Annotated in this window: 88 protein-coding genes, 1 tRNA gene and 1 riboswitch (1 of these 90 running past the window's edge); of the genes, 28 read left to right on the forward strand and 61 right to left on the reverse strand. The window is 72.9% G+C overall.

What is annotated here, in order from left to right; genetic code table 11:
• A protein-coding gene (locus ACZ7LK_RS28330) for a bifunctional acetate--CoA ligase family protein/GNAT family N-acetyltransferase (RefSeq protein ID WP_471144038.1) crosses the window boundary here: on the reverse strand, positions 1-558 show its 5' portion. The gene continues 2,313 nt to the left of window position 1, outside the view; the window shows 558 of its 2,871 coding nt (coding positions 1-558); it begins with the start codon at positions 556-558; its stop codon lies beyond the left edge, outside the window.
• 174 nt (positions 559-732) lie between these two features.
• Between ACZ7LK_RS28330 and ACZ7LK_RS28335 the strand changes: the two genes are divergently transcribed.
• Positions 733-1,014 carry an HPr family phosphocarrier protein gene (locus tag ACZ7LK_RS28335; RefSeq protein WP_030021209.1) on the forward strand — a complete coding sequence of 94 codons (282 nt, stop codon included), beginning with the start codon at positions 733-735 and terminating at the stop codon, positions 1,012-1,014.
• A 166-nt stretch (positions 1,015-1,180) separates the two neighbouring features.
• Here ACZ7LK_RS28335 and ACZ7LK_RS28340 read toward each other — a convergent pair whose 3' ends face one another.
• The 4 genes from ACZ7LK_RS28340 to ACZ7LK_RS28355 all read right to left on the reverse strand — a co-directional run bounded on the left by ACZ7LK_RS28340 (position 1,181) and on the right by ACZ7LK_RS28355 (position 5,992).
• Positions 1,181-1,876, reverse strand: coding sequence for a GntR family transcriptional regulator (locus ACZ7LK_RS28340; protein ID WP_392276925.1), 696 nt, complete (start codon positions 1,874-1,876; stop codon positions 1,181-1,183).
• Positions 1,877-2,066: 190 nt separating this feature from the next.
• Positions 2,067-2,855 carry a M23 family metallopeptidase gene (locus ACZ7LK_RS28345; protein WP_392276926.1) on the reverse strand — a complete coding sequence of 263 codons (789 nt, stop codon included), beginning with the start codon at positions 2,853-2,855 and terminating at the stop codon, positions 2,067-2,069.
• A gap of 13 nt (positions 2,856-2,868) precedes the next feature.
• Positions 2,869-3,030, reverse strand: a riboswitch (cyclic di-AMP (ydaO/yuaA leader).
• A 233-nt stretch (positions 3,031-3,263) separates the two neighbouring features.
• Entirely contained in the window at positions 3,264-4,658 is a 1,395-nt protein-coding gene (locus ACZ7LK_RS28350) for a M16 family metallopeptidase (protein WP_392276927.1), read from the reverse strand.
• Positions 4,655-5,992, reverse strand: a complete 1,338-nt coding sequence (locus ACZ7LK_RS28355) for a M16 family metallopeptidase (RefSeq protein WP_471144094.1) — start codon at positions 5,990-5,992, stop codon at positions 4,655-4,657. Before ACZ7LK_RS28355 ends, ACZ7LK_RS28350 begins: the two co-directional genes overlap by 4 nt.
• Positions 5,993-6,253: 261 nt before the next feature.
• Between ACZ7LK_RS28355 and ACZ7LK_RS28360 the strand changes: the two genes are divergently transcribed.
• A complete protein-coding gene (locus ACZ7LK_RS28360) occupies positions 6,254-8,707 on the forward strand; it encodes a DNA gyrase/topoisomerase IV subunit A (protein WP_392276928.1) in 2,454 nt (817 codons plus the stop codon).
• 6 nt (positions 8,708-8,713) lie between these two features.
• Here the strand turns inward: ACZ7LK_RS28360 and ACZ7LK_RS28365 are convergent, their stop codons facing one another.
• The gene (locus ACZ7LK_RS28365) at positions 8,714-9,814 is read right to left on the reverse strand and encodes a CobW family GTP-binding protein (RefSeq protein ID WP_471144041.1); all 1,101 of its coding nucleotides are present in this window, start codon (positions 9,812-9,814) and stop codon (positions 8,714-8,716) included.
• A gap of 182 nt (positions 9,815-9,996) precedes the next feature.
• On the opposite strand from ACZ7LK_RS28365, the gene ACZ7LK_RS28370 reads away from it, so the two are divergent.
• Positions 9,997-11,802, forward strand: coding sequence for a sensor histidine kinase (locus ACZ7LK_RS28370; RefSeq protein ID WP_392276930.1), 1,806 nt, complete (start codon positions 9,997-9,999; stop codon positions 11,800-11,802).
• Positions 11,799-12,476, forward strand: coding sequence for a DUF7342 family protein (locus ACZ7LK_RS28375; protein ID WP_392276931.1), 678 nt, complete (start codon positions 11,799-11,801; stop codon positions 12,474-12,476). Before ACZ7LK_RS28370 ends, ACZ7LK_RS28375 begins: the two co-directional genes overlap by 4 nt.
• A 45-nt stretch (positions 12,477-12,521) precedes the next feature.
• On the opposite strand, the gene ACZ7LK_RS28380 is transcribed toward ACZ7LK_RS28375, so the two are convergent.
• The 3 genes from ACZ7LK_RS28380 to ACZ7LK_RS28390 all read right to left on the reverse strand — a co-directional run bounded on the left by ACZ7LK_RS28380 (position 12,522) and on the right by ACZ7LK_RS28390 (position 16,933).
• Positions 12,522-14,117: a solute symporter family protein gene (locus ACZ7LK_RS28380; RefSeq protein ID WP_471144043.1), complete on the reverse strand. Its 1,596-nt coding sequence runs from the start codon at positions 14,115-14,117 to the stop codon at positions 12,522-12,524.
• Complete coding sequence (locus ACZ7LK_RS28385; RefSeq protein WP_471144045.1) at positions 14,114-14,611, reverse strand: DUF485 domain-containing protein; 498 nt, start codon at positions 14,609-14,611, stop codon at positions 14,114-14,116. Before ACZ7LK_RS28385 ends, ACZ7LK_RS28380 begins: the two co-directional genes overlap by 4 nt.
• A 204-nt stretch (positions 14,612-14,815) precedes the next feature.
• Complete coding sequence (locus ACZ7LK_RS28390; protein ID WP_392276934.1) at positions 14,816-16,933, reverse strand: DNA gyrase/topoisomerase IV subunit B; 2,118 nt, start codon at positions 16,931-16,933, stop codon at positions 14,816-14,818.
• A 440-nt stretch (positions 16,934-17,373) separates the two neighbouring features.
• On the opposite strand from ACZ7LK_RS28390, the gene ACZ7LK_RS28395 reads away from it, so the two are divergent.
• Positions 17,374-17,601, forward strand: a complete 228-nt coding sequence (locus ACZ7LK_RS28395; RefSeq protein WP_073755413.1) for a DUF7455 domain-containing protein — start codon at positions 17,374-17,376, stop codon at positions 17,599-17,601.
• Between the two features lie 171 nt (positions 17,602-17,772).
• Here ACZ7LK_RS28395 and ACZ7LK_RS28400 read toward each other — a convergent pair whose 3' ends face one another.
• Both ACZ7LK_RS28400 and ACZ7LK_RS28405 read right to left on the reverse strand, forming a co-directional pair.
• Positions 17,773-18,594, reverse strand: a complete 822-nt coding sequence (locus tag ACZ7LK_RS28400; protein ID WP_471144047.1) for a serine protease — start codon at positions 18,592-18,594, stop codon at positions 17,773-17,775.
• A 157-nt stretch (positions 18,595-18,751) separates the two neighbouring features.
• Complete coding sequence (locus ACZ7LK_RS28405) at positions 18,752-20,299, reverse strand: RNA polymerase sigma factor (RefSeq protein WP_392276936.1); 1,548 nt, start codon at positions 20,297-20,299, stop codon at positions 18,752-18,754.
• Here ACZ7LK_RS28405 and ACZ7LK_RS28410 point away from each other — a divergent pair.
• A complete protein-coding gene (locus ACZ7LK_RS28410) occupies positions 20,232-20,399 on the forward strand; it encodes a hypothetical protein (protein WP_462746086.1) in 168 nt (55 codons plus the stop codon). The genes ACZ7LK_RS28405 and ACZ7LK_RS28410 overlap by 68 nt on opposite strands.
• 348 nt (positions 20,400-20,747) lie before the next feature.
• Here ACZ7LK_RS28410 and ACZ7LK_RS28415 read toward each other — a convergent pair whose 3' ends face one another.
• From ACZ7LK_RS28415 to ACZ7LK_RS28435, 5 genes are all read right to left on the reverse strand, one after another.
• The gene (locus ACZ7LK_RS28415) at positions 20,748-21,635 is read right to left on the reverse strand and encodes a FadR/GntR family transcriptional regulator (RefSeq protein WP_469463844.1); all 888 of its coding nucleotides are present in this window, start codon (positions 21,633-21,635) and stop codon (positions 20,748-20,750) included.
• Positions 21,636-21,817: 182 nt separating this feature from the next.
• Positions 21,818-23,647: an ABC transporter ATP-binding protein gene (locus ACZ7LK_RS28420; protein ID WP_471144049.1), complete on the reverse strand. Its 1,830-nt coding sequence runs from the start codon at positions 23,645-23,647 to the stop codon at positions 21,818-21,820.
• Positions 23,648-23,755: 108 nt separating this feature from the next.
• Positions 23,756-24,526 carry an NUDIX hydrolase gene (locus ACZ7LK_RS28425; protein ID WP_392276939.1) on the reverse strand — a complete coding sequence of 257 codons (771 nt, stop codon included), beginning with the start codon at positions 24,524-24,526 and terminating at the stop codon, positions 23,756-23,758.
• A 166-nt stretch (positions 24,527-24,692) separates the two neighbouring features.
• Positions 24,693-26,732 (reverse strand): glycogen debranching N-terminal domain-containing protein, encoded by a 2,040-nt coding sequence (locus ACZ7LK_RS28430; protein WP_471144051.1) that lies wholly within the window; start codon positions 26,730-26,732, stop codon positions 24,693-24,695.
• Between the two features lie 115 nt (positions 26,733-26,847).
• On the reverse strand, positions 26,848-28,209 hold the full coding sequence (locus tag ACZ7LK_RS28435) for a DUF4192 domain-containing protein (RefSeq protein ID WP_471144053.1): 1,362 nt from the start codon (positions 28,207-28,209) through the stop codon (positions 26,848-26,850).
• A gap of 202 nt (positions 28,210-28,411) precedes the next feature.
• On the opposite strand from ACZ7LK_RS28435, the gene ACZ7LK_RS28440 reads away from it, so the two are divergent.
• Together ACZ7LK_RS28440 and ACZ7LK_RS28445 are read left to right on the forward strand one after the other, a co-directional pair.
• Positions 28,412-30,592: a RecQ family ATP-dependent DNA helicase gene (locus ACZ7LK_RS28440; RefSeq protein ID WP_392276942.1), complete on the forward strand. Its 2,181-nt coding sequence runs from the start codon at positions 28,412-28,414 to the stop codon at positions 30,590-30,592.
• 216 nt (positions 30,593-30,808) lie between these two features.
• Positions 30,809-31,438, forward strand: coding sequence for a hypothetical protein (locus tag ACZ7LK_RS28445; protein WP_469463841.1), 630 nt, complete (start codon positions 30,809-30,811; stop codon positions 31,436-31,438).
• Positions 31,439-31,821: 383 nt separating this feature from the next.
• Here ACZ7LK_RS28445 and ACZ7LK_RS28450 read toward each other — a convergent pair whose 3' ends face one another.
• The 3 genes from ACZ7LK_RS28450 to ACZ7LK_RS28460 form a co-directional block, all read right to left on the reverse strand.
• On the reverse strand, positions 31,822-32,469 hold the full coding sequence (locus ACZ7LK_RS28450; RefSeq protein ID WP_471144055.1) for a hypothetical protein: 648 nt from the start codon (positions 32,467-32,469) through the stop codon (positions 31,822-31,824).
• Between the two features lie 129 nt (positions 32,470-32,598).
• Positions 32,599-33,309, reverse strand: a complete 711-nt coding sequence (locus tag ACZ7LK_RS28455; RefSeq protein WP_392276945.1) for a ribonuclease HII — start codon at positions 33,307-33,309, stop codon at positions 32,599-32,601.
• A gap of 87 nt (positions 33,310-33,396) precedes the next feature.
• On the reverse strand, positions 33,397-34,023 hold the full coding sequence (locus ACZ7LK_RS28460) for a TetR/AcrR family transcriptional regulator (RefSeq protein ID WP_392276946.1): 627 nt from the start codon (positions 34,021-34,023) through the stop codon (positions 33,397-33,399).
• A 147-nt stretch (positions 34,024-34,170) separates the two neighbouring features.
• Between ACZ7LK_RS28460 and ACZ7LK_RS28465 the strand changes: the two genes are divergently transcribed.
• Complete coding sequence (locus ACZ7LK_RS28465; protein WP_471144058.1) at positions 34,171-35,733, forward strand: MFS transporter; 1,563 nt, start codon at positions 34,171-34,173, stop codon at positions 35,731-35,733.
• Between the two features lie 73 nt (positions 35,734-35,806).
• Here the strand turns inward: ACZ7LK_RS28465 and ACZ7LK_RS28470 are convergent, their stop codons facing one another.
• The 4 genes from ACZ7LK_RS28470 to ACZ7LK_RS28485 all read right to left on the reverse strand — a co-directional run bounded on the left by ACZ7LK_RS28470 (position 35,807) and on the right by ACZ7LK_RS28485 (position 40,426).
• On the reverse strand, positions 35,807-37,795 hold the full coding sequence (locus ACZ7LK_RS28470; protein WP_471144096.1) for a DUF4153 domain-containing protein: 1,989 nt from the start codon (positions 37,793-37,795) through the stop codon (positions 35,807-35,809).
• Between the two features lie 287 nt (positions 37,796-38,082).
• Positions 38,083-38,997: an ADP-ribosylglycohydrolase family protein gene (locus ACZ7LK_RS28475; RefSeq protein WP_392276948.1), complete on the reverse strand. Its 915-nt coding sequence runs from the start codon at positions 38,995-38,997 to the stop codon at positions 38,083-38,085.
• On the reverse strand, positions 38,987-39,667 hold the full coding sequence (locus tag ACZ7LK_RS28480) for a histidine phosphatase family protein (protein WP_471144060.1): 681 nt from the start codon (positions 39,665-39,667) through the stop codon (positions 38,987-38,989). Before ACZ7LK_RS28480 ends, ACZ7LK_RS28475 begins: the two co-directional genes overlap by 11 nt.
• A 153-nt stretch (positions 39,668-39,820) precedes the next feature.
• A complete protein-coding gene (locus tag ACZ7LK_RS28485; RefSeq protein ID WP_471144062.1) occupies positions 39,821-40,426 on the reverse strand; it encodes a YdbC family protein in 606 nt (201 codons plus the stop codon).
• A gap of 248 nt (positions 40,427-40,674) precedes the next feature.
• On the opposite strand from ACZ7LK_RS28485, the gene ACZ7LK_RS28490 reads away from it, so the two are divergent.
• Positions 40,675-41,205: a TerD family protein gene (locus tag ACZ7LK_RS28490; protein WP_469463837.1), complete on the forward strand. Its 531-nt coding sequence runs from the start codon at positions 40,675-40,677 to the stop codon at positions 41,203-41,205.
• Between the two features lie 159 nt (positions 41,206-41,364).
• Here ACZ7LK_RS28490 and ACZ7LK_RS28495 read toward each other — a convergent pair whose 3' ends face one another.
• Together ACZ7LK_RS28495 and nrdR are read right to left on the reverse strand one after the other, a co-directional pair.
• Positions 41,365-44,265, reverse strand: a complete 2,901-nt coding sequence (locus tag ACZ7LK_RS28495) for a vitamin B12-dependent ribonucleotide reductase (RefSeq protein ID WP_392276952.1) — start codon at positions 44,263-44,265, stop codon at positions 41,365-41,367.
• Between the two features lie 150 nt (positions 44,266-44,415).
• Positions 44,416-44,928 (reverse strand): transcriptional regulator NrdR, encoded by a 513-nt coding sequence (gene nrdR, locus ACZ7LK_RS28500; protein ID WP_392276953.1) that lies wholly within the window; start codon positions 44,926-44,928, stop codon positions 44,416-44,418.
• A 905-nt stretch (positions 44,929-45,833) separates the two neighbouring features.
• On the opposite strand from nrdR, the gene lexA reads away from it, so the two are divergent.
• The gene (gene lexA / locus ACZ7LK_RS28505) at positions 45,834-46,619 is read left to right on the forward strand and encodes a transcriptional repressor LexA (RefSeq protein ID WP_392276954.1); all 786 of its coding nucleotides are present in this window, start codon (positions 45,834-45,836) and stop codon (positions 46,617-46,619) included.
• A gap of 124 nt (positions 46,620-46,743) precedes the next feature.
• Here the strand turns inward: lexA and ACZ7LK_RS28510 are convergent, their stop codons facing one another.
• From ACZ7LK_RS28510 to ACZ7LK_RS28530, 5 genes are read right to left on the reverse strand one after another with little or no spacing between them, the layout of a single operon-like run.
• Positions 46,744-48,720, reverse strand: a complete 1,977-nt coding sequence (locus ACZ7LK_RS28510; protein WP_469463835.1) for an ATP-dependent DNA helicase — start codon at positions 48,718-48,720, stop codon at positions 46,744-46,746.
• 37 nt (positions 48,721-48,757) lie between these two features.
• Positions 48,758-50,770 (reverse strand): IucA/IucC family protein, encoded by a 2,013-nt coding sequence (locus tag ACZ7LK_RS28515; protein WP_392276956.1) that lies wholly within the window; start codon positions 50,768-50,770, stop codon positions 48,758-48,760.
• Between the two features lie 59 nt (positions 50,771-50,829).
• Positions 50,830-51,567 (reverse strand): GNAT family N-acetyltransferase, encoded by a 738-nt coding sequence (locus tag ACZ7LK_RS28520; protein WP_392276957.1) that lies wholly within the window; start codon positions 51,565-51,567, stop codon positions 50,830-50,832.
• Positions 51,568-51,606: 39 nt separating this feature from the next.
• Complete coding sequence (locus tag ACZ7LK_RS28525) at positions 51,607-53,517, reverse strand: IucA/IucC family protein (protein ID WP_392276958.1); 1,911 nt, start codon at positions 53,515-53,517, stop codon at positions 51,607-51,609.
• Between the two features lie 32 nt (positions 53,518-53,549).
• The gene (locus tag ACZ7LK_RS28530) at positions 53,550-54,917 is read right to left on the reverse strand and encodes a diaminobutyrate--2-oxoglutarate transaminase family protein (protein ID WP_471144066.1); all 1,368 of its coding nucleotides are present in this window, start codon (positions 54,915-54,917) and stop codon (positions 53,550-53,552) included.
• A 275-nt stretch (positions 54,918-55,192) separates the two neighbouring features.
• Here ACZ7LK_RS28530 and ACZ7LK_RS28535 point away from each other — a divergent pair, with 275 nt between their 5' ends.
• Both ACZ7LK_RS28535 and ACZ7LK_RS28540 read left to right on the forward strand, forming a co-directional pair.
• The gene (locus ACZ7LK_RS28535) at positions 55,193-56,368 is read left to right on the forward strand and encodes a trypsin-like serine peptidase (RefSeq protein WP_392276960.1); all 1,176 of its coding nucleotides are present in this window, start codon (positions 55,193-55,195) and stop codon (positions 56,366-56,368) included.
• A gap of 259 nt (positions 56,369-56,627) precedes the next feature.
• Positions 56,628-57,800, forward strand: a complete 1,173-nt coding sequence (locus ACZ7LK_RS28540) for a trypsin-like serine peptidase (protein ID WP_392276961.1) — start codon at positions 56,628-56,630, stop codon at positions 57,798-57,800.
• A gap of 81 nt (positions 57,801-57,881) precedes the next feature.
• On the opposite strand, the gene hflX is transcribed toward ACZ7LK_RS28540, so the two are convergent.
• The 6 genes from hflX to miaA all read right to left on the reverse strand — a co-directional run bounded on the left by hflX (position 57,882) and on the right by miaA (position 66,157).
• Entirely contained in the window at positions 57,882-59,375 is a 1,494-nt protein-coding gene (gene hflX, locus ACZ7LK_RS28545; RefSeq protein WP_392276962.1) for a GTPase HflX, read from the reverse strand.
• Positions 59,376-59,595: 220 nt separating this feature from the next.
• Positions 59,596-61,107, reverse strand: a complete 1,512-nt coding sequence (locus tag ACZ7LK_RS28550) for a M1 family metallopeptidase (RefSeq protein ID WP_471144069.1) — start codon at positions 61,105-61,107, stop codon at positions 59,596-59,598.
• A gap of 100 nt (positions 61,108-61,207) precedes the next feature.
• Positions 61,208-63,469 carry a RelA/SpoT family protein gene (locus ACZ7LK_RS28555; RefSeq protein ID WP_471144097.1) on the reverse strand — a complete coding sequence of 754 codons (2,262 nt, stop codon included), beginning with the start codon at positions 63,467-63,469 and terminating at the stop codon, positions 61,208-61,210.
• 182 nt (positions 63,470-63,651) lie between these two features.
• Positions 63,652-64,524, reverse strand: a complete 873-nt coding sequence (gene dapF / locus ACZ7LK_RS28560; protein ID WP_392277003.1) for a diaminopimelate epimerase — start codon at positions 64,522-64,524, stop codon at positions 63,652-63,654.
• Positions 64,525-64,643: 119 nt separating this feature from the next.
• The gene (locus tag ACZ7LK_RS28565; protein WP_471144099.1) at positions 64,644-65,111 is read right to left on the reverse strand and encodes a hypothetical protein; all 468 of its coding nucleotides are present in this window, start codon (positions 65,109-65,111) and stop codon (positions 64,644-64,646) included.
• 107 nt (positions 65,112-65,218) lie between these two features.
• Positions 65,219-66,157, reverse strand: a complete 939-nt coding sequence (gene miaA / locus ACZ7LK_RS28570) for a tRNA (adenosine(37)-N6)-dimethylallyltransferase MiaA (protein ID WP_392276964.1) — start codon at positions 66,155-66,157, stop codon at positions 65,219-65,221.
• A gap of 257 nt (positions 66,158-66,414) precedes the next feature.
• Between miaA and ACZ7LK_RS28575 the strand changes: the two genes are divergently transcribed.
• A complete protein-coding gene (locus tag ACZ7LK_RS28575) occupies positions 66,415-66,600 on the forward strand; it encodes a gliding motility protein (RefSeq protein WP_392276965.1) in 186 nt (61 codons plus the stop codon).
• 38 nt (positions 66,601-66,638) lie between these two features.
• Positions 66,639-66,896, forward strand: coding sequence for an antitoxin (locus ACZ7LK_RS28580; protein ID WP_392276966.1), 258 nt, complete (start codon positions 66,639-66,641; stop codon positions 66,894-66,896).
• A 209-nt stretch (positions 66,897-67,105) separates the two neighbouring features.
• Here the strand turns inward: ACZ7LK_RS28580 and ACZ7LK_RS28585 are convergent, their stop codons facing one another.
• From ACZ7LK_RS28585 to ACZ7LK_RS28605, 5 genes are all read right to left on the reverse strand, one after another.
• On the reverse strand, positions 67,106-67,852 hold the full coding sequence (locus ACZ7LK_RS28585; RefSeq protein WP_471144072.1) for a class III extradiol dioxygenase subunit B-like domain-containing protein: 747 nt from the start codon (positions 67,850-67,852) through the stop codon (positions 67,106-67,108).
• A 98-nt stretch (positions 67,853-67,950) separates the two neighbouring features.
• The gene (gene miaB / locus ACZ7LK_RS28590) at positions 67,951-69,441 is read right to left on the reverse strand and encodes a tRNA (N6-isopentenyl adenosine(37)-C2)-methylthiotransferase MiaB (RefSeq protein WP_392277005.1); all 1,491 of its coding nucleotides are present in this window, start codon (positions 69,439-69,441) and stop codon (positions 67,951-67,953) included.
• Positions 69,442-69,583: 142 nt separating this feature from the next.
• Complete coding sequence (locus ACZ7LK_RS28595; protein WP_471144074.1) at positions 69,584-71,017, reverse strand: cytochrome P450; 1,434 nt, start codon at positions 71,015-71,017, stop codon at positions 69,584-69,586.
• 337 nt (positions 71,018-71,354) lie between these two features.
• Positions 71,355-71,588, reverse strand: coding sequence for a hypothetical protein (locus tag ACZ7LK_RS28600; protein ID WP_392276969.1), 234 nt, complete (start codon positions 71,586-71,588; stop codon positions 71,355-71,357).
• The gene (locus tag ACZ7LK_RS28605; protein ID WP_392276970.1) at positions 71,585-71,974 is read right to left on the reverse strand and encodes an ArsR/SmtB family transcription factor; all 390 of its coding nucleotides are present in this window, start codon (positions 71,972-71,974) and stop codon (positions 71,585-71,587) included. The genes ACZ7LK_RS28600 and ACZ7LK_RS28605 overlap by 4 nt, the downstream gene beginning before the upstream one ends.
• Before the next feature lie 137 nt (positions 71,975-72,111).
• Between ACZ7LK_RS28605 and ACZ7LK_RS28610 the strand changes: the two genes are divergently transcribed.
• Positions 72,112-73,110: a TAXI family TRAP transporter solute-binding subunit gene (locus ACZ7LK_RS28610; RefSeq protein WP_392277006.1), complete on the forward strand. Its 999-nt coding sequence runs from the start codon at positions 72,112-72,114 to the stop codon at positions 73,108-73,110.
• 41 nt (positions 73,111-73,151) lie between these two features.
• On the opposite strand, the gene ACZ7LK_RS28615 is transcribed toward ACZ7LK_RS28610, so the two are convergent.
• Positions 73,152-74,555, reverse strand: a complete 1,404-nt coding sequence (locus ACZ7LK_RS28615; protein WP_392276971.1) for a HAMP domain-containing sensor histidine kinase — start codon at positions 74,553-74,555, stop codon at positions 73,152-73,154.
• Positions 74,556-74,570: 15 nt separating this feature from the next.
• The gene (locus ACZ7LK_RS28620) at positions 74,571-75,302 is read right to left on the reverse strand and encodes a response regulator transcription factor (protein WP_392276972.1); all 732 of its coding nucleotides are present in this window, start codon (positions 75,300-75,302) and stop codon (positions 74,571-74,573) included.
• Between the two features lie 274 nt (positions 75,303-75,576).
• On the opposite strand from ACZ7LK_RS28620, the gene ACZ7LK_RS28625 reads away from it, so the two are divergent.
• The 8 genes from ACZ7LK_RS28625 (at position 75,577) to ACZ7LK_RS28660 (ending at position 82,264) form a co-directional block, all read left to right on the forward strand.
• Positions 75,577-76,362, forward strand: coding sequence for an amino acid ABC transporter ATP-binding protein (locus ACZ7LK_RS28625; RefSeq protein WP_392276973.1), 786 nt, complete (start codon positions 75,577-75,579; stop codon positions 76,360-76,362).
• Between the two features lie 63 nt (positions 76,363-76,425).
• Positions 76,426-77,349: a glutamate ABC transporter substrate-binding protein gene (locus ACZ7LK_RS28630; protein WP_392276974.1), complete on the forward strand. Its 924-nt coding sequence runs from the start codon at positions 76,426-76,428 to the stop codon at positions 77,347-77,349.
• A 316-nt stretch (positions 77,350-77,665) separates the two neighbouring features.
• Entirely contained in the window at positions 77,666-78,313 is a 648-nt protein-coding gene (locus ACZ7LK_RS28635; protein ID WP_392276975.1) for an amino acid ABC transporter permease, read from the forward strand.
• Positions 78,310-79,257, forward strand: a complete 948-nt coding sequence (locus tag ACZ7LK_RS28640; RefSeq protein WP_471144078.1) for an amino acid ABC transporter permease — start codon at positions 78,310-78,312, stop codon at positions 79,255-79,257. The genes ACZ7LK_RS28635 and ACZ7LK_RS28640 overlap by 4 nt, the downstream gene beginning before the upstream one ends.
• Positions 79,258-79,452: 195 nt before the next feature.
• The gene (locus tag ACZ7LK_RS28645; protein ID WP_469464666.1) at positions 79,453-81,051 is read left to right on the forward strand and encodes an FAD-dependent monooxygenase; all 1,599 of its coding nucleotides are present in this window, start codon (positions 79,453-79,455) and stop codon (positions 81,049-81,051) included.
• Between the two features lie 81 nt (positions 81,052-81,132).
• Complete coding sequence (locus ACZ7LK_RS28650; protein ID WP_344429281.1) at positions 81,133-81,219, forward strand: putative leader peptide; 87 nt, start codon at positions 81,133-81,135, stop codon at positions 81,217-81,219.
• Positions 81,220-81,350: 131 nt separating this feature from the next.
• Positions 81,351-81,887, forward strand: a complete 537-nt coding sequence (locus ACZ7LK_RS28655) for a cupin domain-containing protein (protein ID WP_392276978.1) — start codon at positions 81,351-81,353, stop codon at positions 81,885-81,887.
• On the forward strand, positions 81,884-82,264 hold the full coding sequence (locus ACZ7LK_RS28660) for a rhodanese-like domain-containing protein (protein WP_392276979.1): 381 nt from the start codon (positions 81,884-81,886) through the stop codon (positions 82,262-82,264). Before ACZ7LK_RS28655 ends, ACZ7LK_RS28660 begins: the two co-directional genes overlap by 4 nt.
• Positions 82,265-82,487: 223 nt before the next feature.
• On the opposite strand, the gene recX is transcribed toward ACZ7LK_RS28660, so the two are convergent.
• The 4 genes from recX to ACZ7LK_RS28680 all read right to left on the reverse strand — a co-directional run bounded on the left by recX (position 82,488) and on the right by ACZ7LK_RS28680 (position 86,060).
• Entirely contained in the window at positions 82,488-83,054 is a 567-nt protein-coding gene (recX, locus tag ACZ7LK_RS28665; RefSeq protein ID WP_392276980.1) for a recombination regulator RecX, read from the reverse strand.
• A gap of 4 nt (positions 83,055-83,058) precedes the next feature.
• Positions 83,059-84,186 carry a recombinase RecA gene (recA, locus tag ACZ7LK_RS28670; protein WP_392276981.1) on the reverse strand — a complete coding sequence of 376 codons (1,128 nt, stop codon included), beginning with the start codon at positions 84,184-84,186 and terminating at the stop codon, positions 83,059-83,061.
• A gap of 329 nt (positions 84,187-84,515) precedes the next feature.
• The gene (locus tag ACZ7LK_RS28675; protein ID WP_392277007.1) at positions 84,516-85,670 is read right to left on the reverse strand and encodes an AI-2E family transporter; all 1,155 of its coding nucleotides are present in this window, start codon (positions 85,668-85,670) and stop codon (positions 84,516-84,518) included.
• A gap of 195 nt (positions 85,671-85,865) precedes the next feature.
• Positions 85,866-86,060, reverse strand: coding sequence for a DUF3046 domain-containing protein (locus tag ACZ7LK_RS28680; RefSeq protein WP_392276982.1), 195 nt, complete (start codon positions 86,058-86,060; stop codon positions 85,866-85,868).
• 79 nt (positions 86,061-86,139) lie between these two features.
• Here ACZ7LK_RS28680 and ACZ7LK_RS28685 point away from each other — a divergent pair, with 79 nt between their 5' ends.
• The gene (locus ACZ7LK_RS28685; protein ID WP_469464668.1) at positions 86,140-87,048 is read left to right on the forward strand and encodes a hypothetical protein; all 909 of its coding nucleotides are present in this window, start codon (positions 86,140-86,142) and stop codon (positions 87,046-87,048) included.
• Between the two features lie 58 nt (positions 87,049-87,106).
• Here the strand turns inward: ACZ7LK_RS28685 and ACZ7LK_RS28690 are convergent, their stop codons facing one another.
• Genes ACZ7LK_RS28690 through ACZ7LK_RS28700 form a run of 3 tightly spaced genes read right to left on the reverse strand, consistent with a single transcriptional unit; the run spans position 87,107 to position 89,047 of the window.
• Positions 87,107-87,415, reverse strand: coding sequence for an AzlD domain-containing protein (locus tag ACZ7LK_RS28690; RefSeq protein ID WP_392276984.1), 309 nt, complete (start codon positions 87,413-87,415; stop codon positions 87,107-87,109).
• Complete coding sequence (locus ACZ7LK_RS28695) at positions 87,412-88,176, reverse strand: AzlC family ABC transporter permease (protein WP_469464669.1); 765 nt, start codon at positions 88,174-88,176, stop codon at positions 87,412-87,414. The genes ACZ7LK_RS28690 and ACZ7LK_RS28695 overlap by 4 nt, the downstream gene beginning before the upstream one ends.
• 10 nt (positions 88,177-88,186) lie before the next feature.
• On the reverse strand, positions 88,187-89,047 hold the full coding sequence (locus tag ACZ7LK_RS28700) for an AraC family transcriptional regulator (protein WP_392276986.1): 861 nt from the start codon (positions 89,045-89,047) through the stop codon (positions 88,187-88,189).
• A 125-nt stretch (positions 89,048-89,172) separates the two neighbouring features.
• On the opposite strand from ACZ7LK_RS28700, the gene ACZ7LK_RS28705 reads away from it, so the two are divergent.
• Together ACZ7LK_RS28705 and ACZ7LK_RS28710 are read left to right on the forward strand one after the other, a co-directional pair.
• A complete protein-coding gene (locus tag ACZ7LK_RS28705) occupies positions 89,173-93,792 on the forward strand; it encodes an ATP-dependent helicase (protein WP_471144082.1) in 4,620 nt (1,539 codons plus the stop codon).
• A 62-nt stretch (positions 93,793-93,854) separates the two neighbouring features.
• Positions 93,855-94,667 carry an Fpg/Nei family DNA glycosylase gene (locus tag ACZ7LK_RS28710; RefSeq protein ID WP_392276988.1) on the forward strand — a complete coding sequence of 271 codons (813 nt, stop codon included), beginning with the start codon at positions 93,855-93,857 and terminating at the stop codon, positions 94,665-94,667.
• Positions 94,668-94,775: 108 nt separating this feature from the next.
• On the opposite strand, the gene ACZ7LK_RS28715 is transcribed toward ACZ7LK_RS28710, so the two are convergent.
• From ACZ7LK_RS28715 to ACZ7LK_RS28760, 10 genes are all read right to left on the reverse strand, one after another.
• Complete coding sequence (locus ACZ7LK_RS28715; protein WP_471144084.1) at positions 94,776-95,045, reverse strand: hypothetical protein; 270 nt, start codon at positions 95,043-95,045, stop codon at positions 94,776-94,778.
• Between the two features lie 169 nt (positions 95,046-95,214).
• Entirely contained in the window at positions 95,215-95,700 is a 486-nt protein-coding gene (locus tag ACZ7LK_RS28720; protein ID WP_392276990.1) for a Dps family protein, read from the reverse strand.
• 259 nt (positions 95,701-95,959) lie between these two features.
• Positions 95,960-96,343 carry a helix-turn-helix domain-containing protein gene (locus ACZ7LK_RS28725; protein ID WP_019889909.1) on the reverse strand — a complete coding sequence of 128 codons (384 nt, stop codon included), beginning with the start codon at positions 96,341-96,343 and terminating at the stop codon, positions 95,960-95,962.
• A 109-nt stretch (positions 96,344-96,452) separates the two neighbouring features.
• Entirely contained in the window at positions 96,453-96,974 is a 522-nt protein-coding gene (locus ACZ7LK_RS28730; protein WP_471144086.1) for a CinA family protein, read from the reverse strand.
• Positions 96,971-97,657 carry a CDP-diacylglycerol--glycerol-3-phosphate 3-phosphatidyltransferase gene (pgsA, locus tag ACZ7LK_RS28735; protein ID WP_392276992.1) on the reverse strand — a complete coding sequence of 229 codons (687 nt, stop codon included), beginning with the start codon at positions 97,655-97,657 and terminating at the stop codon, positions 96,971-96,973. The genes ACZ7LK_RS28730 and pgsA overlap by 4 nt, the downstream gene beginning before the upstream one ends.
• Positions 97,654-99,132 carry a 30S ribosomal protein S12 methylthiotransferase RimO gene (gene rimO, locus ACZ7LK_RS28740; RefSeq protein WP_392276993.1) on the reverse strand — a complete coding sequence of 493 codons (1,479 nt, stop codon included), beginning with the start codon at positions 99,130-99,132 and terminating at the stop codon, positions 97,654-97,656. The genes pgsA and rimO overlap by 4 nt, the downstream gene beginning before the upstream one ends.
• A 190-nt stretch (positions 99,133-99,322) precedes the next feature.
• The gene (locus ACZ7LK_RS28745; protein WP_392277008.1) at positions 99,323-100,162 is read right to left on the reverse strand and encodes a helix-turn-helix domain-containing protein; all 840 of its coding nucleotides are present in this window, start codon (positions 100,160-100,162) and stop codon (positions 99,323-99,325) included.
• 434 nt (positions 100,163-100,596) lie between these two features.
• A complete protein-coding gene (locus ACZ7LK_RS28750) occupies positions 100,597-103,446 on the reverse strand; it encodes a DNA translocase FtsK (protein WP_471144089.1) in 2,850 nt (949 codons plus the stop codon).
• Positions 103,447-103,594: 148 nt separating this feature from the next.
• Positions 103,595-104,272: a response regulator gene (locus ACZ7LK_RS28755; protein WP_392276995.1), complete on the reverse strand. Its 678-nt coding sequence runs from the start codon at positions 104,270-104,272 to the stop codon at positions 103,595-103,597.
• 244 nt (positions 104,273-104,516) lie between these two features.
• The gene (locus tag ACZ7LK_RS28760; RefSeq protein ID WP_471144102.1) at positions 104,517-109,976 is read right to left on the reverse strand and encodes a hybrid sensor histidine kinase/response regulator; all 5,460 of its coding nucleotides are present in this window, start codon (positions 109,974-109,976) and stop codon (positions 104,517-104,519) included.
• Between the two features lie 406 nt (positions 109,977-110,382).
• Here ACZ7LK_RS28760 and ACZ7LK_RS28765 point away from each other — a divergent pair, with 406 nt between their 5' ends.
• A complete protein-coding gene (locus tag ACZ7LK_RS28765) occupies positions 110,383-113,034 on the forward strand; it encodes a SpoIIE family protein phosphatase (protein ID WP_469464675.1) in 2,652 nt (883 codons plus the stop codon).
• 50 nt (positions 113,035-113,084) lie between these two features.
• Here the strand turns inward: ACZ7LK_RS28765 and ACZ7LK_RS28770 are convergent.
• Positions 113,085-113,160 (reverse strand) — tRNA-Thr (locus tag ACZ7LK_RS28770).
• Positions 113,161-113,431 lie beyond the last annotated feature (271 nt).

The raw sequence follows: 113,431 nt of genomic DNA on the forward strand, positions 1-113,431 counted from the left end.
CAGGTCGAGGTGGAGGCGCACGGCACCGTCCTCGAAGCTGCGCTTCTGGGTGTACCCGGCGTCGGTGAACACCTTGATCATCTTGTTGTTGGCGGGCAGGACCTCGGCCGCGAACCGCCGGATGCCCCGCTCGCGCGCGACGGCCGCGATGTGTTCGAGGAGCGCGGAGGCCACGCCCCGCCCCTGGTGGGCGTCCTGGACGAGGAAGGCGACCTCGGCCTCGTCCGCCGGGGCGGAGGCGGGCAGCCCCTGCTCGTTGATCCGGTCGTAACGCACGGTGGCGATGAACTCGCCGCCGATCGTGGCCGCCAGGCCCACCCGGTCCACGTAGTCGTGGTGGGTGAAGCGGTGCACGTCCTTGGCGGAGAGCCGGGGGTAGGGTGCGAAGAACCGGTAGTACTTCGACTCGTCCGAGACCAGCTCGTAGAAGCTGACCAGGCGCTCGGCGTCATCCGTGGTGATCGGCCTGATCCGCGCGGTGCCGCCGTCCCGCAGCACGACGTCGGCCTCCCAGTGGTCGGGGTACACGTGTTCCGGCTGATCCGACGGGGTCCGCATGGGCCCCAGGGTACGGTGCGGGCCGCCGGTCGCGGAGGTGCTGTGGACAACGCAGGGTGAGGCGGGCCGAGCGGCGGTCCGGGCCCGCGAGGCCGGTTCGAGCACCCTGCGGGACATGAGAGACTGGCTGCGACAACTGGTCTAGACAACCTCCGAGACTCGAAGGGCAACACCATGGCTGAGCGCCGCGTCAACGTCGGCTGGGCCGAGGGCCTGCACGCCCGCCCCGCCTCCATCTTCGTCCGCGCCGCCACGGCCGCCGGCGTCCCCGTGACGATCGCCAAGGCCGACGGCAACCCCGTCAACGCCGCGTCGATGCTCGCGGTGCTGGGCCTGGGCGCGCAGGGCGGCGAGGAGATCGTGCTCGCTTCGGACGCGGAGGGCGCGGACGCCGCCCTGGACCGTCTGGCGAAGCTGGTCGCCGAGGGGCTCGAGGAGCTCCCCGAGACGGTCTGACCCCCTCGGTCGCGCACCACGCACGACAGCTTCGGGCGGAGCCGTTCCCCAGACACCGGGGGAACGGCTCCGCCTTTTCCGTCCGGTCACGGGAAACGGGCACACGCCAATTCCGGCGAGGGAAATGCGGGGCGATAATTCCCCCTGTTTGTATACGGCACCGCCGTTAATGAGGGATGCCCGCGGTGTTTACGCGGTGTTGCGAAGTCCTCACGTACGCGCCCGCCTGGCGTGCCGGGGAGCGCCGCAACCGGTGGGTGGCGAGCCAGCGCTCGACGTGGACGGCGGTGAGCGTGCGGGCGCGTTCGGCGTCGCCCCGGGCCACGGCGTCCACGATCGCGCCGTGCTCGGCCCAGGCGTCCGCCGGACGGGCGGGCGTCTCGACCGCGTACATCCAGGTGGTCTTGTGCCGGAGCTGGGTGAGCAGCGCGGTCAGGGCGGGGCTGCCGGACGCCTGGGCGAGCGTCTCGTGGAACCACCCGCCCAGCGAGCGGAGGTCCTCCGTCCGACCCGCGCGCGCCCGCTCCTGACCCAGCCTGACCAGGCCCCGCAGCACCTTGAGGTGGGCCTCGGTGCGGCGCTGGGCGGCACGGGCGGCGCCGAGGGGCTCCAGCAGGGTGCGCATCTCCAGCAGGTCGGCCGCCTCCTGCTCGGTGGGTTCGGCGACGCAGGCGCCGGCATGGCGGCGGGTGGTGACGAAGCCCTCCGACTCCAGGGTGCGCAGCGCCTCGCGGACCGGGACGCGGGAGACGCCGTAGCGGCGGGCCAGGTGTTCCTCGGTGAGCCGGCTGCCGCGCTCGAACACGCCGTTGACGATGTCGTCGCGGATCGCCGTGCATACCGAGTGCGCTGGAATGCGCATACCAGAACCCCCTGTGAACCGCGCGAAATTCAAACGCTTGACGCTTGTGCGATGACTCTATTGCAGCGGGCCGAAAATTCCGACAGTCGCCCGGAATCCATGGAGTTCTTTTCGGCCTCGTGCGGGACGCGACACGACGAAGGCCCCGGTTCGTGTCCCGAACCGGGGCCTGTCGGAGGAGCGGAGGCGGTCAGACGTTGACGCCGTGCGAGCGGAGGTACGCGACGGGGTCGATGTCCGAGCCGTAGTCGGCGCCTGTGCGGGCCTCGAAGTGCAGGTGCGGGCCGGACGAGTTGCCGGTCGAGCCGGAGAGGCCTATCTGCTGCCCCGGCATCACGGTCTGGCCGACCGAGACGTTGATCGAGGCCAGGTGGCCGTACTGGGTGTACGTGCCGTCGTTCATCCGGATGACGATGTTGTTGCCGTACGCGCCGCCCCAGCCGGCCTCGACGACGGTGCCGGCGCCCACGGAGACGACGGTGGTGCCGGAGGCGGCGTGGAAGTCGACGCCGGTGTGGCTGCCGGAGGACCACATGGCGCCACCGGTCTGGTAGCCGGTGCTGACGTAGCTGCCGGCGATGGGCGCCTGGAAGGAGTTCAGCCGCTTGCGCTCGGCCTCGCGGTCGGCGCGCTCCTTGGCGTCGCGGGCCGCCTTCACCCGGGCCTCGGCCTTGAGCTTCGCCTCGGCCTCGGCCTTCGCCTGGGCGGCGGCCTTGGCCGCCGTCTCCTGGGCCTCCAGTTCCTGGGCCTCGGCCTGGGCGTCGATCTGCTCGGCGAGCGTGTCGGTGATGACCGCCTGGTTGAGGCCGGTGTCCTCGAGCGAGCCGGGTGCGGCGTCCGGGGCGGCGGCGAGCGCCGGGGAAGCGAGGGTTCCGATGACGCCGGTGGTGGCGAGGGCCGCGACTCCGGCGACGTGTGCGCTCTTGCGGCTCAGGCGGCTCGGGGCACGGTGCTTCCCGGTGGCACGGGTGAACGCCATGAAGTGGCTGATCCTTTCCTTCCTTCTCGCCTACCGGGTTAGCTGACGGGTTCGGAGCAGGAAGGTCTCCTACGGGCCCCTCCGCGGCTGCGAAGGCGTCCGATTCACCCCAGGGACTTCATGGGTCCCCGGCTCCCCTGGCTCGCGCCTGACGGGGACTCGGCGATGGCTGCCCGGTGCCGCGGGTGCGGCGGGTACCGGTCGGACAGCCCATCAGACGCTAAGCGGCCGATCTTTCAATCACCAAACAGACACGGTTTTTTGTAGCGCACGCCACAGGGCAGACACCGAATCTCCGCAACAAACCGGACATTTGGCCGGGCATCCGGGAGGGGGACACGGGTGGACCCCGGCGTCGGGGGACGCCGGGGTCCGGGAGCGGTCGCGGAAGCGGGGCGACAGCGTCAATCAGCCGGTGACCACGGTCACTTGGCCGATTCCGAGCGCCTCGACGGGCTCCTTGATCCGAGCGGCGTCCCCGACGAGGACCGTGACCAGACGGTCCACCGGGAAGGCGCTGACGACCGCCGCGGTGGCCTCCACGGTGCCCGTCTCGGCGAGCCGGGCGTACATCTGCGCCTGGAAGTCGTCGGGGAGGTGCTGCTCGACCTGGTCGGCGAGGGTGCCCGCGACGGAGGCGGCCGTCTCGTACTTGAGGGGGGCGACGCCCACCAGGTTCTGCACGGCCGTCTCGCGCTCGGCGTCGGTCAGTCCCTCGGCGGCGAGGGTACGCAGCACCTTCCACAGGTCGTCGAGGGCCGGGCCGGTGTTCGGGGTGTCGACCGAGCCGCTGATGGCGAGCATGGCGGCCCCGCCGTCCGGGCCGGAGCGCAGTACCTGGCCGAAGGCCCGTACGCCGTAGGTGTAGCCCTTCTCCTCGCGCAGGACCTTGTCGAGGCGGGAGGTGAGCGTGCCGCCCAGGCAGTAGGTGCCGAGCACCTGGGCGGGCCAGACCCGGTCGTGCCGGTCGGGGCCGATCCGGCCGATGAGGAGCTGGGTCTGCACGGCGCCGGGGCGGTCGACGATGACGACCCTGCCGCTGTCGTCCGCCGTCACGGGCGGCACGGGGCGGGGCTCGGCCGAGTCGCCGGTCCAGGCGCCGATGGTGTCGGCGAGCACCGCGTCGAGGTCGACGCCGGTGAGGTCGCCGACGACGACCGCGGTGGCGGTGGCGGGACGCATGTGCGCCTCGTAGAAGGCGCGCACGGCCGCCGCGTCGATCCGGGCGACGGTCTCCTCGGTGCCCTGGCGGGGGCGGGACATGCGGGAGGTGGCCGGGAACAGCTCCTTGGAGAGCTGCATGGCGGCACGGCGGCCCGGGTTGGCGATCTCGTGCGGGATCTCGTCCAGCCGGTTGCGGACGAGCCGCTCGACCTCGCTGTCGGCGAACGCGGGGGCGCGCAGGGCCTCGGCGACCAGTCCGAGGGCCTTGCCGAGCCGGGAGACGGGGACCTCCAGGGAGACGCGTACACCGGGGTGGTCGGCGTGCGCGTCGAGGGTGGCGCCGCAGCGCTCCAGCTCTGCGGCGAACTCCTCCGCCGAGTGCTTGTCGGTGCCTTCGGAGAGGGCCCGCGCCATGATCGTGGCGACGCCGTCCAGGCCCTCGGGCTCGGCCTCCAGCGGGGCGGCGAGGAAGATCTCGACGGCCACGACCTGCTGGCCGGGACGGTGGCAGCGCAGCACGGTCAGGCCGTTGTCCAGCGTGCCGCGGTCGGGCGCGGGGAAGGCCCACGGCTTGGGCGTGCCCGCCTGGGGCTGCGGGTGGAACTCCATGGACGTCAGGGACACAGCGGCGTCGCTCACTGGTCGGCTCCCTCTTCTACCTGGTCGCTGTGGTCGGTGCCGGCGGGTTCGTAGACCAGCACCGCCCGGTTGTCGGGGCGGAGGCGGGCCTTGGCCACCGCCTGCACCTCCTCGGCGGTGACGTCCAGGACGCGCTGGACGGCGGTCAGGGCGAGCTGGGGGTCGCCGAACAGCACGGCGAACCGGCACAGTTCGTCGGCGCGGCCGGCGACCGTGCCGAGCCGGTCCAGCCACTCGCGCTCGAGCTGGGCCTGGGCGCGCTCCATCTCCTCGGGCGTGGGGCCCTCGGCGGCGAACCGGGCGAGCTCGTCGTCGACGGCCGCCTCGATGTCGGGGACCTCGACGCCACCGGACGTCTTGACGTCCAGCCAGCCGAGCGAGGGGGCGCCCGCCAGACGGAGCAGGCCGAAGCCGGCGGCCACGGCCGTGCGGTCGCGGCGCACCAGGCGGTTGTGCAGCCGCGACGACTCGCCGCCGCCCAGGACCGTGAGGGCGATGTCGGCGGCGTCGCACTCGCGGGTGCCGTCGTGCGGGAGCCGGTAGGCGGCCATCAGGGCGCGGGCCGGCACCTCCTCGACGACGACCTCACGGAGCTGCTCGCCGATGACCTCGGGCAGCGTCCCGCCCCGGGGCGGCTGCTTGCCGTCGTGGGAGGGGATGGAGCCGAAGTACTTCTCGACCCAGGCGAGCGTCTGCTCGGGGTCGATGTCGCCGACGACCGACAGGACGGCGTTGTTGGGCGCGTAGTACGTGCGGAAGAAGTTCCGCGCGTCCTCCAGGGTGGCGGCGTCCAGGTCCGCCATGGAGCCGATCGGGGTGTGGTGGTACGGGTGGCCCTCGGGGTAGGCGAGGGCGGTCAGCTTCTCGAAGGCCGTGCCGTACGGAACGTTGTCGTACCGCTGGCGGCGCTCGTTCTTGACGACGTCCCGCTGGTTCTCCATGGACTCGTCGTCGAGCGCGGCGAGCAGGGAGCCCATCCGGTCGGCTTCCAGCCACAGCGCCAGCTCGAGCTGGTGGGCGGGTACGGTCTCGAAGTAGTTGGTGCGCTCGAAGCTGGTCGTACCGTTGAGGGAGCCGCCGGCACCCTGCACCAGTTCGAAGTGGCCGTTGCCCTGGACCTGCTTCGACCCCTGGAACATCAGGTGCTCGAAGAGGTGGGCCAGGCCGGTGCGGCCCTCGACCTCGTGGCGGGAGCCGACGTCGTACCAGAGGCAGACCGCGGCGACCGGGGTCAGGTGGTCCTCGGAGAGCACCACGCGCAGGCCGTTGGCCAGGCGGTGCTCGGTCGCTGTCAGGCCGCCGGAGCCGGCCTGGGCTGTGGCCGTGTGACCCATGGGCATGTACGTCCCTTCGATCGCTATGGGGGAAAGATCCAGCTGCGGGCCGCTGGGAAGTCCTGCCACTGTATGCGGCCCTCGCGACCTGCCGTGGACCGCTGTGGAAGTCCTGCCACTGTATGCAAGCGGACTGACACCCGGTGGAGTTCCCGGATCCCCGTCGCGTCCCTCTTCCGGGTCGCGGTCGGCGTTGTCAGTGGGACGGTCCACAATGGGCGTCGTCAGATCAACCTTGTTGGTGAAGGAGCCGCAGCCGCGATGGCCCGCCGCAGCACGAAGACCACGCAGCCCGACGACTTCGAGGAGAAGATCCTCGACATCGACGTCGTCGACGAAATGCAGGGCTCCTTCCTCGAGTACGCGTACTCGGTGATCTACTCCCGGGCCCTGCCGGACGCCCGTGACGGCATGAAGCCGGTGCACCGCCGGATCGTGTACCAGATGAACGAGATGGGGCTGCGGCCCGAGCGCGGCTTCGTGAAGTGCGCCCGGGTGGTCGGCGAGGTGATGGGCAAGCTCCACCCGCACGGCGACGCGTCGATCTACGACGCCCTGGTGCGCATGGCGCAGCCGTTCTCGATGCGCCTGCCGCTGGTGGACGGGCACGGCAACTTCGGCTCCCTGGGCAACGACGACCCGCCGGCGGCGATGCGGTACACCGAGTGCCGGATGGCCGACGCGACGTCCCTGATGACGGAGTCGATCGACGAGGACACGGTCGACTTCAACCCGAACTACGACGGTCAGGAGCGCGAGCCGGCCGCGCTGCCCGCCGCCTTCCCGAACCTGCTGGTGAACGGCGCGTCCGGGATCGCGGTCGGCATGGCCACCAACATGCCCCCGCACAACCTGGGCGAGGTCATCGCCGCCGCCCGCCACCTGATCCGGCACCCGGGCGCCGACCTGGACACCCTGATGCGGTACGTGCCGGGCCCCGACCTGCCGACCGGCGGCCGGATCGTGGGCCTGTCGGGCATCAAGGACGCGTACGAGTCGGGCCGCGGCTCGTTCAAGATCCGCGCGACGGTGTCCGTGGAGAACGTGACGGCGCGCCGCAAGGGCCTGGTCGTCACCGAACTGCCCTTCGCGGTCGGTCCCGAGAAGGTGATCGCCAAGATCAAGGACCTGGTGGCCGCCAAGAAGCTCCAGGGCATCGCGGACGTCAAGGACCTGACCGACCGCGAGCACGGGCTGCGGCTGGTCATCGAGGTCAAGAACGGCTTCATCCCGGAGGCCGTGCTGGAGCAGCTCTACAAGCTGACGCCGATGGAGGAGTCCTTCGGTATCAACAACGTGGCGCTGGTCGACGGGCAGCCGCTCACGCTGGGTCTCAAGGAGCTGCTGGAGGTCTATCTGGACCACCGCTTCGAGGTGGTCCGGCGGCGCAGCGAGTTCCGGCGCGGCAAGAAGCGCGACCGGCTGCACCTGGTCGAGGGCCTGCTGGTGGCGCTGCTCGACATCGACGAGGTCATCCGGGTCATCCGGTCGAGCGACAACTCGGCGCAGGCCAAGGAGCGGCTGATCGAGCGCTTCTCGCTGAGCGAGATCCAGACGCAGTACATCCTGGACACGCCGCTGCGCCGGCTGACCAAGTTCGACCGGATCGAGCTGGAGAGCGAGCGGGACCGGCTGAACAGCGAGATCGAGGAACTGACCCGGATCCTGGATTCGGACGCGGAGCTGCGCAAGCTGGTCTCCTCGGAACTGGCGGCCGTGGCGAAGAAGTTCGGTACGGAGCGGCGCACGGTCCTGCTGGAGTCGGCGGGCGCGCCGGTCGCGGCGGCGTCGCTGGAGGTGGCGGACGACCCGTGCCGGGTGCTGCTGTCGTCGACGGGGCTGCTGGCCCGCACGGCGAGCGGGGAGCCGCTCCCGGACAGCGGCGGCAGGCGCACCAAGCACGACGTGATCGTCTCGGCGGTGCCGGCGACGCAGCGCGGCGAGGTCGGCGTGGTGACGTCCGCCGGGCGGCTGCTGCGGCTGTCGGTGATCGACCTCCCGCAGCTCCCGGACACGGCGTCCGCGCCGAACCTGTCGGGCGGGGCGCAGGTGTCGGAGTTCCTGACGCTGGAGAAGGACGAGGCGGTGATGTGCCTGACGACCCTCGACGAGTCCTCGCCGGGCCTGGCCATCGGCACCCTCCAGGGCGTGGTCAAGCGGGTGGTGCCGGACTATCCGGCGAACAAGGAGGAGTTGGAGGTCATCGGCCTCAAGGAGGGTGACCGGATCGTCGGCGCGGCCGAGCTGCGCACGGGCGAGGAGGACCTGGTCTTCATCACCTCCGACGCGCAGCTGCTGCGGTTCCCGGCCTCGGCGGTGCGGCCGCAGGGCCGTCCGGCGGGCGGCATGGCCGGCATCAAGCTGGCGGCGGGGGCCGAGGTGCTCTCGTTCACCGCGGTCGACCCGGCGCAGGACGCGGTGGTGTTCACGGCCGCCGGCTCGTCCGGTGCCCTGGACCCGACGGCGGCCACCTCGGTCAAGCTCACCCCGTTCGACCAGTACCCGCGCAAGGGCCGCGCGACGGGCGGTGTGCGCTGCCAGCGCTTCCTCAAGGGCGAGGACGTGCTGGTCCTGGCCTGGGCGGGGGCCGCGCCGGCCCGTGCGGCGCAGAAGAACGGCACCCCGGTGGACCTGCCGGAGATCGACCCGCGCCGGGACGGCTCGGGCACACCGCTCGCGAAGCAGGTGGAGGTGCTGGCCGGCCCGGCGTCGTAACCGCGGCTACTGCTCCGGCCGGTCCGGTAGGTACCCGTCCGGTTCCGGCCGGTCCTGGTCCGTCCCCGGGTCCGGCCGGTCCGGTACGTACCGCAGGACGCCCCACATGCTGTGCTCCTCGGGCGTGTCCCGCGGGCCGGTGACGCGGCAGTCGTCGAGGGCCTTGTGCAGGGCGTCGCCGTCCGTGCCGGAGCCGATGAGGACGAGCTGGGTGAGGCGCTGCTCCCCGCGCGGCCAGGGCTCGGGGTAGAAGCGCAGGAAGCGGCCGACCGCGTGCAGGGTGTAGCGGTTCGCCGGGTCGAGGGTGCCGAAGTCGACGAAGCCCTTGATCCGGTAGAGACCGTCCGGGCGGGAGTCCAGGAAGTCCAGCAGCCGCCGCGGGTGCATCGGCGCGTCGGCGGTGAACGAGACCGTGTCGTAGCCGGCGTGCGGGTGGACCTCCGGCACGACGTACAGCTCGTCCAGGTCCTCGAAGGTGAGCTGGCGCGGGCCGTCGTCGTCGGTGCGGGCGGCGCGGTCGAACAGGAGCTCGGGGTCGACCCTGCCGTAGGCGGCGTCGATCACCGCGGCACGCCCGGCGAGGCCGGTGACGGCGGTGTGGACGCGCCGCAGTTCCCCCGGGTCGACCCGGTCGGCCTTGTTGACGACGACGAGGTCGGCGATGCCCAGGTGACGGTCGGTCTCGGGATGCCGCTCCCGGGTGGCGTCGAACTCGGCGGCGTCCACGACCTGGACCAGCCCGCCGTACACCACGCGCTCGTTGTCGCTGGCGAGGATCATCCGCACCAGTTCCTGGGGCTCGGCGAGGCCGCTCGCCTCGATGACGATGACGTCGAGGCGCGAGGAGGGCCGGGTGAGGGTCTCCAGGTAGGTGTCGAGCTCGCTCGCGTCGACGGCGCAGCACAGGCAGCCGTTGCCCAGGGAGACGGTGGAGCCGACCTGCCCGGCGACGGTCATGGCGTCGATCTCGATCGAGCCGAAGTCGTTGACCATGACGCCGATGCGGGTGCCTCTGGCTCTGCGCAGCAGATGGTTCAGCAGGGTCGTCTTGCCCGACCCCAGGAAGCCCGCGAGGACGACTACGGGGATCTGCTGCACGCTGCTCAAGGCGCACCCTTCTCGTTCGGCGGCCGGCGGTCGGCCTCAGCGGTGGTCGGACATCGGCTTGGGCGGTCGGCCATCGGCGTCGGCGGTCGGCGCCCGGCGGCCGTCACTCGGCGGCCCCCAGGATAGGCGGGCGTGACGGCGGACATTTCGCGAAGGGCGGGGCTCCCCTTACGGTTCCTGGCATGCACCCCGCCGCGCCCCCGCCGCCCACCCCCGCGACGCCGCCCCCGCGCCGCGCGGAGGCCCGGCGCCGGTGGTCCGGCCGGCCGCGGCGGGTGTTCTCCCAGGTCCTGCTGATGCACCTGGCCATCGTCACCGGCGTCACCGTGCTGGCCACCGGCCTGTTCCTGGCCCCGCTCAGCGCCCAGCTCGATGACCAGGCGATGCGGCGGGCCCTGGCGATCGCCGGGACGGCCGCCTCGGACCGGGTGGCCGAGGAGCTGACGGACACGCCGCCGAGCGCCGCCGGGCCCGTCCAGGCGGAGGCCGAACGGATCAGGAGGGCCACCGGCGCCGAATACGTCGTGATCATGGACCGGCGGGGGGTGCGGTGGTCGCACCCCGACCCCCTCAAGATCGGCAAGGTCGTGTCCACCGACCCCAGCGAGGCCCTGGCGGGCCGGGACGTGATGGAGATCGACAGCGGTACGCTCGGCCGCTCCGCGCGCGGCAAGGTCCCGCTGCGCGACGCGACGGGCGGGATCGTCGGCGCGGTGTCGGTCGGCATCGAGTACGACAGTGTCCGCGCCCGGTTGCTGGCCGCGATCCCCGGCCTGCTCGCCTACGCCGGCGGGGCCCTCGCGGTCGGGGCGCTGGCCGCGTACCTGATCTCCCGGCGTCTCCAGCGCCGCACCCATGACCTGGCCTTCTCCGACATCTCGGCGCTGCTCGCGGAGCGGGAGGCGATGCTGCACGGCATTCGCGAGGGGGTCGTGGCACTGGACGGCCACGGGCGGATCCGGCTGCTGAACGACGAGGCGCAGCGGCTGCTGGGCGTGGGGCCCGAGGCCACCGGGCGCCCTCTGGAGGACGCGCTCGGCCCGGGCCGGACCGCCGACGTGCTGGCCGGACGGGTGGCCGGCGAGGACCTGCTGACCGTGCGCGGGCACCGGGTGCTGATCGCCAACCGGATGCCGACGGACGACGGCGGCGCCGTGGCGACACTGCGCGACCGGACCGAGCTGGAGCGGCTCGGGCGCGAGCTGGACTCCACGCGGGGCCTGATCGACGCGCTGCGGGCCCAGGACCACGAGCACGCGAACCGGATGCACACGCTGCTGGGGCTGCTGGAGCTCCGTATGCACGAGGAGGCGGTGGAGTACGTCACCGAGGTGGTGGGCGTGCACCGGGCGACCGCCGAGCAGGTCACCGAGAAGGTCCACGACCCGCTGCTGGCCGCACTCCTCGTGGGCAAGGCCACGGTGGCGGCCGAGCGGGGCGTCTCGCTGCGTCTGACGCCCGGCACGCTGCTGCCGGACCGGGTGGTGGAGCCGCGCGAGCTGGTGACCGTGGTCGGCAACCTCGTCGACAACGCGGTCGACGCGGCGGCGGGCTCCGAGCGGCCGCTCGTGGAGGCCGAGCTGCGTGCGGAGGGCCGTACGGCCGTCCTGCGGGTCACCGACAGCGGGCCCGGTGTGCCGCCCGAGCGGCGGGAGCTGGTCTTCACGGAGGGCTGGTCCACCAAGGACCTCCCCGCCCACGGGGGGCGCCGCGGGCTGGGTCTGGCCATGGTGCGCCGGCTCGCGGAGCGCCGGGGCGGCAGCGCCCGGGTGTCCGCCGGCCCGGATGGCGGGGCGGAGTTCACCGTGGTGCTCCCCGAGGCCCTGACGGACCCCGCTCCCGCCGCCGGTGACCGGGCCGGGCGCGGCGGCCCCGCCGGGGACCCGCCGCACGGGGACGCTCCCGCGGTTCCCGCGGCCCGTGGGACGGCGCCCGGGGCCGGGACGCACCCGGAGGGCCGGCCGGCGGGGCCGGGGGGTGCCCGGTGATCGGCGTGCTGGTGGTGGACGACGACGTCCGGGTCGCGCGGATCAACGCCGCGTACGTCGCCAAGGTGCCGGGCTTCCGGGTGGTCGCGTCGGCCCACACGGCGGCCGAGGCCCTCGCACGGGTGGAGGACACGGCGGTCGACCTGATCCTGCTCGACCACTACCTGCCGGACGGCAACGGCCTGGCGGTCGTACGGGAGCTGCGGCGGCGCGGGCACCAGACCGACGTGATCATGGTGACGGCGGCCCGGGACGTCGCCACCGTCCGGGCGGCGCAGCGCCACGGCGCGCTCCAGTACCTGGTGAAACCGTTCAACTTCGCGGGCCTGCGCCCCAAGCTGGAGGCGTACGCGGCGCTGCGCAGCGCCCTGGAGGGCGGTGGTGAGGCCGAGCAGGCGGAGGTGGACCGGATCTTCGGCGCCCTCTCGGTCGCCTCGGGCGCGCCCGACCTCCCCAAGGGCCACTCCCCCACCACGGCCGAGCTCGTACGGCAGGTGCTGCTCGCCGCCGACGGCCCGCTGTCCGCGCAGGAGATCGCGGAGCGGGCGGGGGTGAGCCGGCAGACGGCCCAGCGGTATCTGAAGCTGCTGGAGCGGGCGGGCCGGGTCCGCCTGTCGTTGCGGTACGGGGAGACCGGGCGTCCCGAGCACCGCTACACCTGGGCCACCTCCTGACCCCGGCCGGACGGGACTTCCGGCACCCGCCCCGGGTCGTCTCCCCTAGACCGCGCCCGCGCCCGTCAGGGCCCGTACCTCGGTCTCGGCGTGCCCGGCCTCGTCCGGGGCCTCGGGCGAGGTGACCGTACCCAGCCAGCCGGCCAGGAAGCCCAGCGGAATGGAGACCATGCCGGGGTTCTGGAGCGGGAAGACCTGGAAGTCCACGCCGGGGAAGAGCGCCTCGGGGCTGCCCGAGACGACGGGCGAGAGCAGCACCAGCAGGACGGCCGGGACGAGCCCCCCGTACACCGACCAGACCGCCCCGCGCGTGGTGAAGTTCCGCCAGAACAGGGAGAACAGCAGCACCGGGAGGTTCGCGGAGGCGGCGACCGCGAAGGCCAGCCCGACGAGGAACGCCACGTTCAGGTCGCGGGCCAGCAGGCCGAGCGCGATCGCGACCGCCCCGACGCCGGCCGCGGCGACGCGTGCCACCGCGACCTCTCCGTACCGCCGCTTGCCGCCGGGGCGCTTCAGCGAGGCGTACAGGTCGTGGGCGACGGACGCGGACGACGCCAGGGTGATGCCCGCGACGACGGCGAGGATCGTGGCGAAGGCCACCGCGGCGACCACCGCGAACAGCACCGCCCCACCGGTCGTGCCCGCGCCCCCGCCCAGGTCGAGGGCGAGGAGCGGGACGGCCGTGTTGCCCGCGGCGTTCGACGCCCGTACCTCCTCGGGCCCGACGAGCGCGGCCGCGCCGAAGCCCAGGACGATGGTCATCAGGTAGAAGCTGCCGATGAGGCCGATGGCCCAGACGACCGAGCGGCGGGCGGCCCGCGCGGTCGGCACGGTGTAGAAGCGGGCGAGGATGTGCGGCAGCCCGGCGGTGCCCAGCACCAGGGCGAGGCCGAGGCTGATGAAGTCCAGGCGGGCGACCGGGTCACCGCCGTACTTGAGCCCCGGCGAGAGGAAGTCCCGCCCGTGCCCGCTGCGTTCGGCCGCGGCGGTGAGGAGCTGGTTGACGTCGCCGTGGAAGCGCAGCAGGACGAGCACGGTGAGCGCCAGCGCGCCCGCCATCAGCAGTACGGCCTTGACGATCTGGATCCAGGTGGTGGCGCGCATACCGCCCAGCGACACGTAGACGACCATGAGGGCGCCGACACCGATCACGGTCCAGGACCGCGCGGCCTCGCTCGTGCCGCCCAGCAGCAGCGCGACCAGGCTGCCGGCGCCCACCATCTGCGCCACCAGGTAGAGCACGGACACGGTCACCGAGGACGTCCCGGTGGCGATCCGGACCGGCCGCTCGCGCATCCGTGCCGTGATCACGTCGGCGAGCGTGAAGCGGCCGCAGTTGCGGACGAGTTCGGCGACCAGGAGGAGCACGACGAGCCAGGCGACCAGGAAGCCGACCGAGTAGAGCATGCCGTCGTAGCCGAAGAGCGCGATCAGGCCGGAGATGCCCAGGAAGGACGCGGCGGACATGTAGTCGCCGGAGATCGCGAAGCCGTTCTCCATGGGCGAGAACAGCCGCCCTCCGGCGTAGAACTCCTCGGCCGAGCCGCGCCGGTGGCGGCTGACCCAGGTGGTGATCGCCAGCGTGCTGGCGATGAACGCGCTGAACAGCAGGAGCGCGAGGGCCTGGTGGTCTCCGGTCAACGCTCAACCGCCCCTCGGATCAGGCCCCGGCCCCGCTCCTGGTCGAACACGGTCCAGCGCAGATCGAGCGCCGCGCGGTCCCGGTGCAGTCGGGCGTGGCGTACATACGCCCAGGTCAGCGCGAAGGTGGTGAGGAACTGGCCGAGTCCGGCGACCATCGCCACGTTGACCGCTCCGGCCACCGGGCGGGACATGAACTGCGGCGCCGTGGTGGCCGCCACGACGTAGGCCAGGTACCAGGTGAGGAAGGCCAGGACCGCCGGGCCGACGAAGCGCCGGTAGCGGTCGCGGACCTCCTGGAAGGCGGCGCTGCGCTGCACCTCCAGGTAGATGTCGGCCGCGGCGGGCCGCTCGTGGGGCGGCCGCGCGGGGCCGGGCACCACCGGCGCCGGTGTCCCGGCGCCGTCCGTCTCGCCCCAGCCGGAGGCCAGTGCGTCGTACCACGGGTCATCGATCCGCGCCGTGGCGGGATCGAGCCCTTCCCTGTTCTCCACCGGTCAACTCTCCTTGTCGGCGAACCGTTTCGGCCGCGTAGACAAGGATGGGCAGACCGGGAACATCCCGGACTCTTCTCTTTCCGCTCTTCACCCCATCAGGTGATGTCGTGCCCCATGTCCCGGCTCCGTACGGTATGGGGGGAGCCGGGACGTCGGTCGGGCGGACCGCCGGGGAGCGGCGCGCGTAGGCGCCGGCGCGGGTCAGGCGTCGATGCGCGAGCGGTCCAGCGTCGCGGCGGAGCTGGTGATGAACTCCTTGCGGGGCGCCACGTCGTTGCCCATCAGCAGGTCGAAGACCTGCTCCGAGGACTCGAGGTCACCGATGTTGATCCGGCGCAGGGTGCGGTGCCGGGGGTCCATCGTGGTCTCCGCGAGCTGGTCGGCGTCCATCTCACCGAGGCCCTTGTAGCGCTGGATGGAGTCCTTGTAGCGGACGCCCTTGCGCTGGAACTCCAGCAGTGTCTGCCGCAGCTCGTTGTCCGAGTACGTGTAGACGTACTTGTCCTGGCCCTTCTTGGGCTGGACCAGCTCGATGCGGTGCAGCGGCGGTACGGCGGCGAAGACGCGGCCCGCCTCGACCATCGGCCGCATGTAGCGCTGGAACAGCGTCAGCAGCAGGCAGCGGATGTGCGCGCCGTCGACATCGGCGTCCACGAGCAGGACGATCTTGCCGTACCGCGCGGCGTCGATGTCGAAGGTCCGGCCGGACCCCGCCCCTATGACCTGGATGATCGCCCCGCACTCGGCGTTCTTGAGCATGTCGGAGACGGACGACTTCTGGACGTTGAGGATCTTGCCGCGGATCGGCAGGAGCGCCTGGAACTCACTGTTGCGGGCGAGCTTGGCCGTACCGAGCGCGGAGTCGCCCTCGACGATGAAGAGCTCGCTGCGCTCCACGTCGTCGCTGCGGCAGTCGGCCAGCTTGGCGGGCAGCGAGGAGGACTCCAGGGCGGTCTTCCGGCGCTGCGCCTCCTTGTGCTGGCGGGCCGCGATCCGCGTACGGGCGGCGGCGACGGCCTTCTCCAGCACCGCACGGGCCTGGGCCTTGGCGTCGCGCTTGGTGGAGGTCAGGAAGGCCTTCAGCTCCTTGGCGACCACGTTGGCGACGATCCGGTTGGCCGCCGACGTCCCGAGGACCTCCTTGGTCTGGCCCTCGAACTGCGGCTCGGCGAGCCGGACGGTCACCACGGCGGTGAGGCCCTCCAGGGCGTCGTCCTTGACGATGTCGTCCTCGGCGACGCGCAGCAGCTTGGCGGAGCGCAGGACCTCGTTCATCGTCCTGGTGACCGCGCGCTCGAAGCCGGTGACGTGGGTGCCGCCCTTGGGGGTGGCGATGATGTTCACGAACGACTTGACCGACGAGTCGTACCCGGTGCCCCAGCGCAGCGCGACGTCGACGCCGAGCTCGCGGGTGACCTCGGTGGGCGTCATGTGGCCGCGCTCGTCGAGGACGGGCACGGTCTCCTTGAAGGTGCCCTGGCCGGTCAGCCGGAGGACGTCGCAGACGGCCTTGTCCTGCGCCAGGTACTCGCAGAACTCGCTGATGCCCCCGTCGAAGCGGAACGTCTCCTCGGTCTTGCCCTCCCCCTCCAGGCCGCGCTCGTCGCGGACGACGATGGTGAGGCCGGGCACCAGGAAGGCGGTCTGGCGGGCGCGCTGGTGCAGGTTCTCCAGGGAGAGCTTGGCGTCCTTGAGGAAGATCTGGCGGTCCGCCCAGTACCGGACGCGGGTGCCGGTGCGGGCCTTCGGCACGCGCTTGGTCTTGCGCAGCCCGTTGCCCGGGTCGAACGGGGCGTCCGGGCCGGACTCGGTGAAGATCCCGGGGACGCCGCGGCGGAAGCTGATGGCATGGGTGGAGCTGCTGCGGTCGACCTCGACGTCGAGCCGGGCCGAGAGCGCGTTCACCACGGAGGCGCCCACGCCGTGCAGGCCGCCGGACGCCGCGTACGAGCCGCCGCCGAACTTGCCGCCGGCGTGCAGCTTGGTCATGACGACCTCGACGCCGGAGAGGCCGGTCTTGGGCTCGACGTCCACGGGGATGCCGCGGCCGTTGTCCCGCACCTCCACCGAGCCGTCGTCGTGGAGGATGACTTCGATGTGGTCGCAGTACCCGCCCAGGGCCTCGTCGACCGAGTTGTCGATGATCTCCCACAGGCAGTGCATCAGGCCCCGGCTGTCGGTGGACCCGATGTACATGCCGGGCCGCTTGCGAACCGCCTCGAGCCCCTCAAGGACGAGCAGGTGCCGCGCGGTGTAGTTGGAACCGTCACGGTCTGCGGTCAGCAGCGCACTGGACGGCACGGACGTATCGGCGGTCACGCGGTTCGCTCCTCGCTGAATTTGGAAAGTGGCCTGTGGGGGTAAAGGCCCGGCGTCTGTCACCGGTCAGAGGGTACAGAGGCCTGGTAGAGCCGTTGTCACGCCACCCACGTGAAAACTCATGCTAGTCCAGAGTCGCAAGGGTGTTCGATCCCTCGATGGAGTGACGTGGACATCACGTTCCCTTCGAGGCATGAACCATTTAGGCTCCGGGCACGTCCTCATGAACAACCGGCATCCGCCGGGAGGGCTGAACGAGACTGAACGAGACAAGCAACGCGAAACCCGTAGAGCACCGCAATACGGCTCATTCGCCGCCAACCGGCAGCAGACAGCCTCCTTGGAAGAAGTTTCAAGGAAAAGCCACGAGCGGGAACGTTTTCGGCCTGGTTGGATGTTGACCCTGGTACGACAGCTCGTCGAGCTAGAGAAGAGGCGACGTGACTACTGTTCTGACCCCCGCGAGCCCGCTGACGGCCGCCGACCGCTGCGACCGCTGTGGCGCCCAGGCATATCTGCGCGTCGTGCTGACCAGCGGTGGTGAACTGCTCTTCTGCGCCCACCACGGGCGCAAGTTCGAGCCGGAACTCAAGAAGATCGCCGCGGAAATACAGGATGAGACGGACCGGCTCACCACCGTGCCGAACGCAGTCGAAGAGGACCGCTGACACTCGCATCCACGACGAGCCAGGGGCCGGTCCCGGACCGGCCGGCGGGCGACCGCCCCCACCACCAGGGGGCGGTCGCCCGTTCTCATGCCCCGTTCCCGCCGCTCCGCGCGGGCCGCCCGGCCCTGGCCGGGCTCCTCACGGTCCTCCCGCCCGGCCCCGCCGGGGCCGTCACAGGGGCGGCAGCACCGCCGAGACACGGGTGTAGACCCCCGGGCTCCCCGCCTCGCCACAGCCGCTCCCCCAGGACACCAGTCCGATGAGCCGCCCACGGGCCACCAGCGGCCCCCCGCTGTCTCCCTGGCACGCGTCCCTGCCGCCGTCGGGATCGCCCGCGCACAGCATCGTGGCGGGCAGGTACCCCCCGCCGCCCGCCTCCGCGGGGTAGGCCTTCGCGCACACGCCGTCGGGCAGCACCTGGACGTTCGCCGCCCGCAGCGTGTAGGCGTACGAGCCGCTGCCCGAGGTGTCGCCCCAGCCGTACACCGCCGCGCTCGTCCCGGGCCGGTAGGCCGGGTCGCCCTGCGGGGCGGTCCTGATGACGTACGTGCGCGGCAGCGCGCTCGCCAGCGTCAGCACCGCCAGGTCGCCGGACTGGGTCTCGGCGTCGTACCGGGGACTGATCCACGCCCCGGTCACCGGAATCTCCCGCCCGCCGGCCTCCCGTAGCTCCGTACGGCCCGCGATGACCTTGAGGTCGCTCAGCTCCTTGACGTCCGTGCCGAGCACCGTCGGCCCGAGACAGTGGGCTGCGGTCACCACCTTGGTGGGCGCGACGACCACACCGCCGCAGAACTGGCCCGAGCGCGTACCCCCGAACCGGTCACGGCTGGAGAGAGCGACGGCCCAGGGACTGTCGGCGGCTCGCACCGGTTCTCCCCCGACGACGACGCTGTCGGCGGCGGCGGGCGCGGGCGTACTGAGCGGCAGGACGGCCGCGGCCATGAGGGCGGCCACGGCCGCGGTCCGCTTCCGGCTGATGGGACGACGCATGCGGTCTCCTGACTCTCCGGTGAACCAGCTTCACCCAGAGTCGGCCAGCGTGCCGTGGCCCGCACCCCAGCCGGGACCCGGCCCGGGCATGCCGGAGGGCCCGGCCCCCCTCCGGGGAACCGGGCCCTCCGCCTACGGACGACCGTACGGTCCGACCTCAGTCGAGGTAGTCGCGCAGCACCTGGGAACGCGACGGGTGGCGCAGCTTCGACATGGTCTTCGACTCGATCTGGCGGATCCGCTCACGGGTCACGCCGTAGACCTTGCCGATCTCGTCCAGGGTCTTCGGCTGGCCGTCGGTCAGGCCGAAGCGCATGGAGACCACGCCCGCCTCGCGCTCGGACAGGGTGTCGAGCACGGAGTGGAGCTGCTCCTGGAGGAGCGTGAAGCTGACCGCGTCGGCCGGCACGACCGCCTCGGAGTCCTCGATCAGGTCACCGAACTCGCTGTCGCCGTCCTCGCCGAGGGGGGTGTGCAGCGAGATGGGCTCACGGCCGTACTTCTGGACCTCGATGACCTTCTCGGGGGTCATGTCCAGTTCCTTGGCCAGCTCCTCCGGGGTGGGCTCGCGGCCCAGGTCCTGGAGCATCTGGCGCTGGACGCGCGCGAGCTTGTTGATGACCTCGACCATGTGCACCGGGATACGGATGGTGCGGGCCTGGTCGGCCATGGCGCGGGTGATCGCCTGACGGATCCACCAGGTGGCGTACGTGGAGAACTTGTAGCCCTTGGTGTAGTCGAACTTCTCGACCGCGCGGATCAGACCCAGGTTGCCCTCCTGGATCAGGTCCAGGAAGAGCATGCCGCGGCCGGTGTAGCGCTTGGCCAGGGAGACCACGAGACGGAGGTTGGCCTCCAGCAGGTGGTTCTTGGCGCGGCGGCCGTCCTCGGCGATGATCTCCAGCTCGCGCTTGAGCTTCGGGGCCAGCTTGTCGGAGTTCGCCAGCTTGTCCTCGGCGAACAGACCGGCCTCGATGCGCTTGGCGAGCTCGACCTCCTGCTCGGCGTTGAGGAGCGGGACCTTGCCGATCTGCTTCAGGTAGTCCTTGACCGGGTCGGCCGTGGCACCGGCGACGGCGACCTGCTGCGCGGGCGCGTCGTCCTCGTCCTCGTCCGAGAGCACGAAGCCCTTGTTCTCGCCCTCGGCCTCCTCGTCCTCGCCCTTGCCGGGCGCGACGTCCTCGAGCAGCTCCTCGCCCTCGATGACCTCGTCGGCGTCCTTCTTGGACGTGGCCTTCTTGGCGGTGGTCTTCTTGGCGGCGGTCTTCTTGACCGCCGTCTTCTTGGCGGCGGTCTTCTTGGCGGCCGCCTTCTTGGCAGGGGTACCGGCCTCGTCGGCCGGCGCGTCCGCGCTCTGGGCCGCCGGAGCCGCGGCGGCCGCGACGGACTTCGTCACGGTCGTCTTGGCGGTGACGGTCTTGGTGGCGGTGCGCTTTGCCGGGCTCTTCGCTGCGACGCTCTTGCGGGCGCGCTTCGGCGACTCCGCTGCACTGACCATCAGCGTCACACCCTCTTCCTCGAGGATCTGATTGAGGCTGCGCAGAACATTCTTCCACTGGGTTGGCGGAATCTGGTCAGCCTCGAAGGCCCGACGCACGTCATCGCCGGCGATCTGCCCATCAGCCTTTCCCCGCTCGATGAGCGCCATCACAGACTCGGACTCGGCGATCTCCGGCGGGAGCGTACGGGATGTGCTGGCCGACACGAACAACCTCTCGGAACGATGGAAACGGCTTCCGGCCCCGCCCATGATCGGGCCGGAGCCGACGACCGCCGGCTGGGAATGTGCCGACGACGCGGGCTGAACCTCGGAAGTGGACAGCGCCGTGAACCGGCGGCTGTATTCCCTCCTCGGCTGTCACCTCTTAGGTCATCGCAGGGCTTCGAAGAGCGTTACGCCCAATCCGCGTGGCCCGAGTCACACCCCGTATACGTCCAAATACCCCCAGACCGGGATGTCACCCCCCAGTCCGCCACCGAATCCGCCGTTCACCCGGGTACGCCACCGGCCTCACCCGTGGGCCGGCGGGGGCCGGCACGGGGGATTACGACGTACGCCGTCGCGCACGGTCCGGGCGCGCCGGGCCCCCCGGACAGTGCCTGGGGCCCGGCGATGTACGCCACGTGCGCGAGGTTCGACGCGCTGTGGACGGTCAGTGCTCGCGCGGCGCGGGAACGACCCGCTCCACCTCCGGGTGGACCATCAGCAGTTGGCGCATGGCCGCCTCGGCGGCCGGACCGTCGCCGGCGGCCAGGGCGTCGACGATGCGCGCGTGGTGGGCGAGGCAGGGCTCGCTGGGGCGGTCACAGCCGGTCGTGGGGGAGCCGGAGACCTGGAGGGCGGCGGAGACGATGCCGGAGAGGTGCTCCAGCATCCGGTTGCCGGCGAGCTGGATCAGCAGGCTGTGGAACTCGGCGTCGGCGCGGGAGAACGTGATCACGTCACCCTGCGCGAAGGCATGGCCCATGATCTCGACCATGTCGCCGAGCCGCTGCTGGACGTCCTCGCGGCCGTGCCCCGCGGCGAGGCGCGCCGCCAGCGGCTCGATCGTCCAGCGCAGCTCGCCGAGCTCGCGGCGCTGGTCCTCGCGCTGCGGCCCGAAGGCCCGCCATTCGATGATGTCCGGGTCGAGCAGGTTCCAGTCGCTGACCGGGCGGACCCGGGTGCCGACGTTCGGGCGGGCGCTGACCAGGCCCTTGGCCTCGAGGACGCGGAGGGACTCGCGCACGACGGTGCGGGAGACCTCGAAGCGCTGACCGATCTCCTCGGGGACGAGCGGCCGGTCGGCGCCCAGGTCGCCGGAGACGATCATCTGGCCGAGCTGCTGGACGAGTTGGCCGTGCAGGCCGCGGCCGCGACTGCCGGCCGACCGCCGGCCCACCCGGCCCAGCTCCGTGTCGGCGCCCTCCCAGGAGGGGGGCCCGACGCGGTCGGCGACGGAAGCCTCCGCGTAGGGGTAGCGGTCCAGTCCGCCCGGAGCCGAGAGGCCGGTCTCCATGGGGCGGGCGGCGGTCATCATGGTGTGCGCAAGGGTACTCACGCATCCTTTGTCGGCGCGCGTTCCACCGCCCTTGAGGTCTTTGGTGAAAAGCACACGAAAGGGTGATCGGCGCTCGCTCGGTAATTGACGCCTTATCGGAAGGAACCGGGCAATTTCCAAGGGAGTTGTGACCGTTTGCAGCGCTATGGTCACCGCTCGGTCACCATCGGCTCCTCAAGGGGCTACCAACGGGCCCGGCGGCGCAACCCGGTGAACAGATAAGCGCACGTGAGAGCCGTCACGGACAACACCAGGGCGGTGCCGACGGGTTGGGCGACCACCCTCGCCGCGGCCAGCAGCCAGCGGTCGGTCTCGTACGGCCACTGTCCCCAGGCCAGTTCCCTCAACCGGCCCGGAAGTCCGGCGATCGAGCGCACCGACGGGCCCACCAGCGCCTTCTGCACGAGGGGGGCGACGACCACCGGTACGGCGAGGACGGCGGCGACGCCCGCCGCGGTCGCCCGGAAGACCCCGGCCGCCAGGAGCCCGGCCCAGGCGCAGCCCGCCGAGAGCCCGGCCCAGCCGACGCAGAGGCCCGGCCAGTTCTCCGGCACGGGGATGGCGCCGGCGCCGTACAGGAGCCGGAGCACCCCGAAGTCGACGGCCGCGACGAGCAGGGCGAGCAGCAGGGCGGTGGCGGAGGTGACGGCGAGCTTGGCGAGGAGCAGGCCGAGGCGGCGCGGGACGGTGCCGCGGCCGGAGGCCAGGACGGGGTGGCGGTACTCCTCGCCGAACGACAGGGCGCCCAGCAGTCCGGCGCCGAGGGCGGCGGGCGGGAGCGGGAGGAGGCCGGGCCAGGCGGCCAGGGCGGCGGGCAGCGGGGCGGCGCCGGTGCGGGCGAGGAACGCGGCGAGGACGGCGGAGCCGACGAGGACGGCGGCGACGACCAGCGGGGTGACGGGCACGCCCGTCAGCCGGCGCAGTTCGTACCGGAGGGGGCGGAGCGGGCTGCGGACGGGCCTGGGGACGAGCGGGGGCGGCAGGGGGTGCGGGCTCCCGGCGGCCGGGCGGGAGGCCGGCGGCGGTACGGGGGCGGTACCCGAGGCGCTGTCCGCGGTGGTACCTGAGGCGGCGCCCGAGGCGGTGCCCGCGGTGGTACCTGAGGCGGTGCCCGAGGCGGTGCCCGCGGCGGGCGCCGGTCCGGTGTCGCCGGTCTCGTCCGCGAGTTGGTGGAGGAGGACGCCGTGCCGGAAGGCGGTCTCGCCGATCTCCGCGCAGTCGCTGCCGTACACGCAGAGCCGGTTGCCTTCCTCGGCGACCACTTCGACGGAACGCTGCGCGGCGCGTGCCTCGCGGCCGACGACGGCGGCGAGCCGGGCGGCGTGCGGGGTGCGGACCGCCACACGCGGGCGCAGCCGGGTGCGGGCGAAGGCGGTCACGTCCTGGTCGGCGACCAGCCGCCCTTCGTCGATGGTGACGACGTGGTCCGCCGTGCGGGCGGCCTCCTTGGGGTCGCCGGTGGTGTAGAGCACGGTGCCGCCGTGGGCGGCGTGGGCGCGGAGCAGGCCGAACAGCCAGCCGCTCTCGCGCGGGGACAGTCCGGCGGCCGGCTCGTCGAGGAGCAGCGTGTGCGGGTCGCCCAACAGGGAGGCGGCGAGGCCGAGTCGGCGCTCCATGCCCAAGGAGAGCGTGCCGAGCCGCTGGTGCGCCAGGCCGGCGAGGCCGACGATGTCGAGCATGTCGTCGGCGCGGGAGGCGGGTACTCCGGCGGCCGCGCAGAGCATGCGCAGCTGGCCCCGGCAGGTGCGGGCGGGGTGGCCGGGTACGTCGCCGAGGAGGACGCCGACCTCGCGGGCGGGGTGGGCGATGCGGTGGAGGGGGCGGCCGCGGAAGTAGGTGACCCCGCGGCCCGGTTCGAGTTCGAGCATCATGCGCAGGGCGGTGGTCTTGCCCGCGCCGGTGGCGCCGAGCAGGGCGGTGACACCGCCGGGGCGGGCTTCGAAGGTCAGATCGTCCACGGCGGGCGGACGGTCTCGGCGGGGGGTGCTGGTCAGTCCGATTGCCTGGAGCATCGCTTCTCCCGCGGTAGAGGAAACCGCTCGGCGGCAGGGCGGGTACCGCAGCAAGATAACGCGACATATGGGACTTTTGGCGCAGGGTTGGGGCGGGCGCCCGAGGTGTCAGACCTCCGGGCGCAGCATCGGCGGGTTGAGCAGCGTCGCTCCTCCCGCCCTGAACAACTGGGCGGGACGGCCGCCCTGACGCGTCGTGGTGCCGCCCGAGGGGACCAGGAAGCCCGGCGTACCCGTCACCTTCCGGTGGAAGTTGCGCGGGTCGAGCGCGACCCCCCACACCGCCTCGTAGACCCGGCGCAGCTCGCCGACGGTGAACTCCGGCGGACAGAAAGCCGTGGCCAGCGACGAGTATTCGATCTTCGAACGGGCGCGCTCCACCCCGTCGGCCAGGATGCGCGCGTGGTCGAAGGCGAGCGGGGCGGGCTGCTCGTCCTCCCGCCCGGCACCGCCCTCCTGGTCGAGCAGCTCGTCGACCGGGGCCCAGCGCGCGCTGTTGGCGTCCCCGCCGGCCCGGGGCGCCGGAAGGTCGGGGGCGAGCACGAGGTGGGCGACGCTGACCACGCGCATGCGCGGGTCCCGCCGGGGGTCGCCGTAGGTGGCGAGCTGTTCGAGGTGGGCGCCGTTGCCGGCTTCGGGGAGCGGGGTGCCCGGATCGTGGGCGCACAGGCCCGTCTCCTCGACCAGCTCGCGTGCCGCTGCCGCGCCGAGGTCCTCGTCGGGCCGCACGAACCCGCCCGGCAGTGCCCAGCGCCCCTGGAAAGGCGGCTCTCCCCGGCGGACGACCAGTGCGCACAGCGCGTGGCGGCGCACGGTGAGCACCACCAGGTCGACGGTCACGGCGAAGGGCGGGAAGGCCGAGGGGTCGTAGGGCGACATGCGGCGATCATAGTCGTCTTCCTGACGATAAACACGTCCTCCGGCCTTCTCGACGGTCACCTCTTCCCCCGTCCCCAGCCCGCGTCGCCCCGCGTCCACGGGCGGGTGCTCCCCCGCGACGGTCCGTACCCCGTGCGCCGTGCGCGGCACGCCGGGGGGCACCGGGTCATACGCCGAGCTGGAGGCCGGGGGCGGCCTCCTCGACCATGCCCAGCCCCAGCCTGCTGAGCCGCACGGCGAACGGCTCCCCCGCCACGCACAGCCCGGACAGCCGGACCTCCCCGAGCGGGGCTCCGCGCATGGGGTGCAGGGCGACCGTGCCCGCCGGCACGTCCGGGCGGATCCCGGCCACGGCGGTGAGCAGGTGGACGACGGCGGCCGACGCCACGGCGGCGGGACGGCAGGCCGCCGGGTGGGGGACGGGCGCACTGCCGGTGGTGCGCTGGTCCCCCGCGTACATCTCGGGCAGCCGGTAGGAGAAGGCCTCGGCCGCGTCCAGGAGGCCGCGCAGCAGGGAGGTGGCCTCCTTTTCGTACCCGGCGGCGGCCAGGCCCGTGACCGCGACGGCCGTCTCGTGGACCCGGACCGCGCCGGAGCGGTGTCCGAAGGGGTTGTGAGCCGGCTCCTTGGCGCCGAGGCTGCGGAGGCCCCAGCCGCTGTCCATGGCCGGGCTTCCCAGCAGGCGCGCCAGCTGCTCGGTCTGCACCTTGTCGAGCAGCCCCTCGGCCATCCGCCCGCCGCCCAGGAGACCGGTGTCGAGCAGGTGCGCGGCACCGCCGCCCAGGTGCGGCAGCGGCCGGCCGGCGGGGGTGAGCGCGGCGACGGGGCGTCCCCCGCCCGGGTCGTCGAGCCAGAACTCCTCGCGGAAGCGGTGGCGCATGGCGTGGGCCCGGTCGCGCCAGTCGTCCGCGCCGGGACGGCCGCACGCCTCCAGAAGGTCCGCGCCGAGCAGGGCGGCCCGATGGGCGTGGGCCTGCGTCTCGGCGCGGCGGAGGCCGGAGGGGCCGGGCTCGCGCAGCAGACAGCTGTCGTCGGCGGCGGCACGCAGCCAGTGCAGACAGCGCTCGGCGGCGGGCAGCAGCTCCGCGAGGTCCTGGTCCGGCAGGCCCCAGCGCCGGGCTTCGGCCAGCAGGGCGGGGAAGGCGAGGGTCGCTTCCGTGCCGGTGCAGCTGGGCGGCAGGTGGGGGCCGGTGTCGCGCAGCGGTCCGGGGATGCGGCCGGCGCCGGGGACCGGGCCGGTGAGCTGCGTACGGGCCAGGGTGCGGAGCGTGGCGGCGGCGAGCCGGGTGCCGAGCGGAAGGGCCATGCGGGCGGCCCACAGGGCCTCGGCGGGTGCCGGACCGCAGCGCCACGGCACACCCGCCGCCACGTGCAGGCCGGCCGGATGCTGCGGGTCCCGCACGAGGAGCGCCCGCAGATCGGCCAGGCCGGTGCGGAGGAACCGCGCGACGCGCGGGTCGTCGCCCTCGGCGCGGGCGTCGGGGACGCCGAGGGAACCCGGCCTGCCGACGGGCCGTGCGGCGTGCGGGAAGCGGGCCCGTACGTCGATGGCGATGGTGCGGGGGACGCCGGGGTGGAGGTCCAGCTCCCAGCGCAGCAGTCCGGTGGCGGCCAGGGTGTCCTTGGGCGGCGGGTCCGCCGTGACGGTCGCACGGCCGCCGTCGGGTGCCGACCACCGGAGGCCCGCGTCATGGACCGTGGCCCGCAGTTCGGGGCAGGGCCTCCCGGACGCGACGGCGCCCAGGTCGGCGAGGTCGGTGCCCAGGACGAGTTCGACGGGAAGCCGGAGGGAGCGGCCCACGAAGCTGCGGAAGGTGATGCGCTCGCTGCCGTCCGCCTCCCGGACCCGCTCCACGGCGACGCCCGGATCGGGTCCGGGGTCGGCGGAGGTACGCACGACCGAGGTGAACCGCGCCCGGCCGGCGGACTCGAGCCTGCCCTGCACGGCGACCGGGTCGCGGCCGGCCACGCGGAGCCGGCAGCGGGAGAGGACCCGGCGGCCGGAGTGGTAGACGCCCTCGAGTCCCTGGCCGGTGAGCTGCCCCTGCCGTGCCGAGACGGCGAAGGCGGGCAGGGCGACGCAGACGAGGGCGTCGTGCACCGGCGGCAGGTCCGCCGGGCGACCGGGGGCCGGGGCCGCCGGGCCGGCGGCCGGTGGCTGCCGGAACGGCGGAAGGGGGCTACGGGAGGGGACGGTGAGGTCCATGGTGGATGTGCTGAGCCTTCTGTGCGCTCCGGACAGCCGCTGGAGGTACGACGGCACGGGTCGGACGACGCCGCCACTGAGGGGAACGGCGCCACCCGGCCCCGGGTCACGCCCGTCATTCCCCGCTCCTGCTCCGGCGCCCTCCGCCGGGGCGGGCCGCACCGCGGCGGAGGCGGGCCGCGGGCCCCTCGGACCGGGCCGTGCCGGGGGACCCAGGCCCCGTGTCCTTCCCGGCGGAGGACCGCGGGCGGCGCCTGGTGCGGCGGCCCGCTCCGGGCGTCCCCGCCCGGACGCCGAACCGCGCCCGCAGCCCGGACGCGGCCCGCGCCCCGGCCGCTGCCCGCGCGTCGCGCTCCCGGCGGAGGCACCGGCGCAGCGACTCCGGGTCGAGGCCCTCGTTGCAGGCCTGGTGGAGCAGCCTGGCGAAGACGTACTCCGGGTCGGCGTCCAGCGCGAGTCCCAGCGCCACCCGGGCGGCGGGCTCGTCGCCGGTGGACCAGGCGACCCAGCCGGCGAGCGTCAGCGGCGCCGCGGAGTGCTCGACGTAGGCGCCGACGCAACGGCGGGCCAGGGCGCGCCAGAGCCGCAGGGCGGGGGCCGCCCGGTCGCCCTCCATCCACTCCGCCGCCCGGTCCCGGGTCTCCCGGTCCTGGAGGCCCAGGACGACCGCGGCCGCCTCGTCGTCGCCGATCAGCGCGTCGTCCTGGGCGTCGGCCTTCGCCGGGTCCATGATCCGGGGGCTGCCGGCGAGGCGCTCCACCAGCGTCTCCGCGAGCCGGATCGTCTCCGCGCGCACGCCGTCACGGCCCACCGCGTCCAGGATCCGGGGCACCAGGGCGGCGCCGGCGGAGTCGAGCGCCCGCACCTGCCCGGCCGAGGACGCCGTCCCATCGGGCCACGGGCGCAGCCGCTGCTCCATGTCGCGCAAGGACCCGCGCACCTGGATGCCGGCGTACGCGGCGGCGGCCGCCATCACCGACGTACCGGGCAGGGCCAGGGGGTTGCCCTCGGGCGGGCAGCAGCGGGTGTCGGGGCAGCAGTAGGACCAGAAGCGGCCGTCGGAGATGCAGAGCGCCTCGTACACCGGCACGTCGAGGGTGCCGCAGGCGGTGCGCAGCCGCTGGGCGAGCGGCCGGAGCCGTTCCATGACGCGGCGGCCGGTCTCGCCCTCGGCGGGGTCCTGGCAGAGGAAGACCACGATGCCGTCGGGGCGGGAGCCGCGCCGCTCGCAGCCCTCGACGAGGCATTCGGCGAGCTGCTCGGCGACCGGTGACCATTCGCGGGGCGAGCCCGGGATGCCGAGCCTGAGCCGGCCGCCGAAGCGGCCGCGGTCGCCGTGCAGGGCGACCATCACGATCGAGTCGGTCGGGTGGTACCCCATCATGTACGGCAGCGCGTCGGCCAGTTCGGCGGGGCCGCGCAGGGTGATCTGCTGCTGGTCGTCGGCGGGTCCGGTGGTGTCGCGGTGCTTGTTCATGGTCACGACGGTCCCGCGATCGGCCACGGCCGTCGACCCCTGTGGAAAACCGCCGGCCGGCGCGGATCGCCCCTGTCCACAGGCCTGGTGGCCGGCTGGCGCCGCCGGCCCGCGAGTGGTAGACGCGCGCGGCGCGACGTATCCGTACCGCCGCTCGGCCGTCGGTTCGCCCGTTGTCGGACCCGTGCTGTTGCATGGGGGCATGGAGCAGACGAGCAACGCAGGACCCAGCACCCTCCGCGCAGCCGCCGACGCCGTGCTCGCCCGTCTCGTCGGGGACGAGAGCGGTACGGCCAGGCTGCGGGAGGACCAGTGGCGGGCGATCGAGGCGCTCGTCGCCGACAAGCGGCGGGCGCTGGTCGTGCAGCGCACCGGTTGGGGCAAGTCGGCCGTGTACTTCGTGGCGACGTCACTGCTGCGGGAGCGGGGCAGCGGCCCGACCGTGATCGTCTCGCCGCTGCTCGCGCTGATGCGCAACCAGGTCGAGGCGGCGGCTCGGGCCGGTATCCGGGCCCGGACGATCAATTCGGCCAACCCCGAGGAGTGGGAGACGATCCAGCAGGAGGTGGCCGCGGGCGCGGTGGACGTGCTGCTGGTCAGCCCCGAGCGGCTCAACAACCCGGACTTCCGTGACCAGGTACTGCCCCGGCTGGCGGCCGCCACCGGCCTGCTGGTGGTCGACGAGGCGCACTGCATCTCCGACTGGGGCCATGACTTCCGGCCGGACTACCGGCGGCTGCGCACCATGCTCGCCGAGCTGCCGTCCGGCGTCCCGGTGCTGGCCACCACCGCGACGGCCAACGCGCGGGTGACGGCGGACGTCGCCGAACAGCTCGGCACGGGGGCGGGCACGGACGCGCTGGTGCTGCGCGGCCCGCTGGACCGGGAGAGCCTCAGCCTCGGTGTGCTCCGGCTGCCGGACGCGGCGCACCGCCTGGCCTGGCTGGCCGACCACCTCGGGGAGCTGCCCGGCTCGGGGATCATCTACACGCTCACGGTCGCCGCCGCCGAGGAGGTGACCGCCCACCTGCGCCAGTGCGGCCACACGGTGGCCTCCTACACCGGCCGCACGGAGAACGCGGACCGCCAGCAGGCCGAGGAGGACCTGCTGGCGAACCGGGTGAAGGCCCTGGTGGCCACGTCCGCGCTGGGCATGGGGTTCGACAAGCCGGACCTCGGGTTCGTGGTGCATCTGGGTTCGCCGTCCTCCCCCATCGCGTACTACCAGCAGGTGGGACGGGCGGGCCGAGGGGTGGAGCACGCGGAGGTGCTGCTGCTGCCCGGCAAGGAGGACGAGGCGATCTGGCAGTACTTCGCGTCGGTCGCCTTCCCGCCCGAGGAGCAGGTGCGGCGCACCATCGACGTGCTGGCGCACGCGGACCGGCCGCTGTCCCTGCCGGCCCTGGAGCCGCTGGTGGAGCTGCGCCGCACCCGTCTGGAGACGATGCTCAAGGTCCTCGACGTGGACGGCGCGGTACGCCGGGTGAAGGGCGGCTGGACCGCCACGGGGCAGCCGTGGGTGTACGACGCGGAGCGGTACGCCTGGGTGGCCCGGCAGCGGGAGGCGGAGCAGCGGGCCATGCGTGAGTACGCGTCCGCGACCGGGTGCCGGATGGAGTTCCTGCGGCGGCAGCTGGACGACGAGGAAGCGGCCCCGTGCGGGCGGTGCGACAACTGCTCGGGGCCCCGGTTCGACGCGAAGGTGTCGGCGGCCGCGCTGGACGCCGCGCGCGGTGAGCTGGGGCGGCCCGGGGTGGAGGTCGAGCCGCGCAAGATGTGGCCGACCGGGCTGCCGGCGGCCGGGGTCGATCTCAAGGGCCGTATCCCCGCGGGGGAGCTGTGCTTCCCGGGGCGTGCGCTCGGGCGGCTGTCGGACATCGGGTGGGGCAACCGGCTGCGTCCGATGCTGGCGCCCGGTGCGCCGGACGGTCCGGTGCCGGACGACGTGGTGGACGCCGTGGTGCGCGTGCTGGCCGACTGGGCGAAGGGCCCGGGTGGCTGGGCGTCCGGAGCGGCGGACGCCCCGCCCCGCCCGGTGGGCGTGGTCACGGTCGCCTCGCACAGCAGGCCGCGGCTGGTGGGTTCGCTGGGCCGGCGGATCGCCGAGGTGGGCAGGATGCCGCTGCTCGGCGCGGTCGAGTACGTGCCCGAGGCGGCGGACGTCAGGATCTCGCGGACCAACAGCGCGCAGCGGGTGCTGGGGCTGCACCGGGCGCTGGAGGTTCCCCCCGCGCTGGCGGAGGAGCTGGCCGCGGCGGGCGGGCCCGTGCTCCTGGTGGACGACCTCTCGGACAGCGGCTGGACGCTGGCGGTGGCGGCCCGGCTGCTGCGAAGGGCCGGGGCGGCGGGCGCGTTTCCGCTGGTCCTCGCCGTCCAGGGGTGAGGGGACGCGTCATTCCGGGCCGATGGGGAAGGATATGAGTGCCATACCAGAACATTCCAGTCAGCAGCCTCAATTGCTCGTTGCCGCTTGCCCGTTCCGCCAGCAAGAATTGGAATCCGCTCCCCGCACGGCCCGTTCGCGGTCCAGAAGGGCTGTGCCGGTGCGTCCCTCACTCGACCCTGCCCGCTCTGTGGGCGCGTATGCGAAGGGAGGACCGTGACCTTCGGATTCGCTCCGTCCGCAGCCACCTCGATCAGCACGCCCGCCGACTCCGCCAGCCGCCTCGCCCGGATACTCGAACCCGCCGAGTGGGCGGCGGCCGGCATCCCGCTGCTGCGCAACCCGCGCGAGGTCGTCAGCGGCCTGCACGCCCGCCATCGCCCGACGCCCAGCACCGCGGTCGTGGCCGTCCTCGACCATGAGGAGCGGCTGGCCGCGAGCGCCTCGTTCACCCGCCGTGCCGTGCCGGCGGACGGGTGGGAGTTCCGCAACTCCCTGCTGGCGCACCTCCGCAGGGTCATCCCGCACGACCTGCGGCGGCGCACCCCGGCGCGTACCGCCGTCCTGCTCTACTGCCGGGACGGCGACGAGCGGTGGACGGAGGAGGACGGCGCCTGGATGTGGGGGCTGCGGGACGCCTGCACGCTGCACGGGCTCCGTTGCGGGGCGTACATCACGCTGACCCGCGGCGGCTGGCAGGTGCTGGGCGAGGGCCGTGGCGGGCGGAGCCCGCACTCGGCCTCTCCGCCCGGCAACCTCGCGGACGCCTCCGCCGACGAGATACTTCCGGCTCCGCGCACCGCGAGCGGCGCGGCGGAGCCGTTGCGCCGCACGGCGGCCCGCTGACCGGTCCCCTGTCGTGACCGGCACCCTTGCCGCCGTTCCACCGGCGGCCCGCATCCCGGTCACCGGCCGTCGCCGCCCGCCCCTCATGGGCGCCCGCCCGTCATGGTCGCCCGCTCGTCGCGGGCGCCCCGTCGCGGTCACCCGCTCGTGGCGGGCGCGGGGGCACGGTCACAGCACTCGGTCCCGTAAGGCCGCGCCGCGTGGCCCCGGCCGTGGTCAGGGCCGTGGTCAGGGCCGTGGTCAGGGCCGTGGCCCGGCTCCGCGGGCCGGTCCGCCGTGGAGCGGGGACGGCACGGTGCCGTGCGACGGGCCGCGGTGGGCCCGGGGGCCCGGCACCGGCGTCCCGGGCGGGACGCGGTGCCAGGGGTGGCCGTGCGTACGGGTCAGACGCCCGCGCCGAGCACGGAGTTGATGCGCTGCGGGTCACCGCACACGATCAGCAGGGCGCTCGCCCGGGTCATCGCCGCCGGGAGGGCCCGGGCGGCCGCGTCGTCATCGCCGCCGTTGACCGCGACGACGACCACGGGACGGGCCGAGGCGCGTTCCACGGCAGCGGCGTCGGCGAAGAACACGTCGTCGCGGGCGTCGTGCTGTGCCCAGTAGGACGCGTCGCCGAAGGACAGCTCGTGGGTCGCCCACGGGTGCGGGTCGCCGGTGGTCAGGACCAGGATGTCGCCCGGGGCCCGGCCGGTCTCGAGCAGCAGGTCGACCGCCTCTTCGGCGGCGTCGAGCGCGCCGTCCGCGGGGGCGGGGACCAGCTGGACCTGCGGCTGTGAGGACGACGGGGACCGCGGCGCGGAACGATTCTCCGGCCGGGGCGTCGGGGGCTGCACCGGGCCGGCGTGCTGGCGCGGGGACGCCGGGGGCGCGGGCCTGACCGGGCCGGGGCCCGGACGGCCGGGGCGCGGCGAGGCCGCGGAACGCGGACCGGGTACGAGTCGGGGGGTCGGCGCGGGGCGGCCGGTGGCCGAAGTGGCGCGGGGACCCTGGGCACTCTCGTGAATCTGAGGCTCCTCGGGGGTGAGAGGCATGACTGGATGTCTATCAAACACCGGTGCGAGTGGCACCGGCGGGTGGCGCATTCATGCGCCGCGGAACGGAAGTCTCATCCGTGCGACGCGTGGACGCGGCCTGCTGTTGGGCTGGGCGCTGCCGGGCGTTCAGAAGTCGAAGCCGAGTTGGCCCCCGCTTTCCAGTGCGGCCGCCTCGGCGGAGACGCGGACCTTCTTGAGGTGCCGCCACCGGGGCAGCGCGTCCAGGTAGGCCCAGCTCAGCCGGTGGTACGGCGTGGGACCCCATTCCCGGAGCGCCGCCTTGTGCACCGGCGACGGGTACCCGGCGTTGTCCCCGAACCCGAAGACGGCGCACTGGGCGGACTCCGCCTCCAGCTCCGCCATCATCGCGTCCCTCCGCACCTTGGCGATCACCGAGGCGGCGGCGACCGCCACACAGGACTGGTCGCCCTTGATCACCGTACGGACCCGCCAGGGGTCCCCCAGGTAGTCGTGCTTGCCGTCCAGGATCACCGCGTCGGGCCGCACCGGAAGGGCGTCCAGGGCGCGCACGGCGGCGAGCCGCAGTGCCGCGGTCATCCCGAGCTCGTCGATCTCCTCCGGGGAGGCGTGCCCGAGGGCGTGGGAGGTGACCCACTTCTCGAGCTCCTCGGCCAGTTCGGCACGGCGCTTGGGGCTGATGAGCTTGGAGTCGGTCAGTCCGGCCGGGGGCCGGCGCAGTCCGGTGACAGCGGCACAAACCGTGACGGGACCGGCCCACGCCCCGCGTCCGACCTCGTCGACTCCGGCGATGATCTTGGCGCCGGTGGTCGCCCTGATCGAGCGCTCGACGGTGTGGGTGGGTGGTTCGTACGGCATGGCGCCAGACAGGTTACGCCGCCCGGGGCCGCCCGCGATACCCGGATTGTGTTCCGCCCGCCGGGCGACCCGGCGGCCGACTCCCGCTCACCGGGCCGGGGGGCGCAGGAGCGGAATCATGACCCGATCGATCATCTCCGCCACATCGGCGTCGGTCCATTCGCTGGCGCACATTTTTGACCGGTACATCATCAGGGCGGGCACCACATCGCCGACCATGCGGTCGGTCGCGTCGGCCCGGACGTCACCGCGCTCGATTCCGCGGCGTACGACCTCCTGAAGGAGGCGGGTGAACGGTTCGATCACTCCGTCCACGATCAGCCCCTGGAACCGCCGGGCGGTCACGGTGTCGCATTCGTGAATGACCGCACGGAGCGCCTGGCCGGGCTTGGAGTACATCGCGTCCCGCATCCGGAGGCAGACGGCGGAGAGATCCGCACGGATGCCGCCGAGATCGGCCGCCTCGTCGAACGTCGGAAGTCCGGCCCGGAGGGCGTCCGCGACCAGGTCCTCCTTCGAGGGCCAGCGCCGGTAGACGGCGGCCTTGCCGGTCCGAGCCCCGGCCGCGACGCCCTCCATGGTCAGCCCGTTCCAGCCGACCGTGCTGAGCTGGTCCAGCGCGGCGTCGAGGATCGCCCGCTCCAGCACGGCACCCCGGCGCCGCAGGGACACCGGACGCGGCCGGGCGGCGGCCGGCGAAGGCGTAGTAGCCATCAACAACTCTCCATCAGGGGAACTCAGTTGAAACCCGGTTGACTTCCGGAAGTGATCAGTGAACGGTTGCGTTCACTGATGGGGACTCACTACCGTTGCCGAGCAGTGAACGGGCACGTTCACTAACTCGCTCATGGGGGAACCATAGTGACAACCTCTCCACCCGTAACACAGACCAAGCCTGGCGCGGCCCGCCGGGAGGGGCGGCCCGGCGTCGCCCTCACCGTCATCGCCGCCTGCCAGTTGATGGTCGTGCTGGACGCCACGATCGTGAACATCGCGCTTCCCCACATCCAGGACGCGCTGTCCTTCTCGACCACCGACCTCTCGTGGGTGCTCAGCGCGTACACCCTCACCTTCGGCGGTCTGCTGCTGCTCGGCGGCAGGGCGGGCGACATCCTGGGGCGCCGCCGGGTCTTCATGACCGGGATCCTGGTCTTCACCTTCGCCTCCCTGCTGGGAGGGTTCGCCCAGGAGCCCTGGCAGTTGCTCGCCGCACGCGCGCTCCAGGGCGTGGGCGGGGCGATAGCCTCGCCGACCTCCCTCGCCCTCATCACCACGACGTTCCCCGAAGGGCCCGAGCGGAACCGGGCGTTCGGGGTCTTCGCCGCGGTCTCGGCGGGAGGCGGCGCGATCGGCCTGCTGGCCGGCGGGATGCTCACCGAGTGGCTCGACTGGCGCTGGGTGCTCTTCGTCAACGTACCGATCGGTGTGCTCATCGCCGTACTGACGCCGCTCTACATCAACGAGTCGGAACGGCACCCGGGCCGGTTCGACGTCGCGGGCGCCCTGACGTCGACGCTCGGCATGGCCTCCCTGGTGTACGGATTCATCCGCGCCTCCGAGGAGGGCTGGCGCGACTCGCTCACCATCGGGTCCTTCGCGGCGGCCGTCGTCCTGCTGACCGCCTTCGCGGTCATCGAGTCGCGGGCCCGCGAACCGATCACTCCGCTGCGGATGTTCGCCGACCGCAACCGCTCCGGCACGTACCTCATCATGCTGAGCCTGGCCGCCGCCATGTTCGGGATGTTCTTCTTCATCGTTCTGTTCGTCCAGAACGTCCTGGCCTACAGCCCCATCGAGTCCGGGCTCGCCTTCCTGCCGGTGACGGTCGCGATCATCACGGGAGCGGGGCTCTCGCAGCGGCTGCTCCCGGTCCTGGGGCCGAAGCCGTTCATGGTGACGGGCTCGGCGATCACGGGCGTGGGCCTCTTCTGGCTGACGCTCATCTCGCCGGACAGCTCGTACGTGGGCGGGGTCCTCGGTCCGATGGTGCTGTTCGGCTTCGGCATGGGGCTGAACTTCGTGACGCTGACGCTGACGGCCGTCTCGGGCGTCGCACAGCACGAGGCGGGCGCCGCCTCCGGACTGCTCAACGCCACCCAGCAGGTGGGCGGTTCCCTGGGCCTGTCCATCCTGGTCACCGTGTTCGGCACGGCGAGCCGGGAAGAGGCGGAGAAGCAGGTGCCCGCCTTCCTGGCGCAGGCCACCCCGCAGCAGCGGGAGCAGTTCGCCGCGACCCGCGAACTGCCCGCGCCCTGGGGCCACGACGTGCTGACGGCCGGCATCTCCAGCGCCTTCACGGCTGCCGTGGGCATGGTCGCGGTGGCGCTGATCGCCGCGCTGGTCGTGGTGCGGGTCCGCAAGAGCGACCTGGAGGCGCTCAACGGCACGGCGGAAGCGGCCGGGCCGGCGGGGCCCGGGGTGTAGCCGCGGTGGCGGTCCGTCCTCCCCCGCGGCGAGGGGGAGGACGGGCGGCCGGGCAAGACGATGCGGACACGACCTAGCGGTCGTCGTCCGAACCGTGCTCCCCTTCGGAACCGTGGTCGTCGTCCGAGCCGTGGTTCTCGTCGTAGTAGTAGTCGCCGAACGGGTCGTCGCCCTCGTCGCGCCCCGGTGCGCAGACATAGCCGGTGACCGAGACGCCGCGCGAGTCGATGATGTCCTGGGCGCGTGCCTCGCCCCGGCTGACCGCGTACCAGGGCGTCTCGTCGGCGTCCAGGTCCCGTGCGATGTGCCGCAGGGCACAGGACCGCAGCGGCTCGGGCAGCCGGTCGAGAGCGGGCACGGCATCGGCCGACAGGCCGTCCAGATAGCCGATGTCGATCTTCCCGGTCCTCTCGTAGCGCTGTACGTTCCGCTCGGCGACGAGCCCGTCCGGTGACAGCAGCCCGAAGGCGAGGACACCGGCCGCCGCGCTCGCGGCGACGGCGCGCGGCAGCGGCAGCCGACGGGCGCCGAGCAGGCCGGCCGCCATGATCAGTACGAGGACGACGCCGAGCCACAGCTCCATGGCGGCCACCGAGACCCGCAGCCGGGTGAGCCCGTACGCGTCGACGTACAGGTCCATCCGCCGCAGCGCGGAGGCCACCACCACCAGGGTGAGCACGCACAGGGTGCCGAGGACCGACCGGACCAGGGTGCGGTCGCGGGCACCGTCCCGGGGCGCCCAGCGGAGGGCCAGGCCGATGACGACGAGCGTGAGCAGGGTGGCCCACAGGAGCTGCCAGAAGCCCTGGCGCGCGTACTCGGCGTAGGTGAGGCCGGTCTGGCTCAGTACCTTCTCGTACCCGCCGAAGAGGACGGCGAGCTGGACGGCGTTGAACACCGCGAAGAGCACGTTGAGGACGATGAGCGGCAGCGCCCATTCGAGGCGGGCGCGCGGGCGGCCCGGGGGTACGTGGAGGCGGTCCCACCGCAGCGGTGCGGCGGCCGTACGGGCGGCGGCGATCGCGCCCACCAGGCCGAACGCGAACAGGATGGTGTGCCAGGGCCCCTCGGTGACGGACACGTCCGGCATGAGGGAGCCGAGCAGGTCGGCGAAGGCGGCGTCGGCGCCCGCGAAGAGCGCGCCGAACACGACCAGCAGGCCCACCGCCACCGCGGTCGTACGCAGCACCGGGCCCATCCGCCCCTGGGCGCCGCCCGCCCGCTCCCGCAGCCCGTGCCAGGCCCAGACCAGGCCCGGACCGGTGGAGTGGAAGAGGCCGATGGGGCTGAAGAGGATGCCCCGCCAGGTGCGGCCGCCGTGCAGGGCGAGCGCCGCGAGGTTCAGCGCGGCGACGACGGCGAGGAAGGTGGGCCAGCCCGCGTCCCGCAGCGCGGGCACCGCCAGCAGGGCCAGTCCGCCCACGCCCCAGACCACGGTCCAGGGGCGGAACCGCCGGCCGGCCGCCGCGGCGGCGAAGTAGGCGGCGAGGGCGGCCGGTACGGCGACGATCAGCAGGTTCAGGCCCATGCCCTCACCGAGCAGGAGTGCGCTCAGGACGGCGGTCGCCAGGGCCGACCACAGGGCCGGTGCCGTCATCGGCGCGGGCGGGCGCGGGCGTATGCGCGTCAGCAGAGGCGGAACCTGCGGTGGGGGCGGCCGGTACCCCGGCGGTGCGGCCGCCGGCCACCCGGGTGCCGCGCCCGCGCGGGACGGCGCGTGCCCGTGACCCCGCCAGGGACCGGATCCAGGTCCGTGTCCGTGTCCGGGCCCGTGACCCGGTGCCGGTGGCTGTGCCTGGCCATGCCCGTGACCCGGTGCCTGGCTCTGCCCGTGCCCCTGGCCCGCAGCGGTCGCGTGACCGGCACCCGGAGTGGCCGTACGGGAAGCGGCGCCGGGGGCCGGGGCCTTGTCGAGGGGGCCCTGAGCCGCAGCCTTGTCCGCGGAACCCGGGGCCGGGGAGACCTTCGGGGCTGTCGGGGCCTTTGGGTCTTCTGCGGCTGCCGGGGCCTCCGGGGCTCCCGGGACGTCCGAGGGCGCCGGACCCCGCGCGTCCTCCGGCAGCGGCCCTTCCGGCGCCCCTTCCGGCGCACCGTTCGGCGCACCGTTCGGCGCACTTCCCGACGGCTCCTCCGGGGGAGGTGACGATGATGGCGATGCGGACGGCGTGTCTGGCACGGGACCCCCTCCCGACCGGGGCCCTGGCCGCACGGCGGCGGTGTCGTACGGGCCCGGCCTCTGGTCAGCGCGCACTTGTCATGATCAAGGCGGCGGCGTGGCCGAAAGGGTAGCCCGGAAGCGGGCGGGTTCCCGTCCGGCCGCCGGGCTGTGGCAGGACCGTGACACTCGGGTCAGCGGGCGAGCGGTCCCGTGGGCACCCAGCCGGGCAGCGCTTCCGTCCGGTCCAGCCACTCCGCCGGGGGCGCACCGGCGGCCGTGGCGGCCACCACTCCCCCGGCGATGGCGCACGTCGTGTCGACGTCCCCGCCGACCTGCGCCGTGGTCCAGAAGGCCCGCTCGTAGTCGCCCAGGGCGCGGGCGGCCGACCAGAGGGCGAAGGGCACCGTGTCGTGGGCGCTGGTGCGCCGGCCGCTGCCGAGCACCGCCGCGACGGTCGCCGCGTCGCCGTAGTCGAGCATGTCCCGGGCGCGGCGCAGTCCCGCCCCGACCGCGCTGCGCGGCACGAGCGCGACGACGCCGTCGAGCAGCGTCTCCGGCGTGGGCGGTCCCGCCGGGTCGGCCGCGAGGGCCGCGGCGGCGGCGACCGCCATGCACCCGACGACGGCCTCCCGGTGCTGGTGGGTGGTGTACGAGGAGATCTCGGCCTGGTGGGTCGCCTGCTCCGGGTCGTCGGCATACCAGGCGCCGAGGGGGGCGATGCGCATGGCCGCGCCGTTGCCCCAGGAGCCCTGCCCCTTGAACAGCCCGGCGGCCAGTTCCCGCCAGTCGCCGCCCTCGCGGATCAGCCGGAGCATCCGGTTGACGGCGGGCCCGTACCCGCGGTCGAAGTCGTGGTGCTCGGCGAACGAGCGGGCGAGCGCGTCCTGGTCGACGCGGTCGTGCTCGGCGAGAACGGCCAGCACGGAGCACGCCATCTCGGTGTCGTCGGTCCACTGCCAGGTACCGGGCGGCAGCTCGCGCCGCTTGAGCAGGGGATAGTGGGCGGGTACGAAGAACTGGGAGCCCAGGGCGTCTCCCACGGACAGGCCGCGCAGGCTGGCCAGGGCGCGTTCGAAGCGCCGGTCGGAAGAGGAGTCAGCGGTCATCGCCCTGCCACTCTATCCGGGTGCCGTACGGCTCGGGGGCACGCCAGCGCTCGAACGGCCGGTCCAGCGCGTAACGCCCGTCCTCTCCCAGCAGGAGCATCCGGACGTCGCCGTTGCGCGGGTTGGACAGCGACTCGAATTCCGCGACCGTCCAGTGGAACCAGCGCATGCAGAACAGCCGCATGGTGAGCCCGTGCGTCACGAGCAGGACGTTCGGCGGGTGGTCGGGCGCCTCGAAGCTGCGGTGGAGGCTCTCCAGGAAGGCGCCGACCCGGTCGTACACGTCGGCCCCCGACTCGCCCTGGGCGAACCGGTAGAAGAAGTGGCCGTAGGCGTCCCGGTACGCCTTCTGGCGCCGGACGTCCTCCCGGTCCTGCCAGTTCCCCCAGTCCTGCTCCCGCAGCCGGGGCTCCTCCCGGACCCGTACCAGCGCCGGGTCCAGCCGCAGCGCCCGGAAGGTCTCGTGGGTGCGGCGGTACGGGGAGATGTAGACGCTCACGCGCTCGTCCCCGAAAACGACCCGCAGCCGCTCCCCGGCCGCCTCGGCCTGCCGCCTCCCCCGCTCGGTGAGCCCCAGGGCGTGGTCGGGCTCGCGTTCGTACACGGTGTCATCGGCGTTGCCCTCCGATTCGCCGTGCCGTACGAGAACGATGCGCCGCGGTCGTGCCATGCCACGACCCTAGAACGCCCGCTCCGGGGCGGCTCGGCCGGGACCGGCGCCCGCCCTCCGTCCGGCGTACCACCGAGGCGGCATCCCGCCACAGCCCACCGCCGCCGCCGGCCCGCCACCGCCACCGCCCGGCCGGCGGCGCGCCCAAGCCGCTCAGACCGTCCAGGCCGCTTCCAGGTCCACCACGTCCCCCGACAGGGCCGCCACGTCCGCCTCGATCTGCGCGCGCAGGGCCAGCCGTTCCACGCGCTCGGTGCGGTACTTGCCGTGCTCGGCGGCCGAGCGCCACATCGACAGGACGAGGAACTCGTTGCCCGGCGCTTCCCCGAACAGCCCGCGCAGCATCCCGGGCGAACCGGCCATCGCGGGGTTCCACACCTTCTCCTGCATCAGCGCGTAGTGCTCGACCCGCTCCTCGTGGATCCTGCTGTGCGCGACGCGGACGACGTCGGCGTCGGTGAAGCGGGGCTCGAAGCCGGTCTTCACGTCGAAGCGGTGCTCGAACAGTTTGACCTGGGCGTCCTTGAACGTGCCCGACTGCCCGGCCGCCAGCCGGTCGTGCGAGCGCGCCATGAACGAGTCGTAGAAGGGCCGGCTCTCCCAGAAGGAGAAGACATGGGCGACACCCGGCCGGCTACGGCTCCAGCCGCCCCCTTGGCCACGGAAACCCGGCTCACCCAGCAGCCCCGCCCACTTCCGCTGCCCCCGCTCGAACCCACGACGGTCCACCACGGTGCAGCGAATCCACTTGACCAGCACCGCGCCATCGTACGGCGCCGGGCCGGGCCCCGGCCCCCGTCCCGCCCACCCCGTCCGATCGGCCACCCGCCCCGGCACACACGTCCGACGGGGGTCGAACGGCCCGCACAATGGCGCGACGAGCTGCCCCGGCAGCGTCCGGCACGCCGGATCCCGCAGTGAGCGCGTGACACCATGGCACGGGCAAGGAGCGTTCCGTCACGGGCGGTTGGCCCGGCCCGTGGGAGAGCAGGAGAGAGGGGAATCCCGTGAGCAGTGCCAACAAGGGGGTCGGCAAGGTCGAGGTGACACTCAAGTGGGACCCGAGCCCCGCCGGTGCCCCCGACCGTGATCTCGACATCATCGCCGCCGTCTACCGGGCCGAGGAGCCGCACGGCGCACCCGCTTATCTGGTGCACTTCGGCAGCCGTTCCCCGGACGGGACGATCACCCTCCAGAGGGAGAGCCGCACCGGGCAGGGCTTCGGTTTCGACGAGGCCATGACGCTGGAGCTGAACCGGCTGTCACCGGAGTACGCGCGCGTGGTGGTGGGTGTGGCCATACAGCAGGGCGGCGGACGCACCACGTTCGGCGACATCGCCAACGCCCTGGTGCTCGTGAAGGAGGGGTACCGGGAGCTGGACGGCTACGACTTCGCCGACCTCGGCGAGGCCACGGCCGTGACCGTCGTGGAGTTCTTCCGCGACGCCGGCGGAGGCTGGGCCTGGCGCCGTGCGGTCCGCGGATTCGACGCCGACCCGCAGGCGTTCACCGAGCTGATGGGCGCCGAGCAGGCCTAGGTCGTGTCCACCCCGGCGCCCGGCGCACCCGGACGGCGCGGGAACGGGGACAGCACGGGCACGGGGACGGGGACGGGGACAGCACGGAACGGGAGCGGGGACGGGAGGGCCGGAACGATCCGGCCCTCCCGTCCCCGTCGAGCGCTCAGCGCCCGGGCGTCAGCTGCAACCGCTGGTCGAGCCGCAGCCCTCGCAGATGTAGCAGGAACCGGCGCGCTGCATCTTCGTACCGCACGAGAAGCAGAGCGGGGCGTCCGCGCTGATGCCGAGCTGCATCTCGACGAGCTCCGCCGAGGTGTGCGCCTGCTTCGGGGCGGGAGCCTCCGCCTTCGCCGGCGCGGCGGCGGCCGCGACGGCCTTGGGGGCCTCCTGCTGGCGCGGGGCGGACTGGGCCAGGCCCTCGACGTCCACCTCGACGTCGTCGGACTGCTCGTACGAGCCGGTCTCCAGGTGGCGCTGGCGCTCCTCGGCCGAGTGGATGCCGAGCGCGGAGCGCGTCTCGAACGGCAGGAAGTCGAGCGCCAGGCGGCGGAAGATGTAGTCGACGATCGACTGCGCCATCCGCACGTCCGGGTCGTCCGTCATACCGGCCGGCTCGAAGCGCATGTTCGTGAACTTGGAGACGTAGGTCTCCAGGGGCACGCCGTACTGGAGACCGACCGAGACGGCGATGGAGAAGGCGTCCATCATGCCCGCGAGGGTGGAGCCCTGCTTCGACATCTTCAGGAAGACCTCGCCGAGACCGTCGTCCGGGTAGGAGTTGGCGGTCATGTACCCCTCGGCGCCGCCCACCGTGAAGGAGGTGGTGATGCCGGGGCGGCCCTTGGGGAGGCGCTTGCGGACGGGACGGTACTCGACGACCTTCTCGACCGCCGCGCGGATCGTCTCCTCGGCCTTCTCCGTGACCTCGGCCTTCTCCTGCTCCTTCTTCTTGGCGGAGAGGGGCTGGCCGACCTTGCAGTTGTCGCGGTAGATGGCGAGCGCCTTGACGCCCATCTTCCACGCCTCGAAGTAGACCTCCTCGACGTCCTCGACGGTGGCCGTCTCGGGGAGGTTGACCGTCTTGGACAGCGCGCCGGAGATCCACGGCTGGATCGCGGCCATCATGCGGACGTGCCCCATCGCGGAGATGGAACGCTCGCCCATGGCGCAGTCGAAGACCTCGTAGTGCTCCGGCTTCAGACCGGGCGCGTCGATCACGTTGCCGTGCTCGGCGATGTGGGCGACGATCGCCTCGATCTGCTCCTCGTGGTAGCCGAGGCGGCGCAGCGCCTGCGGCACGGTGCCGTTGACGATCTGCATCGAGCCGCCGCCGACCAGCTTCTTGAACTTGACCAGCGCGAGGTCCGGCTCCAGGCCGGTGGTGTCGCAGGACATCGCCAGGCCGATGGTGCCGGTCGGGGCGATGACGGAGGCCTGGGCGTTGCGGAAGCCGTTCTTCTCGCCGAGGCGGATCACGTCCTGCCAGGCCTCCGTGGCGGCGGCCCAGATCGGGGTGTCCAGGTCGTCCATGCGGACGGCCTTGGCGTTGGCGTCGGCGTGCTGGCGCATGACGCGCTTGTGCGGCTCGGCGTTGAGGGCGTAGCCGTCGTACGGGCCGACGACCGCGGCCAGCTCGGCGGAGCGCCGGTAGGAGGTACCGGTCATCAGCGAGGTGATGGCGCCGGCGAGGGCGCGGCCGCCGTCCGAGTCGTACGCGTGGCCGGTGGCCATCAGCAGGGCGCCGAGGTTGGCGTAGCCGATGCCGAGCTGGCGGAAGGCGCGGGTGTTCTCGCCGATCTTCTGGGTCGGGAAGTCGGCGAAGCAGATGGAGATGTCCATCGCGGTGATGACCAGCTCGACGACCTTGGCGAAGCGCTCGGAGTCGAACGACTGGTTGCCCTTGCCGTCGTCCTTGAGGAACTTCATCAGGTTCAGCGAGGCCAGGTTGCACGAGGTGTTGTCCAGGTGCATGTACTCGCTGCACGGGTTCGAGCCGTTGATCCGGCCGGACTCCGGGCACGTGTGCCAGTGGTTGATGGTGTCGTCGTACTGGATGCCGGGGTCGGCGCAGGCCCAGGCGGCCTCGGCCATCTTGCGGAAGAGCGACTTGGCGTCGACCTCCTCGATGACCTCGCCGGTCATGCGGGACGTCAGGCCGAACGTGCCGCCCTGCTCGACGGCCTTCATGAACGTGTCGTTCACACGGACCGAGTTGTTGGCGTTCTGGTACTGGACGGACGTGATGTCGTCGCCGCCCAGGTCCATGTCGAAGCCCGCGTCACGCAGGGCGCGGATCTTCTCCTCCTCCTTGACCTTGGTCTCGATGAAGTCCTCGATGTCGGGGTGGTCGACGTCCAGGATGACCATCTTGGCGGCGCGGCGGGTGGCGCCACCGGACTTGATCGTTCCGGCGGAGGCGTCGGCGCCGCGCATGAAGGAGACCGGGCCGGAGGCGTTGCCGCCGGAGGAGAGCAGCTCCTTGGAGGAGCGGATGCGGGAGAGGTTCAGGCCGGCGCCGGAGCCGCCCTTGAAGATCATGCCCTCTTCCTTGTACCAGTCGAGGATCGACTCCATGGAGTCGTCGACGGACAGGATGAAGCAGGCGGAGACCTGCTGGGGCTGCGGCGTCCCGACGTTGAACCACACCGGCGAGTTGAAGCTGAAGATCTGGTGCAGGAGGGCGTACGCCAGTTCGTGCTCGAAGATCTCGGCGTCCGCGGGGGTGGCGAAGTACTGGTGGTCCTCGCCGGCCTTGCGGTAGGTCTTCACGATCCGGTCGATGAGCTGCTTGAGACCGGTCTCGCGCTGCGGGGTGCCGACGGCCCCGCGGAAGTACTTGCTGGTGACGATGTTGACCGCGTTCACCGACCAGAAGTCGGGGAACTCGACGCCACGCTGCTCGAAATTGACCGAGCCGTCGCGCCAGTTGGTCATGACGACGTCACGACGCTCCCACACGACCTCGTCGTACGGATGCACGCCGGGGGTGGTGTGGATGCGCTCGATGCGCAGTCCCTTGTTCACCTTGGAGCCCTTGGTACGGGACCCTCGTGCCGGGCCGCTCGCCGTCTCTGTCATGCCGCCTCCCATATACGGGCAAAAACACCCTGAAGTGCCCAGATCTTCCCAAGGCACATTTTCTGTCTGCTGTCCCGGACGCCACGCACAGCGCCCGTGACACGTCGATGTCCGCTCAGCCGCCTGCCGCCGGCCCCTCGCCGGGCCGGCTCAGTCGGCGGCGGTGGCGGGAACCGGGACCCCGGGGGTCGCTCCGGTTCCGCCGTCCTCCACGGGGGGCCGCTGCTCGCGGAGTTCCGCGATGGCGGCCTCGAAGTCTTCGAGTGAGTCGAACGCCCTGTACACGGACGCGAAGCGCAGGTACGCGACGAGGTCGAGTTCCTGCAACGGGCCCAGTATGGCGAGTCCGACGTCATGAGTGGTCAGCTCCGCACTGCCGGTGGCGCGCACCGCCTCCTCGACCCGCTGGCCGAGCTTGGCGAGGGCGTCCTCGGTGACCGGCCGCCCCTGGCACGCCTTGCGCACTCCCGAGATGACCTTGCTGCGACTGAAGGGCTCGGTGACCCCGCTGCGCTTGATCACCATGAGCGACGCGGTCTCCACCGTGGTGAAACGGCGGGAGCAGTCGGGACACTGCCGGCGGCGGCGGATGGCCGTTCCGTCGTCGGTGGTGCGACTGTCGACGACACGGCTGTCGGGGTGCCTGCAGAAGGGGCAGTGCATCTCCCAACCCTCCTTCACAGCACGACTGAATAGCCTCGTCAGGGCCGTGAGAGCCCCTCGAAGCAGCCACAAGCATAGGCGATGACCACGCCCCCGACAGACCGGGGGACCACAACTTGTGGGTGGCCGGTGCAATCCAACCACTAGATCTGGGGTCGAGTCGTCTTTTCGGGACCTGACGCGTGTCGCGCGCCATGGCCTCGGGGACAGCCCCAGAGCCTACGGGAAGCGCGCGGCGCCCCGGATCGCGGGGGGCGGCACGCCCGCCCGGGCCGAGGTCCACGGAAGGCCGCCCAGGCACCGGAAGGGCACCGCCCGGCGCCACACGGGGACGGCCGGAGGCCCGGGGCCGGGCGTTCCGGGGCCCTCTGCCCCGGAACGCGGCGCACACACCCAACGGGGGCCCTCGTGACGGCCCGTAGTCGCCCGCACACACCGGCGCGCTGGGGGCGGAGGTCGCCGTACGGGTCATGGAAGGCCGCCCGCGAACCCACCGGGTCCGGACCCAGGCCGGGCGCCCGCCGGTGGCCCGGGCCCCGCCCGCGGGCCCTCCTCCCCTCCTCGGCAGACTGGAGCGGCAGCGGAGGGCGGCCGGCGGGCCCGCCTCGGGCGGCGGCGTCGCCACGGGGGCTCCGCAGGGCGGGCCATGAGGGTCCGAATTCGCAGGAGCGAACGCTCGGAACCGTTCCGCCGGCGCCCCGGTTCCCGCGTCCTCCCCGGCGGGCGTTACGGTGATGACCGGATCACCCCGGCCTCGCGCGGCCGGAAAGTGATCGCACATACACCTCGACACACGCACACGTAAGCCAATCTGCGATTTTTCACTCGAACGTGTGTTTGGCGCAACCTTTCGAAAGCAACTACCGTTGTCCAGCTAGGGAGACCATTCGAGAGGGGCCGCCGACGTGACCACCACCGCAGACACCGCCACCATCACTGCCCAGGACCGCTCCCAGAGCCGACTCGAGCCGGTGCATGCCATGAACGAGACGAACACGAACGCGGAGGGGCCCAAGCCCACTCGCTCGCTGCCCGGCCGACCTCCAGGCATCCGGGCGGACAGCTCCGGGCTCACGGACCGGCAGCGGCGGGTCATCGAGGTCATCCGGGACTCGGTCCAGCGGCGCGGTTACCCGCCGTCGATGCGGGAGATCGGCCAGGCGGTGGGACTGTCCAGCACCTCGTCGGTCGCCCACCAGCTGATGGCCCTGGAGCGCAAGGGCTTCCTGCGCCGGGACCCGCACCGGCCCAGGGCCTACGAGGTCCGCGGGTCCGACCAGCCGAGCAGCCAGCCGACCGACACCACGGGCAAGCCCGCCGCGTCGTACGTCCCGCTCGTCGGCCGTATCGCGGCCGGCGGACCGATCCTCGCCGAGGAGTCGGTGGAGGACGTGTTCCCCCTCCCCCGCCAGCTCGTCGGTGACGGAGAGCTGTTCGTGCTGAAGGTCGTCGGCGACTCGATGATCGAGGCCGCCATCTGTGACGGCGACTGGGTGACCGTCCGCCGCCAGCCCGTCGCGGAGAACGGCGACATCGTGGCGGCCATGCTCGACGGCGAGGCCACGGTCAAGCGCTTCAAGCGCGAGGACGGCCATGTCTGGCTGCTCCCGCACAACGCGGCGTACCAGCCCATCCCCGGCGACGAGGCCACGATCCTCGGCAAGGTGGTGGCCGTACTGCGGCGCGTGTGACACACCGCGCCGGCTCCGACCGGGCCCCGGGACCCACTGCGCCGGTCCCGGGGCCCTACCTGTCTGCCGAGGGCCTCGCCGCTCCCCCGCCGGTCCTCCGCCTCTCCCGCTCCCCCGCCTCTCCCTAGGGGGTGGACTTGGCGGCGGCGTCGATGGCGGCGAGCGAGCGCCGCACCTGGTTGCGGTCGGTCGTGTACCAGAAGTCGGGCAGCGAGGCCCGCAGGTAGCTGCCGTACCGGGCGGTGGCCAGGCGCGGATCCAGCACCGCCACCACCCCCCGGTCGCCCGTCGCCCGCACCAGCCGGCCCGCGCCCTGCGCCATCAGCAGCGCCGCGTGCGTCGCGGCGACGGCCATGAAGCCGTTGCCGCCCGCCTCCTCCACGGCCTTCTGCCGGGCGCTCATCAGCGGGTCGTCGGGCCGGGGGAACGGAATGCGGTCCATCACCACAAGCTGGCAGTTCGGTCCGGGCACGTCCACGCCCTGCCACAGCGACAACGTGCCGAACAGGCAGGTCTCCGCGTCGGCGGCGAAGTTCTTGATCAGCTCGCCCAGGGTGTCCTCGCCCTGGAGGAGGATCGGCCTGTCGAGCCTGCCGCGAAGCTCCTCGGCGGCGGCCTGGGCCGCCCGCATGGACGAGAAGAGGCCGAGGGTCCGCCCGCCGGCCGCCTCGACCAGCTCGGCCAGCTCGTCCATCATGTCGCCGCGGCTGCCCTCCCTGCCCGGTGTGGCCAGGTGCTTCGCCACGTACAGGATCCCCTGCTTCGGGTAGTCGAAGGGCGAACCGACGTCGATGCCCTTCCACACCGGCACGTCCTCGTCCTCCGTGCCCACCGTGCCCTCCGGGGGCAGCCCCAGCGAGGCGCCCACTCCGTTGAAGTCACCGCCCAGCTTGAGCGTGGCCGACGTGAGGACGACCGAGCGCTCAGCGAAGAGCTTCTCCCGCAGCAGACCCGAGACCGACAGCGGCGCCACCCGCAGCGACGCCCCGAAGCGGTCGTGCCTCTCGTACCAGACGACGTCGTACTCGGAGCCCTGGGTGATGCGCTCCGCCACGTCGTGCACGGTCTCCACGGAGGCCCTGGCCTGCTTGCGGACGGCGTCCTCGTCCTGCACGGACTTGTCGCGGGTGGTGCCCAGCGCCGAGACGACCGCGCGCGCCGCGTCCCGCAGCGCCATCAGCGCGTACCCCAGGTCCTCGGGGATCTCCTCCAGCCGGCCGGGCAGGGCCAGCTCCATCAGCCGCTCGAAGCCCTCGGCCGCCGTCTGGAGCTGGTCGGCGACCTTCTCGTCGACCAGCTTGGCCGCCCGGCGCACCGCGCGGTTGACCTGGCCGGGGGTGAGCTCACCGGTCGCGACGCCGGTGACCCGGGAGACCAGCTCGTGCGCCTCGTCCACGATCAGGACCTCGTGCTGCGGCAGCACCGGGGCGCCCTCGATCGCGTCGATCGCGAGCAGGGCGTGGTTGGTGACCACGACGTCGGCGAGCTTGGCGCGCTCGCGCGCGGCCTCGGCGAAGCACTCCGCCCCGTACGCGCACTTCGACGCGCCCAGGCACTCCCGGGACGTGACCGACACCTGCGACCAGGCGCGGTCGGACACACCGGGCGTCAGGTCGTCCCGGTCCCCGGTCTCGGTGTCGTCGGACCAGTCGCGCAGGCGCAGCAGGTCCTGGCCGAGCTTGCTGGTCGGCGCGGCCGCCTCGAAGGGGTCGAAGAGGCCGTCCTCCTCTTCCTGCGGAACGCCCTCGTGCAGCCGGTGCAGGCACAGGTAGTTCGACCGCCCCTTGAGCATCGCGAACTCCGGGCGGCGCCGGAGCTGCGGATGCAGGGCGTCCACCGTGCGCGGCAGGTCGCGCTCGACGAGCTGGCGCTGGAGGGCCAGCGTCGCCGTCGCGACCACCACCCGGTCCCCGTGCGCCAGCGCGGGCACCAGGTAGCCCAGCGACTTTCCGGTGCCGGTGCCGGCCTGGACCAGCAGGTGGGAACCGTCGTCGATGGCCTGCGCCACGGCCTCGGCCATGGTGACCTGGCCTGGCCGTTCCACGCCGCCGACGGCGGACACGGCGGCGTGGAGGAGCTCGGGGAGGGATGGCTTCGTCATAGCCCGTCCACCCTACGGCGCGCCACTGACAACCGGGTCACGCGAGCGGGTTGGGGACGGTGCCGTGGATGGCCGCGTGCGGCCGCTCGGCCCGGTCGCGGTAGCCGTCCAGGTGCAGTCGGTTCCGGTTGAGGCACAGCCGCTCGATACGGGGCGTGAGCAGGTCGAACAGCTCGTAGCGGTCCTTGAGCTCCGGGAAGCGCGCCTGGTGCCCCAGGATCTCCGCCCGGACGAGTGACCAGAAGTCCCGCTCGGGCACGTCCAGTTGCTCCTCGCACAGCGGCGCCAGGTAGCGGAAGACGCCCACGAAGAGCCCCGAGTGGATGAACTGGGTCAGGAACGCCGGCTCCTCGGTGAGGAGCACCGCCCGTACGTCCTCCGGCATCGAGTCGAGCTCGGGGACGGGACGGGCGCTGACGTTGATGTCGTCGACGAAGTCCTTGATCGCCAGCCGTACCGGCACGTCCCGGCCGTCGAAGACCACGATGGTGTTCTCGCCGTGCGGGGAGAACACGGTGCCGTAGCGGTAGAGGAAGTGCAGCAAGGGGGGCAGCAGGGCGGCGAAGAGGTGCCGCAGCCAGTCCACGGGGTCGAGACCCGACCGGGCCACCAGCTCGGCGGTGAAGGAGCGGCCGGCGGGGTCGGTGTGGAGCAGGGCCGCCAGGGTGCGGGCGCGCTCGCCGGGAGGAAGGCGCAGGGGCTCCCGCCAGATCGCCCCGAGCAGTTCCTTGTACTGGTACGGGGCCTCCGGCAGGTGGTCGTACAGGGGGTGCTCGACCGTGACGGAGGCGACCTCGCCCAGGAGGACGACCCCGCAGTCGTCGCGCAGGAACGGGTCCGCGTCGCGCAGGGCGTGCACCCAGGAGGTGACGGCGGGGGCGGCGAGGGTGCGCTCGGTGGGCAGTCCGCGCCAGACGAGGGTGTTCAGGACGGACAGCGGCAGTTTCACGCTGAACCGGTCGGGCCGGCTGACGTTGAGGAACGTACGGATGGACTGCTGGGGCAGGCGGAGGTCGCCGTCGGCCGGGAGCGGCACGATGGTGCCCTCGGCGATGGCGGGCGCGTAGAGCGGCAGCAGCACCTCGTCCCACTGCCAGGGGTGCACGGGGAGGTAGAGGTACGCCGCCGGGTCGAGGCCGCGGGCCCGGAGCTCGGCGGCGAACGCGTCGCGCGGCCCGGGGTCGAGTTCCCGGTCGTAGAGGTGCCCGGGGGTGGGCAGCGCGGGGACACCGCGGTAGGAGGCGAGGGACGTGCTGACGGCGATCCAGGGAAGCGGGGCGGCGCGGCGTGCTTCCGGCGCCCACCGGGCGGCGTCGCCGGCGGAGAAGCCGATGCGGCCCTTGTTGAAGACGATCCACGGGTGGCCGGTCTGGTGGCCTTCGAGTTCCGCGTAGCCGAGGTCGGCGAGCCGGTCGGCGGTGAGCGCCGTCCGGTCCAGCCGGGTGTCGGCGGCGAGCGTGGTGGTCAGCTCGCGGAGGAGGTGCCCGAGCGTGGCGCCGTCCAGGCGGAGGAGCCGGCGGGCCCGGACGAGGAAGTCCAGGGGGTCGGTGAACGGCTGCCCGTCCCGGGTGATCGACCCGGGGTCGACCCGCCAGCTCCCGTAGGCGGTGCGGCGCGCGTGGAAGGCCAGCTCGGTCCCGTCGTCGAGGCGGAGCGTGTACGGCGCCTCCGGCTCGGACGGGTCGGCGCGGTCGGACGGGTTCGTGGGCGGCCGCCCGCCGGCGGGGGCGGCGTCGGGCGTGGTGGCCGGCCGGGCGGGCTCGATGATCTCCTCATACGCGAACTCGCCCAGCATCTTGGCCAGGAGATGGCGCGAGGCGCGCGCCCACGCCTCCGGGTTCAGCTCGGGCGGGGCCGGCGGGGACGGCGGTGCGGTGGAGGGTTGCGGCGCGCGGCGGGACGGCGGCACGGGCCGTGCGGGCGCGGCGGGCGGGGCCGTGGTGGCAGGCGCGGCGGGCGGGGCCGTGGTGGCGGGCGGGGCGGGCGCGGTGGTGCTGGTCGGCGGCATGGGCGGCTCGGCGGAGTCATGGGTGGCAGGCGGTTTCGGCACGGGGACTCCTCGGGTGGGAACCGATGCGGGTCGAGCGGGTATGGAACGCGGCGGGTGGTTCACAGCAGGTGTCGCAGACGGCGGTCGCGGATCACCAGGGCGGCTCGCTTGTCGGGGAGGTCGAGTTCGGCGGAGAAGCGGAAGCCCGCGCTCAGGAAGGCCGACACGGACGGCGTGTTGCGGATGTCCGGTTCGGCGATCACCCGGGCGCAGCGCGGGCGGTGGTCGAGGACCAGGTCGGAGACCGCCCGGAGCAGGGCGGTGCCCACGCCCCGGCCGCGGTCGCCGACGCCCCCGACGAGCAGGTGGACACCGGTGTCGTGGGGGCGGGCCGGGTAGTGGCGGGCCAGCGGGTCGAGGTCGGCGCGGTAGATCTCGAAGTAGCTCATGGGCGTGGCGCCGAGCACGCCCAGGCACGGCACGCTGCGCCCGTCGCCGTGGAGTTGGGCCCGTACGTGGGCCTCCGTGACCGACTCGGCTCCGGCGAGCTCCCAGAAGGCGGCGACCGCGGGGTCGTTCATCCACCGGCTGATCAGGGTCAGGTCGCGCTCGATGCGTACGGGGACGAGCCGGAACTCACCGAACGGGGTGGTGGTGGGGCCCCAGTCGGCGACGGCGTCCAGCAGTTCGCCGTCGCCGCCGGCCGGGGACCGCGGTCCGGGATCCGGCCCGTCCGGCCCGCCGAGCAGGGTGATCAGCTCGTCGGGCAGCCGTAGGTCCAGGGTGTCCTCCGTGCCCACGCCGGCCGTGGCGGGGGAACCGGATCCGGTGGCGGAGCTCGCGTCGGTGGGAGGCACGGGGCGCTGTCCTCTCGGCGTTCGGGTGGGGGCGTCGCGTCAGCGGCGGAGGGGGTTGGCGATGGTGACGTACACGGACTGGGTGTCGACGGGCCCGACGAGCTCGTCGAGGCCGTGCAGCCGGGTCAGCAGGTTGGCCTTGCAGCGCAGGGTCGGGCTCTCCAGGAGCCGGGCCGGCAGCGGTGAGCCGAGGCCGGTGGTGGTGGTGAGGAACCGGCGGAAGGCGGCCAGGAGGAGCCGTTCGTCGGCGAGGCGCTGGGCGCCGAAGGCGCCGATCAGGCCGAAGACGTTGTTGATGGCGAGGTAGTAGGCGAACCGCTCGTCGGTGACGTCGTCGGAGACGAAGGTGTCGCTGCGGGTGCCGATGCCGGGGAGCCGGCGTTCCAGTGCGGCACGGTGCGACTCGCGGAAGTAGTAGCCCTGGTTGTCGCGGTAGCGGCCGCCGCGGGGCCACCCGTCCGGGTCGAGGATGACCAGGGTGTTCTGCTGGTGGGCCTCCAGGGCCACGCCGGCCGTGCCGTCGAGCCAGAGGACGGGGCGGACGACCTGGTCGAGGTAGCGGAGGAACCACTCGGCGGCGACGGCTCCGGTGGGCCGGCCGGTGCGGGCGGCGAGCCGGGAGACGGTGAGGGCCAGCCGGGAACGCATTCCGGTGCTGCCGGGCCAGGGGCGCGGGGCGGTGAGGCCCGCGATGCAGACGGCGTCGTCCCCGATGCCGAAGGGGTTGTGGCGGAGGATGACGTCGAGTCCGGGGACGGGTTCGCCGGCCGGGGTGTCGACGGCGAGCCAGGCCGGGTCGCGCACGATGTCGAAGTGCGGGTGGGCGGCCTGCCACTCCTCGGCGAGGCCGGTGCGCAGCAGCCGGTGCACCTCGACGCCGCGGTGCAGTTCCTTGCGGAGGTTCTCACGGCGGGAGTTGGTGATGCGGACGCCGAGGGACAGCTTGAGCATGGCCGGGGCGCCGGGCCGGTGGACGGTGCGGACGGAGGAGGTGGGGTGCCAGTGCTCGCCGTGGGCGCCGAGGTCGTGGAGCAGGCCGGCGGAGAGGAGTTCGGCGACGGCGGGGCGGTGGCGCAGGTCGCGGGCCTGCCAGGGGTGCAGCGGGAGGGCGGCGGTGCCGGCGGGCAGGGGGAGGTCGCCGGCGAGGCGGGCGGTGAGGTGCTCGGCGGTACGGGGGCGGCCCTGTTCGGTCCAGGCGGAGTCGGTGGCCAGCACGGACCGGTCGACGGCCATCCAGTGCAGCGGGAAGGAGCCGTTCACCTCGGGCGAGTAGAGCGCGGCCTCGGCGTCGGAGAGGCCTTCGCGGCTCTTCGGGGTGGGGTGGAGGGGGTGGCCGAGGAGGAGGGACTGCTCGGCGGTCAGGAAGAGGTCGGCGTCGGCGGTGGGTCCGGGGTGCCGGCGGCGGTGGGCGATGAATCCGGCGGTGCGGCGTACGGAGTCGGCGACCCGGCTTACCAGGTCGGCGCCTTCCCGGCGGTCGCCGGCGGGGCCGGACTCGCGGCTGATGAGGGCGGCGAGGGTGACGGCGTCCACGGGCGGGGCGCCCGGTGGGGCGCCTTCGAGGGCGGGCGGTCCGAAGCGGTGCCAGCCGGTGGGTGACCAGTGGTGGACGGGGACGAGGAGGGCGGTCCCGGAGGCGCCGAGCGGCACGCGGAGGGTCGTGCCCGCCGGCGGGGGCGGGTTCTTCTCCCGTACCCAGCAGCGCAGCAGGTTCTCGGTGGCGGCGGCGTCCGCGGCGTGGTGGGCGTCCGGATGGTCCAGGGGGTCGAGGGGGTCGTCGTGCGTTCCGCTGCCGGGTGCGGTGCCCGTGGCCGCCGGAGCGGGGCCGGGCAGGTCTTCGTACCCCCCGGAGTGCTGGCGCGGCACGGTCGTCGACTCGCCCGGGAGGACGCCGGGGGCGGTGGGAGGGCCGTCGGCGCCGGGTGCTGCGGGGACGGGAGTGGGGTTCACGGCGTGGGACTTTCTGGTGAGGAGGTGCGGGTTCAGCGGGACGGACCCGGGTCGCCGGTGTGCGGCGGGGTGCGCTCGGCGGCGGCCAGGGCGTCGGCGAAGCGGTCGAGGACGGCGACGGCCTGGCCGTCGGTGAGCGTGAGCGGGGGCAGGAGGCGTACGACGGCGTCGCACCGGCCGCCGAGTTCGACGATCAGGCCGCGCCGGAGGCACTCGCGCTGGACGGCGGCGGCGAGGGCGGCGTCGGGGGGCGGAACGTCGGCGGTGGTGTCGGGGTCGACGAGCTCGACGCCGATCATGAGTCCCCGGCCGCGCACGTCACCGATGCGGGGATCGGCGGCGGCCAGGCCCTGGAGCTGCCCCAGCATGCGCCCCCCGAGGATGGCCGCCCGCTCGGCGAGGCGGTTCTCGCGTACGAAGGCGAGGGTGGCGGCGCCGGCCGCCATGGCGAGCTGGTTGCCGCGGAAGGTGCCCGCGTGGGCGCCGGGCCGCCAGACGTCGAGGGCGGACCGGTAGACGATGACGGCCAGGGGGAGGGAGCCGCCGATGGCCTTGGACATCACCATCACGTCGGGGACGACACCGCTGTGCTCGACGGCCCAGAACGCGCCGGTGCGGCCGACGCCGGTCTGCACCTCGTCGGCGATCAGCGGGATGCCACGGTCGGCGGTGAGTGCCCGCATCCGGCGCGTCCAGCCGTCGGGGGCGGGGATGACCCCGCCCTCGCCCTGGACGGGTTCGAGGATCATCCCGGCGGGCGCGGGGACACCGGACTTGGGGTCGTCGAGGAGGCTCTCGGTCCAGCGGGCCGCGATGTCGGCGCCGCGCTCGCCCCCGACACCGAAGGGACAGCGGTAGTCGTACGGGTAGGGCAGGCGGGTGACCGTCACGTCGGTGGCGCCGCCGGAGGCGGCCAGGGCGCCGGCCGTCATGCCGTGGTAGGCCCCGGTGAACGCGAGCAGGCCCTGGCGGCCGGTGGCGTTGCGCACCAGTTTGAGCGCCGCCTCGACCGCGTCGGTGCCGGCCGGTCCGCAGAACTGGACGCGCGCGTCGTCGGCGAGCGGGCGGGGCAGCGTGGCGAACAGCTCGGTGGTGAAGGCGTCCTTGACCGGAGTGGCCAGGTCGAGGACGTGCAGCGGCGCTCCGGAGTCGAGGACCTTCCTGATCGCCTCCAGGACCACCGGGTGGTTGTGGCCGAGCGCCAGGGTCCCCGCTCCGGAGAGGCAGTCGAGGTAGCGCCGGCCGTCGGCCCCCTCGATCGTCAGCCCCCGGGCCCGGACCGGGACGATGGGCAGGGAGCGCGCGTAGGTGCGGGCGGCCGATTCGCGCAGCGACTGGCGGCGCAGGATCCCTTCGTGCGCGGACGTCGGTGCCACCGGTGCGGATTCGGTCACGGCCACTGCTTCGGGTCCTCCCGGTCGTGTTGCGTAGTCCGTCGGTGTGTAGCTCATCCGTCCGGGGCCCGTGGTGCTTACCGGCCTGATGTCCCCCGTACGTACCAACGAGCGTGACCGTTCCGGATCACGGGCTGCGGGAAGATCCTTCCGGTCGGGGAACCACGGCCCTGCCGTACGCCGTCCCCATCGGCACCGGCATAGTGGGGGCCGCACTCCGGTGCCGAAGTCCAGCCGAGTTCAGACGTGCTCCGTCACGAAGTCCCAGGGGGATCAACGACATGCGACCCATTCGTCCGCTGCTCGCCGCAGCCTCCGTCGCCGCGGCGCTGGCGCTGACGGCCACGGCCTGTGGCCCGAGCGAGGACAACGCGGGCGGTGAGCCGACCGCTTCAGCCGAACGGCCGTCCGACGGGAAGATCACGATCCCGGACGACCTGAAGGACCGGCTCAAGGAGCACGGGATCGACCTGGACAAGTGGAGGAACGGGGAGTGGAAGAACTGGGACAAGGACACCTGGCTGCGTGAGGCCAAGGACTTCGTCAACCCGATCATCGAGGACCTGTGGGACCCGGACCGGATGCGGGACGCGGAGCAGCCCGAACGGCCGGTCGAGGACGGGGACATCGACGGTGACGAGGGCGTCACGGACCCGACGCCCGAGCCGGTCGACGCGACGCCGGTGAAGACCCCGTACCACTCGGGCGTCCCGGAGGCCGGCAAGGTCCTGTTCGACGGCCCCGAGGGCTCGATGGTCTGCTCGGCGACCGTGGTGAAGGACCCGGCGCACCCGGGCAAGTCCAACCTCGTCTGGACGGCGGGCCACTGCGTGCACGCCGGCAAGGACGGCGGGTGGTACCGCAACATCGCCTTCGTCCCCTCGTACAACGACGGCGGCCGGACCGGTGCGGCGCTGGAGAGCGCCACCCGGGAGGACATGGCGCCGTACGGCGTGTGGTGGGGCGACTGGGCGCAGACCTCCGAGCAGTGGATCTCCCAGGGTGCCGCCACCGGCGGCAAGGGCGCTCCGTACGACTTCGCGGTGATCCACGTGACGCCGGAGAAGGGCGGCAACGGCAAGTCGCTGGAGGAGACGGTCGGTTCGGCGCTCCCGGTCGACTTCGACGCCCCGGCGGTGCCGCAGATCGCGAGCATGGAGGCGACCGGTTACCCGGCGGCGCCGCCGTTCGACGGCCAGCAGATGTTCCAGTGCGCGGACAAGCCGGGCCGGCTGTCCCTGGAGGCGGACCAGCCGACGATGTACCGCATCGGCTGCACCATGACGGGCGGTTCCTCCGGTGGTGGCTGGGTCGCCCGGGGCGACGACGGCAAGCCGGCGCTGGTGTCCAACACCTCGATCGGCCCGGTGACGGCGGGGTGGCTGGCCGGTCCGCGCCTGGGTGCCGAGGCGAAGGGCGTGTACGAAGAGGTCAGCAAGAAGTTCGCGGGGCGGTAGCCCCCGGGGCTCGGGGCGGGGCGCCCGGTGCGGACCGGGCGCCCCGCCGGGCCGGGCGGGCGCGACCGGCCCCGCCGGGCCGGCTCCGCGCGCCTCGTGGAGACTCCGTGCAGGTCACCCGGGGTGGCAACGGCCGCCGGGCGCACCGGCATAGAGTGAGGGCGCATGTCCTGACGGGCGGTCCGGGAAGACCGCCCGTTTGTGTGTCAGGTTCATGGCACGCCGTTCCACGCACGCGTTTTCAGGGGGAATCGTCACCATGCGATCCATACGTCCGTTGCTGGCCGTCACCGGCCTGGCGGCGGTGCTCACACTGACGGCCACCGGCTGCGGCCCCACCGAGGACGAGGCAGCCGGCCGGCCAGCCTCCTCCAGCCCCGCCGGATCCGGAGCCGGCGGCGCGGACCTGCCGGCCGACCTCGCCGACAAGCTCAGGGAGCACGGGGTCGACCCGGAGAAGTGGAAGAACGGCGAGTGGAAGAACTGGGACAAGGACACCTGGCTGCGTGAGGCCAAGGACTTCGTCAACCCGGTGATCGAGGGGCTGTGGAAGCCCGAGCGGATGCGGTCCGCCGAGTCGCCGCGGAAGACGATGGCCGCCGGCACCGGCTCGGCCGACCAGGGCGCCACGGATCCGGAGCCCCGGCCCGTCCGGGCGGTGGCGGAGGAGAAGCCGTACCACCGCAACGCCGCCCCGGTGGGCAAGGTCTTCTTCGACTCCCCCGAAGGCTCGATGGTCTGCTCGGCGACCGTGGTGAAGGATCCCGCGAACCCCGGCAGGTCCAACCTCGTCTGGACGGCCGGCCACTGCGTGCACGCCGGCAAGAACGGTGGCTGGTACCGCAACATCGCCTTCGTCCCCGCGTACAACGACCTGGGCAAGTCCCCGGCCGAGCTGGAGAACGCCCGCCCCGAGGAGGTCGCTCCCTACGGCGTCTACTGGGCGGACTGGGTCTCGACCTCCGGCGAGTGGATCTCCCAGGGCGGCCCCACCGGCGGCGAGGGCGCCCCGTACGACTACGCCGTGATGCACGTGAAGCCGGAGAACGGCACCAGGTCCCTGGAGGAGACGGTGGGCGTGGCCCTCGACGTCGACTTCGGCGCCCCCGAGGCGTCGGCCGTCCCCGCCATGGGCGCCTGGGGTTACCCGGCCGCCCCGCCCTACGACGGCGCCCTGATGCACAAGTGCGTCGACCGGCCCGGCCGGCTCACCCTCGCGCCCGGCACGCCGACCATGTGGCGGATCGGCTGCACCATGACCGGCGGGTCCTCCGGTGGCGGCTGGTTCATCCAGAAGCCCGGCAACAAGCTGGCCCTGGTGTCCAACACCTCCATCGGCCCGGTGACCGCCGGCTGGCTGGCCGGCCCGCGCCTCGACCGGGGCGCCGAGCGGATCTACACCACGATGAGCGACAAGTTCGCGGGCCGGTGACCGGCCCGTACGCCCGGTGACAAGCGGAAAGGCCCGCCCCCTCGTGCGGAGGGGGCGGGCCTTCCGGCGTTCACCCGGCCGTCAGTGGGCCGCGGGGACGTACGGCGCCAGGAACGCGGCCAGTTCCTCGTGCACCCGCGCCTTGATCAGCGTGCCCTCCGGCGTGTGCTCCTCGGAGAGCACCTCGCCCTCGGCGTGAGCCCGCGAGACCAGCGCGCCCTGCGTGTACGGCAGCAGCGCCTCGATCTCCACCTGCGGGCGCGGCAGTTCCGCGTCGATCAGCGCGAGCAGCTCCGCGATGCCCGCGCCGGTCCGCGCCGACACCGCGATCGAGTGCCGCTCGATCCGCAGCAGCCGCTGGAGGACGAGCGGGTCGGCGGCGTCCGCCTTGTTGATCACCACGATCTCGGGCACGTCCACCGCGCCCACGTCGCGGATCACCTCGCGCACGGCGGCGAGCTGCTCCTCCGGCGCCGGGTGCGAACCGTCCACCACGTGGAGGATCAGGTCGGAGTCACCGACCTCCTCCATGGTGGAGCGGAACGCCTCGACGAGGTGGTGCGGCAGGTGCCGTACGAACCCGACGGTGTCGGCCAGGGTGTACAGCCGGCCGCTGGGCGTCTCGGCCCGGCGCACGGTCGGGTCGAGGGTGGCGAACAGCGCGTTCTCCACCAGCACGCCCGCGCCCGTCAGACGGTTGAGCAGGGACGACTTGCCGGCGTTGGTGTACCCGGCGATGGCGACCGACGGCACCTTGTTGCGCCGGCGCTCCTGCCGCTTGATGTCACGGCCGGTCTTCATCTCCGCGATCTCACGGCGCATCTTCGCCATCTTCTCGCGGATCCGGCGCCGGTCCGTCTCGATCTTGGTCTCACCGGGGCCACGGGTGGCCATGCCGCCACCGCCGCCGCCACCCATCTGCCGGGACAGCGACTGGCCCCAGCCGCGCAGCCTCGGCAGCATGTACTGCATCTGCGCGAGCGCCACCTGCGCCTTGCCCTCGCGGGACTTGGCGTGCTGGGCGAAGATGTCGAGGATCAGGGCGGTCCGGTCGACCACCTTGACCTTGACGACGTCCTCGAGGTGGATGAGCTGGCCGGGGCTGAGCTCACCGTCGCACACGACGGTGTCCGCCCCGGTCTCGAGCACGATGTCCCGGAGTTCGTTGGCCTTGCCCGAGCCGATGTAGGTGGCCGGGTCCGGCTTGTCGCGGCGCTGGATCACTCCATCGAGCACCAGCGCGCCCGCCGTCTCGGCGAGGGCCGCCAGCTCGGCGAGGCTGTTCTCCGCGTCCTGCACGGTCCCCGAGGTCCAGACACCGACCAGCACCACGCGCTCCAGGCGCAGCTGCCGGTACTCGACCTCGGTGACGTCCTCGAGCTCGGTGGAGAGGCCCGCGACGCGGCGCAGCGCCGCACGCTCGGAGCGGTCGAACTGGTCGCCGTCCCGGTCCCCGTCGATCTCATGGCTCCAGGCGACGTCCTCTTCCATCAGGGCATCGGCCCGAAGGCTCTCGGTGCGGTTCTTGTCCGCGAAGCTCTGCGCGTCCTGGGAAGGGGATGAAGAGGAGGTCATTGGATCCTTACGTCGTGGGTGACTCGGGCGGCCGATGCAGCCCGAGCGGCTCGTCAGTCACAACGCGTGACTCCCCCGGATCATTCCCGGGGCGGGCCCTCGGCATTCCAGGGGCCCGGCAGCGCCGCCGACCCGTCGATGGTCGCACGGCACCACCGGGCCCGTCACCCGGGTTTCCCGGCTGTGGAAACCCGGGCGTCACGCCTGTGGAGAACTCCCGTCAGCGCTTGGCCGCGGGGGCCGGGGCCTTGGTGGAGCCCTTGGCCGGTGCCTTGCTGCGCCAGTCCGGGTGGCCCGGCATCCTCGGGGTGTGCTCGCCGTACAGCCAGCCCTTCAGGAAGGCCGACATGTCCCGCCCCGCCTCCTGCGAGGCGAGCCGGACGAAGTCCGCGGTGCTCGCCGTGACGTGCGCGTTCTCCGTCACCCAGCGGCGCTCCAGCCGCTCGAAGGCGCGTCCGCCGATCTCCTGGCGCAGCGCGTACAGGACCAGGGCGCTGCCGTCGTAGACGACGGGGCGGAAGAGGCTGATCTTCTGGCCGGCGGCAGGGGGGCGGGGGGCGGCCGGCGGTCCGCCCGCCGCGCGCCAGCGGTCGGAGTCGACGTAGGCCTGGCGCATGCGCCGCTCCAGGGGCTGTCCGGCGGTCTCCTCGGCGTACAGCGCCTCGTACCAGGTGGCGTGTCCCTCGTTGAGCCACAGGTCGGCCCACCGGTGCGGGGAGACGCTGTTGCCGAACCAGTGGTGGGCCAGTTCGTGCACCATGATCGACTCGATGTACCAGGACGGCAGCGCGCCCCGGGTGAACAGCGAGCGCTCGAAGAGGGACAGCGTCTGGGTCTCCAGCTCGAAGCCGGTGTCGGCGTCGGCGACGAGGACCCCGTACGTCTCGAAGGGGTAGCGGCCGACCTTCTCCTCCATCCACTCCAGGTGGGCGGGGGTGCGCTTGAGCCAGGTCTCCATCCGCTCGGCGTCGGCGGACGGCACCACGTCGCGCACGGGCAGGCCGTGGGGTCCGGTGCGACGCACGACGGTGGAGCGGCCGATGGACACCTGGGCCAGCTCGGTGGCCATGGGGTGGGTCCCGCGGTAGAGCCAGGTGCGGAGGCCGCCGGCGAGCGACCGGGCGACGGGCCGCCCGTTGGCCACCACGGTCAGGTCCTCGGGCGCGGTGACGCGGAACGTGAAGTACGCCTTGTCGGAGGGGTGGTCGTTGCCGGGGAAGACCCGGTGGGCGGCGTCGGCCTGGTTGGCCATCGCCAGCCCGTCGGCGGTCCGCACCCAGCCCCCGGCGTCCTTGGGGCCGGCGGGGTCGCTGGTGTGGGCGACGGCGATGTGCATCCGCTCGCCGGCCGCGACCGGTCGTGACGGCTCGATGACCAGGTCCTCGCCGGTCAGCGTGAAGGCGGCGGGCCGGCCGTCGACCTCGACCGAGCGGACGGTGCCGTGGGTGAAGTCCAGGTTGACCCGTTCGAGCCGGTCGGTGGCCCGGGCGTCGATCTTGGTGAGGGCGTCCAGCGGCTTGCTGTTGTCGCCCCCGTAGGTGAGGGCGATGTCGTACGTGAGGACGTCGTAGCCGGGGTTGCCGAGCCGGGGGAAGAGCGGGTCGCCGATGCCCAGCGGCTGGGGGGCGGGCAGCGTCGCGCCGATCAGGCCGGCCGAGGCCGCCGCCACCAGGGCCACCCGGAGGCGTCTGGACGTGCGGGCCGTGCGGGGTGCACGCGATGTGAGGGACATGGAGCAACCGCTACCAGCGCGCCGCGCCGGGAACGCGACGGCGCGCGCCCCGCGCACCCGAACGGGCTCGGGGGTGGAGCAGGGGGCCGTGACCGCGGGCTCAGCCGGCGGCCGGCGCCGGCTGCTGGGCGCGGCTGACGTCGTACACCCCGGGGACGTCGCGCATGGCCCGCATGAGGGCGGGAAGCTCGGCCGCGTCGTCGAGCTGGAGCGTGTACGTGTGGCGGACGCGCTGCTCGCTGGGGGGTTCCACGGTGGCCGAGACGATCGCCGCGCCCGCCGTGGCGATGGCCTCGGTGAGGTCGGCGAGCAGCCGGGGCCGCCCGAACGACTCGGCGACCAGGGTGACCCGGCACTCCGCGGTCTCCCCCCACCGCACGTCGACCGGCACCCGCCCGGCCGCCTCCATCCGCCGTACGGCCGGACAGCCGGCGCGGTGGACCGTGACGTTCCCGCCGCGCACGGGGAAGCCGGTGACCGCGTCGTGCGGTACGGGGGTGCAGCAGCCGGCCAGCCGCACGGTGGCGTCCGGCAGGTCGGCCACCACGGCGTTCGCGGCGGCGTCCCGGGGGGCCGGGGTCTCGGCGCTCACGGCGGCGGACGGCGGGCGGGGGGCGGCCGCGGGGACCTTCACGCCCCCGGGGTGGGCGGCCAGCCAGCCGGTGATGGCGATCCGGGCGGCCGGGGTGCGGGCGTGCTCCAGCCAGTCCGGGGAGGGCCCGGTGCCGTCGTCCACGCCGACGGGGACGGGGCCGGCGGGGCACGCGGGGTCCCCGGGGCCGGCGGGGCTCCCGGGTCCCTCGGCGCTCCCGGGGGCCACGGCCGGACCGGCCGCCCCGCTCCCGCCGCCGGAGCCCCCCGCCGGCGCGTTCTCCGGCGCCGAGTCGTCCCGGGCGAGCAGGGGCTGCACCGTGTCCCCGTCGTTGAGGACCGTGCCCAGTGCCGCCAGGCGGCCGTTGACGCGGGCGCCGACACAGGTGTGGGCGGCCTCGCCGTACTGCGCGTACGCGGCGTCCACGCAGGTCGCGCCGGCCGGCAGCGCGAGGGTGCCGCCGTCCGGCCGGAAGACGGTGATCTCGCCGTCCTGGGCCAGGTCGTCGCGGAGCGAGGTCCAGAAGGTGTCGGGGTCGGGGGTGGCCCGCTGCCAGGCGAGCAGCCGGGAGAGCCAGCCGGGCCGGGTCGGGTCGGTGCGCTCACCGTCCTCGCCCGCCGGCTCGGCGCCCTCGGCCGGTGCCGCGTAGGGGTTGCCGAGGGCGACGACGCCTGCTTCGGCGACCTTGTGCATCTGGTGCGTACGGATGAGGACTTCGGCGACGGCCCCGTCGGGCGCGGCGACGGCGGTGTGGAGCGACTGGTACAGGTTGAACTTGGGGGCGGCGATGAAGTCCTTGAACTCGGAGATCACCGGGGTGAAGCAGGTGTGCAGCTCGCCCAGCACCCCGTAGCAGTCGGCGTCGTCGCCGACCAGCACGAGCAGCCGGCCGAAGTCGGTGCCGCGCAGTTCGCCGCGCTTGAGCCGGACGCGGTGCACGGACACGAAGTGGCGGGGCCGCACGAGCACGTCGGCCGGGATGCGGGCGTCCCGGAGCACCGCCCTGACGTCGTCGGCGATGGCGGCCAGCGCGTCCCCGGCGGTGGCGTTGCCGGCGATCAGCGCGCGGGTGTTCTCGTACTCGGCGGGGTGGAGGATGGCGAAGACCAGGTCCTCGAGCTCGGTCTTCAGGGCCTGGACGCCGAGCCGTTCGGCCAGCGGGATGAGGACGTCGCGGGTCACCTTGGCGATGCGGACCTGTTTCTCGTGGCGCATCACGCCGAGGGTGCGCATGTTGTGCAGCCGGTCGGCGAGCTTGATGGACATGACGCGTACGTCGTTGCCGGTGGCGACGAGCATCTTGCGGAAGGTCTCGGGCTCGGCGGCGGCCCCGTAGTCGACCTTCTCCAGTTTGGTGACGCCGTCGACGAGGTAGCAGACCTCCTCGCCGAACTCCTCCCTCACCTGATCGAGGGTCACGTCGGTGTCCTCGACGGTGTCGTGGAGGAGCGAGGCGGTCAAGGTGGTGGTCTCCGCGCCGAGTTCGGCGAGGATGAGGGTGACGGCGAGCGGGTGGGTGATGTACGGCTCGCCGCTCTTGCGGAACTGGCCCCGGTGCGAGGACTCGGCCAGGACCCAGGCCCGGTGCAGGACGGCGAGGTCCGCGTCCGGGTGGTGGGCGCGGTGCGCGTCGGCGACGTGGCCGATCGCGTCGGGCAGCCGGTCGCGGGTGCCGGGACCGAGCAGTGCGGCGCGGCCGAGCCTCCGGAGGTCGATCCTCGGGCGGCCGCGCCGGCGGCCGGGCGTGGGGTTCGTGGCCTCGGCACTCAGATTGGTGGCCTCTGCGCTCATGGGCACCTCCGACGGCATCGACCGGCGGTGGGGCGGGCAAGGCGTGCCCGCCGGGCCGGTGCTTGATGCTACCGAGCCCACCACGTAGCGCTGACCCGCTCTCGCTCAGCGTGAACCGGATCACCCATTCGAGCGAAGGTGACCCGGACGCCGTTCGGCGCTCAGGCGCGAGGGGAGGACAGCCAGGCCGGGTCGACGTGACCCTCGGCCACGATGACGGCGGGCCCGGTCATCTCGATCTCCCCGTCGGGGTGCTCGGTGATGACGAGCGTGCCGCCGAGGACGTCGACGGTGTACGTGACCGGCGTGCCCGTCCGGGCCGGGTCGGCACCGTCGCGGCGGGCGGTGGCGACGGCGACGGCGCACGCGCCGGTGCCGCACGAGCGGGTCTCGGCGGCGCCGCGCTCATGGACGCGCATGGCCACGTGGCGGGGGCCCCGGTCCACGACGAACTCGATGTTGACACCGTCCGGGTACACGGCGGCGGGCTCGTACGGGGGCTCCGTCCGCAGCTCACCGGCGTGGTCGAGGTCCTCGACGAAGGCCACCGCGTGCGGGTTGCCCATGTTCACGTTCCGCGCGGGCCAGCGGCGGTCGCCGACGGTGACGGTGACGCCGTCCTCGGGGAGCCGTGCGCGGCCCATCGAGACGGTGACGTCGCCGTTCTTGGCGAGGTGGACGCGCTTGACGCCGCCGCGGGTGGCGACCGCCACGTCCCCGGCGGCGACGTGCCCCGCGTGCTGGAGGTAGCGGGCGAAGACCCGGACGCCGTTGCCGCACATCTCGGCGACCGATCCGTCGGCGTTGCGGTAGTCCATGAACCACTCGGCCTCGTCCGCCATGCCCCGGGCCTCGGGGTGGGCGGCGGACCGGACGGCGTGCAGCACCCCGTCGCCGCCGATCCCGGCCCGGCGGTCGCAGAGGCGGGCCACGAGGGCGGGGGGCAGGTCGATGGCGTTCTCCGGGTCCGGCAGGATCACGAAGTCGTTCTCGGTGCCGTGCCCCTTGAGGAAGGCGATGGGCGCGCTGGTCACGGATTCGGTGGTCACCCGATCAATCGTACGGGTGCCCGCCCCGCCCCGCCCCGCCCCGGTCCGGCCACCCGGCCACCCGTCCGCCTGTCCGTCCGTCACGGCCCGGGGGCCGCGCGGGGTCAGCGGAGGCGGGCGACCCGCCAGACGGCCAGGACGACGGGGACGGCGACGCCGACCGTGTACAGGGCGATCACGCGCCAGTCGGGGCGCTCGCCGGAGCCGCGCGCGGGCAGGCCCGGCCAGGTGTAGCCGACGCGGCGGGCGGCCATCATGCCCCAGCCGGCGGCGCAGCCGCACAGCAGCAGGCCCAGCATCGCGAGGACCGCGCCGCCGTCGCCCGAGCCGAAGGCGAGGGGGAAGCCGAACATCAGCGAGCCGATCACGCCGAGGCCGACGATCGGCGCGAGCTGCCAGATGCGCAGCTTGCGCTGCGGGCGCAGTTCGACCTCGACCTCGTCGATGGGGATGTCCGGGGTCCCGTCCTCATTGAGGTCGGGACCGTCCGGGCTCAGGCCCGGTGCGTCACTGGCCACCTGGGTGTCGTCCGGTACTTCCTGGTGTTCTCTGTCGCGAGGGCCGGCCTCCATCGCCACGCGCCCTCCCAACTCGGGTTCCACTGGTCGATCGATGCTCGATGATGGCACGCCGCCGGCCGCCGGAATGACGGGCAGGGCGTCCCGATGCCATCACGTGATCAGGCTGTAACCGCTCGTTCGACCAACGCCAGCGCCAGCCGCGGAAGTTCCGCGCGCTGGTCGGCGGCCCCGCTCAGCCAGTGGACGCGCGGGTCGCGGCGGAACCAGGAGTCCTGGCGGCGCGCGAAGCGCTTGGTGGCGCGTACGGTCTCGGCGCGCGCCTCCTCCTCGCTGCACTCGCCCGCGAGCGCTGCCAGCACCTGCTGGTAGCCGAGCGCGCGGGACGCGGTGCGGCCCTCACGCAGCCCCCGGGCCTCCAGGACGCGGACCTCCTCGACGAGGCCCGCCTCCCACATCCGGTCCACGCGCGTGGTGATCCGTTCGTCCAGTTCGGGGCGTGCGACGTCGACGCCGATCTGGATGGTGTCGTACACCGAGTCGTGGCCGGGCAGGTTGGCCGTGAAGGGCCGGCCGGTGATCTCGATGACCTCCAGGGCCCGCACGATCCGCCGGCCGTTGCCGGGCAGGATGGCGCGGGCGGCCTCGGGGTCGGCGGCGGCGAGCCGGGCGTGCAGGACGCCGGAGCCGCTCTCGTCGAGCTCGGCCTCCAGACGGGCCCGGACGGCCGGGTCGGTGCCGGGGAACTCCAGGGCGTCGATGGCGCCGCGTACGTACAGCCCCGAACCGCCGACGAGGACGGGCGTGCGGCCCTCGGCGAGCAGCCGGTCGATCTCCGCGCGGGCCAGCCGCTGGTACTCGGCGACGCTGGCCGCCTCGGTGACGTCCCAGACGTCGAGGAGGTGGTGCGGGACGCCGCCGCGCTCTTCGGGCGTCAGCTTGGCGGTACCGATGTCCATCCCACGGTAGAGCTGCATGGAGTCGGCGTTGACGACTTCGCCGCCCAGCCGCTGGGCGAGGTGGACGCCCAGATCGGACTTTCCGGCCGCGGTGGGGCCGACGACGGCGATGACCCGCGGGGCGGGAGCTGTACTTCTCACCGTCACAGTCTCGCAAACCCCGGGAGGGGTCCTCGAACGAGTTACGTGACGGCACGAGAGCGGGGTCGTTGCCTGTTGCGAGGTTCCGACCGCCGGTTTACGGACCGGCGCCACCGGGCGACGCAATGGGGCGCTCCGGATGGCGCGGAATTTCGCCCGCACGAGTACGCTATGGAGTGGATATGGGCGTTTTTGCACGGTTTCGTCGGCGTAAGGAGACGGAAACCGCCGAGGCCTCGTCCCAGGAGACCGCGGCGGTGACGCAGGCCGAGGTGTCGTCGGACGGGACGGCGGATCCCGACGAGCAGGCCGAGGGAGCGCCCGCCACGGCGGAGGCGGACCACCAGGAGGAGGCCGCGGCCGCCGAGGGCGTGGAGATCCCCAAGCAGCAGTCGGCCGAAGAGGCGGCGGACAACGAGGCCGGTGAGAGCGCCCGTAAGTAGCATCGCTTGACGACGGTTACTCCGAGGGAAGGTGCCCCATGGGCTTCCTGGATTCATTGAAGGCCAAGCTCGGTCCTGCCAAGGAGAAGGTTTCCGACCTCGCGCAGCAGCACGAGAGCAAGATCGACCACGGGCTGGAAAAGGCCGCCAGGATGGTCGACCAGAAGACCAAGGGCAAGTACAGCGACAAGATCCAGTCGGGTACGGGAAAGGCCAGGAACGCCGTGGGCCGGATCGCCCACAAGGACGGCGGCGGCGGTACGCAGCCGACGCCGCCGGCCCCGCCGGCCCCCTGACCTCGTTCACGCGCCTCGGCGCGACGGACGGCCGCGCAGCACGGTGCCGTGCTGCGCGGCCGTCCGTCGTGTGCGCGGCCGGGTGCCGGAACGTCGGCTCGGCGGCGCGGCGGCTGAGCGGTTGGGCGGCAGCGCGACGGTAGGGCGGCTGAGCGGGGCTGGAGGGCGGTGCGGCGGTCGGGCGGTCGGGCGGTCAGGCGGACAGGCTGTCAGGACCAGGCCGCGACGAAGTATCCGACGCCGTAGGGCGCCTCCTCGTGGAGCAGGCGGCCCTCCAGACCGGCTCCCTCGGCGGCGCCCGCGAGGACCTGCCAGGGAGCGCGACCGGCCACCTTCAGTTCGTACGCGAGGTGCTCGTCCAGCTCGGCCAGGGCACGGGTGTCCGCCGAGCCCAGCGCCCGGGCGGCCCGCTCGTCGAACGGAGCGGCACGCTCGTCGAGGTACCCCGGCGCCTTGAGATCGCGGCACGCGCTGCCGTCCCCCAGCACCAGCAGGGCGAGGCGCCCCTCCCCTGCGGCCAGCTCGCGGCCGGCCTCGGCGCACCGGGCGGGCGCGAGCCGCTCGGCCACGGCGAGGCCCTCGACGGGGGCGTCGGCCCAGCGAACGCGCTCCAGCAGCCAGGCGCCCACGGTCAGCGGCACGGGCAGCAGCCGATCACCGGCCCCGTCCCGCTCCACTCGCCCCTCCCCCGCCGCGCTCCCGCTCCCGCTCCCGAGCCGTACGCGGACGTCGACGCCGAAGCCCCGGAAGTCCCCCGCCGACCCGGCCGGGTACCGCTCCAGGCCCTCGGCCGCCCCCGGACCGACCACGACGAGCCGGTCCGGGCGGGAGGCCGCGAGCACCGCGAGGGCGTCGGAGCAAGCCGTGCGCGCGCCGTCCAGCTCGGGCGCGGCACCGGCGGCCACGTCGGGGACGAGGAGCGGCGGGCAGGGGCACACGGCGGCGGCGACAAGCATGATCCGCAGCGTACTAGCCGTGCGAGCGGCGCTCCCCGAGGCGCCCGGCCGTGACCGCGACGCGCCCGCGCCGGGCCCCGCCGTGCCCGCGCCTCGGGTCAGCCGACGGCGCAGCCGCCCGTGACCGGCGGCAGGGGGGCCGGGGCACCGATCTGCGGCAGGCCGAGCATGACGCCCGCGGGCTTGGCGGCCGCGGCGGCGTTGCGCTTCTCCCAGGCGTCGCCCGCGCGGGTGCGGCGCACGTCCTGGGTGGGGCCCTCGGCGAGGAGGTGGTGCGGGGCGGCGTAGGTGATCTCGACGGTCACCACGTCACCCGGGCGCACGTCCTGCTCCGGCTTGGTGAAGTGGACCAGGCGGTTGTCGGGGGCGCGGCCGGAGAGACGGTGGGTGGCGCCGTCCTTGCGGCCCTCGCCCTCGGCGACCATGACCTCCAGGGTGCGGCCGACCTGCTTCTTGTTCTCCTCCCAGGAGATCTCCTCCTGGAGGGCGACCAGGCGCATGTAGCGGTCCTGCACGACCTCCTTGGGGATCTGCCCGTCCATGGTGGCCGCCGGGGTGCCGGGGCGCTTGGAGTACTGGAAGGTGAAGGCCTGCGCGAACCGCGCCTCGCGCACCACGTGCAGGGTCTGCTCGAAGTCCTCCTCCGTCTCGCCGGGGAACCCGACGATGATGTCGGTGGAGATGGCGGCGTGCGGAATGGCCTCCCGCACCTTGCCGATGATCCCGAGGAAGCGGTCCTGGCGGTACGAGCGGCGCATCGCCTTCAGGACGGTGTCCGAGCCGGACTGGAGCGGCATGTGGAGCTGCGGCATCACGTTGGGCGTCTCGGCCATCGCGGCGATCACGTCGTCGGTGAAGTCGCGCGGGTGCGGGGAGGTGAAGCGGACGCGCTCCAGGCCCTCGATCTTCCCGCAGGCGCGCAGCAGCTTGCTGAAGGCCTCGCGGTCGCCGATGTCGGAGCCGTACGCGTTGACGTTCTGGCCGAGCAGGGTGATCTCGGAGACGCCCTCGGAGACCAGCGCCTCGATCTCGGCGAGGATGTCGCCGGGACGGCGGTCCTTCTCCTTGCCGCGCAGCGCCGGGACGATGCAGAAGGTGCAGGTGTTGTTGCAGCCGACGGAGATGGAGACCCACGCGGCGTAGGCGGACTCGCGCCGGGTCGGCAGCGTGGAGGGGAACGCCTCCAGCGACTCGGCGATCTCGACCTGGGCCTCCTCCTGGACGCGGGCGCGCTCCAGGAGCACCGGCAACTTGCCGATGTTGTGCGTACCGAAGACGACGTCGACCCAGGGCGCCCGCTCGACGATGGTGTCGCGGTCCTTCTGGGCGAGGCAGCCGCCCACGGCGATCTGCATGCCGGGCCGCCTGGTCTTCATGGGGGCGAGCCGGCCGAGGTTGCCGTAGAGCTTGTTGTCGGCGTTCTCGCGGACCGCGCAGGTGTTGAAGACCACGACGTCGGCGTCGCCGTCCGAGCCCTCGGGAGCGCGGACGTAACCGGCGTCCTCCAGCAGGCCGGAGAGGCGCTCGGAGTCGTGAACGTTCATCTGGCACCCGTAGGTGCGAACCTCGTACGTCTTCAAACCGTCCACTACTCCGCCAGCCACGTCGTTACCGCTCACCCGTCAAGGGTAAGGGGTCCCGTCGGCCCACCCTCCTGCGTCCGGGCAGCCAGGCCGTCGAGCGGGACGGACGCCGCTCCTCCCGAGCGGTCCGCCCCGCTGCCGCGTGCGGTCAGGAACGGGCGCGGAGGGTCGCGAGCAGGGGCGCCGACGGCTGGACCAGCAGGGCGGCCCTGGCCGTCACCTCCTCACCGGGGAGGTCCAGGCGGAAGCGCTGCGCGAGCGCGGCGAGCACCAGGACGGCCTCGACCTGCGCGAACCGGGCGCCCAGACAGGTGCGCTGCCCTCCGCCGAACGGGAACCAGGCGTGGTCGGGTACGGCCTCCGGGGCGGCGTCGTCCCAGCGTTCGGGGCGGAACTCGGTGGGGCCGGGGAACCAGCGCGGATCGCGGTGGGTGGTCCAGGGGCTGCACCAGACGATGGTCCGGGGCGGGACGGGCGTACCACCGAGGGTGGCGCCGTCCCGGGCCACGCCGGCGAGGAGCCAGGCGGGCGGGTAGAGCCGCAGCGACTCCTTGACGATCCGCCGCGTCCAGGTGAGCCGGTCGACGTCCTCGACGGTGGGCGGGCGTCCGGCCAGGACACGGTCGAGTTCGTCGTCGAGGCGCTCCCGGGCCGACGGGGACCCCGACAGCAGGTACCAGGTCCAGGTCAGGGCGGTCGACGTCGTCTCGTGCCCGGCCGCCCACAGCGTGACCGCCTCGTCGCGCACCTCCCGGGACGACAGGGGCCGGCCCTCCTCGTCCCGGGCCGCGAGGAGGCGGCTCAGCAGATCGTCCCGGCCCGCGCCGTCCCCGCCGCCCGCGCCGTCCCGGCCCAGGTCGTCCCGGCCCTCGCCGTGCCCCCCGCCGGTGGGGCCACCGGCCTCCGGCGCGTCCCGCAGCCGGGCGCGGATGAGCCGGTGCACCTCGGCGTCGATCATGGCCACGGCCGCCCGCAGCCGCCGCCGCGCCGGGGTGGTGACCCAGCCGGGCAGGAAGAGGCCCATGCTCCGCACCTCCCCGCCGATCACCTCCTCGGCCACCCGCATCGCCTCGGCCAGCGCCCGCGTCCGGTCGCCGAGGTCGTTGCCGAACAGGCAGCGCAGCACGATCCGCTGGGTGATGAGCGCCATCTCGCGCCGTACGTCGATCCGCTCGCCGTCCCGCCACCCGTCGGCGGCCGACCCGGCGCAGTCGACCATGGTGGCGGCGTACGTCCTGACCTGACGGGGCCGGACGACCGGCTGGACCAGCGAGCGCTTGCGGCGCCAGTCGTCGCCCCGGCTCATGATCACGCTCCGGCCGACGACCTGCTGGAACGCCCAGCCGATGTCGAGGATGTCGTACGCGTGGTCACGGGCGGCCAGCATCTCGCCGATGTGCTCGGGATGGGACAGGAACAGGCCGGGCCGGGGCCCCAGCGACCAGCGCACGGCGTCCCCGAACTCGTCGCGCAGCCGGGTCAGGAACGCCAGGGGATCCTTGCCGAACTCGGGCACGTTGCCCAGCACGGGCAGGCCGCGGGGTCCGGGGACGGGATTCAGGGGGACGCTGCACGTGGTCACGGATGCTCTCCAGCGGTCGAACCCGCGCGGGCGCGCGAGCGGCGGTACGAGCGGCGGCGGTGCTCGACACGCCTAACGCGAGAGGGCCCGCGAGGTGATGCGACGCGGGGGGCGCGCCGGGGCCGGTGCGGGGCGGGAGCGCGGGGCGGGGGCGCGCGGCGCGACCCGGCGACGACGGCCACGGCCACGGCGACGGGGGCGCGGATGCCCGGGGCCGCCGCTGCCCGGCGACGGCGTCGGAGCGCGCGGCGGCACGAGCCCGGTCGCCGCCGTGCGCGGCGAAGCGACGGCCCGGGCGCGCGGGCGAGAGCGCGGGCCCCGCCGGGGGGCCGGGCGGTCAGTCGACGCTGCGGAGCAGCGTCTCGACGGCCTTGACGCGGTCCCCCAGCTCGGCGAGCTGTCCCCGCAGCGCCTCCTGCTGGGCGACCGCCTCCTCGGCGAGCTTGCGGTACGAGACCATCGCCAGGGCGTCGGCGCGGTGGCGCTGGAGTCTGAAGTAGGCGACCACCCCGGCCGTGATGCCGCCGACGACGATCAGAACGACGGCGATGGCGATGACAGCCCCGGTCATGTGCGTTTCCCCTTCACGTCTGCCAGGCCCTTCCGGTCCTTCGGGCCCGCCGCGTCCCCCCGCTCCGGCGCGGCACCGGCGTCCGTCGCCGCGGACTCGTCCGCGCGTACGGCCGCGAGGATCGTATCGACATTCAGACGGAGGTCGAACGCGCCCAGCTCGAAGTACTTCAGCGCCTTGCCGTCCTCGGACAGCTCCAGGTTGCCCACGACCAGTCCGGCCTTTTCCAGCCGTTCCAGGTGCATGTAGAGCAGGGGACGGGACATCCCGAGGCGGCGGGCGAGCTCACTGACGTACATCCGGCCACCGGCGAGTTCGGCGATCACTCGGAGGCGCTGCGCGTGACCCACGGCGGCGAGAAAAGCCAGAAGCTCCTCGCTGGTCATGGCACACCTCTGACATCCCGGGAAACTTTGGGAGGAGACTACACGGACGGCACGGAGCGCCGGTCGTCACGTACAGGTACCGAACCGTTGCCGGGCGGGCCTGGTCTCCACCGGGCGTGAGCTGGCAGGATCGCGCCATGCTCCAGGCCCTGTCCCGCGTCAGCCGCCGTCGTGCCCTCCGGGGGTCGGCGGCCGCCCTCGTGGTGCTGGGTGTGCTCCTGTGGTGGTTCGTTCCCGCCGGGGAGCCGTCACCGCGCGGCAAGGTCACCTTCAGCACGGGCGTACCGACCGGGGTGTACCAGCGGTACGGCGAGCTGCTGGAGGAGGCGCTCGGGCGCACCGTGCCGGACGTCGCGATAACGCTCCGGAACAGTGAGGGCTCCCGGCAGAACCTGGCCCGGCTGGCGTCCGGGGAGGCGGACTTCACCGTCGCCACGGCGGACGCGGTCGCGACGTACATCCGGGACAGCAGGCCGGGCGCGTACGACCTGCGCGGCTGTGCCCGGCTGTACGACGACTACGTCCAGCTCATCGTCCCCAAGGGTTCGAAGGTGCGTTCCACCCGGGACCTGCGGGGCCTGCGGGTCGGCGTCGGGCAGGACGGGTCGGGCGTACGGCTGATCGCGGACCGGCTGCTCCAGGCGGCCAAGATCGACCCGGCGACGGACATCGAGCCGGTCTCGGCCGGGATCGACACGATGCCGACGCTGCTGGAGCAGGACCGGCTGGACGCCTTCTTCTGGTCGGGCGGCCTGCCCACCAGCGCGGTGCAGAAGCTCTCCGAGCGCTTCCCGATCCGGCTCGTCCCGCTGGAGGGCGACCTGGTGAACCGGGTGCACGAGGGCGGCGGCAGCGGCCGTTACTACCGCTCGGCGGTGGTGCCCGCCGACGCCTACGCCCTCGCCCAGGAGGGCCGGCCGGTGGAGACGGTGGCCGTGGCCAACCTGCTCGTCACCACCGACCGTACGGACCCGGCGCTGGCCGAGGCGTTCACGCGCACGGTGATCCAGAGCCGTGACCGGATCGGCCGTGAGGTGCACCCGGCCCAGCTCGTGGACCTGCGGACGGCGGTGTACACCGACCCGCTGCCCCTGCACGAGGGCGCCCGGCGCTACTACCGCTCGGTCAAGCCGTAGGTCGCGTCCGCGAAGTCGCCCGGCTCGCGGTGCCCGCGGCGTCAGCCCGAGGCGTCGTCCGGGGCGGTGCGCGGGACGGTGACGGTGACGCGCAGGCCGTGCGGCTCGTGGTGGGAGTACGTGATCGAGCCGCCGCCCGCGGCCAGCAGCGCGCGGGAGATGGACAGCCCGAGGCCGGACCCCTTGACGTTCTGGTGGCGGCCGCTGCGCCAGAAGCGGTCGCCGATACGGGCCAGCTCGTCGTCGGTGAGCCCGGGGCCGCCGTCCGTGACCACGATCGTGGAGGTGTCCCCGTCGGCGGTGACGGTCACGGCGACCTCCTCCCCGGCGGGCGTGAACTTCAGCGCGTTGTCGATCACGGCGTCGAGCGCGCTGGACAGCGCCACGGGGTCGGCCCAGGCGGTGACGGCCGATCCGCAGCCGGTCAGGCGGACGCGCTTCTCGTCGGCGAGCGGCCGCCAGGCGGCCACGCGCTCGGCGGCCAGCTCCCCGATGTCGGTGAGCCGCAGGTCGGCCGGGGCGTGCTCGGCGAGGGCGAGGTCGAGCAGGTCGTCGAGGACCTGGGCGAGGCGCTTGCCCTCGGTGCGTACGGAGGCGATCTCGTCGTTGCCGGGGGGCAGCTCCAGCGCGAGCAGCTCGATCCGCAGCAGCAGCGCGGCGAGCGGGTTGCGCAGCTGGTGCGAGGCGTCGGCGACGAAGGCCCGCTGCTGTTCCAGGACCTCCTCGACGTTGTCGGCCATCTCATTGAACGACCGTGCGAGGCGGCGCAGTTCCGGCGGTCCGCCGGCCGCGGCGACCCGTGAGTTCAGCCGGCCGGTGGCGATGTCGTGGGTGGCGGCGTCCAGGACCTTGACGGGCTTGAGGACCCACCCGGTGAGCCGGAACGCCGCGCCGACCGCCAGCAGCATGGCGGCCACCTCGCCGGCCGCGATCAGCAGCCAGCCGTTCAGGATGCGCGAACGGAGCTGGCCGGTGGGCGAGTCGGTGAGCACGACGGCGACGACGTCCCCGTCCCGTACGACCGGTGAGGCGACCGCGAGCCGGGCGTTCGGCTGCCAGGGCCAGACCTGCGGCGGGTCGTGACTGCGGCGCCCCAGCAGGGCCTCGCGGAAGGCACGGCGGGGTTCGCCGCGCTCGGGGACGTCCCAGTACTTGGGGGCGCGGGCCATGGCGGTGGTGTCGCGGTAGAAGACGCCCACCTCGATCCCGTACACCTCGTGGTAGCGGACGAGTTCGCCGTTCAGGGTGGACTGGCGCTCGTCGATGCCGCGCCCGCGCTCGGTGACGAACTGGGCGAGCGCCGCGAACCGCGCGGTGTCGTCGATCCGGTCGACGACGACGGTCTGCTGCTGGGCGGCGGCGAGGCTGGCCGCGAGCGGGAAGCCGAGCGCGAGCAGCACGCCCGCCATGAGGACGAGGAGGAGGGGGAGCAGCCGGGTGCGCACGGGGGCTTCAGGGCGTTACGCGGCGGGCGCGACCAGGCGGTAGCCGACGCCGCGCACGGTCTCGATGAGGGCGGGCATGCGGAGCTTGGCGCGCAGGGAGGCCACGTGCACCTCCAGGGTGCGGCCGGTGCCCTCCCAGCTCGTGCGCCATACCTCGCTGATGATCTGCTCCCTCCGGAACACGACGCCGGGCCGCTGCGCCAGCAGGGCCAGCAGGTCGAACTCCTTGCGGGTGAGCTGGACCTCCGCGCCCGCCACGCTGACCCTGCGGGTGGGCAGCTCGATGGTCACGGGGCCGAGGCGCAGGGGTCCCGCCTCGTCCGTACCGCCCGTCCCTCCGGTGCCACCGCCGGTGTCGTCGGGGTCGGTGGCGCCGGAGCGCCGGCTGACGGCGTGGATGCGGGCGAGCAGCTCACCGGTGTCGTACGGCTTGGTGACGTAGTCGTCGGCCCCGAGGTTGAGCCCGTGGATCCGGGAGCGGACGTCGGCCCGCGCGGTCACCATGATCACTGGGGTGGTGGTGAGCTTCCGGATCTTGCCGCAGACCTGGTAGCCGTCCTGGTCGGGCAGGCCGAGGTCCAGGAGGACCACCCCGAAGGGGGGCCGTCCGGCGTTCGCGGCGGGCAGCACGGCCTGGAGGGCCTCCTCGCCGTTGCGGGCGTGGGTGACGTCGAACCCGTGCTTCTTGAGGATCGCGGACAGGGCCGCGGCGACGTGGTCGTCGTCCTCGACGAGCAGCAGTCTCATGGCCCCCCTCCGAAAGGTGCGATCGCTTGAGTGACCCTATGGCCACTTCGGCATGAACGCTGATGCGTGCCCCGACAGTCAAGAGGGTTCCGGCGGCGACGGGGGTTCCGTTATGCACCCGTTCTCCACAAGGCCGTAGCAGGGCCGTCCCGTTCACGCATAGTGTCCGGTTGAAGCCGGATCGTTATCCTCAATTTCCGCTCAGATGTAATGACGCTGGTCGCACCACGTGCTTAGTGTCCTCCTCAACCGAGGAGGACGGAGCAAGAAGCCGATGAGCGGAGTGTCAGTGACCAAGGGCGCGGAGGACGCCGTACCGACGGCGGGCGACCTGGTCGTGCTGAGCAACGTCAACAAGCACTTCGGCGCGCTGCATGTGCTCCAGGACATCGACCTGACCATCGCCCGTGGCGAGGTCGTGGTCGTCATCGGACCGTCCGGGTCCGGCAAGTCCACGCTGTGCCGCACCATCAACCGCCTGGAGACGATCGACTCGGGCAGCATCACCATCGACGGCAAGCCGCTGCCCCAGGAGGGCAAGGAGCTCGCCCGGCTGCGCGCCGACGTCGGCATGGTCTTCCAGTCGTTCAACCTCTTCGCGCACAAGACGGTGCTGGAGAACGTCATGCTGGGCCAGGTCAAGGTCCGCAAGGCGGACAAGAAGGCCGCGGAGCAGAAGGCCCGGACGCTGCTCGACCGGGTGGGCGTCGGCTCCCAGGCCGACAAGTACCCGGCGCAGCTGTCCGGTGGACAGCAGCAGCGCGTCGCGATCGCCCGAGCCCTGGCGATGGACCCGAAGGTGATGCTCTTCGACGAGCCCACCTCGGCGCTCGACCCCGAGATGATCAACGAGGTCCTCGAGGTCATGCAGCAGCTGGCGCGGGACGGGATGACGATGATCGTCGTCACCCACGAGATGGGCTTCGCCCGGTCCGCCGCCAACCGCGTCGTCTTCATGGCGGACGGCCGGATCGTCGAAGAGGCGACGCCGGACCAGTTCTTCAGCAACCCGCGCAGCGACCGGGCCAAGGACTTCCTGTCGAAGATCCTTCACCACTGAGGGATCCCGCTTGACGCCAGCGGTGACGACGACCAACGAACCACGACATAAGGGATGTTCACCATGAAGCTCCGCAAGACGGCCGCGCTGGCCGTTGCTGTGCTCGCGCTGTCCGCGACCGCCTGTGGTGGCAAGGAGGGGTCGGCGGGCGACAAGCCGGCCGGCGTCCAGCCCGGCTCCTCGAACGCTCCGGCGCTGCCGAAGTACGTCGTCGCGACGGACGTCGACCTGAAGGACTCGGCGACCTTCAAGAAGGCCAAGGAGCGCGGCAAGCTGATCATCGGCTCCAAGGCCGACCAGCCGTACCTCGGCTTCGAGGACCAGGCGACCAAGAAGCGCTCCGGCTTCGACGTCGAGATCGCCAAGATGATCGCCGCCGAGCTGGGCTTCACCGAGTCCCAGATCGAGTGGAAGACGGTGGACTCCAGCACCCGTGAGACCGCCATCTCCAAGGGCCAGGTCGACTACTACGTCGGTACGTACACGATCAACGACAAGCGCAAGGCGCAGGTCGGCTTCGCGGGTCCGTACTACAAGGCCGGCGCCGACCTGCTGGTCCGCAAGGACGAGTCCTCGATCACCGGCCCGGAGGCCGTCAAGGGCAAGAAGGTCTGCTCCATCAAGGGCTCCACGCCGCTCCAGGAGATCAAGCAGCCGAAGTACGGCGCCCAGACCACCGAGCTCGGCAAGTACTCGGACTGCGTCCAGCAGCTGCTCACCAAGCAGGTCGACGCGGTGACGACGGACGACGCGATCCTCAAGGGTTACGCCGCGCAGAACCCGACCAAGCTGAAGGTCGTGGGCAAGCCGTTCACGCAGGAGCCGTACGGCATCGGCATGAACAAGGAGGACAAGGCCCTCCGCGACGCGGTCAACAACGCGCTGGACAAGCGGATCAAGGACGGCACGTACAAGAAGATCTACGAGGCCACCCTGGGCCTGTCCGGCTCCGCCTACACCGCTCCGCCGGCGCTCGTGCGCTACTGACCCGGCCGGGCCACCGCGCCTCCCCGCTCCACCGCGCTTGACGCACCGCCGCTTCACGCACCACGGCGAAGCGCCCCGTACCCGGCCGGTACGGGGCGCTCCGTCCCGTCGTACCCGGGCCGTACCACCACGTACCCGGCCCCCGGGGCCGGGTACGGCGCCGGGGCCGCGGGCCGGTCCGGGTGGCTCGCCCCGCCCGTACCCGACCGCAGTGCGCCCCGAACGCCCCGCACCCCGGCCGCACGCACCTCGACCACCCGCATCCCGACCGCACGCACTTCGACCGCCAGCCGCTGACCGCCGACGCGGAGACCCCATGAACGTACTGCTCGACCACTTCTCAGAGTTCCGCGACGGCTTCATAGGAACCGTGTCGATCACCGCCGTCAGCACCGCCATCGCGCTGGTCCTCGGCGTCGCCATCGCCGGCTTCCGGGTGTCACCCGTGCCGCCGCTGCGCTGGTTCGGCACCGCGTGGGTCACCCTGCTGCGCAACACGCCGCTGACGCTGCTGTTCCTGGTGACGACGTTCGTGGTGCCGGAGATCCTCTTCCCGGGCATGAGCGCCTTCGTGCTCGGCTCGATCGCCCTCGGCTTCTACACCTCCTCCTTCATCTGCGAGGCGGTCCGCTCCGGCATCAACACGGTGCCGCTGGGCCAGGCCGAGGCCGCCCGCTCCCTCGGCATGACCTTCTCGCAGACGCTGCGGCTGATCGTGCTGCCGCAGGCCACCCGTACGGTGCTGCCGCCGCTGAGCTCGATCCTCATCGCGCTCACCAAGAACTCGGCCATCGCGGGCGCCTTCAGCGTCACCGAACTCTTCGGCTGGCAGAAGCTGATGAGCGAGGAGGGCTACGACATCATCCCGATCTTCGTCTGGGTGTCCCTCGCCTACCTGGTGGTCACGTTCTCCATCAGCGGCGTCTTCCGCATCCTTGAGCGCCGCCTGGAGGTCGCCCGATGAGCGCCAGCGTTCTCTTCGACGCCCCCGGCCCCAAGGCCGTCGTCCGCAACCGCATCTACGCCGTCGTCGGCACGCTCGCCATCCTGGGGCTGCTCGCCGTCACGATCGTCCGGCTGAGCGACAAGGGGCACCTCGCCCCCGAGATGTGGGACATCTTCAACTACGCGGGCATCCGGCAGAACATCGCCGACGCCGTCCTCGCCACCCTCAAGGCGTTCGGGATCGCGGCCGTCGGCTCCCTGGCGCTCGGTGTGCTCCTGGCCGTCGCCCGGCTCTCCGACCACAAGCCGGTCCGGTGGCTGGCGACGGGATTCATCGAGCTGTTCCGCTCCATCCCGCTGCTCATCACCATCTACGCCGTGTGGGTCGGCTTCCTGACCGACTACTCGATGTGGGCGCTGGCGGTCGGCCTGTCGATCTACAACGGCTGCGTCCAGGCCGAGGTGCTGCGCGCGGGCGTGAACTCCGTGCCGAAGGGCCAGCGGGAGGCCGCGTACGCGCTCGGCATGAGCAAGACGCAGGTCATGACGTCGGTGCTGATCCCGCAGGCCGTGCGGGCGATGCTGCCGACGATCATCAGCCAGCTCGTGGTGACCCTCAAGGACACCTCGCTCGGCTTCATCATCCTGTACCCCGAGCTGCTCCAGACCGCCCGGCTGATCGCCTCCAACACGCAGGTCAACGGCATGTACCCGTACGTGTCGACGATCGTGGTGGTCGGCGCCATCTACGTCGCGATGTGCCTGGCGCTGTCCGGCCTCGCCACCTGGATCGAGAAGCGCGGCCGGCGCGCCAAGACCGGCATCGGCCCGGCGGCGGGCGCCGGCGGCACGGCCGTCCTCGGCGGCGACGCCGGCAACGCCGCCGCCACCGCGATCCTGCTCGGCGGCACCGACGGCACCGCGGGCGGAGCCGGTGGTGGCGACGGCGGCGCCGGTAACTGACGGTATGTGACATCATCCGGGTGTCTTACGGGTTGTGCGGGGGCAGTGGCGGTCGCGCCACTGCCCCCGTCACTTGACGCAAGCACCCGCAGTAGGTTGCATACGTTCTGTGATCGCGTCGCGTCGGACTCCAGCCGCACTTCCCCGTGTTTCCCCTGCTCACCGCATGACCGCGCGGGTCCCTGGAGTCACGCCGTGGACCCGGTGATCGTGGTCGGCGCCGGCCCGGTCGGGCTGGCGCTCTCCCTCGCCCTCGCCGCGCAGGGCGTGCCCTCCGTCGTCCTGGACGAGGGCGCCGGGAAGGACGAGCCGCGCGCCGCGCGCACCGCCGTACTGCGCCCGGACACCGCGGCGTTCGTCGAGCGCCTCGGCTGCGCCACCGTACGGGACGAGGGGGCGCGCTGGACCGGCTGGCGGTCGATGCGCCGCCGGCAGCAGATGCGGCACTTCACGTTCGGGCTCCAGGCCCCGTCCCCGCTGCACATCCCGCAGCACGCCCTGTCGCGCGGGCTGCGGGAGGCCATCGCCGCGCTCCCGGACCCCGAACTGGTGCGGGTGGTCACGCACAGCCGGGTGGACGGCATCGAGCAGGACGCACACGGAGTCACCGCGCACACCCGCGGGCCCGGGGCGCGCTCCTGGCGCGGCAGCCACCTGGTCGGCTGCGACGGGGCCCGCTCGACGGTGCGCAAGCTCCTGGGCGTCCGCTTCCCCGGGCGTACGGCCGTCGAACGGCACGCCGTCGCCACCCTGCACGTCGAACTTCCCTGGCCCGACGAGGCCCTGCTGCACCGTCAGCCGCCGTGGCGCGGCGTGGGCGAGGAGATCACGGCCCGGCCGCTGCCGGACGGAGGCTGGCGGCTGGACTGGCTGTTGCCGCCGCGCGGCGACCTGGTGACGCCGGACGCACTGGTGGCGCGGATCCGGGAGACGCTGGCCGGCTGGTGCGAGGCGACCCCGGCGTACGACCTGGTCGACACGGGCGTCTACACGCTGCACCACCGGCTCGCCAAGCGGTGGCGCGTGGAGCGGGCCTTCCTCGCCGGGGACGCGGCCCACCTGCTGGGCGCGCTCGGGACGCAGGGGCTGGACGAGGGGCTGCGGGACGTCGAGAACCTGGCGTGGAAGCTCGCGCTGGCCTGGCACCACGGCGCCTCGGAGGTGCTGCTGGACAGCTACCAGGCCGAGCGGCGCACGGCGGTCGCGGCCCGGCTGCGCGCGGCCGACCAGTCGCTGCCGGTGCTGCGCGGCGCGGGTGGGCTGCGGACCTACCTGCGGGGCGGCGGGCACGACGCGCTGCTGATGGACGGGCACGTGGGGCGCGGCCCGCTGGGCGCGCCGCCCGCGTACCCGCACTCCCCCCTCGCACCTCCGCACGCCGAGGCGCACACGAGCGTCGGTACGCCGCTGGGCGCGCCGGTGGAGGACGTGCGGGTCACGGCGCCGGAGGACGGCACGACGGTGCGGCTGCGGGACCGGCTGGGCCGGGGCAGGCTCCTGGCGGTGCTGGTCGCGCCGGGTACGGGGGTGTGGGACCGGCGGCACTGGATGTCCGCGGGCGTGATGCCCCGGCTGGTGGAGGCGGTGACCGCGCTGCCGGTCGACGGCGAGGTGCTGGTCACCGAGGCGTACCCGGGAGCGGCCGCGCACACCGTCCTGCTGGTGCGGCCCGACGGGCATCTGGCCGCGGCCTTCAACGGGGTGCGACCGGAGGACCTGCTCGCGGCGGCCGACGCCGTTCGGGGCGGTGCCCCGTCGCACGAGCACAGCGACCGGACCGCCGACGTCATCTGACCCGCCCGCCCGAGGCGGGCCCCGAGCGGGCCCGGCCCGAGGCGATTGACGCGGGCGCGGGTCCGTGCTGTACTCCCGATCATGAACGGCACCGATGTGCGCCTGTGGCGGAGGGTCCATATGGACCTGGTCCGCTACGCGGGCTGCGTGTGTCGTCCGTCCTGCTGAGCTCTCGCCCCCTTTCCCCGGCGCGCGCCGGCGTCGTTCCCGGTGTCCGGGATCGGTGTCCGGGCCCCGCGCCCGTGCCGCGCGCGCCTCCTTCGCGACGTCGAGTCCAGGACCCCAGGACGGTTCTCCCCATGTCCCAGTCTGTCTCCGCCTCCGTACCCGAGGCCGGGGCGGCGGCCCCGACCGCTGCCCAGCTCCTCGCCTTCGTCCGCCGCACTGCGGCCGACACCGAACTGATCGCCTCCCTTCCGCTCGACCCGGAGGGCCGCACCTGGGTGCGGCTGGACGGCCCGGGCGGCAGTGAGGCCTGGCTCATCGGCTGGCCGCCCGGTACCGGCACCGGCTGGCACGACCACGCCGAGTCGCTCGGCGCCTTCGCCACCGCGCGCGGCACGCTCAGGGAGAACTCCCTCGCCGTGCGGCTCCCGTCGGGCGGCTGGCGGTCGCTCGAACTGCACGAGGACGTCGACCGCGAGCGTCTGCTGGCCGCGGGCGAGGGGCGGGCGTTCGGACGGCACCATGTGCACGAGGTGCTGAACGGCTCGGCGGTCGAGCACGCCGTGTCGGTGCACGCGTACTATCCGCCGCTGCCGCTGATCCGGCGCTTCAGCCGGACCGGCCCGGTGTTGCGGCTGGAGCAGGTCGAGCGTCCGGAGGACTGGCAGTGACCATCGACGAATTGCTGGAGCGGGTCCGGGCGGGTCTCGACCGGGTGACCGCCCGGGAGGCGTTCGCGGCGGCCGAGTCGGGGGACGCGCTGCTGGTGGACATCCGGTACGCGGCGCTGCGCGAGCGGGACGGGCTGATCCCGGGGGCGCTGGTCGTCGAGCGGAACGAACTGGAGTGGCGCCTCGACCCGCTGGGCAGCCACCGCGCCCCGGAGGCGGTGAGCCATGAGCTGCGGGTCGTGGTGGTGTGCGACGAGGGGTACGCGTCCTCGCTCGCGGCCGCGTCCCTGCACCAGCTCGGGCTGCACCGGGCGACCGACCTGGTCGGGGGCTTCCAGGCCTGGAAGGCCGAGGGACTGCCGGTCACCACCGTCTGATCCGGGCCTGTCTCCCCCGCCGGGAGCGGAACGCCGCCCCGGGCCGTCGTACGGTGCCGCGCCGGCCGTGTCGCGCCTGTCGTCCCGTTCGGGACGGCGGGCGCGGGCTCCGGGGGCTCGCGGGTGGGGCCGGCCCCGGCCCGCCCCCCGGGGGGGCCGTAAGCCGGACCCCTCCGTGCCGGTGCGGGGGCGGCTTCCGGCGGCCCGCCGCGCCTCCGAAGCCTCAGAAGCCTTCGTGCAGGTCGTCGGTGTCCTCCCCCTCGTCCTCCAGCGCCTGCCGTACGACCCGCAAGGCCATGCCTTCCGGATAGCCCTTGCGGGCGAGCATGCCCGCGAGGCGCCGGAGGCGGCGGTCGCGGTCGAGGCCGCGCGTCGACCGGAGCTTGCGCGCCACCAGCTCGCGGGCCGTCTCCTCCTCCTGTTCGGAGTCCAGCCGCCCCACCGCTTCGTCGATCAGCTCGGCGTCCACCCCCTTGGTGCGCAGCTCCCTCGCGAGGGCGCGGCGGGCCAGGCCCCGGCCATGGTGCCGGGACTCCACCCACGCGCCCGCGAAGGCCGCGTCGTCGATCAGGCCGACGTCCTCGAAGCGGGACAGGACCTCGTCGGCCACCTCGTCCGGGACCTCACGTTTGCGCAACGCGTCCGCCAGCTGCTTGCGGGTGCGTGGGGTCCCGGTGAGCAGGCGCAGGCAGATCGCCCGCGCCCGCTCAGCCGGATCCTGGGGCGACAGCTCCTTCTCGGCCCTCGACGAGTCGGCGCTGTCGCCCGGCCATTCGGTGCGCCTGACCACGGGGTCAGGCCTTGGCGGCCGCGGTCTTGGTCGCCTTGGTGGCCTTGGCCGCCGGAGCCGGGACCGACTTGGCCGGTTCGTCGCCGGCCGGGGTGGCCGCCGCGTCCGCAGCGGGCTCGGCCGCCGGGGCCTCGGGCCGGACGCCCACGCCCAGCTTCTCCTTGATCTTCCTCTCGATCTCGTTGGCGAGATCCGGGTTGTCCTTGAGGAAGTTGCGGGCATTCTCCTTGCCCTGGCCCAGCTGGTCGCCCTCGTACGTGTACCAGGCGCCCGCCTTGCGCACGAAGCCGTGCTCGACGCCCATGTCGATCAGACCGCCCTCGCGGCTGATGCCCTGGCCGTAGAGGATGTCGAACTCGGCCTGCTTGAACGGCGGCGCGACCTTGTTCTTGACGACCTTGCAGCGGGTGCGGTTGCCGACCGCGTCCGTACCGTCCTTGAGCGTCTCGATACGGCGGATGTCGATGCGCACCGAGGCGTAGAACTTCAGCGCCCGGCCACCGGTCGTGGTCTCGGGGGAGCCGAACATCACGCCGATCTTCTCGCGGAGCTGGTTGATGAAGATCGCGGTGGTCTTGGACTGGTTGAGCGCGCTGGTGATCTTCCGGAGGGCCTGGCTCATCAGACGCGCCTGGAGACCCACGTGGGAGTCGCCCATCTCGCCCTCGATCTCCGCACGCGGGACGAGCGCGGCCACGGAGTCGATGACGATCAGGTCGAGCGCGCCGGAGCGGACCAGCATGTCCACGATCTCCAGGGCCTGCTCGCCGTTGTCGGGCTGGGACAGGATCAGGTTGTCGATGTCGACGCCGAGCTTCTGCGCGTACTCCGGGTCGAGGGCGTGCTCCGCGTCGATGAACGCGACCTGGCCGCCGGCCTTCTGCGCGTTGGCCACGGCGTGCAGGGTCAGGGTCGTCTTGCCGGAGGACTCCGGCCCGTAGATCTCCACCACACGACCACGCGGCAGGCCACCGACGCCGAGCGCGACGTCGAGCGCGGTCGAGCCGGTCGGGATGACCTCGATGGGCTCCCTGGACCGCTCGCCCATGCGCATCACTGCGCCCTTGCCGAATTGCCGTTCAATCTGTGCGAGCGCGGCGTCGAGCGCCTTCTCGCGGTCGGTTCCTGCCATGGGTTCCACCCGATTTGCTTGAGTCGATCGCTTCACGTCAAAGACGCTAACCCCTGCCACTGACAATGGGCCCCGACGTCCCTCCGACCTGTGGATAACTCGGCGGCCACCGCCTCGCCGCCCCCGTCGCCGCGGGCCGGAACCCCCATAAGAATGGATGTTCGATTTTGCTGTCAAGCGAGCCACACCGGTCCGCGGCTCGTGTTCCGGCGCCGCCGTGCGGCGCCCGTCCGGTACCCCGCCGGGCCGGTTCCACGCGGGCCCGGCGGCCCGGGTTCGCCGGGCCGGCTGCCGGTCGGCGGCCCGTTCGTACGCGGGCCCGGCGCGCCTCAGGAGCCGTCGGCGGGCGTGGCCGGGGAGGCGGCCTGCTCCTTCTCCCGCTTGGCGCGCAGCGCCCGCTGCACCCGGGCGAGGACGGCCTCGCCCTGCCGCCGGTGGCCGTGCATCCGCGGGTCCTCGGTCACGTCGTACCGCTTCACGTACGCGCCGAGGAACGCCTGGAGGGTGGCGACCGCCGGGATGGCGATGAGCGCGCCGACCGCGCCGAGCAGCGCGGTGCCAGCGATGACCGAGCCGAAGGCGACCGCCGGGTGGATGTCGACGGTCCTGGCGGTCAGCTTGGGCTGGAGCACATAGTTCTCGAACTGCTGGTACACCACGACGAAGGCCAGCACCCACAGGGCGTACCAGGGGTTCTCGGTGAAGGCGATCAGCATCGGCAGCGCACCGGCCAGGTAGGTGCCGATGGTGGGGAGGAACTGGGAGACCAGCCCCACCCACACGGCGAGCGCGGGCGCGTACGGCACCGCCAGGAACTCCAGCAGGACGTAGTGGGCGACGCCGGAGACCAGCGCCATGAGCCCGCGCGAGTACAGGTAGCCGCCGGTCTTGTCGACCGCGATCTCCCAGGCGCGCAGCACCTCGGCCTGCTTGGCGGGCGGCAGGACCGAGCACAGGGCGCGGCGCAGCCGCGGGCCGTCGGCCGCGAAGTAGAAGGAGAACAGGAAGATCGTCAGCAGTCTGAACAGCCCGCCGAGCACGGTCGCGGAGATGTCCAGGACTCCGCTCGCGCTGTTCTGCACGTACTTCCGCAGCCAGTCGGAGCGCAGCAGGCTGTCCTGGACCTCGACCCTGGACAGCTCGGTATGGAAGGTGTGGTTGCTCCAGTTGATGAGCGAGTCGAGGTACCGGGGGAAGTCCTCGACCATCTCGATGATCTGTCCGGCGAGCATGGAGCCGAGCAGCACGACGAACCCGATGCCCGCCGCCAGCACGGCGAAGAAGACCAGGAAGGTGGCGAGGCCCCGCCGCATCCCCCGGGCGGCCATCCGGCCCACGGCCGGCTCCATGGCCAGGGCCAGGAAGAACGCGATCAGGATGTTGACGAGCAGGCCGATGAGCTGGTGGAACGCCCAGCTGCCCAGCTGGAAGCAGGCGTACAGGGCGAGGGCCAGGACCATGGCCCTGGGCAGCCACCGGGGCATGCGCGCGGGGGGCGTCCCTCCGGTGGGGGCCGCCCCGGGCTCCGCGGTCCTGCTGGGCGGCACGGCGGCCGCGTTCGTGGCCGGTGACGCGGGTCCTCGCGTCACCGGCTCGGTGGTCGTCGTCTCGTTCTCGTCAGTCGGGGCCACGGGGCAAGTCTCGCGCACCGCCACGGCGACCGGCCTACCAGCCCGGCGTCACCGCTTGTCCGGCGGGACGTCCACGGCGGCGCAGACCGCGCGCCAGACGTCCTTCGCCTCCCAGCCCGCCTCCAGCGCCTGGTACACCGTCCGCCCGCCCAGCTCGGACATGACATGGTCCCGCGCGAAGGACTCGGCGTACCCCTCACCGAAGTGGTCCGCCATCCGCTCCCAGAAAATCGTCAACCGCATGCCTCGAGTATCCAGCTCCTGAGAGTGCAGCCCGGCCCGCGCCCCTTGCCGAAAGCCCTTTCCGCCCTACGGTCGGAACATGGCTGGAACTCCCCTCTCCCGTGCCGGGCACTTCATCTGGCTGACGGCCCGTGTGCTCGAACAGCGGCGGTTCGCTTACCACTTCCTGGGCGGTGCCGCCGACCCCGTGGAGACCGCCCTCAACGCCCACCTCAATGAAGACGGGGGGTACGGGCACGCACTGGAGCCGGACCTGCGCGGCCCCGTCAGCCAGCCGTTGCACACCGCGCACGCGCTGCGGGTGCTGGACTCCATCGGCCGCTGCGGAGGGCTGCGGGTGGAGCGCGTCTGCCGCTACCTGACCGGGGTGTCCACCCATGACGGGGCCCTGCCGGCCCTGCACCCCTCCGTCCGGGGCTACCCGGTGGCCCCGTTCCTCCCGGTCGTGGACGATCCCCCCAGCGACCTGCTCGCCACCGGCCCCGTGGTCGGGCTGCTGCACCGCAATCAGGTGTGGCACGCGTGGCTGTTCCGCGCCACGGACTTCTGCTGGGCCGCCGTCGACGCGCTGGAGAAGTCGCACCCGTACGAGATCCAGGCCGCCGTCGCGTTCCTGGACGGCGTTCCGGACCGCACCCGGGCCAAGGCCGCCGCCGACCGGCTCGGCCGCCTGGTGCGGGACCAGGGCCTCGCGGTCCTGGACCCGGAGCGGATCGACGCGTACCCGGTGGCGCCCGGGTACGCCCCGGGCGAGCACCACTTCCCGCACGACTACGCGCGCGTGCCCGATTCCCTCGCCCGGGGCTGGTTCACCGACGAGGAGCTGGCCCGTTCCCTGGACCACTTGGCGGCCTGCCAGGAGGACGACGGGGGCTGGCCCATCGGGTGGCGCCTGTGGGCGCCGGGCACGGCCCTGGAGTGGCGTCCGATCGTGACGATCGAGGCGCTGCGCACCCTGCGGGCGCACGGCCGCCCGATCGACGGCTGAGCCCCGCCCGCCCGGGTCCCGGGGCGGCGGCCCCGCTTCCCGCGCCGGGCGTCCGCGCTCAGCCGCCGATGGCCCGGACGCCCGCCGTCACGACGACGGCCGCGGCGACCACGACCAGGAACGGGGCGCGCAGCACCAGCGCGACCGCCGCCGCGGCGAGACCGGCGCCCCGGGCGTCCAGGACGAGGGCGCTGCCGGAGCTGAACGTCTGCTGCGCGGTCAGCGCCGCGAGCAGGGCGACGGGCAGCAGCGCCGACAGCCGCTGGACGAGCGGCCGCTCCAGTGCCCCGGCGGGCACCAGGAGGCCGATGAGCTTGACGAGGTAGCAGCCGGCGGCGGTCAGGCCGATGGCGATCCAGATGGTCAACGGTCCGTCTCCTTCTCGTGCGCGCCGGCGGTCCGGCGTCCCTGGAGCCACAGCACGGCGGGCGCGGCGAGCGCGGCGATCAGTACCGGCACCCCGGCGGGCAGTACCGGCAGGAAGCCGAGCCCGAGGACGACGGCGAGGCCGGCGACCGCACGTTCGGTGGTCGTCCGCAGCATCGGTGCCAGGAGGGCGAGGAAGACGGCCGGCCCGGCGGCGTCCAGTCCCCAGGCGTCGGTGTCGCCGATGGCCTCGGCGCCCAGCGCCCCCAGGAGCGTGGTCAGGTTCCACAGCACGTACAGGGTGAGCCCGGTGACGGTGAAGCCGATCCGGGCGGCCCTGCGGTCCGGCTGGGCGAGCGACACGGCGGCCGTCTCGTCGATGACCCAGTGGGCCGCCAGCGGCCGTACGGGGCGGGGCAGGGCGAGAAGCTGCGACAGCCGCAGCCCGTAGAAGGCGTTGCGGGTGCCGAGGAAGAAGGCGCCCGCCGCCGCGGTGAACGGGTTGCCGCCCGCCGCGAGCGCGCCGACGAGGGCGAACTGGGAGGCGCCGGTGAAGACCAGCAGGCTGAGCGCGCAGGTCTGGAGCAGGCCGAGTCCCGCCCCGGCCGAGGTGACGCCGAAGGCAAAGCCGGAGAGCCCGACGGCCACCCCGACGCCCAGGGCGTCGCGGACGACCGCGCGGTCGGGCCGGGCGGCGGCCCCCGGGCCGGTGGGCGGAGCGGGCGGTGCGGATGCGGGTGCGGGTGCTGTCTGGTCTGCCACGCCGGCGACGTTACGGACCGGGCGGCTCGCCGGTCTTGTACGTTCTTGCGCGCTCGCGCTGGTAGGCGCCCGGGGGCACGCCGACGATCCGGGTGAAGTGCCGGTTCAGGTGGGGCTGGTCGGTGAAGCCGACCGCGACCGCGACGGCCGCCGGTGGGGTGCCGGCCTCCAGCAGGCGGCGGGCGGTACGCACGCGCGCGTTGGTCAGCCAGGTGTGCGGGGGCATCCCGTGGGCGGCCTTGAACGCGCGCAGCAGCGCGAAGGGGCTGGTGCCCAGCTCGCGTGCCAGCTCCTCCAGTGAGGGCGGCTCGGCCATGCGCTGCTGGAGGAGGTCCCTGGCGGCGACGGCCGCGCGGGCGCCGGTGGCCAGCGGTGCCCGCCGGGGCAGCGCCCGGCCGTGGCGGCGCAGCAGCCGGGCGACGGCGATCCGCAGGACGCTGTCGGCGGCCAGCGCGTTGCCCTCCTCCGCCGCCCGGTGCACGGCGCGGATGAGCCGGGCGGTGTCCTCGTCCTCGACGATGGTCTCGGCGAAGGCGGCGGTGCCCCGCAGCGTCGTCTCCTCCTCCGCTATCGAGGCGACGAGTGCCGACGAGGGGTAGAGGGTCGCGTAGGACCAGCCTTCGGGAACCCCGGCGTGCGCCGAGTGCGGCACCTCCGGGTTGATCATGACGACGGTGCCCGGGCGGGCGCGGATGGTTCCCTCGGGCATGACCACGTCCTCGACGCCGCGCCGTACCGCGCCGAGGACGAAGCCCTCGTGGCTGTGCCGGGCGAAGGAGTGGCGCACGTACCGGGCGCGGAGCAGGTCGAGACCGGGCACGCCCGGGTACTGCCAGTGCCTGGCCCATTCGCCTTCCCGTTCGTTCGCCATTCCTCCATTCTGCGTCCGCCCGTGCACCGCTGACCTGCGGGTCCACGTCGCGGACGGTCGAGGCCGGGGGGTGCGCGCTGCGCCGTCGCGCCGGATTGTCAGAGGCGGGGTGCACGATGGGGGGCATGACCGGCACCGCGCTCGACTCGTTCTCCCCCGCGACCCGCGGCTGGTTCACGGGGGCCTTCCACGCGCCCACCGCGGCCCAGGAGGGCGCCTGGCGGGCGATCGCCGAGGGTTCGGACGTCCTGGTGGTCGCCCCGACCGGGTCCGGCAAGACCCTGGCCGCGTTCCTGGCCTCGCTGGACCGGCTGGCGTCCACCCCGCCGCCCGCCGACGCGAAGAAGCGCTGCCGTGTGCTGTACGTGTCCCCGCTCAAGGCGCTCGCCGTGGACGTGGAGCGCAACCTGCGCAGCCCGCTGACCGGCATCCGTCAGGAGTCGGTCCGCCTGGGCCTGCCCGAGCCGGAGGTGCGGGTCGGCATCCGCTCGGGCGACACCCCGGCCGCCGAGCGGCGCTCGCTCGCCACCAGGCCGCCGGACATCCTGATCACCACGCCCGAGTCGCTGTTCCTGATGCTCACCTCCGCCACCCGGGACGCGCTGTCGGGGATCGAGACGGTGATCCTGGACGAGGTCCACGCGGTCGCCGGTACGAAGCGGGGCGCCCACCTCGCGCTGTCCCTGGAGCGGCTGGACGAGCTGCTGCCGCGCCCGGCCCGCCGGATCGGCCTGTCGGCGACGGTCCGCCCGGTGGACGAGGTCGCGCGCTACCTGTCCCCGCAGCGGAAGGTGGAGATCGTCCAGCCCGTTTCCGGCAAGGAGTTCGACCTGTCGGTGGTCGTCCCGGTCGAGGACCTCGGGGAGCTCGGGGGGTCGCCCGCGACGGACACGGACCAGGCGGAGCGGCCGTCGATCTGGCCGCATGTCGAGGAGCGGATCGCCGACCTGGTCCAGGCGCACCGCTCGACGATCGTGTTCGCCAACTCGCGGCGGCTGGCCGAGCGCCTGTGCAACCGGCTCAATGAGATCGCGTACGAGCGGGCCACCGGGGAGCCCCTCCCCGAGGACGGGTCCCCAGCCGAGCTGATGGCGCAGTCCGGTGCCGCCCAGGGCGCCCCGCCGCTGCTCGCCAGGGCGCACCACGGGTCGGTCTCCAAGGAGCAGCGGGCCCTGGTCGAGGAGGACCTGAAGGCGGGCCGGCTGCCCGCCGTGGTCGCCACCTCCAGCCTGGAGCTGGGCATCGACATGGGCGCGGTGGACCTGGTGGTCCAGGTCGAGTCGCCGCCCTCGGTGGCCTCCGGCCTCCAGCGGGTCGGCCGCGCCGGGCACCAGGTGGGCGCGGTGTCGACGGGTGTGGTGTTCCCCAAGTACCGGGGTGACCTCGTGCAGGCCGCCGTGGTCACCGAGCGGATGCGCTCCGGGTCCATCGAGTCGATGCGGATCCCGTCCAATCCGCTGGACGTCCTGGCCCAGCAGGTGGTCGCCATGGTGGCGCTGGACACCTGGCAGTTCGACGACCTGCTCGCGGTGGTCCGGCGGGCCGCCCCGTTCGCCTCGCTGCCCGAGTCGGCGTTCACCGCCGTCCTGGACATGCTGGCCGGCCGGTACCCGTCGGACGCGTTCGCCGAGTTGCGCCCGCGCGTGGTGTGGGACCGCGTCACGGGTGCGGTGACAGGCCGCCCGGGGGCGCAGCGGCTCGCCGTCACGTCCGGCGGCACGATCCCCGACCGGGGCCTGTTCGGGGTGTTCCTGGCGGGCTCCGACCCCAAGAAGGGCGGCGGCCGGGTCGGTGAGCTGGACGAGGAGATGGTGTACGAGTCGCGGGTCGGCGACGTGTTCACCCTCGGCACCTCCTCGTGGCGCATCGAGGACATCACCCGCGACCGGGTGCTGGTCTCGCCCGCGCCGGGGGTGCCGGGCCGACTGCCGTTCTGGAAGGGCGACCAGCTCGGCCGTCCGCTGGAGCTGGGCCGGGCGGTGGGCGCCTTCCTTCGCGAGGTGGGGTCCCTGACGGCGGACGACGCGCGGCTGCGGATGCTCGCGGCGGGCCTGGACGCCTGGGCCGCGGAGAACGTCCTGTCGTACCTGGACGAGCAGCGCCGGTCCTGCGGTCATGTGCCGGACGACCGGACCATCCTGGTGGAGCGGTTCCGCGACGAGCTGGGCGACTGGCGGGTGGTGGTGCACTCGCCGTTCGGCGCGCAGGTGCACGCCCCGTGGGCGCTGGCCCTGGGCGCCCGGCTCACCGAGCGGTACGGCATGGACGCCCAGGTGATGCACGCCGACGACGGCATCGTGCTGCGGCTGCCCGACGCGGACCTGATGGGGCTGGACCTGCTGGACCAGGCCCCGTCCGCCCCCGGCCTCGAGTACGACGGCGACCAGGCGCCGGTGGGCGCCGCCGACGTCCTGTTCGACAAGGGCGAGGTCGACCAGATCGTCACGGACCAGGTCGGCGGCTCGGCGCTGTTCGCGTCCCGGTTCCGCGAGTGCGCGGCGCGCGCCCTGCTGCTGCCGCGCCGCAACCCGGGCAAGCGCACACCGCTGTGGCAGCAGCGCCAGCGCGCCGCCCAGCTGCTCCAGGTGGCCAGTGAGTTCGGTTCGTTCCCCATCGTCCTGGAGGCCGTCCGCGAGTGCCTCCAGGACGTGTTCGACGTGCCGGGCCTCAAGGAGCTGATGGGCGACATCGAGTCCCGCCGCGTCCGGCTGGTCGAGGTCACCACCCCCGAGCCGTCCCCCTTCGCCCGTTCGCTCCTCTTCGGGTACGTGGCCCAGTTCCTGTACGAGGGCGACTCACCGCTCGCCGAGCGGCGGGCCGCCGCCCTGTCCCTGGACTCCCGGCTGCTGTCGGAGCTGCTGGGCCAGGCGGAGCTGCGCGAGCTGCTCGACGCGGACGTCCTGACCGAGCTGGAGGGCGAGCTCCAGTGGCGCACCGAGGACCGCCGGGTCAAGGACGTGGAGGGGGTCGCGGACGTGCTGCGGGTCCTGGGGCCCCTCACCGACGCCGAGCTGGTGGAGCGCGGCGCCGACCCGGAGTGGCCCCGGCACCTGGGCAGGACCCGGCGGGCCATCCAGGTGCGCGTGGCGGGCGCCGACCACTGGGCGGCCGTCGAGGACGCGGGGCGGCTGCGCGACGCCCTGGGCACCGCCCTTCCGGTCGGTGTTCCCGAGGCGTTCACCGAGCCGGTCAAGGACCCCCTCGGTGACCTCCTCGCGCGGTACGCGCGCACCCACGGCCCCTTCACGTCCGCCCAGGCCGCCGCCCGGTTCGGTCTCGGCACCGCCGTGACCGACGGCGCCCTGCACCGTCTGGCCGCCGCCGGGCGCGTCGTCCAGGGCGAGTTCCACCCGTCGGGCGTCGGACAGGAGTGGTGCGACGCGGCGGTACTGCGCCGGCTGCGCCGCCGCTCGCTCGCCGCCCTGCGCCACGAGCTGGAGCCGGTCCCGCCGACGGCGCTCGCCACCTTCCTGCCCCAGTGGCAGCACCTCGGCGGCAACAGCCTGCGCGGCATCGACGGACTGGCCCGCGCCGTCGAACAGCTCCAGGGCGCGCCCGTCCCCGCGTCCGCGCTGGAGAAGCTGGTCCTGCCCTCCCGCGTCGCCGGCTACAGCCCCGCCATGCTCGACGAGCTGACCACCACCGGCGAGGTCCTCTGGGCCGGAGCGGGCGCCCTGCCGGGCAAGGACGGCTGGGTCTCGCTCTACCTCGCCGACGCCGCGCCCCTGCTGCTCCCGCAGCCGCACCCACTGGAGCTCACCGCGCTCCACGAAGCCGTCCTGACCACCCTCTCCGGCGGCTACGGCCTGTTCTTCCGCCAGATCGCCGACCAGATCCGCGCCACCACCCATCCCGAGGCGACCGACCCCCAGCTCGCCGACGCTCTGTGGGACCTGGCCTGGTCCGGCCGGCTCACCAACGACACCCTGGCGCCCCTCCGCTCCCTGCTCGGCTCCGGCCGCACGGCCGGCTCCACCGCCCACCGGGCCAGGCGCACGGTCCCCCGCGGCCGGTACGGCACGCTGACGGCGGCCGCCCGCACGGCCTCGCGCACCGGTCCGCCGACCGTCAGCGGGCGGTGGTCCCTTCTTCCTCCGCCGGAGCCGGAGCCGACCCACCGGGCCCACGCCCTGGCCCGCACCCTGCTGGACCGGCACGGCGTGGTCACGCGCGGCGCGGTGGCGGCCGAGGGGGTCGAGGGCGGCTTCTCCGCGACGTACCGGGTGCTGTCGGCCTTCGAGGACAGCGGCCAGGCCCGCCGCGGTTACGTCGTCGAGGGCCTGGGAGCCGCCCAGTTCGCCATGGACGGCGCCGTCGACCGCCTCCGTGCGGCGGCCAGCGCCCGGGACCGCGCCGACACCTCGGCCGCCCCGCGCGCCGTCGTCCTCGCCGCCGCCGACCCCGCCAACGCGTACGGTGCCGCCCTGTCCTGGCCCGAGCCCCCCACCGGCGCCGGACACAAGCCCGGCCGCAAGGCGGGTGCCCTCGTCGTCCTCGTCGACGGGGAGCTCGCCCTCTACATGGAGCGCGGCGGCAAGACCCTGCTGTCCTGGCCCGTCGAAGTGGACGACCCGGCCCTCCATGCGGCCGCCGAGGCCCTGGCGGCGGCCGCCCGCGCGGGCTCCCTCGGCACGGTCACCGTGGAGCGGATCAACGGCGGGGCGGCGCTCACCTCGCCGCTGTCCCGCGCCCTGGAGGGGGCCGGCTTCCACGCGACCCCCCGAGGCCTCCGCCTCCGCGCCTGACCCGCCCGCCGGCCGCCATCGGCCCCGTCCCGTCCGCCCACCGCGTCCCGCATCATGGAGCCATGCCCGAAGGAGACACCGTCTGGCTGACCGCCCACCGCCTGCACTCCGCCCTCGCGGGCAAGCTCGTGACCCGCACCGACCTCCGGATCCCCCGCCTGGCCACCGTCGATCTCACCGGCCGCACGCTGCTCGACGTCACCCCGCGCGGCAAGCACCTCCTGACCCGGTTCGAGGGCGGGCTCACCCTCCACTCCCACCTCCAGATGGACGGCGCCTGGCGCGTCTACACGCCCGAGGAGCGCTGGAACGGCGGTCCCGGCCACCAGATCAGGGCCATCCTCGGGACCAGCACCCACACCGCCGTGGGCTACCGCCTCCCCGTCCTGGAGCTGATCCGCACCAGCGACGAGGCGTCCGTCGTGGGCCACCTGGGCCCCGACCTGCTGGGCCCTGACTGGGACTCCGGGGAGGCCGTCCGGAGGCTGCTCGCCGACCCGTCCCGCCCCCTGGGCGAAGCACTCCTGGACCAGCGGAATCTGGCGGGCATCGGCAACGTCTACAAGTGCGAGCTCGCCTTCATGGCCCGGGTCACTCCCTGGCTCCCGGTCGGCGACCTCCCGCCCGGCGTCCCCGAGCGCCTGGTCGCCACCGCCCACCGCCTCCTGGAGGCGAACAAGGAGCGCTTCGACCGCCGGACGATCCTCACCACGAACCGCCCCGACCGGAAGCTGTACGTCTACAGCCGCGGGAACCACCCCTGCTACCGCTGCGGCACCCGGATCCGCCGCAAGGAGGAGACGCTCCGGGAGCGCCTGTCCTACTGGTGCCCGGGCTGCCAGTCGGGCCCGGGCCCCGACGACCCCACCCGTTGACGACCCGTCGGATCGCGTCGTACGCGCGCGGGTCCCCGCTCGGCCGGGTGGGTGAACCGGGGGACGTCGCCCACGCGGGTCCTCCATCCGGTATCCGGCACCGGTCCTTCACCACGGGCCGGTCCGTCCGCCCGAACGGCGGTGCAGCCACGCCCTGGTGAGGCCCGGCGCGCGGGACGGCGTACGGGTCACGGAGACCGTGCCACGGGCCGAGGCCACGTGCACGGGAAGCAGGCTCAGACCCCAGCCGCCCGCGGCCACGGTCCCCTCGACCGGGCCCGCCTGACCGGGCGCCAGCAGCAGCCGCAGCACCGCCCACCACCACAGTCCGCCCAGCACCAGCGCGAGCGCCAGCAGCGGAACCCGTCGCCGAACCATGGCCGCCTCCTCCGGTCGACGCTAGACCGGCCCGATCACATGGCGGGAGGGCGTACCGGTGCGCGCCTCCGGCGCACGCCGGGCGCTTCGATACACCCTCCCGTCCCGTTCGTTCCGGCACCCGGCGCCCGAGCCCGAGGCCCGGGGCGGGCACCCGACACCCGCGGAACTACGGGTTGTCCGCCTGACGGCTCTCGGCCTGGAACATCCACGCGTGCTTTTCGAGGTCCGCCGTCAGCGCGATCAGCAGGTCCTGCGTCACCGGATCGGGCTTGTCGGTCGCCTCGATCCGCTCCCGCATCCGTCCGACCACCGTGACCAGGGCCTCGACCATGATGCGGACCGCTTCGTCGTCCTTGATCCAGCCCGTCGGCACGTTCTTGATGGCCGTGCTGGACGCGAGGGTCGTGGCTCGCCCGTCCGGGGTGACACCCAGCGCCGAGGCGCGCTCCGCCACGATGTCGGAGTGCTGGCGCGCGGTGGTCACGACCTCGTCCAGCTGGAGGTGGATCGAGCGGAAGCGCGGCCCGACCACGTTCCAGTGCACCTGCTTGGCCACCAGGGACAGGTCGACCGCGTCGACCAGCGCGCCCTGCAGGGCTTCACCGACCACCTTCAGATCGGCGTCGGACAGGGGGCTCTTCACGACAGACATTCCGAATCCTCCGTTCCCGGCGTGCGGTGGGAAACACACGCCCGACCACCATGACACATACGACCTAAAACGGGCATTCGGGGTAAGCGAAAGCCCCGGTCGGCCATTCGTGTACCCGACCGGGGCTCAGCCCCAAACGTGCGCTTTCACCATGTGTGCGCGCGAACGACGTGCCACTCACGCGGCAGGAACACCGCGCGGCGGGAACACAGGAACGAGAGTCCTCGCAAGGACCCTCGCTCCGGTGTGCGTGGAATATCTAGGCGGCGACGACGTCCACCGCCTCCGCGGGCGCCTTGATCGTCACCCGCTCCGTCGGCACACCCGCCACCGACGTCACGGACACAGAATTGAGCATCGGGCGTACTGGGGCGGGCACCGGCTCACTCGCCGCTGCCGATTCGGCCAGCTCAGCCAGTGAGAGCTCGTCGCTCACCTCTCGCATGAGCTCGGACATCCGTACGTCAAGCGCGTCGCAGATCGCGGAGAGCAGCTCGGAGGAAGCCTCCTTCTGCCCCCGCTCCACCTCGGAGAGATAGCCGAGCGAAACTCGGGCGGACGAGGAGACTTCGCGCAGAGTACGGCCCTGGCGCTGGCGCTGCCGACGCAGCACGTCACCCAGCAGGCGACGGAGCAGAATCATCGGTGGCTCCCTCCTCGGACCGTGTAGCCGCATCCTTCACGCCCCACCGTACCGCCTCGCGCTGCGGCCGTGCGGGGAGCGATGACGTGTTCACTCAGGGCTGCAAACATCAGTTCCCCCCGTTCTGTTCCGTATCCTGTGCCCGCGCATTTCCCGAGAGTTCGTCCATGAGCAGTTCCAGCACGCTCCGTACACTCTCTCTACGAATTTCCGCACGGTCGCCGTTCAATCGCAGGGCGGTGACTTTCCCCGCGCCGCGGGGCCCGTCGGCCGGCCCGCAGACCGCCACGTACACCGTGCCCACGGGCTGTCCGTCCTGGGGCTCGGGGCCCGCGACACCGGTCGTCGCGATCCCCCATCCGGCTCCCAGCCGGCCCCGCACACCCGCCGCCATCTGCAGGGCGACATCCGGGTCGACGGCTCCGCGCCGCGCCAGCAGCGCCGCGTCGACCCCCAGCAGTTCGTGCTTCAGGGCGGTCGCGTACGCCGTGACGGACCCCCGGAAGGACCGGGAGGCCCCGGGCACGGAGGTCAGTTCCGCCGCCACCAGACCGCCCGTGAGGGACTCCGCCACAGCGACCGTCTGGTCACTCTCCGCGAGGAGGGCCAGAGCACGCGCCGCCGCGTTCACCGTCCCGACTCCGTCCCCGAACGCAGCCGCGCCCTTTCCGCGCGTTCCGCGGCGAGTCCCTGACGTCGCATGACCACCGCCTGCCGCACGTAGTCGAGCCCGGTGACGACCGTCAGCACGACGGCCACCGCCATCACCCAGAAGCGCAGTGTCGCGAGTGGACCGGTCAGCGCCAGGACGTACATCCCGACCGCCGTGCCCTGCGCCAGCGTCTTCATCTTGCCGCCGCGGCTGGCCGGAATGACCCCGTGACGGATCACCCAGAAGCGCATCAGCGTGATGCCCAGCTCGCGGAAGAGGATCACTCCGGTCACCCACCAGGGCAGGTCCCCCAGTGACGACAGGCAGATCAGTCCGGCCGCCATGATCGCCTTGTCCGCGATCGGGTCGGCGATCTTCCCGAAGTCCGTGACGAGGTTGTACGCGCGGGCCAGGTGTCCGTCGAAGATGTCCGTGATCATGGCGACGGCGAAGGCCGCCCAGGCCCAGGCACGCCAGGCCGGGTCGTACCCGCCGTCCTGGAGCATGAGCACCACGAAGGCCGGTACGAGCACCAGCCGCACCATGGTGAGGATGTTGGCGATGTTCCACAGGCTGGCCTGATTGACGGCCGCAGCGCCCAGCTTGCCGCCGGGCGCCGGCCTACCCGTACCGCCCGCAGCGGATGCCGGGGCTCCGGTCATCTGCCCGCCTCCTCAAGACACTCCGCCACCAGGTCGACGCCCTCCGTGCCGACGACCTTGGCCGTGACCATGCGGCCGGGCACCAGACCCTCGACGGTCGTGAAGACCACCTGGCCGTCGGTCTCGGGCGCCTGGTGCGCGGCGCGCCCCACGGCACCGTCCCCGTCCGGCGTCTCGTCCACGGACTCGACCAGCACCTCCAGGGTCTCGCCGAGCCGCTCCTCCGCGCGCTGCGCGGTCAGCTCCTCGGCGAGCCGCGACAGGTGGGCGAGCCGCTCGTCGACGATCTCCTGGTCGAGCTTGCCCTCGTACGTGGCGGCCTCGGTGCCGTCCTCGTCCGAGTACCCGAACACGCCGATGGCGTCGAGCCGGGCGTGCGTGACGAAGCGTTCCAGCTCCGCGAAGTCCTGCTCGCTCTCGCCGGGGAAGCCGACGATGAAGTTGGACCGCACGCCGGCCTGCGGGGCCTTGCCGCGGATGGTGTCCAGCAGCTCCAGGAACCGGTCGGTGTCCCCGAAGCGCCGCATCGAGCGCAGCACCGCGGGGGCCGAGTGCTGGAAGGACAGGTCGAAGTACGGGGCGACCTTCTCGGTCGACGTCAGGACGTCGATGAGCCCGGGCCGCATCTCGGCGGGCTGGAGGTAGCTGACGCGGACGCGCTCGATCCCGTCGACCGCCGCCAGCTCCGGCAGCAGGGTCTCCAGCAGGCGGATGTCGCCGAGGTCCTTGCCGTACGAGGTGTTGTTCTCGGAGACCAGCATGATCTCCTTCACGCCCTGCTCGGCCAGCCAGCGCGTCTCACCCAGGACGTCGCTGGGACGCCGGGAGACGAACGATCCGCGGAAGGACGGGATGGCGCAGAACGAGCAGCGGCGGTCGCAGCCGGAGGCGAGCTTCACCGACGCCACCGGGCTGGTGTCCAGCCGGCGGCGCAGCGGAGCGCGCGGCCCGGACGCCGGGGCGACGCCCTCGGGCAGGTCCTCGGGGGCGGGGGCGGGCTCCTGGGAGTGGCCGGGCAGGGCGACCTCGGCGGCCGCGTCCTGCCGCTGGACCGGGCTGAGCGGCAGCAGCTTGCGCCGGTCGCGCGGGGTGTGGGCCTCCACACTGCCACCGCTGAGGATGGTCTGGAGGCGGCCGGAGATGTCGGCGTAGTCGTCGAAGCCCAGGACGCCGTCGGCCTCGGGCAGCGCCTCGGCGAGCTCCTTGCCGTACCGCTCGGCCATGCAGCCGACGGCGACGACGGCCTGGGTGCGGCCGTGGTCCTTCAGGTCATTGGCTTCGAGCAGGGCGTCGACGGAGTCCTTCTTGGCGGCCTCGACGAAGCCGCAGGTGTTGACGACCGCGACATCCGCGTCGGCGGCTTCCTCGACGAGCTCCCAGCCGTCCGCTGCCAAGCGGCCTGCGAGCTCCTCCGAGTCCACCTCGTTACGGGCGCAGCCAAGAGTGACAAGGGCGACGGTACGGCGTTCGGGCATGGACTCAAGACTACTTCGTCCCAGCGACACCCCCATCGCTCAGGGGTCCCGCCCCCCAGCGCCCGGGCCGGCCCCGCCGTGCCCACGGGGGCTCCCCCCCGGCTCGCCGGCCGCGAAACCACCCGACCCGGTGGTCCGCCCCAGCGCGCCGAGACCCGCGCCGGGCCCTTCTCCGGGCCCGGCCGGTCCGTCATCCGACCTGCGGGTCGCCCTTCGAGTAGGTCAGGCGCTCGACCTGGCCGTCCTCGAACTCGTCCTCGACCTTCTTGCCGTTCACGAACAGCTCGATCGCGCCGGCGTTCCCGAGGATGAGGTCCAAGCGCTCGTCGTCCTGGAACGTCTTGGAGTCACCCTTCAGCAGCAGCCCGTCGAAGAGCAGCTTGCCGTCGCGCGCCTTGGCCGAGATCCAGCTCTTGTCCTCGGTCGCGGTGAGCTTGACCGTCACCTTGTCCTTGGGGACGGCCGCGATGGCGCTCTCCGAGGGTGCGGGCGGCGGGGCGACCGCCTTCGGAGGCTTGGGCTTGGGGGTGGCCTTCTGCGCCGGGGCCGGGCCCTCGGCGACGTGGTGGGTCCGCGAGCCCCCGCCGTCCCCGTTGAACAGGGTGAAGCCGACGAAGCCGATCACCGCGACGATCGCGGCGACCATGGCGGCGGTCCAGTTGGGCCGCCGGCGCTCCGGGCGGATGCGCTCGGCCTCGAACAGCGGGGCGGCGGGCGTGGGCGACGGGCGGCCGCCGTGCTCGGCGTCGTACTGCTCGACGAGGGCCGCCGGCTCGAGGCCGACGGCACGCGCGAGCGTGCGGACGTGGCCGCGTGCGTACACGTCGCCGCCGCACCGCGAGAAGTCGTCCTCCTCGATCGCGTGCACGATCGGGATGCGCACGCGGGTGGAGGAGCTGACCTCCTCGACGGTCAGGGCGGCGTCGATGCGTGCCTGCTGGAGCAGGCGGCCGATCGAGGGCCGGTCGTCCTCGGGAGCGAGGGGGGCGGGGTCGGCCGTGGATCCGGCGGCCGTGACGGAGGCGGCCACGGCGTCCCGGCCGTCCGGGGCGTCGGGCACATCGCCCTTGGCTTGATCCGGACCCTGGCCGGGGCCCTGGTCGCGGGCCTGACCACGTGTGCGGGAACGGAACCGGGAACGGGGGGCGCCGGAGGCCGCGGAGGCCCTGGCGGACTTGCCGTCCCGGAGGACCTCGGGGGCGTCACGGGCGTCGGGGGTCGAAGGCCGGTCGTCTTCGGGGGAGTTGCCGATGGACACGAGGGCGCCTTTCGAGCGTGTAACCACCTGCTGGAGGTTCAGTCTATGGGTGGTACGAAAGGGTGGAGCAACCGGGCGGACGCACTTTGTACGCCATCGGAATGGCATGCGCCCGAGAAGCGGGACAACTCTTTTCCGCCTCTCCCTCCAACGTGATGTACGGAAGGAGGAAACGGTTGCCCACGGTTTCCTCACGAGTGAGGCTCCTACGACTCCGACTCCCCCCGGATGACAGCGAGTACTCCATCCAGCTCATCCGGCTTGACGAGGACGTCCCGCGCCTTGGACCCCTCGCTCGGGCCCACGATGTTGCGCGACTCCATCAGGTCCATCAGCCGCCCGGCCTTGGCGAAGCCGACGCGCAGCTTGCGCTGGAGCATGGACGTCGAGCCGAACTGGGTGGAGACGACGAGCTCGGCGGCCTGGCACAGCAGGTCGAGGTCGTCACCGATGTCCTCGTCGATCTCCTTCTTCTGCTTGCTGCCGACCGTGACGTCGTCGCGGAAGACGGGCGCCATCTGGTCCTTGCAGTGCCGGACGACCGCCTGGACCTCTTCCTCGGTGACGAAGGCGCCCTGCATGCGGACGGGCTTGTTGGCGCCCATCGGCAGGAACAGTCCGTCGCCCTTGCCGATCAGCTTCTCGGCGCCCGGCTGGTCGAGGATGACCCGGCTGTCGGCCAGCGAGGAGGTGGCGAAGGCGAGCCGGGAGGGGACGTTCGCCTTGATCAGACCGGTGACGACGTCCACCGAGGGCCGCTGGGTGGCCAGCACCAGGTGGATGCCGGCGGCCCGGGCGAGCTGGGTGATGCGGACGATCGCGTCCTCGACGTCCCGGGGCGCGACCATCATCAGGTCGGCCAGCTCGTCGACGATCACCAGCAGGTACGGGTAGGGCTGGAGCTCCCGCTCGCTGCCCTCCGGCGGCGTGACCTTCCCCGCGCGCACGGCGGCGTTGAAGTCGTCGATGTGCCGGTAGCCGTACGCGGCGAGGTCGTCGTAGCGGAGGTCCATCTCCTTGACGACCCACTGGAGGGCCTCGGCGGCCCGTTTGGGGTTGGTGATGATCGGGGTGATCAGGTGCGGGATGCCCTCGTAGGCGGTCAGCTCCACCCGTTTGGGGTCGACGAGCACCATCCGTACGTCCTCGGGGGTCGCCCTTATCATCACCGAGGTGATCAGGCAGTTGATGCACGACGACTTGCCGGAGCCGGTGGCACCGGCGACCAGCACGTGCGGCATCTTCGCGAGGTTGGCCATCACGTAGCCGCCCTCGACGTCCTTGCCGAGCGCGACCAGCATCGGGTGGTCGTCCTCGGCCGCGTCCGCGAGGCGCAGCACGTCGCCGAGGTTGACCATCTCGCGGTCGGTGTTGGGGATCTCGATGCCGACGGCGGACTTCCCGGGGATGGGCGAGATGATCCGTACGTCGGGGCTCGCGACGGCGTAGGCGATGTTCTTGGTCAGCGCCGTGATCCGCTCGACCTTGACGGCCGGGCCGAGCTCCACCTCGTACCGGGTGACCGTCGGGCCGCGGGTGAAGCCGGTGACGGCGGCGTCGACCTTGAACTCCGAGAAGACGTTCGTCAGCGAGGCGACGATCGCGTCGTTGGCGGCGCTGCGCGTCTTGCCCGGGCCGCCGCGCTCCAGCAGGTTCAGCGACGGCAGGGAGTAGGTGATGTCCCCGGCGAGCCGGAGCTGCTCGGCGCGGGGCGGCAGGTCCTGCGGATCGTCGCGGACGGGTGCGGGCTTGGTGAGGTCGGGTACGAGGCCGCCGGACGCGTCCGCGTCCCTGGCGGACGGTACGGGGGTGGGCTCGCCGCCCCGGACCGCCCGGCCGGTGCGGGCCGGTCCGCCCCGGGCGCCGCCGGCCCCCCGCGTGTCCTGTGCCGCGCGGGCGTCCGCGCCCCGGTCGCCGGTGACGTCGCGGGTGAGGTCGGCGACCAGGGGGGAGGGGGGCATGCCGTTCAGCACGGCGCCGTCCAGCGCGGCGGCCGCGGCCGCGGCGACGTCCACGGCGTCCCTGGGCCGGTCGGCGTCGGGCCCGGCGGGTCCCCCGGGGGCGGCGGCCGCCTTGCGGGGCCTCCGGCGGCGGGTGAGCGCCTGCTCCTCGGCCTGGTCGGGGTCGTAGGCCTCGGGCCCCGCGCCGCGCCGTCGCGCCCGGGCCGGCAGCGCCTCGCGCCACTGGTCGTCGTACCGCTCGTCGTCCACGCCCATCGGCTGGACGTCGGGCTCGACGATGCCCAGCCGCACCCCGAGGGCCCGCAGCCGCTGGGGGATGGCGTTCACGGGCGTGGCGGTGACGACGAGCAGCCCGAAGACGGTCAGCAGCACCAGCATCGGTACGGCGAGGACCTCGCCCATCATGAAGATCAGGGGCTTGGAGGCGCTCCAGCCGATCAGGCCGCCCGCGTCCCGCACCGCCTCGCTGCCCAGGTCCCGTCCGGGCGAACCGCACGCGATGTGGACCTGGCCGAGCACGCCGATGACGAGCGCGGACAGCCCGATCACGATCCGTCCGTTCGCCTCCGGCCTCTCGGGGTGGAGGATCAGCCGGATGGCGATGGCGCCGACGAGGAGCGGGACGAGCAGGTCCAGCCGGCCGAACGCCCCGGTGACCAGCATCTCGACGAGGTCGCCGACCGGGCCCTGGAGGTTGGCCCAGGTGCCGGCGGCCACGATCAGGGCGATGCCGAGCAGCAGCAGGGCGAGGCCGTCCTTGCGGTGCGCGGGGTCGAGCCCCTTGGCGCCGCGCCCTATGCCCCGGAACATGGCGCCGACCGCGTGCGCGAGGCCGAGCCACAGGGCCCGCACGAGCCGGTACACGCCGGCGGTCGGCGAGGGTGCGGATCTGGCCGCCGTCTTCCTCACCGCGGCCTTCTTGGCCGGCGCCTTCCTGGCGGGCTTCGCCGCCCGCACGGGCGCGGTCTTCCTGGCGGGGGGCTTCCCCGGGGTCGCCGCGACCGCCTTCTTCGCCGCGCCGGTCGTACGGCCGGCGCGCGGCTTCGCGGTACCCGCCGTGCCCTGAGAACCCTTGCCGGACGTACGTGAGGCCATGGTGGTGAGATTACCGGTGTGGGACGCGGTGGACACGTGTGCCCACCGCTTCACCCGTTCGTGTCGTCCTGTACGTGTACGGGGCTGACGCCCGCTCAGCCGGGAGCGTCCGGCGGGGCGCCGGGCCCCACCGGGCGGGCTCCCGGCGTCAGTTGGGGGCGGGCAGGGCGGCGGAGCCGCCGCCGGTACCCGGTTCGAGCGCGTCCAGCGCCCTGCGCAGTCCGGTGAGCTTGCGCTCCAGGTGGGCGGCGGTGGCGACGGCGGCCGCGTCGGCCGAGTCGTCGTCGAGCTGCTTGGACAGGGCCTCCGCCTGCTCCTCAACGGCCGCGAGGCGGGCGGACAGTTCCGCGAGGAGGCCCGCCGACTCCTTGACGGTCCCGCCCTGGCCGCCGCCCTCAAGCTGGAGCCGGAGCAGGGCCGCCTGCTCGCGGAGCTGACAGTTCTTCATGTACAGCTCGACGAAGACGGACACCTTGGCGCGCAGCACCCAGGGGTCGAAGGGCTTGGAGATGTAGTCGACCGCGCCCGCCGCGTACCCCCGGAAGGTGTGGTGGGGGCCGTGATTGATCGCCGTCAGGAAGATGATCGGGATGTCCCGTGTCCGTTCCCGACGCTTGATGTGCGCGGCGGTCTCGAAACCGTCCATACCTGGCATCTGGACGTCCAACAGAATGACCGCGAAGTCGTCCGTCAGCAGCGCTTTGAGTGCTTCCTCCCCTGACGATGCCCGCACCAGCGTCTGATCGAGCGCAGAGAGGATGGCCTCCAGCGCCAGCAGATTCTCCGGTCGGTCATCGACCAGGAGGATCTTGGCCTTCTGCACCATGGCCCGTCCTCCTCGCCCCGGCAGTTGGCCGGGCGCCGCCCCAGGGGACGACTCCCTTGCGCCGTCCGTCCTTGTGCCGGTCATGGTAGCCGCACCCCGCCTGTCACCACACCCTGTCACCGCGATGTCACTGTGCACGTAGCAGAAACGCGGTGGGAGACCAGAAGGTTCCCCGAATCCCGCCCTCTCACACGCTCTCGACCACAGTCAGTCAGCAAGTCGCCAGGAAGTCACCTGCTTCCGCTCACTCTCCGCTCATCCACTGCTCCATCACCGCGAGCAGATGATCCGGATCCACCGGCTTCGTAACGTAATCGGAAGCGCCCGACTCGATCGCCTTCTCCCGGTCGCCCTTCATCGCCTTCGCGGTGAGCGCGATGATCGGCAACCCGGCGAACTGCGGCATGCGCCGGATCGCCGTCGTCGTCGCGTACCCGTCCATCTCCGGCATCATGATGTCCATCAGTACGACCGTCACATCGTCATGCTGCTCCAGGACTTCGATGCCCTCCCGGCCGTTCTCCGCGTACAGCACCGACAGCCCGTGCTGCTCCAGGACGCTGGTGAGCGCGAAGACATTGCGGATGTCGTCGTCGACGATCAGCACCTTCTCGCCGTGGAAGTCGAAGCCGCGCTTCGGCTCGCCCGCCTCCTGCCCGGCCGTCCCCCACGCCTCCGGTGCCCCGGCCGAACCGGCCGACCCGGCCGACCCGGACGCCCCTCCCGGCGCCGCGGCCCCGGTCGTGCCCGCACCCCCGGCCGCCCCGCCCGGCTGCCCGGACCGGCCCGGCCGGTCCGGCTGCCCGGTCCGGCCCGGCAGCGCCGTCCGCTGCTCCGCCCCGCCCAGCGCGGCCCGCCGGCGGTGCCGGAACAGCGCGCCCGCCCCGGAGCGCCGCTCGGAGCGCTCACCCGGGGCCTGGACCGGGTGCCCCTGCTCCGTGTACCCGTCCAGCAGGCCGTCCTCGGCGCCCTGGTGCAGCTCGGGGCCGGAGCCGTGCCCGTAGCCCTGCGGAGGCAGTTCGCTCGGGTGGAGCGGCAGGTACAGCGTGAAGGTGGAGCCGCGGCCCGGTTCGCTCGCCGCGTGGATCTCGCCGCCCAGCAGGCGGGCGATCTCCCGGCTGATCGACAGCCCCAGGCCCGTACCGCCGTACTTGCGGCTGGTCGTGCCGTCCGCCTGCTTGAACGCCTCGAAGATCACCCGCATCTTGCTGGCCGCGATGCCGATCCCGGTGTCCGTCACCGAGAAGGCGATCAGGTCGCCCTCCGGGTCGCGCAGCGATCCGGCCTCCAGGAGCTGCTCCCGGATCGACGGCGGGACGTCCGTCCTGGCCGGCCGGATCACCAGCTCCACCGCACCGCTGTCGGTGAACTTGACCGCGTTCGACAGCAGGTTCCGCAGCACCTGGAGCAGCCGCTGCTCATCGGTGTGCAGGGTCGCGGGGAGCTCCGGCGACACCCGTACCGAGAAGTCGAGCCCCTTCTCCGCGGTCAGCGGCCGGAAGGTCGCCTCCACGTAGTCGACGAGCTGCACCAGCGCGATCCGGGTCGGGCTGACGTCCATCTTGCCCGCCTCGACCTTCGACAGGTCCAGGATGTCGTTGATCAACTGGAGCAGGTCCGAACCCGCCCCGTGGATCGTCTCGGCGAACTCCACCTGCTTCGGCGACAGGTTCCCGTCCGCGTTGTCCGCGAGCAGCTTCGCCAGGATCAGCAGCGAGTTCAGCGGCGTCCGCAGCTCGTGCGACATGTTCGCCAGGAACTCGGACTTGTAGCGCATGGAGACCGCGAGCTGCTCGGCCCGCTCCTCCAGCACCTGCCGCGCCTCCTCGATCTCGGTGTTCTTCACCTCGATGTCGCGGTTCTGCTGGGCCAGCAGCTCGGCCTTCTCCTCCAGTTCGGCGTTGGAGTCCTGAAGTGCCTTCTGCCTGCTCTCCAGTTCGGCCGACCGCTCCCGGAGCTGCTCGGTCAGCTCCTGCGACTGCTTCAGCAGCACCTCGGTCTTGGTGTTGACGCTGATGGTGTTGACGCTCGTCGCGATCATCTCGGCGATCTGGTTGAGGAAGTCGCGCTGGATCTGGGTGAACGGCTGGAACGACGCCAGCTCGATCACCCCGAGGACCTTCCCCTCGAACAGCACCGGCAGCACGATCACGTGCGCCGGGGCCGCCTCGCCGAGCCCGGAGGAGATCTTCAGGTACCCCGGCGGCACATTGACCTGGATGGTCCGCTTCTCCTCGGCCGCGGTACCGATCAGCGTCTCGCCGGGCCGGAAGGACGTGGGCATCGCCCCGGACGAGTAGCCGTAGCTGCCGCGCATGACCAGCTCGTACGAGCCGTCCTCGTCCGCCCCGATCTCACCGCCGGCCCCCGTCGGCAGCGCCAGGAAGAACGCGCCGTGCTGCGCCGAGACGACCGGGGTGAGCTCGCTCATGATCAGCGAGGCCACGTCGTCCAGGTCGCGCCGGCCCTGCATGAGGCCGGAGATCCGGGCCAGGTTGCCCTTGAGCCAGTCCTGCTCCTCGTTTGCGAGGGTCGTGTCGCGCAGGTTGGCGATCATCGTGTTGATGTTGTCCTGGAGGACCTGGATCTCGCCCGCCGCGTCGACGTCGATCTTCAGGTTGAGGTCGCCCCGGGTCACCGCGGTGGCGACGGCCGCGATGGCCCGCACCTGCCGGGTCAGGTTCCCGGCCATCTCGTTCACCGACTCGGTCAGGTCGCGCCACGTACCGTCGACGTCCCGCACCCGGGCCTGGCCGCCGAGGATGCCCTCCGTACCCACCTCGCGGGCGACCCGGGTGACCTCCTCCGCGAACGACGAGAGCTGGTCGACCATCGTGTTGATGGTGTTCTTCAGCTCCTGGATCTCGCCCCGGGCGTCGATGTCGATCTTCTTGGTCAGGTCGCCCTTGGCGATGGCGGTGGTGACCGTGGCGATCTGGCGCACCTGACCGGTCAGGTTGGACGCCATCGAGTTCACCGACTCGGTCAGGTCCTTCCACGTACCGGAGACACCGGGCACCCGGGCCTGGCCGCCCAGCTCGCCCTCCGTACCCACCTCACGCGCCACCCGCGTCACCTCGTCGGCGAACGACGACAGCGTGGTCACCATGGTGTTCACGGTGTCGGCCAGCTCGGCGACCTCGCCGCGCGCCTCCACCGTCACCTTCTTGGTGAGGTCGCCGTTGGCGACGGCCGACGACACCCGCGAGATGTTCCGCACCTGCGAGGTCAGGTTGTTGGCCATCACGTTGACGTTGTCGCTGAGGTCCTTCCAGATGCCGGTCACGCCCCGCACCCGGGCCTGGCCGCCGAGGATGCCCTCCGTGCCCACCTCGCGGGCGACCCGGGTCACCTCGTCGGCGAAGTTCGAGAGCTGGTCCACCATCGTGTTGACGGTGGTCACCAGGTCGAGGATCTCTCCCCGGGCGTCGACGGTGATCTTCTTCGACAGGTCGCCCTTGGCGACCGCCGTGGTCACCTCGGCGATGTTCCGCACCTGGGAGGTGAGGTTGTTGGCCATCGAGTTGACGGACTGGGTCAGGTCCTTCCAGGTGCCGGAGACGCCCTGCACCTCGGCCTGGCCGCCCAGGATGCCCTCGGTACCCACCTCGCGGGCCACCCGGGTCACCTGCTCCGCGAAGTTCGAGAGCTGGTCCACCATCGTGTTGAGGGTGTTCTTCAGCTCCAGGATCTCCCCGCGCGCGTCCACGTCGATCTTCTGCGACAGATCGCCCCGCGCCACCGCGGTGGCGACCTGCGCGATGTTGCGCACCTGGGCGGTGAGGTTCCCGGCCATGCCGTTCACCGAGTCCGTCAGGTCGCGCCACACACCGGCGACGCCCGGCACCTGCGCCTGGCCGCCGAGCCGCCCGTCCGTACCCACCTCGCGGGCCACCCGGGTCACCTGCTCCGCGAACGCTGAGAGCTGGTCGACCATCGTGTTGATGGTGTTCTTCAGCTCCAGGATCTCCCCGCGCGCGTCCACGTCGATCTTCTGCGACAGGTCACCGCGCGCCACCGCCGTCGTCACCTGCGCGATCTGACGCACCTGCGAGGTGAGGTTGCCGGCCATGAAGTTGACGGAGTCCGTCAGCTCCTTCCACGTACCGGAGACCCCCGGTACGCGCGCCTGGCCGCCGAGCCGGCCCTCCGTGCCCACGTCCCGCGCCATCCGGGTCACCTGGTCGGCGAACGACGAGAGCTGCGCCACCATCGTGTTGACGGTGTTCTTCAACTCCAGCATCTCGCCCGCGACATCGACCGTGACCTTCTGCGACAGGTCGCCGTTCGCCACCGCCGTCGTCACCTGCGCGATGTCCCGCACCTGGCCGGTGAGGTTGCGGAACGCCGTGTTCACCGAGTCGGTGAGGTCCTTCCACGTCCCCGCCGCACCCGGCACCTCCGCCTGACCGCCCAGCCGGCCCTCGACGCCGACCTCCCGCGCCACCCGGGTCACCTCGGACCCGAACGCCGAGAGCTGGTCGACCATCGTGTTGACGGTGTTCTTCAACTCCAGCATTTCGCCGGCCACGTCGACCGTGACCTTCTGCGACAGGTCACCGTTCGCCACGGCCGTCGTCACCTGCGCGATGTCCCGCACCTGCGTGGTCAGGTTCCGGAACACGGTGTTCACCGAATCCGTCAGGTCCTTCCACGTCCCCGCCGCACCCGGCACCTGCGCCTGACCGCCCAGCAGCCCCTCGGCACCGACCTCGCTCGCCACCCGCGTCACCTCGTCGGCGAACGTCCGCAGCGTCTCGGTCATCTGGTTGATCGTGTCGGCGAGCTGCGCCACCTCGCCCCGCGCGCTCACCGTGACCTTCTGCGACAGGTCGCCGTTCGCGACCGCCGTCGTCACCTCGGCGATGCCCCGCACCTGGGACGTCAGGTTCCCCGCCATCGTGTTGACGGAGTCGGTGAGGTCCTTCCAGACCCCGGCCACGCCCGGCACCTCGGCCTGGCCGCCCAGCTCGCCCTCCGTACCCACCTCGCGCGCCACCCGCGTGACCTCGGAGGAGAAGGACGAAAGCTGGTCCACCATCGTGTTGACGGTGTTCTTCAGCTGGAGCATCTCGCCGGCCACATGGACGGTGACCTTCCGCGACAGATCGCCCTTGGCGACCGCCGTCGTGACGAGGGCGATGTCCCGCACCTGGGCGGTGAGCCGGTACGCCATGGTGTTGACCGAGTCCGTCAGGTCCTTCCACGAACCCGACATCCCGCGCACCTGCGCCTGGCCGCCCAGCTTGCCCTCGGTGCCGACCTCCAGCGCCACCCGGGTCACCTCGTCGGTGAAGGCGGACAACTGGTCGACCAGGTTGTTCACCGTACGGGCGACCTTCAGGAACTCGCCCCGCAGCGGCCGCGCCGACCCGTCCTCACCCTCCGAACGCAACTCCATACGCTGGTCGAGGTCACCCTCCGCGACCGCGGACAGCACCCGCCCGACCTCGGAGACCGGCCGCGTCATGTCGTCCACCAGCGCGTTCGCGGCCTCGATGGCCTGCGCCCACGCGCCCTCGCTGGCCCCGACCTCCAGCCGCTCCGACAGCTTGCCCTCGCGCCCGACCATCCGCCGGACCCGCTGGAGCTCACCGGTCAGGTGCAGCTTCCGGTCGGCCACCTCGTTGAAGACGGCGGAGATCTCCGCCATCACCCCGTCGCCGGTGACGGTCAGCCGCTTGCGGAAATTGCCGTCCCGCATCGACACCAGGGCCGTCAGGAGCCGATCCAGAGCGGCGGCGTCCACCTCCACGGTCCCACCGCTCCGGGGCCGTCCGCCCTTCGCGCGCGTGCTACCGCCCCGCGCCGTCACGCCAGACTCCACCGTGTCCCTCCCGAAGGGGTTGACCGTACTGCTCGGGCATTGCCGCTCCCACCGCCGATGGAAGCCTTCCCAGTGTTTCACCACGACGGAACCAGGCCATAACAGTTCGGCAGCTTCGCATAACGTCCCCGTCCTCGGGGGACGGAAACAGCGGTGACCACCATCCGCCCGGACAGCGAAGGTAAGTAACCTGGCATCCGGCTGTCCAACCGCCCCGGTCCGCCCGGCAGGGGCGGCGCGACGCTGTACGACCACCGGGCACCGGGGAGGGGCAGGGCCGATCATGGCAGAGCCGGGCGTCGAGACACGTACGAGGAGTTCTGTGATCACCGCTCGGGCGGCCGCCACCTTCGAACCCGTGGGACGGTCCGTGGCGACCGCCCGGGCCTTCGTCCGGGACACCCTCCAAGGCTGGGGGTACACCGATGTCGTCGACGACGCCGTGGTCCTGACCAGCGAACTCGTCACCAACGCCGTCATCCACGCCGGCACCGCCGCCGACGTCCTGTGCCTGCGCACGGAGAACGGCGTGCGCATCGAGGTCGCCGACCGCTACCCCGAGCGCGAGGTCCCCCTCCAGGGCACCGCCCAGTCCCTGGGCAACCCCGACAGCGAGAACGGCCGCGGCCTGCTCCTGTGCGCCGCCCTGGCCTCCCGCTGGGGCGTGGAGTACTCCCCCACCCGCAAACAGGTCTGGTTCCAGCTCGACCTTCCCGAACGCCCCGTCGGCACCCGCTCCGCCGGCCCCGTCCTGCCCATCGACCTGCTCCCCGTCGCCGACGAACGGGTCCGCGTCGCCGTCGCCCAGATCGACCGCAACGGCACCATCACCGCCTGGAACGAGGACGCCGAGCACCTCTTCGGGTATGCCGCCGAACAGGTCGTCGGCAAGCCCCTCGGCGACCTGGCCGCCTGGCCCCATACTCCCGGCATCGGCACCGGCATCGCCGAGGCCCTCCGCCTCTCCCGCTGGGAGGGCAGCTACGGCATCCGCGGCACCGACGGCCGCGTCATCCCCGTCTACGCCTCCCACCTGCGCGTACGCGACACCCACGGGGAACCGTCCACGGTCTGCCTCCTCGTCCGCGACTATGAGCGCGCCGTCCTCCAGTCCCCGCCCCGCACCCCCGTCGACTCCAGCAACGAGAGCCGCAGCACCGACCCCTTCGAGGTCTTCATCGGCTCCCCCGCCCCCGACGACCTGGACGGCCTCCTCCAGCGCACCGTCGAGCGCGCCCGCGACATGCTCGACGGCGACGCCGCCTTCCTCCTCCTGGCCACCGACGACGAGACCGAGCTCGAGGTCCGGGCCACCACCGGTCTCCCCTCGGCCCGCCAGCGCTTCGCCCGCGTCCCCGTGGAGGCCGCCGGCACCGGCCGCTACTCCTCCGCCCGCATGCCCGCCGTCCACGACGACCTCTCGGCCGTCCCCGGCTCCGTCCCCCTCCTCAACGGCACCGGCATGCGGTCCGTGGTCACCGTGCCCCTCAAGGTGGAGGGCCGCCTGACGGGCTCGCTCGGCGTCGCCGCCGAATCCGCCGGCCGCTACTCGAACGAGGAGGCCCTCCGCCTCCAGTTCGCCGCCGACCGCATCGCCCTCGCCGTCGAGTCCGCCCGCCTCGGGGAGCTGGAACGACTCCGCCGCGGCTCCCTCAGCTTCCTCGTCGAGGCCTCCGACCTGCTGGCCGGCACCCTCGACCGGGACCAGACCCTGGCCCTCATGGCCCAGATGACGGTTCCCACCCTCGCCACCTGGTGCGCCGTCTACACGATCGCCGACCCGACCTCGGATCCCTACCTCTCGTACGTCCTGCACGAGGACGAGGAGCGCATCGACGGCCTCAAGGCCCTGCTGTCAAGGATCCCGCCGCCCGAGCCGGTCCCCTCCCCCGGCGCCCGCGTCTGGACGGCCCCCGCCGACGCCGCCCACCAGGCGGCGCTGCGCACCTCCATGCGCGAACTGGGCCTCGGCTCCTCGGCGGTGTCCTCCGGTATCGGTACGACGCTGGCCACGGCCGCCGCGGTCGGCGGCGAGACCGTCGTGCTGCCGCTGGTCGCCCGCAACCGCGTCATCGGCATGCTCACCCTCGGCAAGCCCTCCGACGACCACTTCCGCCAGGAGATCCTGGAGCTTGCCGAGGACCTGTCCCGCCGGGCCGCCCTCGCCCTGGACAACGCCCGGCTGTACTCGGAGCGCACGGCCATCAGCCAGTCCCTCCAGCGCAGCCTGCTGCCCCCGGGACTGCCCCAGATCCCCGGCGTCGAGGTCGACGTCATCTACCGGGCGGCCGGCGAGGGCAACGAGGTCGGCGGTGACTTCTACGACCTGTTCCCCATCCGCGACGACGCGTACGGCTTCGCCATCGGCGACGTCTGCGGCACGGGCCCCGAAGCGGCCGCCGTCACCGGCCTCGCCCGCCACGCCCTGCGCCTGCTGGCCCGCGAGGGCTTCGGCGGCCCGGCGGTCCTGGAGCGGCTGAACGCCGCCATCCTCGACGAGGGCGAGCGCAGCCGCTTCCTCACCCTGCTGTACGGCGAGCTCTGGCCCCAGGAGGACGGCAGCGCCCTCCTCAAGGTCGTCTGCGCCGGCCATCCGCTCCCGCTGCGCCTCCGCCAGGACGGCTCGGTCGAACCGGCCGCCGAGCCGCAGCCGCTCCTCGGCGTCATGGAGGACCTGGAGCTCTACGAGCAGTCCGTCACCCTCGACCCGGGCGACGTCCTCCTTTGCGTCACCGACGGCGTCACCGAGCGCCGTGAGGGCAGCCGCATGCTGGGCGACGACGGCCTCGCCGACGTTCTCACCACGTGTACGGGCCTGACGGCAGGCGCCGTCACCGCCCGCGTGATGCGCGCGGTCGAGCGCTTCGCGGCGGACCCCCCGTCGGACGACATGGCCATCCTGGCGATGCGTGTCCCGGAGCCCCACCAGGACTGACGGAAAACGAAGAAGGCCCCCGCCACTAGGGCGGGGGCCTTCTTCTTGGATGGAGCCCCCAAACGGAATCGAACCGTTGACCTTCTCCTTACCATGGAGACGCTCTGCCGACTGAGCTATAGGGGCCGGCTTGTCGCTCCGGGGTTTTCCCCTCGGCAACGGAATAGAGCATACATCGAACGAGCGGAAATGCCCAACCGGCGATGACGTGCCATCAGGACCCCAAGTAGCCCGCCCCGGCCGCCGGCTGACCACCCCTCACTTCCCCACCGTCACCGGCACCGACACCGAGACATCGACCGGTGAACGCAGAAAAGCCCCGCACCAGAAGGTGCGGGGCTTTCCCACAATGATTGTTCGGCGGCGTCCTACTCTCCCACAGGGTCCCCCCTGCAGT

Source organism: Streptomyces sp. NPDC039423 (genome assembly GCF_055598725.1).

Excerpts from the sequence above, each read along its gene's own strand:
- ACZ7LK_RS28355 (WP_471144094.1), bottom strand. The coding sequence starts at position 5,992 with ATGGGTCACACGGCCACAGCCCAGGCCGGCTCCGGCGGCCTGACAGCG.
- ACZ7LK_RS28625 (WP_392276973.1), top strand. The coding sequence starts at position 75,577 with ATGAGCGGAGTGTCAGTGACCAAGGGCGCGGAGGACGCCGTACCGACG.
- ACZ7LK_RS28610 (WP_392277006.1), top strand. The coding sequence starts at position 72,112 with ATGCTCCAGGCCCTGTCCCGCGTCAGCCGCCGTCGTGCCCTCCGGGGG.
- hflX (WP_392276962.1), bottom strand. The coding sequence starts at position 59,375 with ATGACCTCCTCTTCATCCCCTTCCCAGGACGCGCAGAGCTTCGCGGAC.
- ACZ7LK_RS28765 (WP_469464675.1), top strand. The coding sequence starts at position 110,383 with ATGGCAGAGCCGGGCGTCGAGACACGTACGAGGAGTTCTGTGATCACC.
- ACZ7LK_RS28635 (WP_392276975.1), top strand. The coding sequence starts at position 77,666 with ATGAACGTACTGCTCGACCACTTCTCAGAGTTCCGCGACGGCTTCATA.
- ACZ7LK_RS28605 (WP_392276970.1), bottom strand. The coding sequence starts at position 71,974 with ATGACCAGCGAGGAGCTTCTGGCTTTTCTCGCCGCCGTGGGTCACGCG.
- ACZ7LK_RS28600 (WP_392276969.1), bottom strand. The coding sequence starts at position 71,588 with ATGACCGGGGCTGTCATCGCCATCGCCGTCGTTCTGATCGTCGTCGGC.
- rimO (WP_392276993.1), bottom strand. The coding sequence starts at position 99,132 with ATGCCCGAACGCCGTACCGTCGCCCTTGTCACTCTTGGCTGCGCCCGT.
- ACZ7LK_RS28725 (WP_019889909.1), bottom strand. The coding sequence starts at position 96,343 with ATGATTCTGCTCCGTCGCCTGCTGGGTGACGTGCTGCGTCGGCAGCGC.
- ACZ7LK_RS28700 (WP_392276986.1), bottom strand. The coding sequence starts at position 89,047 with ATGGCGAACGAACGGGAAGGCGAATGGGCCAGGCACTGGCAGTACCCG.
- ACZ7LK_RS28460 (WP_392276946.1), bottom strand. The coding sequence starts at position 34,023 with ATGGCTACTACGCCTTCGCCGGCCGCCGCCCGGCCGCGTCCGGTGTCC.
- ACZ7LK_RS28510 (WP_469463835.1), bottom strand. The coding sequence starts at position 48,720 with ATGACGAAGCCATCCCTCCCCGAGCTCCTCCACGCCGCCGTGTCCGCC.
- ACZ7LK_RS28685 (WP_469464668.1), top strand. The coding sequence starts at position 86,140 with ATGGCTGGAACTCCCCTCTCCCGTGCCGGGCACTTCATCTGGCTGACG.
- ACZ7LK_RS28360 (WP_392276928.1), top strand. The coding sequence starts at position 6,254 with ATGGCCCGCCGCAGCACGAAGACCACGCAGCCCGACGACTTCGAGGAG.
- ACZ7LK_RS28440 (WP_392276942.1), top strand. The coding sequence starts at position 28,412 with ATGGAGCAGACGAGCAACGCAGGACCCAGCACCCTCCGCGCAGCCGCC.
- ACZ7LK_RS28565 (WP_471144099.1), bottom strand. The coding sequence starts at position 65,111 with ATGGAGGCCGGCCCTCGCGACAGAGAACACCAGGAAGTACCGGACGAC.
- ACZ7LK_RS28410 (WP_462746086.1), top strand. The coding sequence starts at position 20,232 with ATGAGCGCCATCACAGACTCGGACTCGGCGATCTCCGGCGGGAGCGTA.
- ACZ7LK_RS28755 (WP_392276995.1), bottom strand. The coding sequence starts at position 104,272 with ATGGTGCAGAAGGCCAAGATCCTCCTGGTCGATGACCGACCGGAGAAT.
- pgsA (WP_392276992.1), bottom strand. The coding sequence starts at position 97,657 with ATGACCGGAGCCCCGGCATCCGCTGCGGGCGGTACGGGTAGGCCGGCG.
- ACZ7LK_RS28450 (WP_471144055.1), bottom strand. The coding sequence starts at position 32,469 with ATGCCTCTCACCCCCGAGGAGCCTCAGATTCACGAGAGTGCCCAGGGT.
- ACZ7LK_RS28680 (WP_392276982.1), bottom strand. The coding sequence starts at position 86,060 with ATGCGGTTGACGATTTTCTGGGAGCGGATGGCGGACCACTTCGGTGAG.
- nrdR (WP_392276953.1), bottom strand. The coding sequence starts at position 44,928 with ATGCACTGCCCCTTCTGCAGGCACCCCGACAGCCGTGTCGTCGACAGT.
- ACZ7LK_RS28475 (WP_392276948.1), bottom strand. The coding sequence starts at position 38,997 with ATGACCGCTGACTCCTCTTCCGACCGGCGCTTCGAACGCGCCCTGGCC.
- ACZ7LK_RS28455 (WP_392276945.1), bottom strand. The coding sequence starts at position 33,309 with ATGCCGTACGAACCACCCACCCACACCGTCGAGCGCTCGATCAGGGCG.
- ACZ7LK_RS28655 (WP_392276978.1), top strand. The coding sequence starts at position 81,351 with ATGTCCCAGTCTGTCTCCGCCTCCGTACCCGAGGCCGGGGCGGCGGCC.
- ACZ7LK_RS28340 (WP_392276925.1), bottom strand. The coding sequence starts at position 1,876 with ATGCGCATTCCAGCGCACTCGGTATGCACGGCGATCCGCGACGACATC.
- ACZ7LK_RS28620 (WP_392276972.1), bottom strand. The coding sequence starts at position 75,302 with ATGAGACTGCTGCTCGTCGAGGACGACGACCACGTCGCCGCGGCCCTG.
- ACZ7LK_RS28715 (WP_471144084.1), bottom strand. The coding sequence starts at position 95,045 with ATGGTTCGGCGACGGGTTCCGCTGCTGGCGCTCGCGCTGGTGCTGGGC.
- ACZ7LK_RS28425 (WP_392276939.1), bottom strand. The coding sequence starts at position 24,526 with ATGTCGCCCTACGACCCCTCGGCCTTCCCGCCCTTCGCCGTGACCGTC.
- ACZ7LK_RS28495 (WP_392276952.1), bottom strand. The coding sequence starts at position 44,265 with ATGACAGAGACGGCGAGCGGCCCGGCACGAGGGTCCCGTACCAAGGGC.
- ACZ7LK_RS28550 (WP_471144069.1), bottom strand. The coding sequence starts at position 61,107 with ATGTCCCTCACATCGCGTGCACCCCGCACGGCCCGCACGTCCAGACGC.
- ACZ7LK_RS28535 (WP_392276960.1), top strand. The coding sequence starts at position 55,193 with ATGCGACCCATTCGTCCGCTGCTCGCCGCAGCCTCCGTCGCCGCGGCG.
- ACZ7LK_RS28640 (WP_471144078.1), top strand. The coding sequence starts at position 78,310 with ATGAGCGCCAGCGTTCTCTTCGACGCCCCCGGCCCCAAGGCCGTCGTC.
- ACZ7LK_RS28370 (WP_392276930.1), top strand. The coding sequence starts at position 9,997 with ATGCACCCCGCCGCGCCCCCGCCGCCCACCCCCGCGACGCCGCCCCCG.
- ACZ7LK_RS28705 (WP_471144082.1), top strand. The coding sequence starts at position 89,173 with ATGACCGGCACCGCGCTCGACTCGTTCTCCCCCGCGACCCGCGGCTGG.
- ACZ7LK_RS28345 (WP_392276926.1), bottom strand. The coding sequence starts at position 2,855 with ATGGCGTTCACCCGTGCCACCGGGAAGCACCGTGCCCCGAGCCGCCTG.
- ACZ7LK_RS28435 (WP_471144053.1), bottom strand. The coding sequence starts at position 28,209 with ATGAACAAGCACCGCGACACCACCGGACCCGCCGACGACCAGCAGCAG.
- ACZ7LK_RS28650 (WP_344429281.1), top strand. The coding sequence starts at position 81,133 with ATGAACGGCACCGATGTGCGCCTGTGGCGGAGGGTCCATATGGACCTG.
- ACZ7LK_RS28720 (WP_392276990.1), bottom strand. The coding sequence starts at position 95,700 with ATGTCTGTCGTGAAGAGCCCCCTGTCCGACGCCGATCTGAAGGTGGTC.
- ACZ7LK_RS28480 (WP_471144060.1), bottom strand. The coding sequence starts at position 39,667 with ATGGCACGACCGCGGCGCATCGTTCTCGTACGGCACGGCGAATCGGAG.
- ACZ7LK_RS28760 (WP_471144102.1), bottom strand. The coding sequence starts at position 109,976 with ATGCGGGACGGCAATTTCCGCAAGCGGCTGACCGTCACCGGCGACGGG.
- ACZ7LK_RS28630 (WP_392276974.1), top strand. The coding sequence starts at position 76,426 with ATGAAGCTCCGCAAGACGGCCGCGCTGGCCGTTGCTGTGCTCGCGCTG.
- ACZ7LK_RS28750 (WP_471144089.1), bottom strand. The coding sequence starts at position 103,446 with ATGGCCTCACGTACGTCCGGCAAGGGTTCTCAGGGCACGGCGGGTACC.
- ACZ7LK_RS28400 (WP_471144047.1), bottom strand. The coding sequence starts at position 18,594 with ATGCGTCGTCCCATCAGCCGGAAGCGGACCGCGGCCGTGGCCGCCCTC.
- recA (WP_392276981.1), bottom strand. The coding sequence starts at position 84,186 with ATGGCAGGAACCGACCGCGAGAAGGCGCTCGACGCCGCGCTCGCACAG.
- ACZ7LK_RS28580 (WP_392276966.1), top strand. The coding sequence starts at position 66,639 with ATGGGCTTCCTGGATTCATTGAAGGCCAAGCTCGGTCCTGCCAAGGAG.
- ACZ7LK_RS28420 (WP_471144049.1), bottom strand. The coding sequence starts at position 23,647 with ATGCTCCAGGCAATCGGACTGACCAGCACCCCCCGCCGAGACCGTCCG.
- ACZ7LK_RS28710 (WP_392276988.1), top strand. The coding sequence starts at position 93,855 with ATGCCCGAAGGAGACACCGTCTGGCTGACCGCCCACCGCCTGCACTCC.
- ACZ7LK_RS28540 (WP_392276961.1), top strand. The coding sequence starts at position 56,628 with ATGCGATCCATACGTCCGTTGCTGGCCGTCACCGGCCTGGCGGCGGTG.
- ACZ7LK_RS28335 (WP_030021209.1), top strand. The coding sequence starts at position 733 with ATGGCTGAGCGCCGCGTCAACGTCGGCTGGGCCGAGGGCCTGCACGCC.
- ACZ7LK_RS28430 (WP_471144051.1), bottom strand. The coding sequence starts at position 26,732 with ATGGACCTCACCGTCCCCTCCCGTAGCCCCCTTCCGCCGTTCCGGCAG.
- ACZ7LK_RS28585 (WP_471144072.1), bottom strand. The coding sequence starts at position 67,852 with ATGCTTGTCGCCGCCGCCGTGTGCCCCTGCCCGCCGCTCCTCGTCCCC.
- ACZ7LK_RS28675 (WP_392277007.1), bottom strand. The coding sequence starts at position 85,670 with ATGCCCCGGTGGCTGCCCAGGGCCATGGTCCTGGCCCTCGCCCTGTAC.